Source organism: Paenibacillus sp. sgz302148 (genome assembly GCF_056120465.1).
Window position 1 is genome coordinate 1 of the sequence record NZ_JBVYOJ010000002.1, and the last position, 115,343, is coordinate 115,343.

Below are 115,343 nucleotides of genomic sequence, written 5' to 3' on the forward strand. Positions count from 1 at the left end.
CCGAAGGAATAACTCCGCTCGACTTGCATGTATTAGGCACGCCGCCAGCGTTCGTCCTGAGCCAGGATCAAACTCTCCATTAAAGAAAAGCTGATTTGTGCTCAATTTATTGCTGGTTTGACATATTTGCGATACATTTGTTCAGTTTTCAAGGAACTTATTTCGTCACTTCGTTCAAGCCGTTAAGCTTGTCCGTTCGTGGCGGAATTTCATATTATCATGTCTTCAAGCGAATTGCAAGTGTTTTTTACTTTTTCTTTTCAACTCGCTCACCGCTGTTGTGAGCCGGTAAGAAATAATTTATCACAGATCGAGCCCGCTACGCAACAGGTATTATTTCACACTTGAAATCACTCGTTTCACAATGCAAAAAGAGCGCCATTAGGCGCCCTCCAGCAGTCGAATCAATTCATCTTCATCCTCAATGACCGGGATGCCCAGCTCCTTGGCTTTCTCCAATTTACTACCTGCGCTTTCACCCGCGATGACGAAATCGGTTTTTTTCGAAACGCTTCCCGTCACTTTGGCGCCGCACGCCTCGAGCTTTTTCGCCGCTTCGTCCCGTCCCATCGTCTTTAACGTACCGGTTAAGACAACCGTTTTGCCATTAAAGATATGATCCGTATTCGTAATAACCGGTTTAGCCGCCGTTTTGGGCTGGACGCCTGCCGCGAGCATTCGCGCAATGCTAACCTTCATGAGGGGATCGTTAAAGAAGGACACGATGCTCTCTGCCACAATGCCGCCGATGTCAGGCAATGCGATAAGCTCCTCCGACGTGGCGTTCATCATGGCCTCGAGACTGCCAAAATGATCGGCCAACACCTTGGTCGTTGTTTTGCCCGTATTCGGGATACCTAGCGCAAACAAGAAGGAGGCCAAATCCCGTCCTTTGCTCGTTTCAAAAGCGGCCAGCAGCTTGTTCGCCTTCTTCTCGCCGAAACGGTCGAGCTTGATCAGATCGTCGAAGCTGAGCGCATAAAGATCCGCCGGATCGCGTACGCCAAGCTCCGCATATAATTGTTCCGCTGTCGCAATGCTGAACGTATCGATGTCCATCGCATCACGAGAGGCAAAATGGGTGATCCGCCCGATCAATTGCGGTTTGCAGCCCAGACGATTGTTGCAAAAAATATGCGCGCCGCGCTGCTCCAGCTCCGAGCCGCAGGCCGGGCATTCCGTCGGGTACACGATTTCTTCACCGTCTTGCTCTTCCGTTACTTTGCCCAATATTTCAGGAATAACATCATTCGATCTGCGGATAAAGACACGGGAGCCCAAGGCGAACTTCAAATTTTTGCGTTCGATGTCGCCGATATTGTTCAACGTGCAGTTCTGAACCGTAACGCCGGCAAGTTCGACGGCTTCCACACGGGCAACAGGCGTCAGCTTGCCGGTACGCCCCACTTCCCAGGATACGGACTCGAGCACCGTCGTCGTTTCCTCGGCTTCGAATTTGAAGGCGCAAGCCCAGCGCGGGAATTTATCGGTGTAGCCGAGCACTTCGCGAGTCCGCATGTCGGCCACCTTAACAACCGCACCGTCGATCAAATAGTCAAGCGAATCGCGCATAGCCGTAATCCGGTCCAGCTCGGCCTGCACTTCTTCCATCGAATCCAAGAAGTAGATGACGGGATTCACTTTAAAATGATTGTCGCGCAAAAACTGCGTCATCTCCCGATGATCCGTAAATTGCAGCGAATCGGCATAGCCGACATTGTATATGAAAGCATCCAGCTTGCGTTCGGCCGTTATTTTCGGATTCTGGTTGCGAAGTGCCCCGGCTGCTGCGTTCCGTGCGTTTTTGAGCGGCTCCGCTGCCGCTTCGTTGTATTTCTCGAGAACGGAGAGTCGCATGATGCCTTCGCCTTGCACTTCAACGACGCCTTCACTATAAGGAATGGTCAGCGGGATGGAACGGATCGTCTTGACCTGTGCCAAAATCCCTTCGCCCACCGTACCGTTGCCGCGCGTTGACGCTTGAACTAGATTCCCATGGTCATACGTCAGATTCAGCGTCAGACCGTCGAATTTCAATTCGACGACGTAAGAAGGTGCAGGCAGAGGATGATCCGGGTTATTCGTATTGTAGTCTGCTACAAGTTTCTTCACCCTTTGCTCCCATGCAAGGAGATCTTCTTTGTTCTGCGCTTTGTCCAGGCTCCACAATCTCGCCAAGTGACGGTGCTCGTCGAAGCCTTTCAACAGCTCGCCGCCAACCCGCTGCGTAGGGGAATGCGGAAGAACGGCCCCCGTCTCTTTCTCCAAAGCAACGAGTTCATCGTACAGTGCGTCGTATTCCTTGTCGCTGATTACCGGTTGGTCGAGCGTGTAGTAATGGTAGTTATGCTTGTTGATTTGCTCGATGAGCCGCTGCATCTTTTCCATTAAATCTGCCACTGAACATTCACCCTTTCATAGTTACTTGCGATTGAATATTTGAAGTTAGGGACTTCACGCTTTTTTAATCGGCGCAAAAGCTGCCAATAAACGTTTGATGCCAACCGGCGCTGGAAAAGCGATCTGCAGTTCCATGTCGTCACCCGTTCCTTTAACGGCGACAACGGTGCCTACGCCCCATTTGCCATGCGCCACTTTGTCTCCGGTCTGAAAATCGGCGTTATCCCGCTGTGCTCCTGCAGCTGCCGGGGTCGAAACCGTGACGCGCGCTCCGGAGGCGGTACTGCTAGAGCCGCCTATCCCTCCGCTCGTGCTCGTCCCAGCTACCACTCGCGGTCTCCAACCGGAATCGCGGTCACCGAAGCCGGAACCCCCGCTTCCACCGCCGCTGCCGAATGAGGAACCGCCCGAGCGGCCGAAACGATCGCGCACAGGAGATACGACCTCCTTGACCGCATCCGGAATTTCCGCCAAAAAGCGCGACGGCGCATTCGCGGAAGTACGCCCGAACAACGTGCGCATGCGCGCGCAGGTCAGAAACAGCTCCTGTTCCGCTCTCGTAATGCCGACATACGCGAGCCGCCTTTCTTCCTCAAGCTCTTCGTTGTCCATCTGGGCACGGCTGTGCGGGAACACGTTTTCCTCCATGCCGATAATGAAGACGACGGGAAACTCCAGACCTTTGGCGCTATGCATCGTCATGAGGGTGACGGCGTCTTTGGTTTCCTCGTCTTTATCCATGGAATCGATGTCCGCGATCAGTGCCAAATCCGTAAGGAAAGCGATGAGCGATTTGTCGTCGTTCCGCTTCTCGAAGTCGATCGTCACGGACAGAAACTCTTCGATGTTCTCGAGCCGCGCTTGCGACTCCAGCGTATTTTCCCGTTTCAGCTCTTCGCGATATTTATTAAGCTCCAGCATCTTCTCCGTCAGTTCTGTTACGGACAAATAATCGACCATCCGGCACAGATTTATGATCATATCGCGGAACTCCGTTAGCGCCAGCTTGGTTTTTCCGGAGATATCGAGACCTTCCATGTTCTCAAGCACCGCAAAAATCGAAGTTCCCCGCACTTGCGCCGCATCCGCCAACTTCGAGATCGTCGTATCGCCGATTCCGCGCTTCGGCACGTTGACGATCCGCTCCAAACTTATATCGTCATCCGGATTAGAGATGAGCCGCAGATACGCAAGCAAGTCCTTGATCTCTTTGCGGTCGTAGAACTTGATGCCGCCGACGATCTGGTACTGGATTTCCGATTTGATCAAAATTTCCTCGATCACCCGGGACTGGGCGTTCGTCCGGTACAAAATCGCATGATCGGCGTAGTTGCGCCCCGCTCTGCGGTTTTTGCTAATCTCGCCGGTGACGAAATACCCTTCCTCGTGCTCGGAATCGGCCTGGTAGACCTTAATTTTGTTGCCTTCGCCTTTGTCGGTCCATAGCTTCTTCGGCTTGCGGCCGGTATTCAGCTTGATGACCTCGTTCGCTGCGTTCAGGATGTTCGACGTCGATCGGTAATTTTGTTCGAGAAGGATGATGCGGGCGTTCGCGTAATCTTTTTCAAAGTTCAAAATATTCGTGATGTCCGCCCCGCGCCAGCGGTAAATCGACTGGTCGCTGTCACCCACGACGCAAATGCGCTTATGCTTGTCGGCAATCATCTGGCAAAGCAAATATTGCGCGCGGTTCGTATCCTGATACTCGTCGACATGGATGTATTGAAACTTATTTTGGTAAAAATCGAGCACTTCCGGCACTTTCTTGAACAGATCGATCGTCGTCATGATCAAATCGTCAAAATCAAGGGAATTGTTGCTCTTAAGTCGCTTCTGGTACATGGCGTAGACTTTGGCCACGATACCCTGGAAGTAGTCGCCGATCTTCTGTTCATACAATGCGGGAGTGATCAATTCGTTCTTGGCGCTGCTGATTTCCGATTGCACGGCTTTAGGGTCGATTTTTTTCGTGTCGACGTTTAATTCCTTCATGCAATTGCGAATGACGGACAACTGGTCGGTCGAATCGAGGATCGTGAAGTTCGAGGTGTAGCCGATTCGTTCGATATCGCGGCGCAAAATGCGCACGCACATGGAGTGGAAGGTCGAAACCCATATATCCTGGCCGGACGGCCCGACCAGCTTGCCAACCCGCTCTTGCATCTCGCGCGCCGCTTTGTTGGTGAAGGTGATCGCTAGTATGCTCCATGGCGCCGCTTTGCGAGTGGCGATCAGGTAAGCGATTCGGTGCGTCAGAACCCGCGTCTTGCCGCTCCCTGCGCCGGCCATGATAAGCAGCGGTCCTTCCGTCGCTTCGACGGCCTGCCGCTGTGGCGGGTTCAACCGGGATATGGCTTGTATAATATCGATAGTATCGTTCATTTTATTGCAACCTTTCTATATTGACTCTAACGAGCTGCTCAGTGAATCATAGGTCAATGGCAGCCCGCAGATGGGATTTATTGCGGTCATTTGGGTGACTGCGTAAGGAGCCAGCCCTTCAACCTTGGGAAGAGGCTACAGCCTGTACCGTTTCCAGCGCCCGCTCGATGTTATCGTAGATGATGTTGCCGACGATGATCGTGTCCGCCGCTTCAGCGGCTTGGCGTGCTTTGTCCAAGCCGTCAATGCCCCCGCCGTAGAACAACCGTGCTTGCTTCAACGTCGACTTCGTCCGCTTCACTACATCCATGTCGCCGAACGTACCGCTGTATTCCACGTACACGATCGGGAATGTAAACAATTGATCGGCAACTTTGGCATATGCAGCAACGTCTTCGGCATTTAGTTGGACATTGGCTTCAGTCAGCCTTGCCACGGTCGAATGGCCATTAAGGATAATGTAGCCTTCTGCCAGGACTAAGTCCCAAGGCAACGATGCCCCGAATGCCTTTACGGCCCGTTGATGGTGCCCAATGATCCAATCGCCTTGGTCGGTATTGAGCACAACCGGAATAAGGTATAAGTCAAACCCGGGCACGATGGCTTCGGGATCGGATACTTCCAGCACGCAAGGCAGCTCATATCGGCGAACACGAGCGAGCAAATCCACGGTATTCTCATAAGTAACGCCGGTGGAACCGCCTACCATAATCGCGTCGGTCCCCGACATACACAGCTTATCCAAATCGTCGTCGGATATCGTCCGGTCCGGGTCTATTTTAAACAAATGCCGCCATGCAGCGATTTCATTTCTCAAAAAGTGGTCCCTCCATAGCGTCATGTTTCGTCGTGTATAACTTTAGTCTATTTCAGGGGGTAAGGGCTGTCAAATGGTATGTTATTAGTATAACACCAGGAACGTTTGTTCGTAAATGTTTCAACGGAAATCAAAAGAGCTGGAGAATTCTCCCCAGCTCCTTGGCAGCGCCTATTCCATGTTACTCAAATAAAAAATATGATAACTTTCATTCCCACCGTTGTCCTTTACGACGGCAAAAAACTTGTGAAGCCCCTTAGACAAATAACCTATATTGACAGGTTCGAAAGATCCGTCATCTAGACTTAACCCTGTCTCGATCGAATGGAAACCATCCAATTCCTGATCATCGATCATTTCATTATTGTTTTTATCATCCCAATAATAGAAAGTCATCCATGCATTAGCTTCGGAAATAGCTCCCGGCAATCCGTAAACCTGAATCTGACCGTTGCCATCATCCTCAAATATGACTTGTTCCCCGTTTAATTGGGCCGGCGTTGTATCCGTTTTATTCGTTGCAATATATCTGAAATCCGCAAGCTTGATTCCAGAAAGATCTTCAAAATACGGAGGCGGCAAAAATGAGTACTCCACCGTCACATAGTCATCCTCTTTAACCGCCTTCTCCAAATGAAGAGTAAACTGATCAAAAACGCCTGTTGGTTTATCAACTGTTACTGCAACTTGTACCCCATTAACCTTCACGACGAAATTATCGGGTCTTGGGACATTAATATGACTCATGCATTCGTTAAAATATATGGTAAGTTCTTTTCCTGACACTTCAAGCCTCAACACCTCTGGCGCTGTATGGTCAATAGTAAAGCGATAAACGAATTCCTCTCCGTCCGTCCCGATAATAGTAAGTACGTATTTTCCCTCATCTGAAATCGGCATTCCCAATAGATAGCCGTTCAAGGGAATACCGTTCCTAGTCAATTCTGCACTTTGAATATAGGGGTCTGGATTTTTATATCTGGAGTCCGGCATTAGTGTTCCAGCGTAAGAAAATATCGGATTCGGATCAAATAAATCTGTAACGATCGCAATCCAAAAATGCACAACCGTAATATTGTTGGAATCATCTGTAACAGTAAGCTCGTACTCTCCGGGCAGATGAATAGTTTGGCCGAGTCGGTAATCTGCTACCACTCTCCCGTTCCTCACCAATTCTACACTGGCAATATCTTGATCAATCGAACTTGGGGTAATATCGCTGTTATAGTTCGAGTTATCATTTACCCCGTCGATTCTCGGTGGAGTTCGATCCGCCGTTCGCCTTTCTTCCGCCGCGGCAACAGATCCCCAGGCTGGCGCACCAATCAAATCGGCCGTTTCGGCAATAACCGCATAATAATATGTTTTGCCAGCTTCCAAGGTATCGTCAGAATCCTTATATGTGGTTGTATTAGCCGGAAGGCCAACAACGATTGGTTGATAATCGAATATATTATTCGTCGTGCTCCGCAGAATGGAGTAATACTTAACCCCCGACGAATCACTGCTTCCCCATGAAATCACGTTTTGAATTCCGCCCGACTGATTTGGCCGTTCATCGTGACTTTCAATATTTAAGAATCCAATTGAATTCAGAACAATTGAAATCCCCGGAAATACTTTGGCCATATGCCCCATGTCATCTAATGCATAGACTTTATAGTGCCCTGCAATTAGCCCATGCGTACTGACATAAAAGGTCCCTTGCTCTTTTGTAGTTGATACTTGCGCCGTACCTCCCTCGATGACAAGCCCATCCAAGGCTTCCTTAGTCATAGGAAATAGCGAACTTTTAACCAAATATACAGCGGCCGCTTCAGGAGCGCTGACGGCTACAGGTACTTTTTCCCCTACATGTAAATTTCCTACGCTAACCTGAATTGGCGACATTGGTACTCTTTTAGCTTCAAATAGAACCAGAGCATCAATGAGACTTTTCATCTCAATGTCAACAAATAATTGCGATACTTGAGTAGAATCCACCCCAATTTGGGCCCTTTCAATAGCAGTTCGGATAGCTTGTTTAGAACCATCCTCGTATTGTCCAGGATCCGTCCCCTCTATAGCCGTGCTATGAACTTGTCGGGCAAGATTTATCGCTTCCTGCAAATATGTCTTGTCTGTTGAAACTACGCTTCCCTTAAATTTCTCCAACGCTTTCGATAATGTTAGGGAACTGAAGTTGATTTGTTCGGATGTCGCCTTGGGATTATCGATCATCTGGGAAGCCTTATTGATTTGCATCTGCAATATTCGCTTCATATCAGCTGTGCTCTGGCCTGGCGCTGTGCCTTCGGTTACGGAAGCCTGTAGTGTGTTTGCAATATTAAGCGTGACCCCAAGCTTTTCTTTGAGACCTGCAAGCGATACTCTTCTGGATTCTAGCCGGTTCATAATCGTCTTTAATTGTTCAACTGCAGTATCTACTTGCTGCTGTGAAGCATTTATGTTATTAAGCACATTTTGGGCGGTCTGAATCCCCATAAAGAGCTCTATAATGAATTCCTCCGCGTAATTCCCAACGTCCGTTCCAAATACGGCTGAGTTGCGTTTTAACTGAATCGCGGCAATCGCTGCGGATAAAGCTTGTTTATTCACTTCCTGCCCCACGACTTTTTGGGATTCGAACGTTTCAACCGCTTGATTCAAACGCCTTATCGCTCCATCCACTTGTGCTTGGGTTGACGCTGTATCGGAATTCACGGCCTTCGCTTCGATGATAGCTGTGTTCAACACTGCTTTTGAGCCGATCGTATATTGGCCAGGAATAGTACCCTCGATCGCCCCGTCGTGTTTCGCTTGAGCAAAAGCGATAGCTGTAACCAATGCCGATTTATTCACAGGAGCTGCCGTAATCTTCTTGGAGTTAAACGTCGATACAGCAAGATTTAAAGTATTAACCGCGGCGTCTACCTGCTGCTGTGTAGAGCTTGTACTTGCTGCCACACTCTGAGCCATTTGAATAGCTACCATAAAAGTCGATTTCGAGCCAACAGGATATTGTCCGACATTACCACCTTCTATTGCACTATCATGGGCACGCTTCGCCGTCTCAATAGCCGAGTTCAATGCCGATTTATTTAAAATTTGTCCACTCGGATTCTCTCCCGTGTTTCCGCCGGGATTCCCGCCTGGTATGCCTCCCCCGCTATCTCCTGGGGCCCCTCCTCCGCCAGTAGGCAGTCCGCCCCCGCCCGCCGGGGAACCTCCGCTAGGTTGTTTGTTTTCGTCGCCCGTTGCCAGCTTACCTGCAATATTGGCAGTAACACCTTGTTTCATTTCTGTTTGCTTGGGTTTCTTCTCAATCGAAGAGCCTGATTTATTGATCGCCGCCTTGCCAATTTCACCGTCGCCCATTATTTTTACAACAGCATCTAGGACAAGTAACAGTATTCTCGATTCATGCCCAACAAGTATATTATTACCCTCAGAATTGGTTTCGAGATGGAAAGTATCAATAGAGCCCTTAGGGATCTCTATGGAAACCTGATTAGAGTAAACATCTACCGTTTCAAACTGCCCAATTAACGAGATTTTCGAATCTTTAGGCAGCGCATCGGATAATGCTACATGTGTGAAACCTTTACCGCTTACATCAGATTCCTCAAGCTTCGCACCGGATTGCAGCATAATCTCTTTGATTTCTGTTTTCCCTTGTGCAACAATCCGAATGCTGCCATCTTGTTTATTTACGATAACGGAAAGCAGAGTGGAATCTTCAAAATGAACGCTATTCTTCCCTCCGCCCTTTACCGTCGTCGTTCCTTTGACCGTGACGTTTTTCAGAAACACATCGCCGTCGCCAATTCTTTCCGACAGTAACAGGTTACCTTCTATAACTATATTGCGCAGCGTCACGTTCGGAGCACTAACTATAACATCCTTAAGAAGTTTTTCGGTGCCGGTAACAGGTCCATATGTACCTGCTTTATCGTATGTAATCACTGCTGACGGTTGTTTGTATTTCATCGCTCTATCCAATATAACTATCGCCTCTGCACGAGTCGCGGGTACATTAGGCCGAAATGTGTTATTCGCGTAACCACGCATAATGCCTTGGTCGATCACGGCACCTATAGCCCCTTTGCTCCACGCGGGACTACCTTGCGTATCTGAATATTGAGATGCCGAATCAGATGTCTTTAACTTCAAAGCTTTGCTGATCACGACGGCCATTTCTTGTCGAGTGACCTCATTATTGGGCCGAAACGAGCCGTTTTCGTAGCCGGAAATATATCCAGCGGCACTTGCCTTGGTCACATCTTTATAGAACCAGTCCGTCGTTTTAACATCGGTATACTGAACTTCGCTAGTATCCGTGAAATTAAACGATTTATTTACTAGAGTAATAAATTCAGCTCTCGTAATGGTCTTGTTGGGCTTGAACGTGCCGTCTTGATAACCCGAAACCGTTCCATTGGCAAGCCAACTTTGAATTTGCTCCTCTGCCCAACTTCCCCGAATATCGGAAAGCGAAGTTTGAGCAGACGCTGTTCCAAACATTGAAAAGAAAACACAGAATGCTAACATGATGCCCATTACTTTTTTCATTTTTTTGTTTCGAATCACATTTTTACCCCCATTTATGGTTAGAAAATCATACAAAAAAATCCATAAAAATTATATCATAACCTTTTGACATAATATAGTATTTAATATAAAAAAATAGATTGTCCCCCCTCATTCCAAGAGACGATAAAAAATCCCCAGAAGCGAAGCCTTCAAAGGGATTTTTGAGATTAACTATTACTTGTTAATAAATTCTACGAACTGTAAGAATCGTTTCAAAATAACCGCAGCTTCCGCACGGTTGGCATCAGCCGCAGGAACGATCGTCGCATTCGTCTTGCCTTTGATGATACCAGCGTCGATCAATTGTGCGATAGAGTCTTTTGCATAGGTACTGATCGAGGCTTCATCCGAATATGAATTCAGGATTTCATCTGTCGTGCCTGTCGTTTTGATTGATTTGCCCGCGGCATGGAGTGCCCGAGTAATCATCGCGGCCATTTGCTCGCGCGTGATTTTGTCGTTCGGACGGAACGTGCCGTTTTCGAAGCCGTTGACAAGCTTGGCTTGTACGGCAGTATTTACGGAAGCAGCAAACCAATCCGTTGTTCTAACATCCGTGAACGAACCTTCGGATTTGTCGAGCGTAAGGCCTAATGCGCGAACGAGAAGCGTTGCAAATTCGGCACGTGTAATGCTGCTGTCCGGTGCAAAGCTCGTTTCCGTATGTCCTTTGACAAGCAGCTTCGATGCCAGCAAATTAGTCTCATTTTGAGCCCAGTGATTGCTTATGTCAGCGAATGTTTTCTTAGCAGCAACAACGCTGTATACGCTGTTGCCATTACGCTTGATAATAACTTCCGTTTTCCCGTCAGCCGTCTTGCGGAAAATAGCCGGAACGAAGGAAGCTTCGCCTGTTGACGGATCGATGACGACAGCCGTTGCTTCATCGGCATTTACTGCACTTGGAATAACGATGACTCTTTCGACATAAGTACTTCCGAAGTTGTTAACCTCAACGGCTTTGCCTTTCGATTCAGCCGTAACGTTGAAATCTACAGCACCCGACAGAGAAGAAGCGCCAAGGCTTTTGATTGCCGAGTTGACTTGGTCGGCGGATGCCCCCGATAGTTTCTCCATGATCACATAGATGTTCACTTCTTCTGGATTCACGCCAAGACTTTTGGCAAGAGCTTCAACATCGAGCACCCTCACTGGAAGTTGATAAGACGACGATTCAGATTGAACCGAGACCACTGCATCCGGAACGGTTTTCGAAGCTTCTGCCAATGTCTTGGCAGGAATTTCGACTTTCGTAGCGCCTTCGGCATTAGCCACTTCAATCTCAACGACTTTTGCGGCGTTATCGCCCGCTTTGTCGCCTTGTTCTTTAAGCGTTTTGAATGCATCTGCGAATTTGCCTGCATCCAGAATAACTTTAGTCATTGTTACGCCATTTACGGTTTCTTGGGTTACTTTTTGCGCCGATTTGTCCAATTTGACGGTAACTTGATCGTTCGTTACAACGATTTCGTTGTTCGCCGGCGGCGTTGTCTGTGGTGCTGTATTCGACGTCGATCCTGTATTTGCCGGCGGGTTCCCGGTTGGCGGCGGATCTGTTTGCGTCGTTTTTTCTACTGTCAGGTCGGAAGTTGCTACATTTACATCATGCCCGGCGACCACTTTATAGGCTCCGACGGGCGAATCCGAAGGAAGCTTGATTGTCGTCGAAAACTTTTTGTCCGCCGATACTGGCAGTACATCTACGTATAGAACCGTTGCATTAGGGCGAATGACTTTTACAATGACTTCCTTATGTTCACTCGTACCGGATATGACGACAGAATCACCCGGTTTGGCTTTTGGAATCGAATCAATCGTTACCAGCGCACCCGCGAACCCCGAGAGCGGCATTAATGCAAAACATACTGCTATCGTCGCTAGTATTGTAAGCCATCTAATGGATTTGAATTTCACTCGTGTTATCCCCTCTTTCTTAAGGGCAGCAAATTCATGTCATGTCAAAATCGCTGCCCAAGTTGATGTGATCGACTTAAGGAAGAATTTTGGCATCTGCCAAGCTAACCCCGACTGCCGACGGATCACTGCTAAAGCCGCTTAAAACATAAATTTTTACAAAGTACTCCGAAGTTTTTGGAGCATTGAAATGAGCCGTTAGAACTTCGCTTGATGTAATATCTTTTTGGAGAGCTACGATGCTGACCGGCTCCGTACCTTTCATCAATTGGAAAATCACGACTTCGTCGCCGCTATGATCTGCTGCCGCAGTACGTGTCACCGTTGCAGTGGTTGTGATCTGCGTCGATCCTGTGAGGCTGCCCGTAATCACAAACGATTTTTCCGGTGACGGTAAGGCTTCGGACGTTCTGACGCTTTCCGCCTTGCCTGTTTCCTTGATGGAAACATATACGGTTGAAACGTTGATTCCTCCAACAATTTGAATCGTGAGCGCACCGGCTGCGGAACCTTGGGTCGCCGTTCCAATCTCCGTTCCGCCTGTCGCCGCATCGTATACTTTGACTATGGCGTTGGCCGCAACGTTCGCCACGGTGACGGTGTCATCGGCAGTTGCATTGTTTCTTACAGTGATGTCTCCTGCAGCTGGAGGCAGAGATTGTACGACTTTGCTTGATTCAAAGGTTATCACTGCCGCGTTCAACGCGGTTACTGCGTCGTTTACCTGATCTTGCGTTGCCGTTGCGTCGTCTCGCACAGCTACCGCAGCTGCTATCGCCGTTTGCAGCGCCGCTTTCGAGCCGATCGCATACTGACCTGGCAATGTGCCTTCAACCGCCGAAGTATGCGTTGCCTCTGCCGCAGCAATCGCCGACGACAGCACCGTTTTATCTGCTGCCGCGACTTTGCCTGCTTCGAACGTTGTCACGGCCGCGTTCAACGCGATTACTGCGTCGTCCACTTGCGCTTGCGTTGCCGTTGCGTCGTCCCGCACCGCTACCGCTGCTGTAATCGCCGCTTGCAGCGCCGCTTTCGAGCCGGACGCATACTGACCTGGCATTGTGCCTTCAACCGCCGAAGTATGCGTTGCCTCTGCCGCAGCAATCGCCGACGACAGCACCGTTTTATCCACCGTCTCCACGACTTTGCCTGCTTCGAACGTTGTCACGGCCGCGTTCAACGTGTTTACTGCGTCGTCCACTTGCGTTTGCGTGGCCGCCGCATCATCCCGTACAGTCGTCGCTGCTGCAATCGCCGTTTGCAGCGCCACTTTCGAGCCGATCGCATACTGACCTGGCAATGTGCCTTCTACTGCTGCATCGTGCTTCGACAGCGCAGTTGTGATTGTAGACGACAGCACCGTTTTATCCACCGTCTCCACGACTTTGCCTGCTTCGAACGTTGTCACGGCCGCGTTCAACGTGTTTACTACGTCGTCCACTTGTGTTTGCGTGGCCGCCGCATCGTCCCGTACAGTCGTCGCTGCTGCAATCGCCGTTTGCAGCACCGCTTTCGAGCCGGGCGCATACTGACCTGGCAATGTGCCTTCTACAGCTGCATCGTGCTTCGACTGCGCAGTTGTGATTGCAGACGACAGCACCGTTTTGTCCACCATCTCCACTACTTTGCCAGCTTCGAACGTCATCACTGCCGTGTTCAACACGGTTACTGCGTCGTCCACTTGCGCTTGCGTTGCTGCCACATCATCCCGCACCGCCGTCGCTGCTGCAATCGCCGCTAGCAGCGTCGCTTTCGAGCCGGGCGCATATTGGCCTGGCATTGTGCCTTCTACCGCCGTATCGTGTTTCGACTGCGCCGTCGTGATGGCCGACGACAGTGCCGTTTTGTCCACCGTCTCCTCTACTTTGCCAGCTTCGAACGTCGTCACTGCCGTGTTCAACGCAGTTACTGCGTCGTTTACTTGTGCTTGCGTTGCCGTTGCGTCGTCCCGCACCGCTACCGCTGCTGTAATCGCCGCTTGTAGCGTCACTTTCGAGCCCAGCGCATATTGGCCTGGCGCGCTGCCTTCTTCCGCCGAAGCATGCGTTGCCTCTGCCGCAGCAATCGCCGACGACAGTGCCGTTTTATCCGCTGCCGCTACTTTCCCCGCTTCGAACGTCGTCACCGCCGCATTCAACTCGGCTAACGCATCGTTCACTTGCGTTTGTGTTGCCCCCGTATCGTCTCGCACCACTGCCGCCGCATCAATCGCTGTTTGCAGCGTCGCTTTCGAGCCTGCCGCGTATTGCCCCGGCACATTGCCTTCCACTGCTCCATCGTGCTTCAACTGCGCCGCCGTGATCGCCGACGACAGTGCCGTTTTGTCTGCTGCCGCGACTTTGCCAGCTTCGAACGTCGTCACCGCCGCGTTCAACGCCGTTACCGCGTCGTTTACTTGCGCTTGCGTGGCCGCTGCGTCGTCGCGCACCGTAGTCGCTGCTGCAATCGCCGCTTGCAGCGTCACTCTTGAACCTGTCGCATACTGCCCGGGTGCACTGCCTTCCACCGCCGTATCATGTTTCGACTGCGCCGCAGCAATCGCCGACGAAAGTGCCGTTTTGTCCACAGCAACAGCGACAATCTCTTGCACCACCGTCGCAGCCTCATACCCGGTCGCCTCGACCGTTACCGTATGGTTTCCAACGGCGCCAAGCTTGCCGGCAAGTATCGTAATCTTCCCGGATTCCACCGTGTAATCGCCGACGGACAGCGCTGTTCCGTCCACCCTAACAGCCGTAATTTTGCTTCTCCACTCCAAATCGTCCGTGAACGAAAATTCGATGTCGGAAGCCGTGTCGTTGTCCGACGTATCTGCCGTCAGGCTTGGCGCATCATACGTAAACGTCAACCCGGACATGTATTTCGCATCGATGCTGAAAGGCGCATCCGCAATGGCACTGATGCTTAGCTTTGCTTCTGCCGCAGTTGTCGGGGCACCCGGCAGCGTGATTTCATTCCCTCCGCTTGCTGCCGACATTTTCAACGTATACGATTTGCCCGCTTCCAAGCTTCCGGAGGCCAGCGTAAACCCAATGAGCGGGGATCCCGTCGTAGCATCGTAGTTCGGCGAAACCGCCCCTACCGCAATCGTGGTGCCCGCATCGTTGTCCGTAATTTCAAAATCAGCGGCAGTGATGTTACCGGGCGCCATCTGCGACTTATTCAATCCATCGTAAGGGAAATGAACCAATACCATATCCGCCCCGTCGGCCGAAGGCGTGAATGTCGCGATCGGATCATCGGCTTGCAACGTATAAGCGGCTTTCATCGGAAAATCAAACGTTGGCGCAGCAGCGAATTCACCCGGCGTCTTGTTTTCAACCGCAATATCGGCAAATCCGGCGGCCTCGTTCCCGGCCTTATCTTTAATCGGAAGCGATCCAACGGTGTAGCTGACCGTGATCGTGTCGGTTTTCAAAATCATTTCATCGATTTCCAGCAAGACGCTGTTGCCAATTGTGTATGCGTCACTCACCGTTGCCGTCGTGCCGTTGATTTTTACCGCAAAATTGCCAGGCTCCGGCCCCGGTTCTTCCTGGAGCTCTTCATTGAACATCAATAGCAGCGCCCTTCCGTCAGCCGCTTGGCGCACAAGGGTAGGAGCAGCATGATCAATCGCGAAAGCTGTCGTTTTTGTTGTTATCGCTGTCGAGGTTCCATCCGAATCTACAGCTTCGAATTCAATCTCATACATATCGTCCGCGGCATCAATAGCGGCTTGCTGATCTGTATCCAGATCCAATGCCCAAACGTCGCCCGAACTTGCGCTCAAGTTCAGCGCTGCCGGCTTCGCAGCATCCCAGCTGTTGTCCGGTTGCAGATACTTTCCGTCGCCAGTGCGCTTGATGTAAATACCGACACTCGTTACCGTATTGCCTGCCGCTACGGTTACCTTCGTTTCGATTCGATCCACCGTCTGATGCGAACTTTCGTCCGCAGGGCCGGTGACAAGGAACGTCGCATTGCCGACCGGCGCCGCCACCGCGGCTCCCGGCAATACCGAGACGATTGATGATACCGCCATCGATGCGGCCATCACTTGCGCAATGCGCTTTTTGCTCGTGCTAATTTTTACGTGATTGTTTGCCATGTTTCTACCTCTCTCCCAAGAAATGATCTAAAATTTTGAAACCGTCTCCACCGCGAAGCCCTAATCAATCAGGGCATCACCCCCCTTAAGCTGAAACACCCTCCACCGGTCCACGCCGAATTTGATTAGACTGACCAAATAAACGAGCTTTTTCCTACCATCCTTGTCCTGATAAAAAACTTCCATGTTGCACCGATAGATCAGCTCATGCATATAGGAAACGAACACTTCGTTTTGAAGCGCGTACCCGCTTGTCCACGAGGAGTCCAGCTTCAATCCCGGCAGCACATATTCACGCATGTGTTCCTTCACGAGCCGAATAATCAACAGCTGGTCCCGGAGCTGGATATATTCCTTCCCTTGGGAGATTTCCTCCTCATCCAGCCGGATCCGAGGTTCTTCGATGATCGCATCATGCTCCCTGATTGCTGTCGCCCGGTGGAACAACCGACTTCGAATCCGTTCAAGCAGCCCTTCTCTTATCCCCATAAGATCCATCATCCCGTCTGTAAAATATGACTTTCACGCTCTCCCGCCACTTCTATGCGATGAAGAAGCAAACGGCCGATATCCTGCAAAATGCGGTCACTGGCTTTCTGAAACATGCGCCAAGCCTCGTCTTTGTAAACATGAATCGGATCTCGCCCCGCATAGCTCTGATAATGGATGCCCTGACGTAAATGCTGAAGCTGCTCCAGATGTTTCATCCAATGGCGGTCCATCGCGTTCAAGCACAGCAGCCGCATTGTTTCCAAATCACCGTTGAAGCTCTCGCCGGATCGCCACACGCCCCAACGTTGGTTAACAACGCCAATGGTCCATTCCATCACTTCCCGGTGATCGCTCATTCTCTCGGCTTCATAAGCGCCGGCTCCAATTCCCAACGTCCTGAAAAGCTTGTCCACTCTCCATTCTTCAGGCTGACGATGAGTGGGACAGCAACGTCTGGTTACGTCTTCGCCATAAGCTCGGAGCATATCCAGCAGAGCGGCTTCCGCGCCGTGCTCACACAAGAGCGCATTACGCTGCCAATAAAACGACTCCCTTTGCTCATGAATGATGGAGTCCAGCTGATACACGAAGCTCCGCAAGGCAAAATTTTGCCGCTCCACATTTTGCTGAACCCCTTCCAGCCAACGCGTCATCCTGCCGTCCGTCCGACTTCCTCCATCCCCGCCTCGCCACAGCCGCCGCATGGCCTTTGCATCCTCTCCCGCGAACTGTTCCGGCAGCTCGTCTTCCAGCGAAATATAAAACTGCGTCTCCCCCGGGTCGCCCTGCCGGCCTGCCCGTCCGCGCAACTGACGGTCGATTCTTCGGCTTTCGTGCCGTTCGGTCGCCAGAACGAACAATCCGCCAAGCTCCGCAACTCCTTCGCCCAGCCGGATATCGGTTCCGCGACCGGCCATGTTCGTGGCTATCGTTATTGCTCCACGTTGTCCCGCGGCCGAAATGATGGCGGCCTCCTCCTCCTCTGTCTTGGCATTCAGAAGACGGAAAGGCAGGCCGACCCGCTCCAGCCTGAATGCCATTTCCTCCGATTGCCGTACGGAGGACGTTCCGACCAGTACAGGCTGTCCATTCGCATGCCGCCGCTGAACCTCTTGCACCGCATGCTCGTATTTCGCTTCCCTCGTCAGAAACCATACATCGTCCGAATCCCGCCGGATGACGGGCGCATGGGTCGGAACCGTAACGACGTCCAGACCGTAAATGAGCTTCATCTCATCGGCTTCCGTGCGGATCGTGCCTGTCATGCCAGCCATTTGCTTATAAAGGCTGAAATACTTTTGTACCGTGACCGTCGCATGCACCCGGTTTTCCTCGCTGAGCGGCACGCCCTCTTTCGCTTCGATCGCCTGCTGCAACCCTTCGCTGAACTGCCTGCCCTCCATTACCCTGCCGGTAAAAGCGTCAATCAACCGGATGCCGCCTTCGGTTACAATATAATCGACATCGCGACGCATCAGCGCTTCTGCGCGGAGACTTTGCAGCAGGTAATGATAAACGGTCGTTTGCTCGAGCTCGTATAAATTATCGATATGGAAGGATGCTTCGATTTTGCGGATGCCCGCTTCCGTGAACATGACCTGTTTTGTCTCGACATCCATCTCGTAGTCTCGCCCAGCCGCTAGGTTGCGCGCGAATTTGCTGCATATGTAATACAAATCGGGTGCTGCCTTCGCTTTGCCCGCAATAATAAGCGGCGTGCGCGCTTCATCGATCAGAATGCCGTCGATTTCGTCGATCACCGCGTACGCCAAGTTCCGTTGGACCCGCTCCCTCTCATGCAGGATCAGATGATCCCGCAAATAATCGAAGCCGAATTCCGTTGCCGTACCGTAGGTAATGTGTTGTCCGTAAGCCTGCTGTTTCGCCCGAATGTCCAGTTCGGTCCCATTCAAGCCTACCGTCATGCCGAGCAGCCGGAAAACATCGCTTGCCTGTTCGGAGTCTCTACGCGCCAAGTATTCGTTGGCGGTAACGACGTGGACGCCTTGTCCGGCAAGAGCGTACCAGTAGACGGTCAGCAGCGACGCGACGGTTTTGCCTTCCCCGGTCATCATCTCGGCAATATGGCCTTCCGACATGGCCCAACCGGCAGCCAACTGCACATCATGCATGCGAATGCCGAGCGTGCGCCTCACGGCTTCCGCTACCAAGGCAAAAGCGACGGACTTCGCCTTATCGCTACGTGCGCCCTGCATTTCGCCCCGAAGCTGGAGCGAAGCTTTCAGCAGTTGTTCGTCGGACCATGTCTCCATAGCCTCGCGTTTATTATGAATTGGCGGCAAATGGGTTTTCGTAAAACGGTCCCATCGACGCTGATCAGGTGATTTCATCCATTGCCGCAATGCAGAAAACGTATGAATCTCTCCTCTCTCCTATCGAAGAAAGTATAATATTGGATATTAAACCGATCGCTTATCGTAAAAATACGACAGAAACAGCTCCTTTTCGACCCTCTTAGGGCTTATGACATGTAAGAAAGTTCGTCATTTTTTGGGAAGAAAAACAAAAAAAGACCCTGCAGTCCGCCAAAACGGACTCCAAGGTCTTTTCCAATTCCATATTTATTTCACTAATTGCCCCCGCGTTACGCCAAGCTGGTTCGTCGCCTTGAGCGTGCGCCACACTTGCGTTCCGTTGATTTGGCCGGCAAGCGCGCGGCGATACAAATCGATAACCTCGCGGACTTTATCCGCGGATTCCTCAAGAAACTCGACGCGGTATGAGGATACGCCAAGCTCCATGAAGTTGGCCAAATACTCCGCGCCGGACTGCTCGATGGCATTGTAGACGGTGTTGCGGCAGCCTTCGTCGACGCGTACCGGATGGGACATGCCGATCCGGTCCTGCAGCGAAGCGCGGTGCTGCTCGCACGGACGGCCGCAGTTCGTGTAGTCCGTTCCTTCGCTCAGGAACGTGCAGTACACACAATGCTCGGTGTGGAACATCGGCAGATGCTGGTGGATGACGATTTCGAGCTTCGACGTCTCGGCTCGGCGCAGCACATCGACCATTTGCTGAATGTTCAAGTCATACGAAGGCGTGACAAGCGAACAACCCGCTTCCGCAAACAATTCCGCCGTCTTGTGGTTCGCGATGTTCAGCGAAAAATCGCCGATCAGCTCCGGGAACTTGACGTCCGGCTGCTCCTGGCGAGCTTTCAAGTAATAATACAGCGCGCCGGTATTCCGAACGAGCACGGCATCCGGCTGCAGCTTCAAGATGTTCTTGTGGTAGCCGTTCTCGCCGGGCATATGAATGCGCGGCGTCGTGAGCGCGATTTTCTTGCCCGCGGCGCGGGCGATTTCGATGGCGGCCGGGAACTGCTTGATGAACTCGAAGTCGGCGTAAATCATCGCCACATCGGTACGAACGGCCGCCTCCACTTGTTCAAGCGTCCGGCACAGCGCGGTCAGCCGGACGTCGCCCGGTTTCGCGGCAGGCGATGCGGGTGCCGCGTCGCCATATACGTCAACGCTTCGCTTGACGTATACGGGCGGCTTCGGCCGCTCACCCGCGAGCAGCTCGACCGCGCGGCGGCGGATCGCGTTCAGCTCGCGCATCGGCACGATCAGGTCGCCCTGCAGATCGACCTCCATTGCGTCAAGCTGGAACAACGTTCCGCCAAGGCGGCCGAGTTGCTCCTCGAGCAGCATGCGGTCCATCGGCCGCTTCTCGGCTTGCTCCAGCAGAAGCTCCGATTCGGCCTCCACGGTCACGCCCTTCTGCACGTCGGTCCACCAGGTGCGGAGCGGCTCGCCGAGCTTGCCATCTACCTTCACATGGACCGGGAAGACGCGGTAAGGCTTCTCCGTTTCGAACGTTTGGCGCAGCCTGCGGTCCAGGGCCGGATCGCTCGTCTTCCAGATCCGGTCGCCGACGTGCACGCGACGCAAATCGACGTCGCTGCGCCCCGGCACGATATCGACAAGCACGCCTTCGCCCGCTTCGCCTTCCAGCTTCACGCCTTTACGGCGCAAGTCGTAAACGCGCCCGCCCTCCTCCTTCTTCGTCGGGTCGCCCGCATCGAAGACGATGCCGTCGCCGCGCTTAAGCGGCGCTTCCAGCTGACATACGACGCCGTCGCGGAGGATCTCCTTCACGCGCCCTAGATAAACGCCGCGGCTCTTCGGAAACGTGCCTTCAACAAGCTGCTTGTTGTTCGTCCCTTTCAGGAAGCCGTGCGTGAACCCGCGCGAGAAGCTCTGCTGCAGCTCACGCAGCTCCTCCGTCGACGGTCCCTTAGTATCCCCGTCGAAATAACGGTCGATCGCCTTGCGGTATTTGCTTACCACGTTCGCTACATACTCCGGACTCTTCAGCCGCCCTTCGATCTTGAACGAGGTAACGCCCGCTTCGATCAGCTCCGGCACAAGCTCCAGCGCCGCCAAATCCTTCGGCGACAGCAGGTACGCCACGTCGCCCATCGGCTTCTGCACGCCGTCGACCATCAGGTCGTACGGCAACCGGCACGCTTGGGCGCATTCGCCGCGGTTCGCCGAGCGGCCGCCCCACATTTCCGACGTCAAACATTGGCCGGAATACGACACACACAATGCGCCGTGGACGAACACTTCCATCGGCAGTTTCGCTTGGTCGCCGATCATCTTGATTTGCTTCAAGTTATTTTCGCGGCCGAGCACGACCCGCTCGATGTCGAACGGCTTCGTGAACTCCACCGCTTCCGGCGACGTAATCGTCATTTGCGTCGAGCCATGAATCGGGAAATCCGGCGAGATTTCCCGGATCATTTTTACAAGGCCCAAATCTTGCACGATCACTGCATCCACGCCGGCATCAATGCACGCGTCGATCAACGTTTTCGCGTCAGGCAGTTCCTCTTCGAATACAAGAATGTTGAAGGTTAGGAAGCCCTTGACCCCATAGCTATGCAAAAAGCCCATAATCTCCGGCAGCTCGTCCATCCGGAAATTGTTCGCCCGAGCCCTGGCATTGAATTTCTCGACGCCAAAAAATATAGCATCGGCCCCGTTCGCAACCGCAGCGCGCATGCAATCCCAATCGCCGGCCGGAGCCAGCAGTTCTATATCTTCGCGCTTAATCGCGCGTACGGATTGTTCCGTTTGTGGTATGCTTTTCGTTTCTTTGATTGCTTCTTTTGTCGTTCCGTTCATCTGATTGTTTTCCTCCATCCAAACTGCACACGCGACATCTCTTCCATTGGAACGTGTCGCTTCATCTATCTAGTGTACCAAATCTGACGTACCGGAATCCATATGAAAGAAAAAGAAAAGCCAGTCTCCCATTGTATAGGAGATTGGCTTCCTCATCACTGACCGCGTTTATTCCGTTACTTTAAAGGATGCAAAAACATCGTTTAATCGTTTCACATTGGCCTCTGTGCTATTCGCATCTTCGATATACAGTGTAACGAGATACGTGTAGCCGTTTTTTGCAAACAAGTATTGGGTATATTTCGACGGAATCCCGTCTTCCTTCGTCGTTAAAACGTACTTTTTCCCTGTGACGCCGAGGATCGTTTCATCCTTCGATTCGATAACCTTCGTATCCGGGTTATTTTCCATCGAACGCTTATGATTTTGTTCCATTTGAAGCGTCGCCTTGTCGTAGGGAGATACTGCGGCCGTTTCCGCATAAACGTTGACATGCCCGCCGAAGAAGTAAAGGGTCGCTTCGTTCTGCTCCATATCGACCGTTTCCGCATTCCAGAACTCCGGCACTTGGAGTGAATACTTGTACTTTTTGCTCGTTTTGGTCACGGTTTTCGTTTTATCGACGAAATCGTTATTGTCCTCGATCAGGCCGAACGTATCTTCCATTTTGGCGCTGTCGACGGTCACCGAGCGAATGATTTTGTCGTAAATCGGCTCCGCCGCAGCGGCCTCATCCTTCGAATACCCGTATTCAACGTAATATTTGTATTGGCCTTTGAAGAAATAAGCGTCGATTTCCGCCCACCAACGGTCGCCATGAGAATATTCCAGCTTTTCTTGGATGGCGGAAACCCCGGCGATCGTCGTTTGCCGTTTGTCCACATTCTTGCGGTAAGATTCCACGAAATTTTCCTTGAACAATTGATCGAGCCGCTCCGACCATTTATCGACGGTATCCCCTTGAACAATCGACGAGATCCCGAATTTAATATAGGTTGTGTCGTTGCCGAACGTTAGAGTATCCTTATCGATGTTCCAGGCGGCCGGGATGTTCAGCGTCAGGCCGTAATCCTCCAAAGTTACCTTCCGGTAGCCGTCCACAACGTTGGACACATCCTTAAGGCTGCGATCCCCGGTATCGAACGATGTTTTGAAGCTGTCCATCAGATCTTTGTATTTGTCCAGTTCTTTGTAATTTCTCGCTTTTTTGTCGTAAAAATCGACGACGTAATAATAGCCTCCGCTATAATAAGCGCGCGTTTCCGCGAAACCGCTCGTCCCAACCTTCGAAATCGCTTTGGCATATACCGTTTTGCCTGTGTCGACGATTCGTTTATCGACGATCGTTTCGCCTTCGTTGTCGGCCAAGTCGGCCAGCAGCTTTTTCAACAGCGATTCCTTGGATAACGCTTCGTTCTGATCCGAAATGGAGACGTACATCGCATAATCGCCTTTCGCTTCGGAAAAGCCGATCAGGTTGTTTTTCGGACTGATATAATCTTGTACAAGCCCCGAAGGATATTTCATCGACCATTTATAGTAGCTGTCGCCGACTTTGGTTTTGCCGGCATCTACATTGATATTGCTGCTATTTGTTGAACTCGTTCCGCTGCTGCCTGCCAACATGGCTTTAATGACAATTTCGCCCGTTGCGGCGTCGTTGGCTACCGTTCCTCCGAAATTTTCGGAGATGAAGCGAAGCGGAACCATCGTCACCCCGCCCACCACTTTAGGTGCAGCATTCAGCTTCGTCGTTTTGCCGTCGACCGATACCTCCGGGTTGTCAAACGTCAATTGGATCGTATGCCCGTTATATTTTAAAATAATCGTTTGTTTCTCAAGCTTCAGCGTAGCGCCGAACGCCCGCGTGATCACGCTGAGCGGGACCATCGTCACTCCTTTGACGACATAAGGCTTCTGGACGTTGGTCACCTGACCGTTAATTGTGATCGCATCGGCTCCGATCTTTAAACGAATTTCCAGGGGCTTGCCGACCGATTGATCCGCAAATGCGGTTTGACCGCCAATAAGCAGCATGAAGGCAAGGCATAAAGCCATCGATAAAGCAAAAAACTTCCGCATGAATGCACATCCTTAATTTTTGTTGAATGATGAATACGTATGTAGGCAAAGCCAAGCTTATTCTTGCTCCTCAAAAACGATCGTTCGCGTAACCAAATCACCGTTCGACTGCATCATGAGCTGCGCTTTTTGGCCCGGCACATATTGCTTGAACAGCTCGTTTAACTCGACTAACGTGGCGACATCGTGTTTATCTATCGAATACAGCATGTCACCGACTTGAATTCCCGCTTTGGCCGCGGGAGAGCCCGGATTCACCTTCGTGACGGTCATTGGGTCTGCATCAGGCAAGCCCACGATGGCCTCCCAGCTTTCCTCCAATTGAATGCCCATCGAAGGGCGTTTCACCTTGCCGTATTTGAAAAAATGGCTCAATACGTACTGCACCGTGCTCGCGGGGATCGAAAATCCCATGTTGTCGACGTTCACGTCGACGAACTTCTGTGAGTTGATGCCGACGACCTCGCCTTTCATATTGACGAGCGGTCCCCCGCTGTTGCCGGGATTGATCGCCGCATCGGTCTGGATCAGCTTGTACGAGGAATCGATCGCCCGGTTGAGACCGCTGACGACGCCCACTGTCGCCGAATTGCGCAGCGAGAAGTTGATTGGCGTACCGATCGCCACGACCGTTTCGCCAACCTGCACCGGAGCATCGGAAGCCGCGAATTTGGCCACAGGCAGCTTGGCCGCGTTGATTTTCACCAGCGCCAGATCGCTCTCGACGTCGATGTTCTTGGCTGTGCCGGCATATTGCTTGCCGTCGGCCGTCACGACGACGATATGGTTCATCCCTTGCACTACGTGGGCGTTCGTGACGATCCAGCCGTCGGACTTATAAATAACGCCCGTACCGTGCGCGAGCGAATAACGGTTTTCTTTGCCCGGCTCTTCGCCTTCGTTCGGCTTGCCGATGATCGCGACGACGGACGGCGATACCTTCTTGACCACGTCCGGCACTTGTGGGGGTGGAGTCAGCTTGTATGTTTTCGTTTTGGCATCGTATGTACCGGTTGCGCCGAGCGCCTGTACGACCGAATTGGCTTTGACGTACACCTCGCCGTTGATTTCTTTGGTCTCCAGCGATAATGTCACGCTACCAGCAGCGGCCGCTGTTCCGGCTACAGAAACGGATACAAAGGCGAGCAAGCCCGCGATTGACCCTTTTGCAAATCCGAGCAGCATAGTTTTTTTCATAGCGGCATACCCTTCCTTCTTCGTCGTGTCGATTCGTTGTCCCGCTCTATCTTTCTATCAATGTAAAAAATATACAACACTAATCTAGCACAGTCCGCTAGTAAACACAATGCGAAAAACCGTACTATGACATAGGCCAAGCCGTTTTAGCGGACATTGAAAAAGCTTTTCCAAATGCTAATGTCGGCACTCTATCGGCATCGGCGCTGGCATAAAAATGCCCCCTAGAATTTTCATCGGATTTTACCCTAGGGTTTATTCCAATGTCCATTCTAAGGGGTGCACTTCACTCCGCTTTCCGATACGGTTCGACTATTTCGTAAATTTGAAGGAGTTAAACCCATCATTCAAACGTTTCACATTTTCATCCGTACTGAACATATCCTCGATCGAATACGAAACGACATACGTCACGCCATTATTTTCGAAAACATACAGAGTCAACGTCTTGGAATGTCCCCAAATCGTCGCAGTCACCACAAACTTTGTCGCTTTTACGCCGAACACGGTTTCCTCCGTCATTTCCGTATGAAGCTCCGGTTCTCTTTCTTTGTAGATCTTTTTTAACGAAAGTAAAGCAGCTTCGTAAGAGACAACCGTGCTTTTTTCGGCATGAACCTGCAGTACGCCGCCGAAATAGTCCACTTTTACATCCGCATCCTCCATATCAACGGAGCCGTCATCCATAAAAGCGGGAATATCAAGTGAATATTTGTATTTTTTACTCGTTTTGGTCACCTTTTTCGATTTGTCGACAAAATCCAATTCATCCTCAATCAGGCCAAACGATTCCTCCATCTTTGCGCTGTCGACCGAGAGCGATTGGACAATTTGCTTGAAAATCGCTTCCGGATTTTCGCTATGGTACTTTGGAAACTCGTACTGAACATCGTATTTATACTTGCCTTTAAAAAATTGGATTTCATAGACCGACCGCCAAATGTCCCCGAGCGAATAGTCCATCTTCTTGATGATTGCCGGAGCGGAGGCAACCGTTGTTTGGTTCGTTTCGTTCACCTTGCGGTAAAATTCTTTGAAGCTTTCCAAAAACAGCTTTTCTTTGCGAGACACCCATTTCTCCAGCGTATCTCCTTCCACAATCGAGGAAACGTCTATCTCTACATGCTGGTCATCATGGTAGAAGAACAGCTTGTCCTTGTCAACCTCCCAATCGGCCGGCACTTTCAGCGTTACGCCATAATCTTCGTTAACGATTTTGCGGTAGCCGTCAACGACGGTTGACAAATCCTTCAGCCCGCGATCGCTTCGTTCAAACGATGTTTTAAAGCTGTCGAGCAAATCTTTGTGCTTGTCCAATTCTTTGTAATTTTTCGCTTTCTCATCGTAGAAGCTGATTCTGTAGTAAAAGTGATTGCCGTAATATGCCCGATGTTCGGCGAAGCCGCCGTTGTAGCCTTTCGTGATGACCTTCGCATATACAACCCCGCCATTGTCCACAGTCCGCTTGTCGACGATCGTTTCCTCGTCGTCTTCCGCTTCATTCGCCAGCTTTTTTAACAACGCTTCTTTCGAAAGCGGTTCGTTTTGTTCATATATATCGATGTACATCGAATAGTTGCCTTTGGCTTCGGAAAAGCTGATCCAATTATTATTCGGGCTGCTGGAACCCTGCACGAGGCCCGTCGGATATTTCATCGACCATTTGTAAAAACTGTCGCCGATTTTCGTTTTGCCTGCATCCACGTTGATGCCGCTGTCGGACGATTTGCCTCCGCCTGCATCGGACAAGGCAGCTTTGATGACAATTTCGCCTGTAGCAGCGTCACTGCTAATGGTACCCCCGAAGTTTTCGGAAATAAAACGAAGCGGTACCATCGTTACGCCGTTTACAACTTTAGGTGCGGCATCCAGCGTTGCCGTCTTGCCGTCGACGGATACTTTCGGATTGTCGAACGTCAGCTTAATCGTATGTCCGTTATAAGTTAAAATAATCGTTTGATTTTCAAGCTTCCACGTTGCGCCGAAAGTGCGGGTAATGACGCTCAGCGGTACCATCGTTACTCCATTGACGGTATATGGCTTTTGAACCTTGACTGCCTCCCCGTTGACTTTGATCGTCTCGGACCCGAGTTTCAGACGAATTTCCAACGGCTTGCCGACGGAATTGTCCGCCGCATTAGCGGCCTGACCGCCGGTAAGCAGTATAAAAGATAAACAAAAGGCCATCGATAATGCAAATACCTTACGCATGGATGCACATCCTTATCTGATGAAATGAAAACAGAATAGTAGTACTATACCATCGGTTGGAAAATATGTGCATCCTACCTTGTACGTATCCGTGAACGACATATAAATAAGTATTGTCCTCCGGGAAACATAATGGATCGACTTGTACCGCTTTCGATGCGTGGCTTGCTGTGTAGGAGCTTCTATTTCGCCTAATTCAATGATATAATCAAAAATGTACGCGCGATCTTTTTACGCAATTGTTCTTCTATCTCATGTGGAGGTGTCCTAATGAAGTTAGGTGTATTTACCGTGCTTTTCAGCCAAAAGCCTTTTGAGGAAGCGCTTGACTATATCGCATCGAAGGGGCTCGACGCCGTTGAAATCGGCACAGGCGCATATCCAGGCAATGCGCATTGCAATCCGGACGTGTTGCTGGCCGATGCCGGCAGGTTGAAAGCGTTCAAGCAAGCGGTTGAATCCCGTGGCCTGATGATCAGCGCTCTGAGCTGCCACTCCAACCCGCTTCACCCGCAACAACCGATTGCCCAAGAAGCGCAAGACGTAATCAAAAAAACGATCGAGCTCGCTAACCGCCTCGAAGTCGGCGTCGTTAACACATTCTCCGGCTGCCCGGGCGACCATGAAGGCGCGAAATATCCGAACTGGCCGGTCGCACCTTGGCCGAACGATTACCAAGAAATTCTCGATTGGCAATGGGAGAAAAAAATCATCCCGTATTGGACGGAAATCGGCAAGCTGGCGATCGAAAGCAACGTAAAAATCGGCCTAGAGCTGCATGGCGGCTTCTCCGTGCATACGCCGGGAACGCTGCTTCGTCTTCGCGAAGCTGCAGGCAGCGCCATCGGCGCCAACCTCGACCCGAGCCATCTGTGGTGGCAAGGCATCGATCCGGTGCAAGCGATCCACATCCTGGGCCGCGCCGGCGCGATCCATCACTTCCATGCGAAGGATACGTCCATCGATCCGGTGAATATCAACAAACACGGCGTAACCGACATGCAGTCCTATGCGCTGATGCTGGACCGCGCTTGGCAGTTCCGTACGGTCGGCTTCGGCCACGACCTGAAGACTTGGGCGGATATCATGAGTGCGCTTCGCCTCGTCGGCTACGACTACGTCGTCAGCATCGAGCACGAAGACGGTCTCATGTCCGTTGATGAAGGCTTCACGAAAGCAGTCAGCAACCTGCAGCAGGTGCTGATTAAAGAGCCGCTCGGCGAGATGTGGTGGGTTTAATCACCCCAAAAATTAAACAGAAACAAAACAAAGACCCTTGGCAACATCAAGTTGCACAAGGGTCTTATTTTCATAATAAAAGGAAACTAAAAAAACTACGACCGCTGCACGCATCGGGAATGCTTGTCACGTACTAAACGCAACCGTTTCCGAAGCACCATCGTCGTAGTTTTTCTTTTTAAGCAGAAAACACGATAAGCGCCTTATCTTTACAGGAGACCCATCCAGTTTTTCACCATGATAAAATCCAAGAACAAAAACACAAGCAAGCTGACACCCGCAAATCCGATCGCAAACTTATTTTTACGCGGCTGTAATACAAGTCGAGCGAGCCCGATCAGAATCACGAGCGTAACCGCTATAATGAACAGATCGAATACGTTGAACCGACTAACTTCTTTAGCTGCCTCTTCTGCTAAAAACAACATCGAGGGAACCTCCTTTTTGTCTCTGCACAATATTCCTAATTATATATGTTATCTTTCCGAAGGGTCTTATGCAAGCGAAAATCTTGATCGTTAACAAGTTTGTCACCATTTCGGCCAAACTTTATAACCATAAACGGTTTTATTTATAACAAAACATTATAAATGAAAGGCTTGACCGGCATTTACGGGTACTTCCAAATGTGATACGATGGAACATATCATAGTGTTTTTATCGGAATTAACGGAACCGATGAATCATAAGGGGGAAAACGATCAACATGGCTTACGAACCGATATGGATGCAAGACCCTTCGAAGCTGAACAAATTCGAGTTCGCCAAAATCGAAAAGGACGGACTGGACGTTATCCGCACGATCATTGAAGAATATGCGCACAAGGGTTACGATTCCATTCCCGAAGACGATATGAGCCGCTTCAAATGGGCCGGCGTTTACGAGCAGAAGCCGAAGGACGGCCACTTCATGATGCGCGTGCGCATCAATTCCGGCATTATGACAAGCGAACAAGCGCGTGAGCTGGCCCTGATCGGCAAAGACTACGGCCGCGATTTGATCGACGTGACGACGCGTCAGGCCATTCAGTACCACTGGCTGCGGGTTGAGCATTTGCCTGACATTTTCAACCGCCTTGAAAAAGTCGGCTTGTATTCCTACGAAGCTTGCGGCGACTGCCCTCGTACGATCGTCGGCAACCCGATTGCCGGCATCGACAAGGATGAGCTCATGGATACGACGGACATCGTAGAAGAAGTGAACAGCTTCTTCCTGCTCAATCGTGATTTCTCAAACTTGCCGCGTAAGTATAAAATGTCCATCTCGGCAAATATTTATAACAGCGCCAATGCGGAAATTAACGACCTCGCGTTCGTTCCGGCGACAAAAGTGATTGACGGCGAAGAAGTCATCGGTTTCCACGCGTTGGTCGGCGGCGGCCTGTCGGCTAAGCCTCACATGGCGAAGGAATTGGACATTTTTGTTCGTCCGGAGGAAGTATTGAAGGTCGCGGTTGGCGTCACGACGATTTTCCGCGATTACGGCTACCGTGAGAAGCGCCACCTTGCGCGCTTGAAGTTCCTCGTGGCCGACTGGGGCCCGGAGAAATTCAAGGAAAAGCTGATCGAAATTATCGGCGACATGCCTTCGAAAGGCGAAAACAAAATCGTCGGCTGGAATGCCGCATATTTCGACGGCGTCCATCCGCAGAAGCAAGCCGGTCTGAACTACATCGGCCTGAATGTGCCGGTAGGCCGCACGAGCTCTGATGAGTTTATCCAACTGGCCGACCTGGCCGACAAATACGGCGAAGGCAAAATTCGCACAACGATGTCGCAGAACATCCTGATTAGCGGCATTCCGGACGACAAAGTCGAGGAAGCGTTGAAAGCACCGGTGCTGGAGCGGTTAAATCCGTTCCCGAAAAGATTCATGAGCCGTACCGTATCGTGCACGGGCAACGAGTTCTGCAATCTTGCGATCGTGGAAACCAAAGAATTCGCGCGCCGCGTTGCCGAATATTTGGACGAAAACGTCGAGGTCGACCAAGATATTCGCATCCATTTCATCGGCTGCCCGAATGCTTGCGGTCAGAAGCACGTCGCAGACATCGGTCTGCAAGGCGCGCTCGTGAAAACGCCGGACGGTATGGTTGACGCGTACGACATCGCAGTTGGCGGCATTCTCGGACCAGGCGCTCAGTTCAACCAAGCGTTGAAAGGCCGCGTCAAAGCCGACGCCGTTCCACAAGTGCTTGCTCAACTGGTCGAGTTCTACAAGCAAGAACGTGAGCAAGGCGAATCGTTCCATCAATTCGTCGGCCGCGTAGGCGTCCCGGCTTTCCAAGAAAAGCTGACCGCGATTCTGGCGCAAGCTTCTTAATCAATTCGTATCTTTGATTAGTCGTAAGTCTGCTATCATTATTTCATGCTAAAGCCCTCTCAAGCGAGAGGGCTTTGTTTAGCTCTTTTTGTTTCTATTTAACGCCATTACCGAACAACGGGCTCAAGTGGCTCGTTTCCCCCGGATCTTCCTTTTGTCGATATCCCTTTCGCTCAGGTCCAACTGCTGTGGAGTTCTTGGTATCCAGTATCCCCTTAGCTCAGATTAAATTGCTTTTCTCAAAAATCCCTGGTTCAGGTTCTCTTATTTCTCAGTAACCCTTAGCTCAGGCCCCACCGCTTTTTTCGGTATACCTTTCGCTCAGGTGTAACTTCTTTCTCGGTGTCCCTTCATTCAAGGTAAACTCGTGCCACCATAACTTTATGCAACTTCGTGGTATACTAGCACGCTGTTCCTGAACGAAGGGGATTTCTACAAAAGGGCCGATGGGTTCGACTAGACCTGCTATGGTGGTTTTATTTGGCAAAATAAAAAACGAGAGAGAGTCTTAAGGACTCTCCCTCTAGATTGAAACATTTTATTTACATTGCTGCCGACTTCGCTTTTTACAGTTCTTACTGAGCCGCTGATCCGGCGCCTGTACTAGATCGCCGCCTCTTGCTTTTCGGCGGTTTGCTCAGCGTAGAGCGCTTCGGAGCGTTTGCGGTCGCGTTCGAGCACCGGCTTCAAATACTTGCCGGTATAGGAGACGTCGGATTTGACGACATGCTCCGGCGTGCCTGTTGCAATGATCGTGCCGCCGCCGCTGCCGCCTTCCGGACCGAGGTCGATCAGGTGATCGGCGGTTTTGATCACGTCAAGGTTATGCTCGATGACGAGCACCGTTTCGCCGGAATCCACCAAACGATGCAGTACCTTCAACAACCGGTCGATGTCGTCGACGTGCAAGCCTGTCGTCGGCTCATCGAGGATATACATCGTTTTGCCGGTACTGCGACGGTACAGCTCAGCCGCCAGCTTCACGCGCTGCGCCTCGCCGCCGGATAATGTCGTTGCCGGTTGGCCCAGATTCATGTAGCCGAGGCCTACATCAAGGAGCGTTTGCAGCTTCCGGTGAATGCGCGGCACATTTTTGAAAAACTCGACCGAGTCTTCGATCGTCATCGCCAGAACCTCGGCGATATTCTTACCTTTATATTTCACTTCCAGCGTCTCGCGGTTGTACCGGTTACCTTTACAAATTTCGCAAGGCACATAGACGTCCGGCAGGAAGTGCATTTCGATCTTGATAATGCCGTCGCCTCGGCACGCCTCGCAGCGCCCGCCTTTAACGTTGAAGCTGAACCGGCCTTTCTTGTAGCCGCGGATCTTCGCTTCGTTCGTCGCCGAATACAAATCGCGGATATCGTCGAACACGCCGGTGTACGTCGCCGGATTGGAACGCGGCGTACGGCCGATCGGGGATTGATCGATGTCGATAACCTTCTCGATATGCTCCAGCCCCGTAATTTCCTTATGTTCGCCGGGGCGTACTTTCGCGCCGTTCAGATCACGTGCAAGCGTTTTGTACAAAATTTCGTTGATCAGCGTACTCTTGCCCGAACCGGATACGCCGGTTACGGCCGAGAATACGCCAAGCGGGATCTTTGCCGTCACATTGCGCAGGTTGTTCTCTTTGGCGCCTTTGATCTCCAGCCATTTGCCGTTCGGCTTGCGGCGCTCGAGTGGGACCGGAATGAACTTGCGACCACTCAAATATTGGCCGGTGAGCGAGTTCGAATCGTTCATGATTTCCTTCGGAGTACCTTGCGCGATGACGTTGCCTCCGTGGATGCCCGCACCCGGACCGATATCGATAATATAATCGGCTGCCAGCATCGTATCCTCATCATGCTCGACGACGATCAGCGTGTTGCCGAGGTCGCGCATGTGCTCGAGCGTCTGAATCAGGCGATCATTATCCCGTTGGTGCAAGCCGATGCTTGGCTCGTCCAGAATATACAATACGCCCATCAAGCTGGAACCGATTTGCGTCGCCAATCGGATCCGCTGCGCTTCACCCCCGGACAACGTACCTGCTGCGCGGCTGAGCGTCAAATATTCGAGGCCCACATTCACGAGGAACCCTAGACGGGCGTTAATTTCTTTCAAAATCAAATGCGCAATCGCCTTCTCCTTGTCGTTCAGATCCAGCCCGTCGAAAAACCGCTGTGCTTCGCCGATCGACAAGCTCGTTACGAAAGCGATGTTCTTGCCGTTCGTCGTAACGGCCAAGCTTTCCTTCTTCAGCCGCTGCCCTTTGCAGCCGCCGCAAGGCTTGGAGCTCATATAGGCTTCAATATATTCACGAATGCCGTCGGAGCCGGTCTCGCGGTATCTGCGCTCCAGATTGTGCACGATTCCTTCGAATGGCACATAAGCTTCTTTGCTGATGCCAAAGTCGTTCTCGTAGCGGAATTTGACCTTCTCCCCGTTCGTGCCGTACATCAGCTTCTTCATTTGCTCCGCCGTAAACGTCTCGACTGGAACGTTCTGCGGTATGCCGTAATGGGCACATACCGAAGCCAAAAATTGCGGGTAATAGTTCGAAGTGCTGCCCGCCCAAGCCTCGAAGGCGCCCTCTTCGATCGACAGCTTCGGATTCGGAACGAGCAGGTCCGGGTCCACGATCATTTTGTTGCCCAAGCCGTCGCATTCCGGGCAAGCGCCGTAAGGGCTGTTGAACGAGAACATGCGCGGCGCCAGCTCTTCGATGCTGAACCCGCACTGCGGACAAGCTAAGTTAGAGCTGAACAGCAGCTCCTCCTTGTCCATCACATCGACGATGACTTGTCCCGACGACAGCTTCAATGCCGTCTCGAGCGAATCGGCAAGACGGCTCTGAATGTCGTCCTTCACGACGATCCGGTCGACGACGACTTCGATGCTGTGCTTCTTGTTCTTGTCCAGCTCGATCTTCTCGGAAAGCTCGACGATTTCTCCGTTAACGCGTACGCGGACGAAGCCCTGCTTCTGAACGTCGGCGAGCAGTTTGACATGCTCACCTTTACGTCCCGAAACGAGCGGAGCGAGGATTTGCAGCTTCGTTCTTTCCGGATATTCCATAATGCGATCGACCATCTGCTCGATCGTCTGCGACGTAATTTCAATGCCGTGCTCCGGACAATGCGGCCGGCCGATCCGTGCGAAGAGAAGCCGCAAATAGTCGTAAATTTCCGTTACCGTACCAACGGTAGATCGCGGGTTGCGGCTTGTTGTCTTTTGGTCGATGGAAATCGCCGGGGAGAGCCCGTCGATGGAATCGACATCCGGCTTCTCCATTTGGCCGAGAAATTGACGCGCATAAGCGGACAGCGATTCGACGTAACGACGCTGCCCTTCCGCATAAATCGTATCGAACGCCAGCGACGATTTGCCGGAGCCGCTAAGACCGGTCAGCACGACAAAACGGTCGCGCGGAATCGTGACGTCGATATTTTTCAAATTGTGGGCTCTTGCCCCTTTGATGACAATGTTGTCGCTAGCCACGTTTCTCCTTCATCCCTTCTTAATGAACCGTTATTGTATGTTAACCTTGTGCTTTCAGCTCCAGTAAAGCGTCGCGCAGCTCCGCGGCGCGTTCGAACTGCAAGTTCTTCGCCGCTTCCTTCATCTCGGCCTCGAGGCGCTGAATGACCGCCGCGCGATCCTTCTTCGAAAGCTTCTCGATATTGTCGGAGACCAAATAACTCGCCTTCTGTTCCGCAACCTTGGTCGCCTCAATGACATCGCGAACCTTCTTCTTGATCGTCTGCGGCGTAATGCCGTGCTGCTCGTTATAGGCCATCTGGATGGAACGGCGGCGGTTCGTTTCCTTGATAGCTTTGTCCATCGAGTCGGTCATCTTGTCGCCGTACATGATGACGCGGCCTTCGGCGTTCCGCGCGGCGCGGCCGATCGTCTGGATCAGCGAGCGCTCGGCCCGCAGAAAGCCTTCCTTGTCGGCATCCAGAATCGCGACAAGCGAAACCTCCGGCAAGTCGAGTCCTTCCCGCAGCAGGTTAATGCCGACAAGCACATGGAACGTGCCAAGCCGAAGCTCGCGCAAAATCGCCATCCGCTCGAACGTCTTGATGTCGGAGTGAAGATAGCGGACCTTGATGCCGACTTCCTTAAAATAGTCGGTCAAATCTTCGGCCATCTTCTTCGTCAGCGTCGTGACGAGAACACGCTCGTCCTTGCGGACCCGCTCGTTAATCTCGCCGATCAAATCGTCGATTTGGCCTTTCGTCGGACGTACTTCAATAATCGGATCGAGCAGCCCGGTCGGACGGATAATCTGCTCCACCATCGTCGGACAATGCTCCAGCTCGTAAGGTCCCGGTGTTGCGGAAACATACACGATCTGACTGACTTTCTCTTCAAACTCCTCAAACCGAAGCGGCCGGTTGTCCAGTGCCGACGGTAGCCGGAAGCCGTGCTCGACGAGCACTTCCTTGCGCGCCCGGTCCCCGTTGTACATCGCGCGGATTTGCGGCAGCGACACGTGCGATTCGTCGATCATGATCAGCATGTCGTCCGGGAAATAATCGAACAGCGTATACGGCGTTGCCCCGCGCTCACGGAACGTGAGCGGTCCGGAATAGTTCTCGATGCCGGAGCAGAAGCCCATCTCCTGCATCATCTCGATGTCGTACCGGGTGCGCTGCTCGAGGCGCTGCGCCTCAAGCAGCTTCCCTTGCTCCCGCAGCTCGGCAAGCCGATCCTCAAGCTCCTTCTCGATGTCGACGAGCGCCCGCCGCATCGTATCTTCATGCGTAACGAAGTGAGACGCCGGGAAGATTGCGACATGTTCCCGCTCGCCGATCACTTCGCCGGTCAGCACGTTGATTTCGGTGATCCGCTCGATCTCGTCGCCGAACATTTCGACGCGAATCGCATGCTCGTCGTGCGATGCCGGGAAAATCTCGACGACGTCGCCGCGGACGCGGAACGTGCCGCGGACGAAGTTCATGTCGTTGCGCTGGTACTGGATGTCGACCAGCTTATGCAATATCGCATTGCGCGACCGTTCCATGCCGACGCGCAAAGACAGCACAAGCTCGCCATATTCCTTCGGCGAACCTAAGCCGTATATGCACGAAACGCTCGCGACGATAATGACGTCCCGGCGCTCGAACAAAGAGCTGGTCGCGGAGTGGCGAAGCTTGTCGATTTCTTCGTTGATGCTGGAATCCTTCTCAATATACGTATCCGAAGACGGAATGTACGCCTCCGGTTGATAGTAGTCATAATAGCTGACGAAATACGAAACTTCGTTGTTCGGAAAAAACTCCTTGAACTCGCTGCACAGCTGCGCCGCCAGCGTCTTATTGTGCGCAATGACGAGCGTCGGCCGGTTCAGCTTCGCGATCACTTGCGCCATCGTAAACGTCTTGCCCGTCCCTGTCGCGCCGAGCAGCGTCTGATGCTTCTCCCCAGCCAATATTCCATCGACAAGCCGTTCTATGGCTGCCGGCTGATCGCCTTGCGGGGTAAATTCCGATACGATTTCAAACGTTTTGTTACTGACAACAAAGTCGCTCATTGGTTTCCCCCATACCGAATGTTGTCCGTATGCAACGTACAACCATAAGAATATTTGTTCTCATTCGATTATAGCTGGTTTTGCCGCCCGTTGCAAATCTTTTACATTAATATTATTTTCCATTTTATCGGCGATCAAACATTTAATAGATTATAAAAGACTCCGCCACCTGCCGCTAAAAAAAAAAACCGAACCCCCCGTATAAGGAGCTCGATCCTGAATCATCCGATCATATCAACGGCGCAACCGCCGCTTACATCGATGCCGAATTGTTGCGCGAATACCCCGTTAACTTGGTTCTCGCATAGGCGAAAATGGAACTGTGCTTCATTTCGACGTAATATCCGGCATCCTGATCCGGAGAAAGAATGACGCCGAGCTGATGGTGGTCGCCTGCATACAGCGCCCGGTGCATGAATTTGCTCTGCCCGTCCAAATTGATCACTTCCAGCTTGCAGAACGCCGGGTTGAGCCTCAGCGCAACATGCAGCTCTTCCTTCGTGCGTACGGCTGCTCCGTTCACCTTATGAATGATTTCGCCCGGCAGAATGCCGAGCTCGGCCGCAGGGCTCTTCGGAAGGACCGCCAATACATGCAGGCCGCGCTCATCGTGTACGTACAGCGGCCGCTGCTGCGCCTCGTCCCAAGTGCTGTACCAAACAAGCAGCTCGTGCAGGGCGATGCCGACAAGCGCCGCAGCGACGGTAAGCGCCGGCAGGAAATGCGCACAGGCTGCGAGCAGCAGCACAACCGCACTGTATAGGAGCAGCCAGTTCGAGCTCCAGCGGGCCTTCTGCTGCGGCAGGCGCGACATCGTCAGCTCGGCGAAGCCGATCAGCACCGGGAACGCCATCATCGTCCAGCCGCCGCTCCAGTCGCCGCCGAATAACGGCTGCCATGGCAGCACCGTGCCGCTCGTCTCGGCCGGGATCAGCAGGAATAACGGCATCGGCCAGAAGCCCTGCAGCTGGTAGCCGCCGATGAGCTTGCCCCGCTTGCCGGCAAAAAACAACGGGCTCGACATCTTCGAGCCGTAACGCCGGATCAGCAGCGCTTCCGCCAGATGGAGCACGCCGACAAGGGCGAGCAGAGCGGGAATGTCGATTCGGTCGATGGCCGCAAATACGGAGCCAAGCGGGCTCGTCTCCTGCAGCTGCGGGAACCACCCGAACGCAAACTGCACGATGCCGAGCAGCCCAACCCCGTAGGCGAGGCATAAGAAACGTGCCCGAAACAACATCATCGCAGCCGAAGCCGCCCATACGCCGATAATCGCCTCAAGCGAAAGCGACACGCCGATAAACGCCATCAGCACCGAGACTAGAATTCCGGCAACCAAGCCGCGAATAATCGTTCGTCCCGTCTCCTCCAATAGCGAGTGGAGCCGGGAATGGAACAGCTTCCGTTCCAGCAAGATTTGCCGTCGATAGTGCAGGATCACGAACAAAATGCCAATATAATAAAAGGGCTGCGCTAAGGTCTGTATGCAAGCATTCGCCAACTTTTGCAGCAGCTCAAGCCCAAAATCCATCCGTTAAACCCTCCTATCCGAGGATAATAAGAAGAAAAGCTTCTGATCGAAGCCCTTTCGACAAAGATACATTCGTGTCTAAGAGGAAGCCAAAAAAAAGAGAAGGCTGAGTGACTCAGTCCTCCTCTTTCTATTCGACGATTTCAAGCGGAAATCCTGCTTGCGGCGCCTCCTTTATTTGTCATGGCCCTTAGACTGCTTGATCGCGCCATTCAAATACTGAACCGCCGCGGCGAGCTGTGCGTCGTTGGACGGTTTGCGGATCTCCTCGATGATGGCCTCTTCCAGCTTGCCTAACGTCGCTTGATCGATCTCGCCGGTAACCGGCAGCTTCGCTTGCTGCTGGAAATCCTTCACCGCACGCTGCGTCTTCTCGTTGAAGTATCCGTCCTTGCGGCCCGGATCAAATCCGATGCCTTGCAGCATAATCTGCGCGCTTTTCACGTCATTGTTGTTCATCTCGAGCTTAAGCTTCGTGTCCTTAAGCGTAATGCGAAACACCTTGAAGTAGTCGGGCTGCACTACGGCCATGTCCGGCACGATTCCCTTCTCGTGAATCCAGCTGCCGTTCGGCGTCAGCCACTTGGCAACCGTCAGTTTGATCATGCTGCCGTCGCCCATCTCGCGGGAGAAGTTCATTTGCACCGTGCCTTTGCCGAACGACGTTTCGCCGATCAATTTGCCGCCGGCAGATTGCTGGATGGCCGCAGCCAATATTTCCGCCGCGCTCGCGCTGCCTTTATCGATGAGCACCGTCACCGGATAAGGCTTCGAACTGCCGTCCGACGGGACGGACTTGATCTTGTTCCCTTGGCCTTCCACCTGGTACAGCGTTTTTCCTTTCGGAACGAACAACTCCGCGATTCCTTTCACGACCGGCAGGATGCCCCCCGGATCGTTGCGCACATCGATGATGAGCCCCTTCATCCCTTGCGCTTCAAGCGTCTCCAGCTCTTCCTTAAACCGTTCGCCCGTATTTTGAGAGAACTGGATAATCTCGATTTTGCCGATGCTGTTCTCCATCATCACGGCTTTAACGGTTTCCACGTCTACCGTATCGCGCACGACGACAATTTCGATCGGGTCGGCAACGCCTTCGCGCTGTACGACAAGCTTTGCTTTTGTCCCTTTGGGCCCGCGGATTTTGGCGACGGCATCGCTGCCCGTCATCCCTTCCAGCTTCACTCCGTTTACCGATATGATCGCATCGCCGGGATGAATCCCCGCTTTTTCGGCGGGCGATCCTTTGATCGGCGCAGTGACCATCACTTTGCCGTTCTTCATCTCGACCTCGGCGCCGATGCCGATGAACGAGCCTTGAATGTTCTCGGCGAAATGCTGCGCCATCTCTTTGTCCAAATACGATGAATACGGGTCGCCGAGCGCATCGATCATCCCTTTGATCGCCCCGTCCAACACTTTCTGCCGTTCTAACGGAGAAACGTAATTTTTCTCAATGAGGCTGTAAGCCGCGTTAATTTTGTCGATTTCCTTGTCCGTCATCCCTCCGGGCTTTACCGGAGCCGCTACGCTGCGGCTGTCGTCCATCGCGAATATCGGGTGGTCGATCATCATAAGCGTGACAAGGCATGTCGCGAACATCGTGAGCAAAATAAACGCAACGACCGTGCGTCCTCTAAACAGCAATTGACTGCACCACCTTTTTCCCTACCAGGGTTAACGTTCCAGTCTAGTATATGACAAGCCATCGTCATTTATTAGCGAACTTCACCGCCGTGCAGTCATTGTCGGCTGTTTATGATTTCAAATAAGGCAGCGGATTGACGAAACCGTTATTTTTGATTACGCCAAAATGGAGATGGTAGCCGGTCGATTTGCCGGTATTGCCGACCTCGGCGATTTTTTGCCCGCGTTTGACCGTTTGGCCTTCCTTGACTTTGATGCCGTTCGGACGAATGTGCCCGTACAACGTTTGCAGTCCGTTCCCGTGATCGATAATGACGCAGTTGCCGTAGCCGCTCACGAATTGCGCCCGGATGACGACGCCCGATTCCGCCGCAACGATCGTTGTGCCATTCGGCGCGCCAAAATCAACGCCGCTGTGCATCTTGCCTTTTTGGCCGGTGACGGGGTCGGTCCGGTAGCCAAACCCGGATGTGATCCGATAGCCGGAGCCAACGGGATGCGCCAGCTTGCCGCCTTTGTAGTAATCGATCTTTTTCTTCTTGTTCTGGAGCTCGGACAGCTTCTTCGTCAGCGCAAGGACAAGCTTCTCTTGCTCCTCGCTGATTTCCTCAAGCGCTTCGTTCTCTTGGTGCAGCTTCTGCTGCTGGCTCGACAGCGTCTTGACCAACTCTTCCTTCTCCGACTCCTTCGCAAGCAGTTCTTGCTTATGCTGATCCATCTCGGCATAGTCTTTTTTGACCTGGGCGAGCAGAAGGTCTTTTTCTTTTTTCTTGACGATTAATTCTTCCTTATCTTTCTTGTTGTCTTCCAAGATGTCTTTATCCTGGCTGACAATCGATTTCAAGGCATCGTAACGGTCCAGAAAATCGGTAAAGCTTGTTGCGGACAGCAGCACCTCGATATAGGAGACGAAACCGTTCGTATACATCAGCTTTACGCGCGATTTGAGCAGCTTGTCCCGGGATTTGATGCGGTCTTCCGCATCCTGGAGCTGCGTGCCGAGGTCCCGCAAATGATCCTCCGTCGTTTGGATTTTGTCGCTAATGGCGACCAGCTTGTCGCCGACTTTGTCGATTTGCGCAAATAACTGCTCAATCGTTTTGGCGGTATCCTTTTTCTGGTTTTCCAACTGTTCGGTTTTTGCTTTATTGTTTTTGATCGTTTTTTCGGATTTACGTTTCAGCGCGTTGGCCTCTTCCATATCCTTCTTAATCTTGGCGAGATCCCTATCGATTTTTTGCAGTTCGGTTAATGCATCGCTCTGATAAGGATGCAGCAATACCGCCAACATAGCCACTATTAACGTAAAGGTCAATACGTAACGTTTCAATGTGTTCCCTCCTGCAATCGGTAAACTTTCTTTACTACACCTTCAAAAATTTGCGTATGGAGATCGTGCTGCCCCATATGCCGATAAGCGTGCCTAACGCGATGAGAAGCCCGGCGATCATCAAGCCGATGCTCTTAAGCGATACAAGCGAAATCATCATGAGACCGAGGTCGTAATTGGCCTGGTCAACGAGCTGCGAATAAGCGACGAACAGAAGTGTGACCGGAATGACCGAGCCGATAATGCCGAGCAGTGCCCCCTCGATGAAGAAGGGCCAGCGAATGAAGTTGTTCGTCGCACCCACCAGCTTCATTACGCTAATTTCCCGGCGTCTTGCCAGAATCGTGATTTTGATCGTGTTGGAGATGAGGAACATCGCCGTGACCGCGAGGCCGAATACGATGAACAAGCCGATGTTGCGGACCGCTCTTGTCACCGCGAACAAATTTTCCACATATCCTTTGCCGTATTTGACGCTGGCGATCGGTCCCGGGGAGCGCGTTTCGTTCATGGCCATGATTTTCTTGGCTACGAAAGAAACCGTCTCGGGATTATGTACTTCGACCGTAAAAGAATCCGGCAGCGGGTTGTTGTTCCCGTCCAAGCCTTCGAGCAAATCTTTGCCGTCGTCGCCGAGCTTGTCCCTCAAGAAGGTCAGCCCGTCTGACTTCGGCACGTATGTAACCTTGCTGACTTCCTTGATGGTGCCGATTTCGTTGCGCAGCTCGTCCACTTGCTGCTGCTTTGTGTTCACTTCCAGGAAAACGCGGATTTCCACCTGACTCTCAATCTGGTCCGCCAATGCATTCACGTTGAAGGTAAGAAGCAAAAAGACACCAAGGATGAACAATGATATCGAGATCGAGCTGATCGAAGCGAACGACATCCAGCCGTTGCGGCCGATATTTTTTGCGCCTTCGCGAAAATGACGGAGAAACGTGCTAAATTTCATAACCGTATTCCCCCCGTACCTCGTCACGCACGATTTTGCCGTGTTCTACCGCCAGGACGCGCTTGCGCATGGAGTTGACGATCTCTTTGTTGTGTGTGGCCATCACGATGGTCGTGCCGCGGAAATTGATTTCCTCGAGCAGCTTCATGATGCCCCATGATGTTTCCGGATCCAGGTTCCCGGTCGGCTCGTCGGCGATAATGACCGCAGGACTGTTCACGATGGCACGGGCAATCGCTACCCGCTGCTGCTCCCCGCCGGACAGGTTCTGCGGCAAGTTGCCCGCCTTCCCCTTAAGGCCGACCAATTCGAGCACCTCCATCGTTCGTTTCTTGATGATGCGGCGCGGCGCCTCGATCACTTCCATCGCAAAGGCGACGTTGTCGTAGACGGAAAGCTTCGGCAGCAGCCGGAAATCCTGGAACACGACGCCGATATTGCGCCGGACGTATGGGATTTTACGATTTTTGAGCTTGCCCAGATTGAATCCGTTTACGAATATTTGGCCTTTCGTCGGAAACTCTTCGCGGTATATAAGTTTTAAAAATGTCGATTTGCCTGCCCCGGACGGGCCAACCACATACACAAACTCGTTGCGGTCGATTTTGACGTTAACGCCCTGCAGCGCGTGGGTGCCGTCGGCGTAACTTTTCCATATGTCTTGCATTTCGATCACAAGCCATCACTCCTGTACATAGTTAGCCTTTATATATTCGACGTCAATCGATGAAATCCTTTATCATTCCCCCCAAGACAACATATTTTCACATTTCGGAGGGTCGAAGCCGACCCCAGCCTTATCGATCCCGGGCTTTGGCCGGTCCTTGCGGCAAGGCTTTTTTTCTGGAAAACACACGGAGGTTCAAGCATATACATGAATCGTACGAACGAATATCCATGATCCAGAAGAAGGTGTTGCTATTTTGTTGAAAAAGCCGATGCTCGTCCGCACGATTTCCATTGTCGCGGTGCTGCTTGCGCTACTCGCAGCCGGTGCATTCGCCGCCATCTACAAGTATGCGACGCAAACGGCCCTCCCCCAAGGGCTCACGATCGCGAATTGGAACGTCCAAGGGTTGTCCGTCGCCGAATTCCGGCAGCAGCTGGACGAACAGCTGAACAAGATCGGGCAGCGGTCCGTCGTCATCGCGTCGAAGCAGCCGGTCAAACGCGAGAAGCGGTACACGCTGCGCGATTTCGGCATTAAATTCAACGATGCGGAAATCATTTCGGCGATCGAGCGGCTGGAGCAAGGGAATGTGCTGGAACGCGCTCAATATCGCTGGTCGATGGATAAGCAGCTGCCGCTGCACATTTCGCTCGAGGCGGGCGCAATCCGCAAAGCGGTTGGCGCGGGCTGGGCCGACTTTGAGCGTCAGAAGCCCATAAACGCGAAGAGGACGATTACGGCGGACGATAAAGTCACGTATACGCCCCACAAGGATGCGTACCGGATCGACTATAAGAAGCTGAACGAGGCGATTACGAAGATGATTCCGGCCCAGTTTCTGCTGGAGACGGATACTTCGAAGTCGGGCAACGGTTCGGGAACGGGAGGGGGATCTGCGACAAGCGGAGCGGCTTTAGGGGCGGACGAGTCATCCGGGGCCGGGGCTAGCGGAGCAACTTCGGGGGCGGATGGGACATCCGCGACAAGCGGGACGGACTCGGGAACAGCTTCGGGGACCGACTCGACGGTATCCGGCAATGCGGCAAAGACAGGCGGATCATCCGAATCCGCGAACGCGTCCCCTGGCATATCGCTGGAGCTGCCGTTTACGGAGGTTCATCCCGAGCTGACACTCGAGAAGCTGAAAGGGCAAGGCGTAGAGCGCAAAATCGTCGAGTTTTCGACAGAACTTAGCGGAAGTAACTCCGGCCGCCTATATAACATCGCCTCAACCGCCAAAGTCACGAACGACATGGTGCTCGCGCCGGGCGATATTTTCGACTATGCGAAAGTCATTAAAGAGACGGAGAAAAAATACGGTTTCAAGGAAGCGCCGGTCATTCTGAACGGAAAGCTCGTTCCCGGCATCGGCGGCGGGATCTGCCAAGTATCCAGCACGATCTATAACGCGGCGCTGCGCACCGGCCTGGAAATCGTCGAGCGGCGCAACCATTCGCTGCCGATCAGCTATTTGCCGATGGGCCAGGATGCGACCTTCGCGGACGACTACATCAATTTCCGCTTTAAAAACACGACCGGCTACTTCATCGTCATGCGAACGACAACGGAAAACGACAAGATGACGGTCAAGTTTTTCGGTACGATGCCGGAGAACGTCAAGTATACGATCCAGTCGCAGACAATCAAAAAAATCGAAGCGCCGGTCAAATACGTGAAGAACAGCACGCTCGCCGTCGGACAGCAGGAAGTACTGCAGCGCGGCAAAGCCGGCTACGTCGTGGAGACGTACCGGTCGAAGCTTGTTGACGGCAAAACCGTGGCAAAAAAGCTGATCTCCCGCGATTATTACCGCGCGCAGCCGGAGCTGGTCGCGATCAATAGCGGAGAAAAAAACAGTGACGGAATCGAGTCGGAGAAGCTGAAGCAAAACGTGATCGAGGACGGCGTGGGAGGACCGAATTATTAATTGAAATGTAACAAAAAAGGAAGCCTCCGGAGCCACGATAAGTGGTCTTCGGAAGCTTCTTTCGTTCAGGGCAACGTTTGCCCGTCAATTCCGGAGGTACAGTACGATCTACAAACCGAGTTCCTGCAATCGCGGTGCGATCTTAGGAAACACGCTCAACGCGTTTCTGTAGAAAACGTGGTCGTAATACCGCTCCGGCACGAGCCGCTGCACGAAATCGATGTATACGTCGATCGGAGCGAGCGGCCAGTCGGTGCCGAACACCATTTTTTCGTAGTTGTCCGCATAGATTAAAGCCCGGCGGATATGGTCCATGAACAGCGGTTCGTCGATGAACCGGCCGAACTTGGTTTTCTCGCCGACAAGCAAACCGGACAAATCCGAGTACACGTTCGGGTTCTTGTTGGCCACTTCGGCGCCATCCAGCACCCACGGATCACCGAGATGGCACATCATGAACGTAATGTCGCGATGCCTGACCGCCAGCTCGTCGACTGTAAGCGGATGGGCGTATTTCAGCATGCCGTCGAGCGAATACGTCGTGCCGGTATGAATGACGACCGGCAGCTTGTATTGCTTGGCCAAGGCGTACACCGGCTCGTAGACGATGTCGTACACGTAATACGGATAGTAGCCGGCGTAAATTTTAATGCCGGCGACGTCCGGATGGCGAAGCCGCTGCTCGATGCGGTCGAGCTCGACCAGCCGCTGCGGCGAATCGAGCCGCACCGGATTGATGCCGACGCATTCGAGCAGGAACGGCGGCAGCGGGTCCTCGAGGTCAAGCGTCATCGGGTTCGGCGAGCGCCGGTCGGGAAATCCGCCCGGCTTTTGCTCCGTGACGCCCATGCCGATGCCGAGCACGACGCCGCACCGGTCGAATTCCGCCTTCAGCCCCGCCGCGGAATAATCGACGAAGGACTCCTCCACGGCCGTCCGGCGAAAGCTTTCAATGCGCGATAAATGAATATGCGCGTCAATAATGGGTGTCATCGATTTGCCGCCCCTTTCATTCCGGATATCATCTCAATAATGTAAAATAAATGCGCGATAAGTCGCTGACTTGCTGGGCCGTCAGCTCTGCATTATGGAACAGCAGGAATACCGGCGGCGTCATCGCTTCCCCGCCGTCTGCAAGCCTAAGTCCTCCCCCGTTGTACCAGCTCATGACCGCATTGTTCGAGAAAGCCCCTGCATAGGTTTGCGCAGCGTTCGTAACGACATGCAGCTTCGTCTCGCCGCTGTCCGCGCCGAACCGAATCACGCCTTCCGACGGAATGTTGTTGCGGCTTTCCCCGCTGCGGTATACCGTCTCTCCTTTGCCGCGGATCCAGCCGTCAAACAGCGACTCCGCCGGCTTCATAAAGCCGTTCGTCGTGCAATTGTAACCGATCAGCGGTTTGCCGGTCCGGTTGACGACACGGTTCGTGCAGCATAATACCGGCGCGCCGGGCAGAAGCAAATAGTACTGCTCGACGAGCAAGCCCTTCAGCTTCTCGTGCCGCTCGATCGGCGTCGTGATGCGAATGCCTGCCCACGTATTGCCCGCACTGTCGGTAAGCTCCGCAAAATCGGCCTTGCGGGTCTCCTCCAGCATACTAAATGCGGACATATCCTGCAATTCTACTCCGATGCCGCCGTACCACGGATTCCACCACGATTTCGGTCCCGGCTCCGGATACGACGTGTCCAGCCATTCGCGGCCGGCGTATTGAAGAGAATGGATCACGCCGCCGAAGGCCGGGTCGGCTGCGATGCGCAGCGTCCCGTTATCGCAAACGAGCACGTCGGCATTCTGCTCCCGGAGGGTGAAGCGCTCAACGGGATGCGTATCGGATTCTACCGGGATGACGACTTTCGAGCGCTCCGTTATAATCGCGCCTGAAGCATAACGCAGCTGAACGACATCGATGCTGCCGACAAGCAGATTGACTGGCACCGCAAATTCAACCCGATGCTGCTGATCCGCTTCGACGAGCGTTCTCTCCGTTTCGGCGAATAAGCCGCCATGCGATGTTAATGCCAATCGGCCGGCGAGCGGCTGCTTCTTAAGTTCGGTCAATGAAGCGGTACACGGTCCGACGACAAAAGGGTTGTGCTCGCTTACCGTCCATTCGAGATGATCGGCGAGCGCAGGCTTCGGCTCATCCTTCCGCTTCACGGCGTAAGAACGGAACTCGTACCAATCGGCGAACGTGCCGATGGCTAAATATACGGAGGGCGTACGCACCCGGGCACCCGGCTCCAGCGCGCCGATCGCGTGCTCGAAGGCGTAATGCCACCCGGATTGAATCAGCTTCAGCGACGGATGCCACGTGAAGCCGCGAGAAATTTTCTCGCCGTCCGTAAACATCCAGTTTTCCGATAGCTTGTCGATATCCCATAATTCGTTTGCGTCGGCGTATCCGCCCTTTAAGTCGATATACCGGCCGTCATACGGAATAATGCCGCGTTCGAACGAATGGTACACCGGATCGAGCAGCTCGATCTCGATGGTTCTTCCCATTTCCGGGCACGCAGCAAGGTTTGTGGCATTCTCCACTTCGAAATACCGCTCCACCAGTCCGCTCGGCTCCAGCCTTGCACAGTATACTAACCGGATGGGAGCAAATTCGCCGGATTCATAAACCGCCTGCAGCACCATCGTATCGTCTTCCCGGAACAGGTTGACCTGCTTCGCCTTCTTCTTTCTGAACTCCATAGAGAAAGGTCGGCCGAGCCGCGGGTACGGCCAAAAGGTGCCGTAACAATCATGTGGATGATGCGTCCACATCTCATTGACGTTTTTATGCAGATGAACGGAAAATAACCCGCTTGCGATAATCCACTCGTCTTCCGTTTCTCCGGCGAACATCCCCGACGGACCTTTGAACAGCACATGCAGCTTTCTGGCAAAATCTACGGATGGGCCATTCTCCGGCTGGACTTGCACCTGAAGCTCCGTTTCGAGCAAGCCGAAACGGAGAAGCTCGTAACCTACCGTTACCGAAGATTTGCCTTCGGCAGGAAGCGTCAGCTCAAATTGGCTTTGCTCCCATGCGATCATCCCGTTGTCGCCGGGCAGCTGAACCGTGAAACGCACCGTTTCGCGATATTGATTTTCGACGGTCAAATAAAGTTCGTTGCGTCTATGAAGCACATGGGAGTCGGAGGCTTTAACCCATGCCAGCTTCACCGGAAACTTCGGCATAATCCCTGTGCGGAGCCGCATGGGCAGGCCATTGATCCGTACCTCGGCGGTTACCGCGGGACATGTCTTCCAAAGGCTCTGCTCTTCTTCGATCGCGCCGACGAAAAATTCTCCTTCAACGACCGTTCGCCCGTCGACCTGCACGGAACGTTCCAACGAAAACCGGATGTTCTTATCGTCCGTGCCGCGAATCTCAATGTGGAGCGGTATGCCGGACTTGTTCTCCATCACGTAGCGGACCGGGTAGCTCCGTCCGAATACGAGTTTATGGTGATCGATTTCGGCGTAGATCAAATAATCGTCCGTCTCGACAAGACGGATGCCGCGGCCGCTTTTTTCAAATTCGACGCGCAGCGCGCTGCCTTCTTTGGACCACGCATATGTATAGTGCTCGAAGCCGTTAACTTTTTCCCCATCCGGCTGAATTGACAAGTCCCGTTTGCCGTCCGCATACCAATCGAACTTCTCCATGTAAGGCTTCAGCGCTTCGGTTTGCAGCACCGCCGGGATGAAGTTCATCAAGTGTGTCGCATCGTCCATCTTCTCCCAGAAGAAGCCGCACTTCTTGTACATGGGCACGGCCTTTGTATTGCCCGACCACGTAAATAAGTCGAGCCGCGGACAACCGCGGGCGACCGTCGTTTCGACCACCTTCTGGATCAAGGAACGGCCGACGCGCTTGCCGTGATAGTCCGGACGTACGTTTAGGAGGGGCACATACATCGTATTTTCGTCTTCCGAATATTCGGAAAAACTGCAGTAGCCGACAACCTCATCTTCCGGATCCACCGCCAGAAATGTATGCAAATTGATGGAGCTCGCATGTTCTTGAACAACCGATTGCTCCGTTCGAATGTCCCGGTTGCCGCCCCAACTCTCGCGGCTCCTGTTCCACATATCGGCGATGGAACGAGCGTAGGCCGGCGTATATTCCACGATCCGGATGCCGTCCGCTTCTTGCCTCCATGCTTCTAGGACGATGTTGCCGGTCTTCTCCGAAGACTCGGCACGCTCCTCGTTATGTTTATGCGAATTCGTTATGATATCGGATTGTAAATTCGATTTCAACTCGTATCCCACCTTTGCCAGCTTCGCTTAACCGACGAAGCTCCTATTTTATACCATTATATAGGAGGTCGCGAACCGGGCGATAGGGAAACAATAACTAAAAAGGAATGCAACCCTTTGTCGAAAGAGCGTGCTGGCTTGGCGAAACGTAGTATTTTAATTAAAAAAGCGGATGAACAGGATGCTGCATCTGCTCAACCGCTTTTCGTTTTTAAGGCGCGTAATCACCATTGTAGCTTACCAACACAGCGTCAACTACGCCCTCGATCTGCGACAGCTCATTGACGAAAGCCGTATTATCGTCGCGCAGCCGGATTTCAACGGTCATTTCCGTCATGTCTTTGCGTACGGTTTTTGATTTTAAAACATGATGCATTTTGCGCAATCTGACTTTAATATGTTCATCCGCCGCTTCGTTGTAGTGAATGACTAGAAGGTACGGTGCATCTTTGTCACGTTTGCGGGATAATAAAAAGATCACGCCTCCCAAAATTAGAGACCCAATGATGGATAACGGATAGATTTTAGCTCCCGTCGCAATGCCCGCTGAAATCGCCCAAAACATATAAGCAATATCCATCGGATCTTTCACGGCCGTTCGGAAACGGACAATGCTGAGTGCTCCGACCATACCAAGAGACAAAACGATATTCGTGCTGATTGTCATAATGACTAAAGCTGTAATCATCGTCATGAGGACAAATGTAATGTTGTAGTTATGGCTATAGACAACGCCCCGGAAACATTTGCGATAGATAAAATAAATAAACATCCCGATCAAAAACGATATCAACAATCCGAAAAATATTTCGATCAGCGATACTTTATTAAAAGCGTCGAACTGCAGAACGCTTTTTTTGATAATATCGCTAAAATTGATCATTTGATTATCCAAAAGTTATTCCTCCGTCATTTTAATAAGTGTATAGTTTCCTATTTTCTTTACAAATCGCATACTTCGAAATCGTCGATCGCAGACTTGCGGACATTTGCAGCAAACCGTAAATATGTCCCGGCAAAAACTCGTTATACTTGACCTCTAGAATCGTTTTACGTTCTTGGACCATTTGGGTCGTAACCAGTTCGGGATCAAAGATCTGAAATGATTGAACGCAGCTGCTTAATGCCTTATCAAAGGTAACGCGCACATCCGATAACGGATAAATGTAAGCTTCTCGTATGTAATCGACGACAACGGACGGTTTTAGCGCCAAATGTTTGCAATCCGCATAAAACTCCCTCATCAGCGGATGTTCCGATTCTTTCAGAAAATCGAGGTCGTTTTGCATGATCAAATCGTATTGCCCTCTGGACAAGCCGGCCGACTCTTTGCATACAAATTCGTTGAATTTGCTTTTTCGCTCCAGCTTGATCACTTTGTCGCTTTTGTTATAAATACGGATTCGGTACTTTTTTCGTTGAAAGATGCCGTCCACTTTCTCATGCAGCGAAGTATCGTACATATTATCAAAATACAAGCTCCGAATATGATACCCTTCTTCGTTTATCGAGTTTTTGTCCAGCTTCAAAAGTGAACCTACCCTTTGTCGTAAACCCGCATATTCATGATGATGAATAAAATATTTCAACTCATGTCTCAGCTTCTTGTTTGCGAATTGCATCATTAATCTCCTTCCGCCCGGTTCTCGGAAAAACCGTAGTTTTTCATCTCATCTACAGACAAGTTGAACCGGTTGCGAATGATATGCACAATCTCACGCGGACGCTGCTCCGCAAATCTTTTCAAAGCCTGCACCTCCTGCTCCCACTGCTCCATCGATCCTCCCCAACGATTCAAATGGCGCTCCATTTCCGGTTCCAACATTCTCGCAATTTCATCGATAGCACCGGTAACTAAATCCGAACGAAAATTTTCATTTAGATACGACGCAAACTGCCTAAGGAATCGTTCTCGAAACGACTCGTTTTTCATTAAGTTCTGTAACAATTCATTGACAGGGTATTTGGCATTTTTCGGATCCAGTACTACGGATAATGTATCTTCTGCCGGGTCCCCGAAGCTTTGGTCCGTATCGTAAACAATCCACTTCCATCGCCCGTCCGTTTGCCGCGGCCGCCAATATCGAATATTATGATCCGGCCAGTCGCGGTTTGCGATCGTGATTTCCGCAATCTCGTACAAGATAAAATTATCGATATCGATTTGCTTCTGAACATGTTCATAATGATCTTGCTTCGATAAGTCATGTGTCCGAACGAATTCCATCAATTCATGAAACCGATCGGTATCGCCCGCCTTAACGGTGCCGCCCGATTCGAGCAAGTCGATATTTTTCGGCTTAATTCCATGATGATCGGCTAAAAAATCCGTTGTTATTTTTTCTCTTAAATCATGAATACCCCAATACTGACCATTCAAGTAGACGATAACCGGCCTATACGCCTGGACATCAAGACCCGTGCCTTGCAACAGTGTTGCATTCAACCCATCCAGAAAATGAGTTTTGGCAAAATCTTGCCCCGAATTGCGTAGCACCAGCGAATCAAACCGCTGAATGCCCAAGTCGGAAAAAAAACGGTATTCGAATTTGGCTGCGCCGTATTTTTTCTTGGCGTAAAGAGCCAAAGACTTTTGGGGCAATGCTCGCGATTCCCCGCCAAAAATTTTCACGCCTGCCCCGGATTGAAAGACCAACTGCTTGTCCACGTACAACTGCAGATGAATCGGAATTTCGCGATCCTCCCAGAAATTGGCCCCCCGATGAGGGGGTTTCTTAGAAGCATTTTTGCCTAAAACATAGATGCCTTCGGTTTCCGACCATAACAATTCAGGGTTAGTGATGATCGACATGACGGGCAGGCTAGCCTGTTCTTGAACAAAATACGTATGCGTCGCAATCGGCCCCATTCTCTTATTGCTATCGATGATGCGTGAGCGAATGACCGTCGTATTGGAAATCTCGATCGGTTTATCGTACAACATGGAGTCTGCCGAAGGTTCGGAGCCGTCTACGGTATAACGAATTTGCCCAGCATGATTGTCGTTTTCAAGAGACAACTTGAACGGCTTATCGTAATATCCTCCTGGTCTTGAATGAATCGGCGATCCTAGAGAGTCGTTAGTTCGGAGTCCTTCGGATGCCGCCCCGGGATCGTCCGTTTGCTGCAAACGTTCATAGATCAATAAGGAACCTAACAAGATGATTGCGATCACGATGATCCCTAATGTACGTTTATCCAATAGAGTCACCTTCACTCTACAAATATTTTCCTCACTCCCACATAGTGTATGTTTCTTCCGTTGGCTCCTTCTTCCTGCAATTCGTCAAATGATGAAGATTCATGTCCTTTGCTGTCTATCGCGGTCACGCGCCAATAATATTTGCCTTGCTCCAATTTCTCGACTTTTTGCTCCGTCTCGTGCAATCCTTTCCGATCGACAACGATATGTTCAAATGCAGGATCTTTGCTGATTTGAAAATGGTATGTAATATCGTCGCCCTGCAAATCGTAGGATGGCCCCCAATGGAACGCTAGCTGCGCCCCTTCCTGCACCATATCGCCTAAAAAGTACGGCATCGGGTTTTCCAGGTTGGCTAAATATATTTGTTCCCTCCGATATGGAATGTCGGGAATTCGCTTAAAGTCTTCCATTACATCCTTTATCGTCCCCATCGAATACGAAATATCCGGCTCTCTCTTTAGGAACGTCGTAACGGTTTTTTGGTACTGGTCAAGGATCTGTTTGGTTCGTTCCGGGGTGATGATTTTTTTAAGCTCTTTCATTTTTTGCGTCAGCTGTTCAACGTTTTTGGGGTTTTTGAAAAATCGGTTTTGCAGAACGCTGCCCCAATATAATGAAAGACCGTTCCTCCAGTTTCCTTGGGCACGCTTCTTTTCCCATAATTCGTCGTATTCCCAAGCTCCGTCATAGTCCCATGGAAGAAAGAACCATTTATCGGAATTCAAAGGGGAATAAAGCAAGAAATTTTGCGTGTTCGTATCGGTATTGTCAAATAATATGTTGACGGCCGTCCATGTCAGAAAATTATCTCGATCGAAATGGCGGTCGAAAATCGTATCGATGTTCTGGGTCATGTCGTTAACATCGTCCAACATGTTCAATAACTTGGAGTGATCCTGGCTTCCCTTGATCTCCAAAATACTCTCAAACTGTTTCTGGTCATACCCTGGGTCGCTGGTCAACTTTAATTGATCGCGATAGCGGTAAAACTCAAAATTGCTCGCTTTATACAAATGTCCTTCAGGATCAAGCCCATGAATGCGCAAAAAATCTTTATTCGGCTGCTCGATTTGCTCGAATAAGCCGTAATCGACAAACCGATCGCTCGACGGGTTCGAAGTCAGATCTTTGACATGCAATTGAACTAGCTGAGTACGCAAACTTGTAACATCCGGGATTTGCTTAAAATACTCGAAGCTTAGCGTATTCCGGACGCGAATCAAGTCGTACGGATGCTTCAACAAGTTAACGGACTTTTGCCCCCGCCATTTGCCTGCATTATCCTGCAGCTTGATTTTATAAGATTTTAACGGCGAACGGCTGGATGATTTGCCGCGAAGCGTCACGACCGCATTCGGATGCATCGCATCGTACTCGAACATTCCGCTGCTCGGCCCCTCTGCCGTTCCTTCCTGCAGTATCCCATCCAATTGCATATCGGCATCTTGCGAGGTATATGTAATTTTGTTCAGTTCGCCCCAAGTCGCAGGTTTTAAATTGGTCAAGTTATTTTTGGTAATCGTTAAATAAAAATGTACAAGGGTTCCCGGCTGGTCATTCTCATAAACCAAGCGATTTTCTTCAAGTTTTGGCGAGTACTCTCCCGCCGGCTCCGGCACTTCAGGATTGCTTGTAGTTATCGGAGGCTGATTTGAAACAGTAGCAGCACACCCCCCGATCGTGAACGTCACGAATGAGAGCGCAAGCGGCACTATCAGCCATTTTTTCAGATTTCCCATATTTCCTCCTCGCAGCACCTTTCTAATTTACGCTTTAATCCACCGGCTAAATATAGATTTCTTCTCTCTGTTAACTAGCGGCTGTGCACTAAACGTGTAATAGTTGATACGGCGCAAATAATAAAGCAAACGCGCAAAAGAACATACAAGCGTCAGAAAGGCAGCCGCGAAAAATGAAAATCCTTGTTCGTTCGAAATGACCGATACAATCGTAAAGACGGTATTCGAAACGAGAAACAATACAGCTAGCCAAACAACGCCCTTGCGATCGTCAAAATATAGCAGGATGAGAGAGACGACATTGTAAACGATGTACATGAAGAATCCGAATATCAAGATATTGAAAATGTCCAACTGTTCGGATGTAAAGCCAATCAGTGGGAGAAGACGGATGCCGAGTGCGATGGAAACAATGGAGAAAAAGAGCTGCACCCCCATCATGAACGAGATTTCGTACATCAATACCCGGTACATTTCTTTCAGCGCCGCCCGAATGTCGCTCATCGTTCCATTGCCTAGTACCGTATCGTAATATTTGCGATACTTTGGATAAAACGAGGTTTCAAGCGATACAACGAACATGATTAACGTCGGAATGACCGATAAAAATGCGTAATAGACGGCGACATCATAGACCGGATTCCATAAAAACGAACCTTCGACTATGACTCCGTCTTCGCTGAACCACTGGATAAATTGATGAGCATATAATCCAACGGCGGATAAAGCGCCAAATGTAATCAGCTTCCTGTACTTCGCTGAATACGTCAGGAACAAATAATCCGAGGCTTTCTCTTTTGTGCGGAAAAACCGGTCCGCTTGCACGAGCAGCATACACGCCGTCGTTGAGAAACCAATAACAACGATAAACAACACAGCTGCAGCAGACTTCCAAGATGTAAACTCCAAGATGGCGTAGGTTCCGGCAATCGCGATCAAAGCGCCTGCCATAAAGGCCATGACAATTCGGCGGTACTCTTTCATCGCAGAAATGTACAACGATAAGCTCCAAATCATGACCATAACCATAAAAAATAAAAACAGATTTATTTTCATGACGAGTTCAAGCTTGCTGAAAAGTACGAATAAAAGCCCAGGAACACTTGCTATGATCATATTAAGCTTCAGGCTTCCGTACAACGAAGGCAATATTTGCCCATATTGCTTGAGGTATAACATATCCGATACCGTGCGTGTTAAAAATATGGACATGATGTTCGTAACGATAAACGAAAAAATGAAAGAATATACGGTCGAAACAAGGAACAGTTCACGCTCAGCAAACGGTACTTGATACCGAAACAGCATGATTTGAATGACGAGCAGCATTGCCATGCATGCCAGCATCGGCCCGACCGATATGACCGATGAATACGAATAAGCTTTGACCATGTTGAAAAGACCTTGTTTATCAAACAATTTTCTCAGCTGAAAGCCGATTCCCGCCATGCCCGCTCCCCCTTTCATACTCGCCATACAATGCTTTGTATTGTTCGATAAATTGCTTTTTCGAATATAAATGTTTGACTCGGGCAAGTCCGTTCTCGCCCATCTGTTTTCTTATTTTATCGTTTTTGCACAAGTAGACCAGCAATTGCCCGATTTGTTCATAATTCATGACCGATGCGATCAGCCCGGCTTTGCCAAAACGATCGTCGACCCCGTAAAGCAATTCTTTGCAACTGCCGACATCTGTCGTGACAAACGGCTTTCCGGCAGCCATACCTTCGAGCACCGCCAGAGGTTGGCCTTCGCTGATGCTTGTTAGCGCCAGCATGTCCATTTTTCCGATGTATTGCTTAATGTCTACGTTTCCGGTAAATACAACATCTTCAAGCCGCAATGCATCCACCAGACTTACGCATTCGGAATAATATTCGTAATCTTCCTCGTAAGGGCCCATGATGAAGAACTTTGCATTCGGCACTTCCCGCTTAACGAGCGCAAAGCTCTGGAGCATCGTTTTAATGTCCTTGATTGGCACCACCCGAACCAGAGCCCCTACATTGACATGCGGATCGTCCGGATCTTTGCCCGGTATTCCCGAAAAATCCTCGGCTTGAACGCCATTTGGAATGATCCGGATTTTATCTTCGGCACATCCAAGCTCAATTTCGATTTCTTTGTTCCGGTTAAATAAGGTGATCACCTGATCGGCGGATTGGTACGCGCATTTGGATAGCGCATAGAAGTAATCGATCCATAGGTCCTTAAAGTACCCTTTCACCCAATCGGATTTAATAATCTCCTCTTCCCGTTCCCGCGAATAGATTCCGTGTTCGGTGAGCAAAAACGGTTTGCGAAACAAAAATTTGCCCATGCTGCCTAACACGCCGGCATAACCGGTGGATACGCTGTGATACAGATCGGCTTCTGGCACCGGATGCCGTACGATTTGGAACAGTGGAAGCAGCATGGAACGCACCGTCCAGAACATTTCCGTAAACGGCACGTGGGCGTACTTTTCGACACAAATCTCGCCCAGGAGGTCGAAAAAGTCTTGGCTCGACAGGAAATCCGTTACCGACTCGACCTTCGCATTGCGCAGAGCCGGAAAGAACATGTTCCAGTCAATATCCCGGCTGCCGCCGATTAACGCCTTGATGGATTGCTTCTGCGCTTCCGTCAATTGGATATCGCGTCCCCACTTAAATTCATCCTGCAAATAAGTATCCAGGAATACTTCATGTACTTCCGTCAAGTTGTCCGGCAGCGCATACTTGAATTTCCCCCGTTGCTTCTCCTCTGCGCCGATTGCGTAAATGACAAATTCGTGCTCTGGCATCGATTGGATGAGCGTATGTATCCAACTGGAAACGCCTCCGGTAATGTAGGGATATGATCCTTCGGCGATCATACATATTTTCATGTTATCCCCCCAATCCTATTTCAAATTTTTCCTTCGTGGCGTGCACGATATACAATTGCTCATCAACCAGCTTTACGGTGCAGTTTTGCTGACGATTAATCTTTTTGTCGGTTCGCAGCATGAAGTACATGCCGCCGGAGAAATGATTAATATATCCGTTGATGCGGTCCGGCTTATGTTCGAAATATACCGAACTGGCTTCGTATGCCTTCACTTCTTCACTTGCTTGAGATGCCGTCATGCTGCGCAGCCAGCCATATTCGTCGCTGACGAACGATAAAAATTGTTGGAGCCGTTCATACAGCTGCGCCCAATTGTAAGGAAAGCTCCGTTCATAGTCGATAATATCATCCGGATGAACAAAATGGGAAAACACGCCGATCGAACTCACTGCATTCATCATCGTCCACTTGTCGAAGTCGGCAATTTTGAAACCGGATGTAATTCTCGGCAATTCTACAATCCCATCCTCCGCAACCGAAAACTCTTGATGGTATGCTCTGTTATCCGCGTCCGCAATGTATACTGACGATATATTCGTCAAACTCGGAGCGCTTTTCTTTAACGCCTCCCTGCCAAACTTGTCAATGACATTGGAAGGAGGTACATAGGTACGTATCTTATAGTTTGGATAGACTTGATGAATATATTGCTCAAGCGCCGCGATCGACGCCTCCATGTCTTCGGTGCTTTTCCATGGCTTATAGTTGAATATTTTGGATGTTTCCGCGTTGACGGTTAGCGATTGATGATTAAAGCCGTGCAGTCCGATTTCCCCACCGCTCTTGATCAGCTCTCTGCCGTAAATAATTAAATTGTTGATTTCCGAATCGCTCGCTTGCTTAAAAGGCGGCGTAACCTGTTTGTTATAGGATTCGATTGTTACACCGGTATATTTCAAATCGTAATTTCGCGCCAAACGAAGCATATCCGGCCACCACACTTCTTTAAAAAAACGCGGAATATTCCGTTTGTAGATCTTGTACAATTCCACATTAAAACCTTGTGGAAACGGTGCAGGGAAATCGTCGATATACATCAATTTCATATTCATGACCGGGTAAATAAAATCCGGCGTCAGCATCCCGATCGCCCCGGAGAAAAACCCGCGACTTGCTTTCTCTTGAAGCATCGTCCCGTTAAAAACCATAAAGGTTCCTTCGCCATATTGAACTTTCCATAGCATGGGAATATCGTTTGTCGTTCTCGCAAGAACGGTACAGCGATCTTCCAATTCGAAATATATCGAGGTCCCTTCAAATTCCTTTCCGGAAAATTTTATATTTGCAGCGTTATAAAGTACGTTTGTCGTAAGCTCGATGTCCTTCGTAACCAAATATTCACCAATCTCATAAATGCCAAGCTTCCGGTATATTCGGTGAAACGAACTGTTCACATCAGGCGTAGCCGCAAAAAACAAATGCCCTCCCTGCTCCACGTATCGCTCCAGCATCTTGACATCGGTAAGATGGCCAAGATCGGTAATCGTCATGATGATCATCGAATATTCGTTTAAGGAGGAAGGCAAACGATCGGGTGCAACAGCTTCGTACGGCCTCTTCATGGAATGGAGAACCATTTCCGCATTATTTTTGATTTTTACGCTGTACTGCTCCTTGGGATCGTAAACAAGAAGCGTCTTGTCCTGCTTCAATTTCGCAACTTCTGCTGCACTTAACGCATCCACCTTATGCAGTCCGGCCGGCGCAGAGGATAACCCATCCTCACTCCAGCGCAGAAGCAATTCCGAACGGGAAATTTGCAGCACGAAGGCCATCGTTAAAACAAATCCCAAGATCATCGTAATTTTATTGCTAAGTTTTAATTTGGGTTCCATTTCATGCTCCCCTAGACCAAAATCGTATCGTGTTCAATACTTGATTGGAAACGCGGATCGGGGAAGATTTCAGCTCATTCAACACTTCGTAAAATTCCTTGTTCAGCTTCAGCGTATAAAACAGCTTTAACATGATGAAATAAGGAGTTTCCCGATCAGGAAACGATTCTCGAAATAGTTGGCAATAACGGCGCGCTTCCGCATAATCCTTCATTTGAATGCTGTTATTGATTTTCTCTACAAAGATCGCTTCATCGCTGCGGTCCAATTCCAAAAGATCCTTCAACACTTTGTCATAGAGCTGTCTGTTGTGGTCTTGCGTTTGTTTATCAAATAACGAGCTATCCATATATTTTTGCAGCATTGCGGCATAAGAGCGCAATAATTCAACATTTCCCCGGTCCAGCTCGTATTGAACTGATAATTGTTGAAGTCCAAGCAGCAACTTTCTCTTGATTTCCATCACGGCCGTTACAGCATAATGGGAAGTTTCCGTATCTTCATTCTGAAGCGCTCGTTCCAACAAGGTTGGGGTTTGGAAGGACTCGTTTTTCAGCATATCGAGCAAAACCCTTCGGCGGGTAGCCAAGTCATGGTGCACCAGCGCATCCTCCAAGGAAATGACATTGATTTCTTTGGCCACCTCAACTTCCCGGTGTACTTCAGTCGACGCGCCGAATTCCGGAGCCAGCTGTTCAAATCGGGACATATCCCCGTCCTCAACGGGTTTACGCTTCACGTACCACAAAAGAAGGCAAAAAATGACCCCCAAAAAAGGCAATAGTAACAACAAGCATTCCGTCAACCAATCCTTTTTCGAACGAACGCCGATGGCGATTATGCAGGCGACGAAAACGTAATAAACGACCAATGCCGCTTCAAGCATACATTTCTTCCCCGCTTAACAATTTAACCTGCGTTCCGAGACGTGCCAATCGTTCCATAACCGGCTTCGCTTCCTTCTCATCCGTATTCGATAAAAGAATGCACAGCCGCCCCGATTTCATGCCGATGAAATCCGTATCCCGGAGCGATTCCGATATGGTCATGGCCAGAGATTCCAAAGACTCGGTCATCTTCTCCACCATTAGCAACGTGGAGCTGACCTCATACTTTTCTTTAACCTCTTTTTTGTTTTCCAACACTTGTAGAAAGGCGTCCGCATTCAGTATATCCGTACCTTCCAAGTAACGCTCGTGTCTCGCCGACGCTATGTATTTAAGAGCCCGTGTCAATGCGCCGGAGATCATTTGGACCGTAATATTAAATAAACTTTCATGGTATAAAGACAAATGCTCAAACTCCAATTCGTGCACGCAAACAATTGCGATCACGTTTCCGTTTTCGTTTTGCACCGGAGCAACCATCGTCGGCATCATAGCGTCCAGCGTCCGATTGATGAAAGCTTTGCCGGTCTTGACGACCTGCTGCAGCTGCGGAGAATCGGCTAGCTTGATCGATTTCGGGATGTCGAAGTGATCTCCCTTCGACCTGATGCTAAGCCTCAAATATCCGCCTTCGTTCACGGAATAGACGGAAACCCGGTTCGTATGCAACAAGCTTTCGAGCACGGAAACCGCGGAGCTTAACACTTTGTCGGGCTCCAGGCTTTCCAGCTCTTTCACGATATGATGAATGCGGCCGATACTGTCTCTGCTATTGACGATTTGCTGCTGCAATTGATCTTTGACAATGCGTGTATCATCAAAAACTTCCTTCAAAAATTGATATTTTACTTTTTCGGACTGCAGCTGTTCCCTGTGGAAGGCCGCGTTTTGTTTGCGTTTGTCCGTTGTGAAACCGATGATCAGGCCAAAAAACAAATAAACGGCGATATTAAACAGAACCTCGGAATCAAAAAACAGCGAAACGATCTCGCGTCCGTAAGACAAATTGGTATAGAAATAAAGAACGACCGACAAACAAGTAGATATCATCGACTGTCTTGTCCCATAGAGTGCGCCGAACAAAATAATGTAAATCAGCTTGAAATCAAGAGAGAAGTTTTGCAGGAACGACCAGGTGCTTGTCGTCAAGTAAAACAAGCCCACAAAAACAACGAGATTCTCCGCGTAAGGAAGCAACGCCTTTATCGGATTCAGTTTGATTGAAGCCTTTTTTTCCGAGGCTTGAGGTTTCTGCTCTTGCGTTCTAAACCATTCGTACGTCTTGGCCAGGCCTTCCTTAAGGGAGTACATCGGTACCCAATCCAGATCTTTCTTCACTCTGGAATTATCAAGACTCGACCTGTAAATATCGCCTTCTCGCGGGACATGATAATCGACTCCCGCAACCGGATGAATTTTGCCCAGCGTATCGATTAACTCGTTGATGCTCGTTTCCGTATTTGTCGATAAATTATAAACGCCGGTCATTTCGCTGTTCGCAGTCCTATAAATTGCGTCTGCGACATCTTCGACGTAAATAAAGTCGCGGGTTTGTTCACCATCCCCGTATACGGCCAAGTTCTCGCCTTTGCGCAGGCGGTCCATGTAGATCGATATTACGCCTCCCTCACCTACGCTGCTTTGACGGGGCCCGTAGACATTCGAGAAACGAAACGCTACAGTCGGCAACTGGTATAACTCGTGCCATTTATTAAGATAGTATTCTCCCAAATGCTTGTTAATCCCGTATGGCGACACCGGGCTGCAATCCGCCGTTTCCTTCAAAGGAACTTCCGGGTTGGCACCATATACGGCTGCGGAAGAAGCAAAAATAAACTTCTTCACGTGATGTTCTTGCGAAAGCTTCAGCATATTGACCAGTCCAAGAATATTGGCTTGCGTGTCCGAATAAGGCAGCTTTACCGATGTTACGACATCTACCTGCGCAGCCAAATGAACGACGACGTCAAACTGCACGCTTCTGAAAACTTCCTCGCATTTTTTATCTTCAATATTGAGTTGATATAATTTATGCGGAAATTGTAAATTCGCCTGATTTCCTGAGCTTATATTGTCGATTATATAAACTTGGTTGCCTTCTTTGTGGAACCTTTCGGCAACAAAGGATCCTATAAATCCACATCCGCCAGTTACGAGAACCTTCATCAAGCATCCTCCTTTAGTCTTAATTTTTTCTTTACATTTCTAGATAATACTATATTTTGGATATGAAATTCAACATATTTCCACAATTAATTTGATATATATCGCTAAATAGCGAATCATGTCGAACTAATATATTCCATTAGCCTCTCGATTTAGTATTAAATCTTTAATATGATAGTTATGTAAAATCGGATAGATTTTTAACAAATCCAACACATCGAAAGGATGATTCACATGAAGAAACAGCTTGCGCTATTGATCGTTCTGACGTTCCTAACCTATTCATTGATGCCCGCTACATCCTCCGCCGCGACAATCAATACGGGCAATAACGCAAAAGTGTTGGTTTACTATAGCACCCCTCAAGGCGTCAATGGGTTATGGGACGATACGGCTGCAGCGCGCGTATTCGCTCAGTACGATTACGTTGTGTTTGGCGGGTCGATCGCAAACCCGAGCGACGGATATTACCCTTCGACCGTAAACATTATCAATAAAATCCATGGCTTAAATCCGAATACGAAAGTATTCGGGTACGTTGACCTTGGGGTGAAAACAAATAACTATCCGATGTCTACACTGCAAGTTAAAATCGACACGTGGAAAACGATGGGGGTTAACGGCATTTTTCTGGATGACGCCGGCTACGACTTCTATGTCCCGCGTGCCCGTTTAAACGAAACATTGGACTACATTCATGGCAAGGGTCTTTCAACTGTAGTGAATGCATGGAATCCGGATGATGTCATGGGAAATGCAGTCGACTCTGTTTATAATCCAAACGGAGCATCCACTCATATGGGCGCAAGAGACTTTTATTTCATGGAAAGCTTTTTGGTTAACACGAAGGCCTATTCCAACACCGATCATTATGCCTTATTATATCGAGTGAAGAGAAAAGCCGATAAGGCAGTGCAATACAGGAAAGCTTTAGGCGTGAAGCTATTGTCAACAAACATTGTGGATTATTCCATATTTTCCGATGCGCAAGTCGATCATTTCTTTAAAATGACGGAAACGGCCGCACTCCTATATTCATTGGACGGTTATGGCATGTCCGGCGTGAATTATGGCGCTAGCGGGCCTAATTATCGAGTTGTCCGCTCGTTCAATTACAAACCGGATTATAATAGCTACTATACGACCGATGTAATCACTCAAACCAACTCAACAAAGCTGGATACTTCGCTGACGGAAATCAAAAGACTTCAGTTTGTGCTGCATTCGCAACCGGGAATACATTGGTATGTGCAATAATATATTTAAACTGTAATCTTGCACCTTAGTTGAACGACTATGAAGGAGTCGAAATGATTGAAATGACGGAATTAAAAAAACGATGGGGGCTCGTCGGGGGCAGCTTGCTGGTTGCTTCTCTAGCGTTTCAAACTGCCGGCAGTGCAGGAGCCTCTGCTTCTTCGCCTCTTATTGCTCGTGATTTGTTTTTTCGATACGTAAATGACGGCACGTCGACAGAAAAGAGGATGGAGCTTCAGGCATCCCAAGGCTTCCAAGTGAAATGGCGCCGCAGTGACAAGGCGTTGTCCAACGTTGTTTCCGATCCTGTTACCGCAACCATTTATTACGTAGATTCCGGCGGGACGATGAACGCCATAACCCCATCTGCTCACAGCATCTGGACGGACAAAATATCGAATGCCCCGGAACAAGCCCAATTGGTATTTGGCGAAGATCGTTATATTTATGCTCTTGCTTATCCTTCGGAAACCGGCGATCTTGCCGTAAAAGCATATGATGCAAACGGCAAGCTGAAAAGAAGCTTTCAAGTGCATTTTTCGGGCGATGACCGTCCGTTTAAGGGGAGTTACGTCGATCGTGAGGGGCGTCTATATTTATTGTCAACCAAGGGATTGCAAGCCTTTGATAAGACCGGAGGTATACTATGGTCGGCCGCAAGCATCCCTGCGGGCAGCATTTTATCCGGATCGGCGAAACAGCGTCTATTCATCTTGAAACCGGATCGGCAAATCGTGGCGTACAGCGATTCGGGAAAAGCCATCTGGAAACAAGACCTGCAAAAATACGGCGACCTTGCACCCGAACTTGTCATTTCGAGCTTGGGAAACGTACAAGTTGTTACGAGGCGTGGCTTGATCGCGTTTGACGGTTCAACGGGAAAACCCGTATCGCCCGAACCTGCCCAGTCCAACATCGGTGCGTTGGCAAATGCCGCTTCAACAAAACCGGCTGCTTATTATGCAGATCGTTCTCGTTTATATTGTTTTGATTCCAAAGGACGCGAGTTATGGGTATTTCAAACGAACAATAAACAAATCATCGATAAGGCTTCCGTAATCAATGACCGGTACGGGAACGTATATTTCACCGATACCACGGGAGTCTGGTACGGATTGGATGCCTCCGGCCGTAAAATATTCGCGCTGGCAACTAACGACAAATCCAGCGCGGTCAGTGCTGCGGTTACCGCATCTAACGATCTCGTCCTTACATTCAAGGATGCAGGGATGATCAGTCTTGGCTCCACATCGCTTATCCGTATGATGGTCAACGGCCAGGAGAGATTTTCACCATTCCCGCCGACATTAAAAAACGAAGATGTATATTTTCCTATCGAATTTCTCGCCAATCAGCTTGGAATGAAAGTGAAGCGGGATGATAAGAAAAAGGTCATAACTTTAGCGCGAGGAAGCCAAGCAATGTCATGGAGCATAGACAATAAAACCGCCAGCTTTAATGGGAAACCCACGAAGCTGACGGTCGAGCCAATCATTGTCAACGAGTCTATCTGGTTACCGGCAAGGTACGTCTCCCGTCTGTTCGGTATTTCGACCCGTTGGGAACGTTCTGATCGGATATTGCACATCGAAATAAAATAATTTCACGGAGCCGGCAGCCCAATTCAGCGTGCCGGCTCCGCGCTTTATTTGACGATCACAGGTCCTAGCGTATATCTGCCATCCGTCCTTTTCCCGTCGATGGCCAATTGTACGCCGGGTTCCCCGCTATCCGGATCCAGAATGGCCACACACAACGTGTAGTTTCCTGGGGGCAAATCTTGCGGAAGCGGAATCGATTGTTTCGTTACCTTGGCGCCCGGTTGCCATGTCCGAATATCATCGTTGGTCTGTTTCGAGGCTACGATCGTTCCGGACTCGTCGGTTAACGAAAGCTCGAGCGGCCAACGATAATAAAACGGCGCGACTCCTGCGTTAAACCACTCCATCTCTACATCCAAAAGATCTCCAGCACGTACTCGCTCCACATGAGTCTCTGAACGAAGCATAAAGCGATAAGCGATCGTATTCAAAAAACGGTTCGCATTGCGCTCCAGCTCGCCGCCGACAGGCGCGTCATGCAACGCATATGGGCCTAGCCAGCTCGGGTGCGTGAGGCGAACCATCTTCAGCGTTTCTTCTATGTTTTTATCTTTAAAATAATATTCCTGATCGTGGGTCGAGGAGAATTCCCCTCCTCCAGGCGCTTTGGCCCAATAATCCCGCATAGCAGGCATCGGCTCTTTCGTCAGCCATAACGTATAGCCATCGTTGATCCAAGCGTACATTTCCTCGATCGTCGCTTCGTGATCCCCGAACATGTCGTTAAATAGGCCAAAGTTATGCTTCTGCGCCAACGGGTAAGGCCTTCGCATCATCAAGTGCTTTTCCGTAAAATAATCGATATATGGCTGCACATATTGATCGGCAACGGCAATGTTCGGAAAAGGAATCTTGGTCTTCTCGTCATTCTTCGTATGCCATTCTCCCCAGTGCCCGATGCTGCCGAGCTCTACGAAAGCGATCCTTGGATCGCTATTATAGCGTTTGGCCAACTGCTCGACGAGCTTCCGATGGTATTCAATTAAGGCAGGATTGAAGTAATCCGGGCTAAATCCTTGGCCATGATCGGTATCGTAGAAGGTACCCTTTTTGTTCGTTGCCTCGTAGAGCCAGTCCGGTATGTCCATATGCCGTTCGTCGGCCGGATCATCAAGCACGAGACGAATAATCAGCTTTGCTCCTCGCTTCGTCCACTCATCAAAACGATTTTTCTGTTCAAGCTCATCAAAAGCGTATACGCCTTGTTGAGGCTCTATTTCCTTCCAGGTCAAATTGACATGTGCCAAGCGGTGCGGCGGGTTCTCCGTTTTTGGAATGTATCTGGCATCTGCCACGAATCCCATAAACGGATTATTGAGTACTTCGTCGGTTTGAGCGGGGTAATATGTGATTGGATCTTCGTTGGAGTATGCCCATACAATGCCGATTGTCGCGAGGCTGCAGGAAACGAGCAGGAAGATGGATAACCAAATTTTCGTTCGATTTTTCCTCATAAACCTCCTGAAGCCACCTTCAAAGATCCTTATCGGCATGAAAGGTGGCTTATTCCGTTATTATTTGCTTTTTTCCAAATAGGCGTCGACCCATGCGGCCGTTTGCTTGAGCTCTTCTTCGGCTCGCGCAATCGCTCCGGCCACTTGGCCCGAAGCGGTACCGCCGTACACGTTGCGTGCGTTGACGACGTTTTCCGGCTGGAGCACGGTGTAGATGTTGTTGTCGAACAGTGGGGAGAACTGCTGGAACTCCTCGAGCGACAGGTCTAACAGGTACTTGTTGTTCTGGATACAGTACAACACCGTTTTGCCGATAACTTCGTGCGCTTGGCGGAACGGAAGTCCCTTGCCCACGAGGAAGTCCGCGATGTCCGTTGCGTTCGAGAAGTCTTGGTTAACCGCTTTGCGCATCCGGTCGCGGTTCACTTTCATCGTGGCGACCATCGGCGCGAACAATTGCAGCGCGCCTTGCAGCGTGCGAACGGTGTCGAACATGCCTTCTTTGTCTTCCTGCATGTCTTTATTGTATGCAAGCGGCAGCGACTTGAGCACGGTCATGAGGCCGAACAGGTTGCCGTAGACACGTCCGGTTTTGCCGCGGACGAGCTCGGCAACGTCCGGGTTTTTCTTCTGCGGCATAATGCTGCTGCCCGTACAGAACGCGTCGTCCAGCTCGACGAACGCGAACTCCGTGCTCGACCAGAGCACGAGCTCTTCGCAGAAGCGCGACAAATGCATCATGATCATCGATGCGTTGGACAGGAACTCGATGATGAAGTCACGGTCGCTGACGGCGTCAAGGCTGTTCTCATACACGCGGCCGAAGTTCAGCTGCTGCGCCACGAAGTGGCGGTCGATCGCAAACGTCGTGCCGGCCAGCGCCCCTGCGCCAAGCGGCAGTGCGTCGATGCGCTTGTAGCTGTCTTGCAGGCGCTCGATATCGCGTCCGAACATGGACACGTAAGCCATCAGGTGATGCGCGAACAGGATTGGCTGCGCGCGCTGCAGATGCGTATACCCCGGAACGATCGTGTCGAGGTTCGCTTTCGCCTGCTCCACGAGCGCTTCCTGCAGCTTCTGAAGCAAGCCGACGAATTCGACGACGCGCTTGCGCAAGTATAGGTGCATGTCCGTCGCGACTTGGTCGTTGCGGCTGCGGCCGGTGTGCAGCTTGCCGCCGACCGGGCCGATTTCGTCGATCAGCGTTTTTTCGATGTTCATATGAATGTCTTCATCGGAAATCGTGAACTCGACTTCGCCGCGGCGAATCATGTTCTGCACTTTGTGCAGGCCTTCCTTGATCTTCTCGACATCTTCCGCAGGCAGGATGCCGCATTTCCCCAGCATCGTCACATGCGCAAGGCTGCCTTGAATGTCTTCCTCGGCGAGCTCCTTGTCGAACATGATCGACGCCGTATATTCCTCGACCAGTTGGTCGGTTTTTTTCGTAAAACGTCCGCCCCACAGCTTGGACATCGTGACTACCCCTTTCGAGCCTTAGTTCTTCGCGTTTTGCTCCACGCCGGACGATACTTTCAGACGCAGCGCGTTCAGGCGGATAAAGCCCGTCGCGTCGCCTTGGTCGTACGCTTTCGTCGGATCGGCTTCCATCGTCGCAATATCCGGGTTGTACAAGCTGACCGGGCTTTTGACGCCGGCGGCGATGACGTTTCCTTTGTACAGCTTCAGACGCACCGTACCGGTGACGTTCTTCTGGCTTTCGGTTACGAGCGCTTGCAGAGCAAGACGTTCCGGAGCAAACCAGAAGCCATTGTATACGAGCGTGCTATATTTCGAAATGAGCGAGTCGCGCAAATGCATCACATCGCGGTCCATCGTCAGCGACTCCATCTTGCGGTGCGCGGAGAAAAGGATCGTGCCGCCCGGCGTTTCGTACACGCCGCGGCTTTTCATGCCGACAAAGCGGTTTTCGACCATGTCGACGCGGCCGATGCCGTGTTTGCCGCCAAGCTCGTTCAGCTTCTCCATTGCGGCCAGCGGCGACAAACGCTCACCGTTGATTGCAACGCAGATGCCCTTCTCGAATTCCAGCTCGATATATTCAGGCTCGTCCGGCGCTTCCTCCGGCGATACGCTCAGAACGTACATATCGCGGCAGGAAGGAGCACTCGAGTCGAACCAAGGATCTTCCAGCATGCCGGATTCAAAGCTGATGTGAAGCAGGTTGCGGTCCATCGAATACGGCTTGGACGCCGATGCTTGGACCGGAATGCCGTGCTTCTCCGCGTAAGCGATCATTTCCGCGCGTCCCGGGAACTGCTCGCGGAACGCCTCGTTGCGCCAAGGCGCGATCACTTCCAGCTCAGGCGCAAGCGCCGCTGCCGTCAGCTCGAAGCGCACTTGGTCGTTGCCTTTGCCCGTTGCGCCGTGCGCAATCGCTACGGCACCTTCGGCGCGGGCGATTTCGACCATCCGCTTCGCGATAAGCGGACGCGCGATGCTCGTGCCGAGCAGGTATTGCCCTTCGTATAATGCTCCCGCTTGGAACATCGGGTTGATGAAATCGCGTGCGAATTCGTCGCGCAGGTCGTCGATGTACACTTTCGACGCGCCGGTGCGGAGCGCTTTTTCCTCCAGACCGTCTAGCTCTTCCTTCTGCCCGATGTCTGCCGTAAAAGCAATGATTTCCGCGTCGTATGTTTCTTTCAGCCACGTCAGAATGACCGACGTGTCCAAGCCGCCTGAATAGGCGAGCACAATTTTATTTTTTGCCATGAGCAGGTTCTCCCCTTCGTCTATTATTCAATGATATGGATTACATGATTGCCGCCATAATCGCTTTTTGCGCATGCAGACGGTTTTCCGCCTGATCGAAAATGATCGAATGCTCGCCGTCGATGACGCCTTCGCTCACTTCTTCGCCGCGGTGCGCCGGCAAGCAGTGCATGAACAGGTAGTCTTTCTTCGCATATTTCATCAATTCTTCGTTCACTTGGAAGTCCTTGAACGCAATTTCGCGCGCCTTCTGCTCGGCTTCAAAGCCCATGCTCGCCCATACGTCGGTATAAACAACGTCGGCATCCGCTACCGCTTCTTTTGGATCGCGGCAAATGTGCATCTTCGAACCGTGCTCGGCTGCGCTTTCCTTGCAAATCTGGATCACTTCCGCGCTTGGCTCGTAGCCTCCCGGCGTCGCCACGGCGAAGTCGATGCCGAGCTTGCTCGCGCCCATCATCAACGAGTGTACCATATTGTTTCCGTCGCCGATATAGGCGACTTTTAAGCCGCGCAGACGTCCTTTATACTCTTGAATCGTCTGGTAGTCGGCGAGCGCCTGGCACGGGTGGGACAGATCGGACAAGCCGTTAATGACCGGTACCGTCGCCGCTCTTGCCAGCTCAACGACGTTGCGGTGGCCGAACGTGCGGAACATGATGCCGTCCACGTAACGGGACAGCGTTTGGGCCGTATCCGAAACCGTTTCGCCGCGGCCGATTTGGATATCGTTTTTGCTGAGGAACAGCGCATGTCCGCCCAGTTGATACATGCCCACTTCAAACGAAACGCGCGTCCGCGTCGACGATTTTTCGAAAATCATCGCCAGCGTTTTACCTTTAAGCGGCTCATAAATTTCGCCCGCTTTGTTCTTGCGCTTCAGCTCGATCGCCAAATCGATCAAATATTGAATTTCTTCCGCCGTGTAATCGACTAGGCCCAGAAAATCGCGGCCTTTCAGCTGCTGCGCCAGGTCTTGTTTTACCGCATCGGTCATTGTATTCGCTCCTTCGCTTTGCATCCTGCAAGGATGCTTTATTCACAGGTCAAGCCGCTTCCCGCGGGAAGTATCCCAGGCTGGGAAACGGCTCGATGAATTCGTATTGTTCAGACAAACGTTCGGTAACTTTTGGATCCGAAAAGCCAATTGAACTTGGTTCGCTTAGGTATGCAAACCAACTAACATTGATCCGGCCGCACGATTGCCACTTGGTTATGCCGTTACCGTCGCCGCTTTTTGGGATAGCAATTTGCCGATGATCGTCACCGCTTGATCGATTTCTTCCTTCGTCACGAGCAAGCTCGGCAGCAAACGAATTACATTAGGCCCGGCCGATATGAACAACAGCTTTTCTTGCTGCGCCTCCGCAATGATGTCCGCTATAGGCTGAGCGCACTCGATGCCGACCAGCAGCCCGATTCCGCGCACTTGCTTCACAAACGGATTGCCCGCGAGCTTTGTTTGCAGCTGCTCCAGCAAATAAGCGCCGGACTCGGCCGCTTTCGCCGGGACATTGTCACCTACGATCGTTTCGATCGTCGCGATAACGGCTGCCGTTGCGATCGGCGTACCGCCGAACGTGGAGCCGTGACTGCCTGCCGTAAACGCTTCACGCAGCTTCTCCTTCCCAAGCATCGCCCCAACAGGGAAGCCGCTGCCCAGGCCTTTGGCAAGCGTGATGATGTCCGGCTCGATGCCGTAATGCTCGTAAGCGAACAGCTTGCCGGTCCGGCCCATGCCGGTTTGAATCTCGTCGGCGATCAGCAGCAGGTTCCGTTCCTGGCACAGTTGCGCCACTTGCCGAATGTATGTTTTATCCGCGATGTTAACGCCGCCTTCGGCTTGTGCGAACTCCAGCATGATCGCGCACGTGTTGTCGTTGACCGCCGCTTTTAACGCGTCGATGTCATTGTAAGGCACGTAGACAAAGCCAGTCGGCAGAGGCGAAAAGCCTTCCTTCACCTTATCCTGCCCCGTCGCCGTTAAGGTCGCCAGCGTCCGACCGTGGAACGATTGGTTGAACGTTATGATTTCATAACGCCCGTCGCCGACCACCTTCTGATGGTATCTGCGCGCCAGCTTAATTGCCGCTTCATTCGCTTCCGCACCGCTGTTGCAGAAAAAAACCGCATCCGCGCAGCTGTTCGCCGTCAGCAATTGCGCCGCTTTCTCTTGATTCGGAATGTGGAACAAATTCGAAACGTGCCATAGTTCATCCAGCTGCTGGGCCAGCTTTTCCTTCACCTTGGCCGGTGCATGTCCCAGATTCGTTACGGCAATCCCGCTCATAAAATCCAGGTACTTGTTGCCTTGGTCGTCCCACAGCCAGCTGCCTTCCCCTTTCACGAGCGCAATCGGATACCGCGCATAAGTCGGAAACAATGCGCTTTGTGCCTGTTCTCCCATATCGTTCACTCTCCCCTTATTTCACGATTCGCGTGCCGACGGCGCTGCCGTTCAGCACCTTGCTCAGTACTTCCGGTTCCGTCCCGCTGACGATGACCACTTCGCGCACCTTGCCTTGAATGCACTGGATCGCCGCGCGCACTTTCGGAATCATGCCGCCGTAAATTTCACCGGTTGCGATCATGTCTTCAATTTCCGCTACCGTCACCGACGACAGCACGACCTTCTCGCCGTCCACCGTACGCATTATGCCGGGAACGTCAGTCACGACGATCATTTGCTCGACGCCCAGATGCGATGCGACCGCACCCGCCGCCGTATCGGCATTGATGTTGTAGCGCTGGCCGCTTGCGTCCAGTCCGATCGGCGCGATCACCGGCATGTAGCCCATGACGATGACGCCTTCGATCACTTCCGCGTTCACGTCGGTCACGTCGCCGACAAATCCAACCTCCGCCGCGTTGCTCACCGGTTCGGCATGAATGAGACCTCCGTCGACGCCGGATAAGCCTAGCGCTTTGGCACCGCTTTGCTGGATTTTGCGAACGATCGTTTTGTTGATCTGCCCCGCCAGCACCATCTCGACGACGTCCAGCACGGCATCGTTCGTTTTGCGCAGACCGTTCACGAACTCCGTCTCGATGCCAAGCTTCGTGAGCGTCTCCGAAATCGCCGGGCCGCCACCATGCACGATAACCGGAATGACCGATTCGGACTGCAGCTTCTTCAAATCGGCGAAAAAAGCGTCCGGCAGCGCTGCCAGCGTGCTTCCCCCGCACTTCATCACAAAACGTTTATGCGACATAACCGTTATTCTCTCCAATGATTCGTAATGATTCCATCTGAGGAAGGTCCCCCAGACAAAATGAGACTGAACCCGAAACTCGCTCCGTCCACGTCTACCGGTTGTTACGTCCGGTAAGCCGCATTAATCCGCACATAATCGTACGTCAGGTCGCAGCCCCAAGCCGTTGCTTGGCCTTCGCCCATATGCAGGTCGACGTAAATCGCGACGTCGGTGCCTTTCAAATATTCCAGCGCAACCGCTTCGTCAAAACGGATCGGACGCGACTGCTCCAGCACGACAATATCGCCGAGGCGAATATCGACCGTCTCGGTGTTCACCGGCTGCCCTGCACGGCCAACCGCAGCGATGATGCGCCCCCAGTTGGCATCGGCGCCGAATACCGCCGATTTGACGAGGCTCGAGCCGATAACCGTCTTCGCGATTGCACGCGCCGCATCGTTCGAAACCGCGCCGCTCACATTGACTTCGACCAGCTTCGTTGCGCCTTCGCCGTCGCGGGCGATTGCTTTGGCCAGCACTTCGCACACGTGCTGGAAGCCTGCCGCAAAAGCCGCCCAATCCGGATGAGCCGGGGTTAGGGTGTCGGTGTCAGCCGCTCCGCTCGCCATCACGACGAGCATGTCGTTCGTGCTCGTGTCGCCATCGACCGTAATCATGTTGAACGTGGCATCCGTCACTTCGCCGAGCAGACGCTGCAGATCGCCGTGACCGATGCGCGCATCGGTCGTCATAAAACCGAGCATCGTCGCCATGTTGGGGTGAATCATGCCCGAGCCCTTGGACGCGCCGGCAATATGTACGACTTTTCCGCCCACGGTTACGCGCACGCATACTTCTTTCTTCACCAAATCGGTCGTCAGAATCGCCTGGCTGAAATCGTCCGCTTCCTGTGCTCCGCCGCCAAGCCGTCCCGCGATATCGCTAATGCCTTGCAGCACGCGGTCCATCTTTAGCGGCTCGCCGATGACGCCCGTCGATGCAACGGCAACCGCCGTCTCCGGTACGCCGAATGCTTGCGCCGCCGCGGCGCGCATCGCGAATGCGTCCTCGTCGCCTTGCTTGCCCGTGCATGCATTCGCGTTGCCGCTGTTGACGATAACTGCTTGCAGCGTACCGCGGCCGTTCAGGCTATCCTTCGTCACCTTGATTGGTGCCGCCTGGAACGCGTTTAGCGTATACACCGCCGCGGCCGTCGCCGGCACGTCGCACACGATTGCACCCAAATCGTGGCGCGTCGTTTTTTTCAACCCACAGTGCAGCCCGGCTGCACGAAACCCTTGCGGCGTCGTTATCGACCCGTCCGCTACGACGGTAAATGCCACCCCGTTCATCATCGCCATCTTCCTTCACCTGTCCCTTTTTCCCCAAATCGCCTGTACGGTCGCATTGCCTGATTAACTCTCAAATCAATTTAAATAGGTAAAGAATGCCGTTTCGTTATGGATACATCGGCGTTAAAGCCAAGCCCAACGTTTCGTCCCAGCCCATCATTAGGTTCAAGTTCTGGATCGCTTGCCCGGCTGCTCCCTTCACGACGTTGTCGATGACCGAAATGATCGTCAATCGCCCTGTCCGTTCATCCGCGCTAAAGCCGATATCGCAATAGTTCGAGCCGAGCGTTTCTTTGGTCGCCGGCCATGTGCCCTTGTTGCGAATACGGACGAATCGGCGTCCTTCGTAATATTGCTTATATAGTTCGATGAAATCGGCATCCGTGCGATTGCCGTTCATATTCACGTACATCGTGCACATAATGCCGCGCGTCATCGGAACGAGCTGCGGCGTAAACGTGACCGTTACCGGCTTGCCGGACACTCTTGTCAGCACCTGCTCGATTTCCGGCGTATGCTGATGTTTGTTCACTTTGTAAGCTTTGAAGTTTTCATTGATTTCCGAAAAATGCGAGGATAGGCTAAGCCCGCGTCCTGCCCCGGAAACGCCCGACTTCGCGTCGATGATAATCGATGCCGGATCGATCCAATCCGTCTGCAGAAGCGGAGTCAAACCTAGCAACGCAGCCGTTGCGTAGCAGCCCGGATTCGAGATGAAATCGGCGCCTTTTACCTCTTGTCCGAACACTTCGGCAAGACCGTATACCGCTTTCGCTACATATTCCTCACCCGGTGCTTCGTGCTTATACCATTGCTCGTATTGCACAGCCGATGTCAACCGGAAATCGCCGGACAAATCGATCACCTTAAGCCCCGCGTCTACAAGCTGAGGCACCAGCTTCGCGCTGACTCCGGACGGCGTCGCCGTAAAGACGACATCGGCTTTCTCCTTGATCAGCGGAATATCGACCCCGTCTAGCAAATCCGTCATAATTTCCGTCAAATGCGGAAATCCTTCGGCAATCGGCGCCCCTGCGCTTGAAGACGAAATGACGGATGTAATCTGAACGAGCGGATGTCCCCCTAAAAAACGAATCAGTTCGACCCCGCCGTAGCCTGTCGAACCTACGATAGCAACTTTTATTGGCGTATTCATGTGCGGCTCCCTCCCAAAAACGTCCCACTCACGAAAAAATATATGCATTATTATACGATGATATAAATAATAATTCAACGATAAATTGCCGCCGGAACGTGACAAAATCCGGTCATTTTCCAGAGACTATCCTTCGAGCTTAAATCCTTCGCCAAGCACTTCCGAAGCGTTGCTAATAATGATAAAAGCATTCGGGTCAATCGACATGACGAATGCCTTCAGCTTGGTCACCTCGGTTTGCCCGACGACGACCATCAGCACGGTCCTGGACTCGTCCGTAAAACCGCCGCGGCCGGACAGCTTCGTCAGTCCCCGGTCCAGTTCATATAATACGGCTTGTGCAACCTTCTCCGGCTGCTGGGAGATGATAAAAGCCACCTTGGACGAAGAAAGCCCGAGCTGTACGACGTCAATGACTTTACTCGTTATGAACAAACCGATTAATGCGTACAGCGCGCGTTCCAGCCCGAATACAATGCCTGCGCCAACGATGACGAGGCCGTCGAATACAGCGACCGCATGCCCCAAGCTCAAACCGCTGAATTTATGCAAAATCGAAGCGGCTACCGATAACCCCCCGGTCGAGCCGCGGCCGCGAAACACGATGCCAATCCCCGCGCCGACGCCGATTCCGCCGAAGATGGCAGCCAGCAGCGGATTTTCGGTCATCGGTTGCCAGTGGCTTGTCAGCCATACGAAAAAAGGCAGCACGACGGAACCAACCGCCGTCTTCAAACCGTACGCTCTGCCGAGCAAGAGAACTCCGGCAAAAAACAACGGGATGTTCAGCGCCCATTGCGTAATGGCCGGCTCAATGCCCCATTGTTTCTGGGCGATGACGGATATGCCCGAAACGCCGCCCGATGCGATCTGGTTCGGCAGCAGCAGGACGTTAAAGCTCGCGGCCACAAGAAAGCAGCCGATCACGAGCAGTACGTATTCAATCAATTTGTATAAAAAACTGTCAACCGGAATTAAAGGTGTTCTTCTGCGCACACCGACGCCTCCTTATTCGTTCAAAAATTCTGTACCAAGCAATGGCCAGCCTAAGCCTGTACCGTTTTCTATCCTATTTCGTTGAAAAGCTTCTATTCGAAGCCCTTTCCACCATGATTGGTCCTACGTAAGTTGATGCTTTTCTTGCCAAATCGAATTTTAGATCAACAACGTGATCTGCGGATATCTTATAAATCCTCTAGAAAGTTCTATATCGCTTTAATGCTTCAACGAACTTAAACTTCCCGTTTAAAAAGACAATCCTACACGTTTCGTGTAGGATTGTTTGGGTTTATCATGTCTCGCTCGCGGCGATTTCATGATCGGGAATTCGCTATTCTTCTTTATGGCGGATCTGATTGCGCAGGAATCCGTCGATGAAAGCATCGACATCCCCGTCCATGACGGCGCCGACGTTGCCGGTTTCCACTTGGGTCCGATGATCCTTCACCATGCTGTACGGGTGAAACACGTAGGAGCGAATTTGGCTGCCCCAGGCGATATCCGATTGTTCGCCGCGGATTTCAGCCAAGTGCTGCTGCTGCTCTTCGATCTTCTTCTCGTACAGCTTGGAACGAAGCATTTTCATCGCCCGATCGCGGTTGGAAATCTGCGAGCGTTCCGTTTGGCACGCCACGACGATCCCGGTCGGAATGTGCGTAATGCGCACCGCGGACTCCGTCTTGTTGACGTGCTGCCCGCCCGCGCCGCTGGACCGGTACGTGTCGACCTTGAGATCCTCGGGCCGAATCTCGATCTCGATATCGTCGTTGATCTCCGGCATGACGTCGCATGAGACGAAGGACGTATGCCGACGGCCTGAAGCGTCGAACGGCGAAATCCGCACTAGGCGGTGAACGCCTTTCTCCGATTTCAAATAACCGTAGGCATTGTAGCCCTTGATGCTGATCGTGACGCTCTTGATGCCCGCCTCGTCGCCGGGCAAGAAGTCGAGCACCTCGACCTTGAAGCCGCGCTTCTCGGCCCACCGAGTGTACATCCGGTACAGCATTTGCGCCCAGTCCTGGGATTCCGTGCCGCCTGCACCCGGATGAAGCTCCAAGATCGCATCCAGCTTATCGTATGGCTGGTTGAGGAGAAGCTGCAGTTCGAAGCTTTCGACCTTTTTCACGAGCGACTGCACGCCTTCCGCGATGTCGCCCACGAGTGACTCGTCCTGCTCCTCTTCTGCGAGCAGCAGCATCGTTTCCATGTCCTCCTGCTCTTGGACGAGGCCCATGTATTGATCCACGACCGACTTGATCGCGTTCATCTCGGAGATGATCCCCTGCGCCCGCTCATTGTCGTCCCAGAAGTTCGGGTCGGCCATCTTCTCTTCATAGTTCTCGATCATTTCCCGCTTCAGATCTAAGTCAAAGAGACCCCCGAAGTTCATTTAGTCGCTTTGCCGTTTCCCTCAGGTCTTGCTTGATTTCGATATCGATCATCGCTGTCTGCACCTCATCTATTATTAAAAGAGTTTGCCGTGGCACTGCTTGAACTTCTTGCCGCTGCCGCAAGGACAAGGCTCGTTGCGGCCTGTGCGCTCTTCGCGGCGCGCCGGCTTCTTCACGGAATCTTCCGGGCTATTCGTCGACGTCTGGCCCTCGACGACCGCTTTGCGCTCCAGGTTGCTTTCCACTTGCGCCTTCATGATGTACGTCGAAACTTCCTCTTGGATATGCTCAACCATTTCTTTGAACATTTCGAAGCCTTCGAACTGGTACTCGCGCAGCGGATCGGTACCGCCGTAAGCGCGCAGGTGAATCCCCGTGCGCAGCTGATCCATCGCGTCGATATGGTCCATCCATTTGGAGTCGACCGCGCGCAGCACGACGACCTTCTCGAATTCGCGCATCGCTTCTTCGCCGATCGCTTCCTCGCGCGCGTTGTAAAGTTCCTCGACGCGATCTTGGATATAATCGACGATTTCTTCTTTTTCCTTGCCCCAAATTGCTTCCACCGTCAGGTCGCCTTCGTTGAAGAACGTCGTATTCGCATAATCGACGATCGCCTGCAGCTCCCAGTTTTCCGGAACCTCTTCCGCAGGACAATGCGCCTCGACTACCTTCTCGATAACCGAATCGAGCATTTCGAGCACGATTTCGCGGATATTCTCCGAATGAAGCACTTCGCGGCGCTGCTTGTAAATGATCGTCCGCTGCTGGTTCATGACGTCGTCGTATTGGAGGACGACTTTCCGCGTGTCGAAGTTGTTGCCTTCGACGCGTTTCTGCGCGGATTCGACCGCACGGGTAATGAGGCGGCTTTCGATCGGCGTATCCTCGTCAAAGCCCATCCGCTCCATCATGCCCATGATGTTGTCGGCGCCGAAACGACGCATGAGCTCATCCTCAAGCGACAAGTAAAATTGCGTGGAGCCCGGGTCGCCCTGACGTCCTGCACGGCCGCGCAGCTGGTTGTCGATCCGGCGGCTTTCGTGCCGCTCCGTACCTATAATATGCAAGCCCCCGAGATCGGCAACGCCTTCGCCCAGGATAATGTCCGTACCGCGGCCGGCCATGTTCGTCGCAATCGTGACGGCACCTGGCTGACCCGCGCGAGAGACGATTTCCGCTTCTTCCGCATGGTATTTCGCGTTAAGTACTTTGTGCTGCACGCCTTTTTTCTTCAGCATCTCGGACAATCTCTCCGAGTTTTCGATGGAGATCGTGCCGACGAGCACCGGCTGCTTATGCTTGTGACGTTCGACGATCTGTTCCACGACCGCGCGGAACTTGCCGTCTTCGGATTTGTATACGACGTCCGCCGCGTCCTTCCGAATCATCGGACGGTTCGTCGGAATTTGAATGACCTCGAGGCCGTAAATTTTCTTGAACTCTTCTTCTTCCGTCTTCGCCGTACCGGTCATGCCGGACAGCTTCTGGTACATCCGGAAGTAGTTTTGCAGCGTAATCGTCGCGAGCGTCATGCTCTCGTTCTGAACTTCCAAGCCTTCCTTCGCTTCGATCGCCTGATGCAAGCCGTCGCTGTAACGACGTCCGGACATGATCCGGCCCGTAAATTCGTCGACGATCAGCACTTCCTCATCCTGTACGACGTAATCCACGTCGCGGCGCATGATCGCGAACGCTTTGAGCGCTTGCGTGATGTGGTGATTGAGCAGCACGTGCTGGTGGTCGAACAAGTTGTCGATGCCAAACGCCCGCTCCGCTTTCGCTACGCCGGATTCCGTCAAGGAAACGGCACGCACTTTAATATCGATCGTAAAATCCTCTTCATGATTCAGACGCTCTACGAATCGGGCAGCCGCATAATACAGCTCCGTCGATTTGGCCGCTTGGCCGGAAATGATGAGCGGCGTACGCGCTTCGTCGATTAGAATGGAATCAACTTCGTCAATGATGGCATAGTTAAGCGGGCGCTGTACCATTTGTTCCTTATATAACACCATGTTGTCGCGCAAGTAGTCGAAACCGAACTCGTTGTTCGTGCCGTACGTAACGTCGCACGCATAAGCTTCCTGCTTCTCGTCATGCGACATGTCGTGCAGGTTGACGCCAACGGTTAGGCCAAGGAACTCGTGCACTTGCCCCATCTCGTCGCGGTCGCGCTGTGCGAGGTAGTCGTTGACCGTAACGACGTGCACGCCTTTGCCGAGCAATGCGTTCAAATACGTCGGCAGCGTAGCGACGAGCGTTTTCCCTTCCCCTGTGCGCATCTCCGCGATTTTGCCTTCGTTCAGCACCATGCCGCCGATCATTTGCACGTCGTAATGGCGTTTGCCGAGCACACGAACAGACGCCTCGCGCACCGTCGCAAAAGCTTCCGGCAGCAAGTCGTCGATCGTTTCGCCTTTGTCCAGGCGCGCGCGGTATTCTTCCGTTTTGGCGCGCAGCTGCTCGTCCGACAGAGCTTTGAACGTCGGCTCAAGCTGGTTGATTTTATCCACCGTTTTCAAAATGCGTTTAATTTCACGTTCGTTTGTATCACCGAATATTTTTTTAACAAGACCCAGCATAATTTCCCGCTCCTTCTATACTGTTCCCGTACTGCGGAAACAGGTCGCTCGAAAAAGTAAGTTTGCCTAAATTGTAACAGTTTGCATACCTCGCCGCAACAATCGTTGCGACATTTTAGCCTTGGCTGCGCGGTTATTCAGCCCACGACGCCCGCGGGCCTTGCCTTTTGCTCCGCCATCGCCGCAACATTTACCAGAAATTCCGGGAAGATCGCGGCATCGCCTAACGTTCGAATCATCGTGAGCAAAGGCTTGGCCTCCTCATACTGACCGGCACGAATTAAGATATCGAAGCACAAGAAATACAAATCGGTATAATCTTTACGTATTTTTAGCGCTTGATTCAACAACTGGAGCGCGGCTGCATCCTGTTGCATTGCGATCAAGCACATGGCAACCCAGCGAAGATAGACCAGCTTCATATCTTCATTTGTTTCAGAACGAAACCGTTCGTCAAACTGGGCGATCGCCTGTGCGTAATTTTTATTGACGTAGGAAAGATAAGCATCTTGATATGGCCATTCTTCTATTGATTTGCCGGCTTGAATATGTCCATAAAAGCTCTCGACCTGTTCGCTTGAAGCACCATAATTTTCTGCGACGATTTCCCATACGGCTACTTCATATTCGCCAAATATACGATACGCCACAGGTGCTTCAATAATGGAAGCCGAGGTTTGCAATTGTAATCTTTGAAATTTTTCATAATCCCCTTGGTGAAGGAACTGCCCTGCATCAACTCGCGTTTTCCAATGACCCGCGCCCATATCCTCAATGATGACCTTATATTGAGCTACATCCAATAAATACTGATGTAACTTGGAAATTACGTTCCCCCATTGAAATTGTTTTGCGGTTTCTATTCCTTGTTGCCTTAACCTTAAGCGTTGCTCCTCGTCTCTCAGAAGTAAAAGCATCCCATCAGCCATAGCCTTTACATCGCCAATGTCCACTAATATAGCATTGTGTTCATGCCGAGCATATTCTTGAACACCAACATTGGCCGTTGTTACAACAGGGCAGCCACATGCCATTGCTTCCAATACCGGGAGCGAGAACGATTCATAGTGGGATCCTGAAATGAACAAGGCTGCTTCACGAAATAGATTAGCTATTGTTTCTTGCGGTGGGCTCACATACACTTCATCCGCTATTTTCGCAGCTTCCGTAACGGGGGAATCCGGGGTTATCCAACGCAATTGAATATCCGGATACATAACTCGCACTTGTTCGAATGCTTCAACTATATCGGCAATCCCTTTAAATGGTACCTGGTCGGAGCCCAGCATAAGTATATACGGTTTTGAGGCATGATTTGTTGTCTTCTTCCCTAAATTAGCTTGAAAAATCGAGTTATCGACAGCATTATGAATGATTTCTGCATTTTTATGATACAAACCCTTGATCAGGGAAGCTGCTGTTTGAGATACGGTCATTATATATTCAGGCAGTTTCATTTGAACGTTTACAAAAGTCCGCTGTTGATCGCTTAGCTCTTCCGGATGAAATAAATGAAGGTCTCCTTGCTCGAAATAGACTACGGGTGCAATTTGAGTTTCGATACATGCCTGTATTTGATCCCAGTATGTTGCAACAATAACATCGCAAAGCGGTATGCCTTTAGCCAGCTCGAGGCCAAAAGGAACTTGGATAAATGGAACCTCCACTTGGAGCCAGTCCGGTTGGGGGAAATGAGACACAATCGATACGCGTACACCACGATTATTCAAACGGTTGGCGTGTTCAATGACTATCTTAACTGCGCCGCTTACTTCGACGTGGCCCAACATATATACGACGTGCAGTGAAGTCGGCGGATTTGGATCGAGTGCCAGCCTTTGCTCCCGGGCATGTCCAATTCTCATGTATCTTAAATCATACTCATATTGTCGAAGTTGATGGTACATGAATAATCTCCTTTAAATGTTAGAAAACCCGAAACCTTGCGGCTTCGGGTGTTGTGGCTGGTATTAGCCTTGCTCAATGAGTCCGTATTTGCCGTCGCTACGCTTATAGACAACGTTGACCTCACGCGTATCGGCATTGGCGAAAACGAAAAAATTATGCCCAATCATATTCATTTGAAGGATCGCTTCATCGACGTCCATCGGTTTCAGCGTAAATCGTTTGGTGCGAACCACCTCAAAATCTTCTTCCTCTTCAAGCTGCCGCACGGCATTCGCGTCAAATGACTCCTTGAACAGGACGCGTAGTCCGCCGTTCTGGCGTACCTTACGGTTCACTTTCGTCTTATGTTTGCGTATTTGACGTTCCAGTTTGTCGATGACCACATCGATGGATGCATACATGTCCTCGCTTTTTTCCTCGGCTCGGAGCATGACGCCTACAATAGGGATCGTCACTTCTACGCTATGCAGTCCGCGTACGACACTTAACGTGACGTTTACGTCTGCTGCTAGGGGAGTTTCAAAGTACCTTTCCAATCTGCTCAACTTCTTCTCAACGTAGTCTCTTAAAGCTTCTGTCACTTCAATTTGTTCGCCTCGAATGTTGAATTTCATCTTGTACTCCTCCTCTCTACCTACACTATATCATATTCGACATGCGCCTTCAAAAATCCTTTACATGGAGAAAAAGAATCGCTCTTTTATGAAGAAACACAAAAAACCCCCGGTATGTCCGGGGGTCGTTGCTAGCGAATCTTTAATTGGTAACCATCTATGTGTTGCGGCCGCAGCCGGATGATTATAATTTGATTACGTTAGCTGCTTGAGGTCCGCGTGCGCCTTCGACGATGTCGAATTCTACAGCTTGGCCTTCTTCAAGCGTTTTGAAGCCATCAGTTTGGATAGCGGAGAAGTGAACGAATACGTCGCCTCCGTCTTCGCGCTCAATGAAGCCGTAACCTTTTTCTGCGTTAAACCATTTAACTTTTCCTTGCATCGAGAAACATTCCCTTCATTTTCAAATAACTGTGAGTACGATGCTCACAATTCGACTATACACTACCGATTAATGGCTGTCAATGATTTTAGAAAGCGATTACATGCTGTTTTTTAGGCGATTTGTCAGACAATTCGCGTATCTACATGTTATTCGCTATCATGCGGAGTCGTGAAAGCTTATTTTCATTGGTTATTCACAAAGTTATACACATTATCCACAGGCGGGTTGTCCATAACTTTGTGCAAAAGTGGATAAGTAAGTGGACAAAAAAAACCATCCGCTTTCCGCTGTGGAAAACCGGATGGTTCTTAGTTTGAAAGTTATTGCTCAGCAGCAAACGGCTTCGCCATACGCGTACTTTCCGGCTTGTCCGGGCTTGCTACGCTGACGTAGATGGTGCCTGCTTTCGCTCCAAGCTGGTACACGGTAATGCTGGCCGAGGTTTCCCCTTCAGCTACTTTGACACTGCCGATCACGGGATCGCCTGTCGACTTGGCATAAATCCGAATAACGTCTCCGGCGTTCACTCCACTCACAGTAATTGTATCTGCAGCTCCTTTATTATTGGCCACGACGATATTATTCGAGCCTGGAGCGGTGGAAATAGATTCATCCGGGACTTCTTTGATCGTTCTGACGCTTTCGGATTTATCCGGACTTGTAACGGTCACGTAAATTTTGCTTTTCGGTTTGCCCACCTGTGCCACCATAGCAGTCGCACTCGTTTCCCCCTCGGCAACCGTAGCCATCCCGGCTGGGATGTTACCTGCTATGTAAACTTTGATCAAATCGCCTCCCGCAAGGCCTGTCACCGTAATCAAGTCGGACACTCCGCCACCATTGTTGATGATGGTAATGTCTCCAGCTGCAGGAGCTGTGGATACAAGCTCAGCCGGTACGGCAAGGACCGTCCGAACGCTTTCCAACATATTCGGCGTCGTAACCGTGATATTCACAGGTCCGCCTTTCTTGCCAAGCTGCATGACCAAAACGGCCACTTCGGTCGAATTCGAAGGTACCGTTGCGATTCCTACAGGTATTTTGGCTGTACCTGCATATACCTTCACCACATCTCCGGTTTGAAGTCCTTTGACCAAAATCTCGTCGGAAAGACCTTCCAAATTATTCGTCACCGTAATACTCTCAGCGAGCGGAGGCGTGCTCTGGGCTTCAGCATTATAGGGCTTAGGCGTACGCACGCTCTCCAGTTTCCCTGCATTCATCACGGATACAAGAATCGTGCCGGCGTTTCTAGTTAGCTGAGGCAGGGATAGCGTAATATCGGTTTTGCCGTTCGGCACTTTGCCGGAGACCGTGTAAACTTTACTTTTCTCACTAGGAAAGATTCGGACGATATCCCCGCTCGCAACGCCGGTAACTTTGATCAAATCCGCAATCCCTTCGATATTGTTCGTAACGGTGATATCGTCCGCAACCGGAGCGGTAGATATGTTCTCTGCAAGGTAAGCTGCAGCCGTTCGTGTACTTTCAACAAGCGGAAAGCTTGTAACACTGACATAAACGGTTCCGGCAGCCTTTCCGATTTGCGGAATCGAGATGACTGCAGAAGTCTCTCCAGACTTTACTCTGCCCCCGCCAATCGGAACCTTTCCATTGGCCGTTGTATAGATTCTGGCAACATCTCCAGCGACCAATCCGGTAACCGTAATCGTGTCGGATATTCCCTCAACGTTGTTCGCGATATTTATATTCCCGCTCGCTACCGGAACGCTTGCCGGTTCTGCTATATATGTTTTGGCTGTGCGCGCACTATCTCCCTTATTCTGCGAAGCTCGAGTGATATAGATTGTGCCTGCGGATTTGGTTAGACTCGTCGAAATAGTCACGGACGATTGCCCCGTTTGGACTGTGCCTGCGGCAAAAGGTTCAATTGCCGACGTAGACGCGTATACCTTTATAATGTCATTTTCCAGCAGACCATTGACTTCGACAGAATCTGAAGTGCCCTCCGGATTGTTGATTACGGTTATTTTGGAAGCGTCGACCGACGGGGATACCGGTTCAGCATCGTATGTCTTGACCACACGGATACTTTCATTAAAGGCACCGCTTGTCACCGAGATATAAACACTGCCTTTCACTTTCCCAAGCTGGGGGATTGATATAGCAACCGATGTATCGCCTCCTGTAACGGTCCCTGTCCCCAAGGGTTCTCCTCCGGTTGCCCTAGCATATACCTTAACGATATCACCTGCTTTGAGACCTGATACCGAAACGCTATCATCGGCATTCCCATTGTTCGTAACAATGATATTACTTACCGCCGGCGCCTCCGTCGCTACCTTCCCATTGAGCGCCGCATACGCATTAACGAGTCCGTATCCAAATATCGAATCTTTCTTTAGAGCGCCCAGATCTGTGGATGTACTGGTTAGAAGTGATTCCACTTGCCCCGGCGTCATACTTGGGTTATGTGCCATGATCAAAGCGACAACTCCCGATACGTTCGGCGCTGCCATTGACGTTCCGTTCATCATGCCGTATTGGCCGTCTTTTAATGTACTGAGAATGTTCACGCCCGGTGCCGCGACATCGATATGATTGCCGAAGTTGGAAAAGCTAGCTTTTTTATCGTTGCTATCCGTAGCTGCAACAGCGATCACATGATTCAGCGCCGCTGGATATCGTGGCGTCCCCACGTTGTCATTGCCTGCGGCAGCAACGACTACAATGCCTTTCCCGTAAGCATAGTCAACCGCGTCCTGCAAGGACTTGGGTGCAGAGGGCGCACTAAACCCTAGACTCATATTTATAATTTTCGCACCATTATCGGCCGCCCAATAGATTCCTTCTATGACGTCACTCATCTGGCCCGTGCCGTCCGAACCCATAGCTTTGATCGGCATGATTTTGCTCTTACCGGCGATACCCGATATTCCTGTACCATTATCGATCACACCTGCGGCAATGCCTGCAACATGCGTGCCATGGTTGTGATCGTCATCAGCATTCGCTGTGTTGTTGATCGTGTTGTATCCCGAAACGAGATTCGACATTAAATCCGGATGGTCGACATCGACACCCGTATCAATGATCGCAATAATAATAGATGGATCTCCCTTGGTAGTATCCCATGCCGTATCCACCTTCATTTTGGGAATCGACCATTGCTCGCTGAACGAAGGATCGTTGGACGAACCAAATACTTTTCCGATATAGTTCGGTTCCGCATACTCCACGTTCGGATGGTTGTTATACTTCTGCAATTCCTTCGTTACCGTACTGCCTTCCGGGATTTGAATTGTCTCCACATTCGTGGCGGACGCACTTTCTTGAACGTCCCCGCCTAACGTGCTCGCAATGGCGAGCGAATTGGCGCCTTCTTTGAATTTAACAATGATTTCATCCGGTACGTAAGCGGCCGTTTGCACCGGTGTTTGTATTGGAGTTTCCTCCGCGTAGGCCGCGGCTCCAAACAATGCAAACGAGATAACAGCCATCAAGCTTGTTTTCGCTAGTAACCTCAAACTGGGTTTCATATCAACTTCGCCCCTCTTATCTAGTGTCTATCAGTTTTTATTGAAATTGTGTACAAAAAAATCCCCATGCCGCAATTTGCAGCATAAGGACTTCAATTCTATTATTTTTTCTTGTCGAAAAACATACTTTCCGCAGAATAACTGACTTCATAAGCCGACTTCTGCTTTCGCGCCGAAGAGGCTTTTTCCAATCCTTCTATCGCCTCGTTCTTCAGCATCTCCATTCTGCCGATAATAATAGGATCATATTGAAGCACTTGAGATACTTGTTCTCGATATTGATTGATTTGTTGTTCAGACAAAGTCTGCAGCTGGAGCTCTTGAATGAGTGATTCGCGCTGTTCTACAAAATTTTCGAGCTCGTCATAGGTGGCCGACTGAATTCGAGAAACCTGATCCAGAGTCAAGTTCATGAGCGAAGCAATGATTTTATCCATGACTCATTTTGACCGTTGTTGAATTGACGGATTTTATTGCCTGCACCCATGTTTCTTTAAGCTCGACTAAATAGCCGAGCACCTCTTGAATCGGTTCCGTTTGTTTCTTTATATTGGCTTGGATCAGCAGATGAAGAACATAGTCATACAACTGGACGAGTTGTTCAGATATGGGGTAACTATGATCCAAAGTAGCCACAAGCTCATTCACGATTGCTTGCGCCTTGCATAAGTTTTGATTGGCTTTCTCGTATTTCTTTTGCTCGATTGCTTCGATGCTGCCTTTACAAAAACGAATTGCTCCGTCATAAAGCATGACGAGCAGTTGGGCTGGAGAGGCCGTTTGAACCGCATTATCCTGATAACGATTAATCGGTGTTTGAATCATAGTCGTCATTCTCCTTCTTATCAACCGAATGCGTTAGCCAAATACCCTGATTGGGAGTTGAATTTGTTCATTGCCTGCTCCATTGCCGAAAATTGCTTATAGTAATGATTCTCCAGATCGACAAGTCTTCTATTCTTCGAAGCGATACTACTCGTCAATGAATCGATTTGTTTGCCTAAGGTGCTTTCGGTCTTCAGCGTATTATCTGTTGAGCTGGAAAACCTTGAAGTTCCCGCTTTTTCCGAAATTAAGTCCAGTACACCGCCAAGATCATCATACATCCTCTGGAGGATGCCTACATCACGGCGAGCCGGGTCAGGAGAATCAACGTTCCCCTTGGAAGTAAATAATTGAATCACTTTATCGGGATCCGATTCAATCGCGGCCCTAAGTTTTGCTTCATCCTTCAGTATCAGCTTTCCATTCTCAAACCATTGGCCTGTCGTAATCCCAATCGAATCGATTATCGTATCTTCAGCCGGATCCCCTGTTTGCACCGGAGTTACAAGATCTAGGCGAAGATCGTTAATTGCCTTTTTGAGAATGGAGTCGTTTTTAAGCAAACCGCTTTTTGCTTTCTCTTCCCAGTTCTTGACCTCATCTTCTTTCATATCTTTCTTCTGATCGGGAGTCAACGGAGAGAAGTTGCGATTGCGCTCCTCTTTCACTTTGCTGTTCAACTTACTTATAAGATCGTTGTAATCATTGATGAAGGTCTTAATCGAATCGACCACTTTATCCGTATCCGCCTTTGTTTCGATGACGGAAGCGGCGCCGCCTACACTCTTGGCATTCAGCGTAATCTCCACGCCGTTGATTGTAAACTTATTGCTGGAACGGGTCGTTGGTACGTTATTAATAACGAGCTGTGCATCTTTCCCCTGAACCTTGATTCCATCACCAAGTTTAAAGGAGTTGGTTAACAAATCGCCTGATATCGCAATATTTCCGTCGCCGTTGATATTTCCGGTTTCCTTGGATGTAAGGGAAATCGAACCGCTGACCGAGTCGTAAAATGCAGATACTTTTGCTTTGCTGTCCGAGTTGATCTTTTTGAGAATCGTGGACATCGTATCCGTACTCGGATCAAATTCGATGACGGATCCGTTGATCGTGATCGAGGTTTCAGTAATTCCTTCGAGCTCATTATCGTTCATTAAATCTTGAATGGTTTTATCCATATCCAGGTTTTTTGTGATCCCAGTGGAACTTCGTACCGATGCAGCTGTGGCCAAATCATCGACTTTTACCGTGATCGTGCCGCCGGCAGCCGTATTCGTAGCTTTTGCGCTAACCGCAGCGGTTTCGCCGGTGACGGTACTTTTCTGAGCCCGAAAATTACTTTCCAGATTCAGGTTAAATACTTTGGTTCGAAAATCGACAAGCTTGGCATTCATCTCTTTGTAATTATCACGCTGCCATTCCAGCGTTTGTTTCTTTTGTCCCAGTCGATCTACAGGTATTCGATGAGCTTTCATCAGCTCTTTGACCATGGAATCAATATCCATGCCTGAAGCCATTCCCGTAATTCTCATAAGCTCACTCCTTCCGTTTGTTCATTTGTTATACTTTCTCGTCAATTAATATCCCTGCAATTTCCATAAGCTTTGCAACCATATCTAACGTTTTCTCTGGCGGTATTTCCCGAATGACTTCCCCGGAGTCTTTATCCAGTATTTTCACCATAATTTGGTTCGTTTTTTTATGAAAAGAAACTTCACTCGTCGTATTCGGACCTTGGAGTGCCTTTATTGCACGGTCAATTACTTTAACAAGCTGCTCGTCGCCGATCGAAATACTTTGACCTTGCAATTCCGCATTGGCAAGCTGCTTTGTCGTTGTAATTTGCGGAGCTGGGCTCACTCTTACGGATTCCGTTTTCTTGTAGGATGATGCTTCCAAACTTGTAAAAGTTCCTGCTAGGTTAGACGCGCCGATCGAAATATTGGATGACACTACAATCACCTCACGAAGTATCAGTATTATTACCTGATTTATCGGCAGAATCAACCAGTTTTATAATAGAAATAGCCCAGATGACATTAGGCTAAGCAAATATTTTTTTCGATAAAAAAGTTGATGACGGGAACTTCATCTGCATTTCCCGTCCCCACTTCAACTGCTCAGGCACATTTTCCGTCACTTCGTAAAGGTGGATCATTCTTTCGTAAGAACGGTACTGCTGATTGGTCTTCCGCGCTTGATCATATAGAGAAGCAGCATCGTCAAAATGACCTTGGCCAAGACAAATATCACCCAGTAGCAAGAGTGAATTGCCATGACTTCCTTTCTTCTCGAATTGGTGCAGCAGCAAGTCAGATGCCGCCTCCATAAATCCGCTTTTATACAAGAGATTGGCCAGTTCATATTGCGTTTCAATAGAGCAGGACATGATGAGCTTGGACAAATACTCAAAGCTTTCGAATTCTTCGAGTACCATGATCGATTCACAAAGCGTAAACAGCGTTTTCTCCAAAAATGGACTAATGATCAGATCGATATCTTGGCGAAGTATCACCTTTTTCAAATACTTCCATTCTCGATCACTCACGTTCATACTTTCTCTTATTGTATTCAATAATGTTTCATCATTAAGTATAAAGGAGATCAGAATGATGTCCTGAGCATTATCCAACGGGATTTCTTCAACCTTTGCCCACTCCTGCATTGCCTGCATATAGTTCTTAGAGTACAGCAGGGCTACCGCCCGCAGATCAGCCCGGACCTGCTCCCCGGATAAAAATTTGCCCAGCAGCGGATGCCTCATATCGTAAAGAACTTTGATCAATAATTTGACTTCGTCCATCGTTTGGGCAGGATATAATCGATTGAGATGGGAGAGCGTTTCCTCTTGCGAAATATTGACCCGCAGCATGGATTTAAGATATATATATAAGGCTGCCTGATGCTGCCGCTTCTCCAAGAGCACCTTGAAAGAACAATCAAACGCATCGGCGCAACGTCCCGATTTATCGTAGATTTCGGCAAGCCGATAATAGGAGAGGTAGCCTCCTATTCCTGCCAAAGTCACGGCATCGGTCGTATCACCAAGCTCTATGCACTTCAGATACGCCAATTCAGCATCCGGCAGATAGTTCATCTCTTCATAGATTAAACCTAAATTATAATAAAAATCGGTAAAGTCCGGAAACAAATTGGTCGCATCGGTCAGCAGCTTGACGCCCTCTTCATACCTATTCAACGCTCTTAGACATTTGGATGTCGTTACGATCAAATGCTTCACGATCGTCTTGTCCGACACAAGTGGATAAGCTTTCTTAAAGGCCTCCAGCGCTTTCCCGTACTCCTTCATCGATGCATAGACAATTCCCATATTAAAAAGATTGTAGCCCGATGGGTTACGTTCAAGTTCCTTCAACATGATTCTATGGTTTCGTTCCTGCTTGCTCTTCTCCTCGACAACCTCAGGCATATAGCCAACATGATAGATGGCAAACCCCGCCTCGGCTGACGTCAATATAGCCGTTGAGTCGTCTGTATTGAGATTCTCATGCAATTTCCCGTGATACCTTAACCCGGATTCCCGCCGGAATAACCGGATATTGCGATGATGTGTAATCTCGCCATCCTGGCCGTAGTTCTTAATCCATGTATAATAATAATCTCTCTGAAGCTCGAGATCCTTCTGCAGCTCTATACCGGGTTCCAAATATTCGTCAGCGTCAAGCACCAAAATATAGTCTGATGAAGCATGGTCGACCGAGAAGTTACGCGCTGCAGCAAAATCGTCAATCCAAGGAAACGACACGACTTTGGCATTGTTTCGGAGCGCGATTTCTACTGTTGCGTCCGAAGATCCCGTATCGACAACGATCACTTCATCGACGATTCCTTCAACGCTCTTCAAGCACTTCTCTAAGTATTTCTCTTCATTCTTGACGATCATGCACAGTGAGATGGATGTTCTATTCATCGATTAACCTCAATTCATCGCTTAAGTCGGTATATAACATGTTATCGACATCTACTCACCCATTCATTAGACAGCACGTTTGCCATATCTATCCACAAAGAAAAAAAGACCCTAGGATACCTAGGATCTTTGATCTTAATCGATGGATTAACGAAGCAATTGCAGAACGCCTTGCGGTTGTTGGTTCGCTTGTGCCAGCATCGCTTGGGAAGCTTGAAGAAGAATGTTGTTCTTCGTCAGAGTTACCATTTCTTTAGCCATGTCGGTATCACGGATACGCGACTCGGAAGATGTCAGGTTCTCTGCAGTTGTTCCCAAGTTGTTAACTGTGTGCTCAAGACGGTTTTGAAGAGCACCCAGGTCAGCGCGCAAGCTGGAAACGTTGTCGATTTCCGTTGTAGCTGCTGCAAGGTCTGCTACGTCCAGCGACGAGATGTTTGCTCCGCCAGTGATGTCGATTGTCAGCGTATCAGCGGAACCTTCATTGATTTGAATGTTTTTGTTCAAGGAACCATCCAGCAAAGTAATTCCGTTAAACGTCGTTTTTGTACCGATGTTTTGGATCTCAGAAGTTAATGCCAGGATTTCTTTATCGATGTTAGCCGTATCCGTCGTATTGTAAGTTCCGTTCGCTTTTTGCGTGTACAGTTCTTTAATACGAACGAGCATATCGCTGACTTCCGTCAATGCGCCCTCAGCAGTTTGTACGAGCGAGATACCGTCTTGCGCGTTGCGTTGTGCTTGCTCCATGGAGCGGATTTGACCTCTCATTTTTTCGGAGATGGACAAGCCAGCTGCGTCGTCAGCCGCGCGGTTGATTTTTAGACCGGAAGATAATTTTTCCATACCTTTACCGGCGTTCAGGTTGTTAACTCCCATTTGACGGTGCGTGTTCAAAGCAGACATGTTGTGGTTAATTCTCATTGTTTTCTTCCTCCTTGAAGTAGGTATATCCACATCCTTGTGGATCGCCAGTCGTCGAGTCGGCCGCCCCGGCGCTGGCTTATACTAATATTATCGAAGAAATGGACGATTAATGTTAGATACGAATTAGGGCAAATTCAACCATTTATCGACGAATTCACCCTAAAATACGACATAATATATGCATTTATTTTATTTTTCTTTATTTATCTTCTATTTTCGCGATTTTGAGAACACCATCTACGCTTATTATACTGTTCGAAGCCTCGCGATTTTCTTGCTGAATCGATAGATATACCTCTTTACGGTGAATTTGCACATTTCTAGGGGCGATAATTCCCACTCGAACGGAATCTCCTTCCGTTTGCAAAATGACAAGCTCGATTTGATCCCCAATCATGATTGATTCGCCTTTTTTGCGCGAAAGTACCAACATCCCATCCACCACCATAAACGTTTATTATTTTCCCGCAGAAAAAAGTTTGTGCCGAATCATGTATGAGGTGTCATGAAGAATAACTTGTTTGGCTAGCTTGACCGATTTATTCACAACAATCGGCGCCAGCAAATTCATCGTTGCCTCTTGCAAATTATCTCTAACAGAGACGAGCGACCATATGGCTACTTCGTCTTCTCCCTTTATGTTCAACAACTCAGTGACGTCCTCAGGCAGATCAAACTCATAACTCGCGTGGAACGCAAACGGATCAGTAATAATAAACGAAAGCCCCTCATTTTCAAGGCTCTGGAGGTAGCGAAAGGGAGCGATTTCTTCCGGACTCACAATTACATAGCGGGAATATTCGTCGAATCCCGGAATCCCATGCGTAAAGATAAGGACGTCTTCCTCCCGTATTTCAATCTCACCTAATCGAGAAGTCATCATTTTGGTCATCTCGTGTCATTCACTCCTCCGTCTTATCGTCCATAAAAAAACTATAGGCTCCATGCACCTATAGTCAAATTATACATATTTACATTTGCAAATCAATTTGTGGAGGCGTAATATCCAACCGCGGATACTGACGCATATAGATGTCGAGCTTTCCTCGCGTATAGTCAATCGACGGTTTGTTTACTTGAACGTTGACTTCAACAGGCGTGGGGGTAATCTCAATAATCGGTTTATGCGGAATAAATTCGATATCTACATTGTCGATAGAAGCAGGTCCCATCAAAGTCAGCGGTACTTCCAACGTAGACTGCTCCTGTGCTATATCCGCGATCGCATGGGTTTGCAGATGGATTGCCGCCAGCCGGTTACCGTTTTCGACGGTTCGAGCAATCCCTTGCAATAGCACGTCCTTCATCTGCGAATACAGCCGATGGCCAAATGAAGTTATCGTACTGCCCCCATTCAACGCTTCCCAGGCACGAGTCTGATCAATGATCAACTCTGCTCGCGGAGATTGAATCTCCACCTTAGCCGGGGCATTCCTCATTTCTAATGTAGCCTGAGGTTGTTTGATGTCATAGGTCCCTAAATCTGCATCGATTCCAATCTGACCGTATTGTTGCGAGATTCGTATACTCGGTATTGGGATCATATCAAATCACCCTATCTCAAAAAGTCGACTAAGGTCGGCGTTATCACCTTGGCGCCAACAGACAGAGAGGCTTGATACACGCTTTCATTGATCTTTGATTTGATGATCAGCTCTTCATAATCCGCATCCTCGGTTTTCGATTGAAGACCGGTCAAATTGAGCTCTTGATCCTTGATCCTTGCATCCATCAGTTCTACCCGATTCGTCTTTGCCCCGATATCAGCCTGCACTGCCAAAAATTTGTTGAATCTTGTGTCGATCTTATCCAACGTAGCGGCAATGGCGGGCTGACTTCCCAATGTTAATGCTGCAGACAAATCATCGAGGATTTGAAAGGCATTATCGGCGCCATTGGCCTCGCCAAATATTTCATTGCCCGTAATCGTTACCGGCATTTTGATCCCCGGCCCGATCTCATAAAGCAATTTTAACGTATCCGTCGTATCTCCCGCAGGATCGGTTAGCGAGTATGGCGCCTGATCCGTTTGTTGTCCGTTAAAAACGTATTTGCCGTTTATCTTACTATTCGCGATATCCAATAGCTGTCCGCGAAGTTCCTTGATCTCGCTATTAATGGCATCGAGCGAAGCCTGCGGGTTCGTCCCGGTGGATCCTTTGACAGTGAGTTCGCGCACGCGATGGAAGACATCGATTGCTTGATTCATCATCGTATCGCTAAATTCAAGCCACGACGACGCACTGTCCACGTTGGATTGAAATTGCTCGTTCGCTCGGAGTTCACTGCGATATCTCAATGAATACGTAATGCCAACCGGGTCATCCGAAGGTTTATTGATTCTTCTTCCGGTGGAAATTTGATTCTGAAGATCATCCGTCCGCAACATATTGCGATTCAAGTTATGCATCAACTGCGCACTTAACATATTTTGCGTTACTCTTAGCGCCATACTATGCACCCTCCTTTATTACATGCTATCTACCGACGATACCCATGCTGTTAATGACTTTATCGAGCATTTCGTCTACCGTCGTCATCACTCTTGCCGCAGCGTTATACGCATGCTGGAATTTAATCATATTGGACATTTCTTCGTCTAGAGACACGCCGACAACCGATTGTCTTCTTGCCTCCACCTGATCGACAATAATCTTCTGGTTTTCAACTTGGCGGGATGCTTCATTAGACTGCACGCCGAGCTGCCCAACGATAGATCTGAAATAATCACCGATGGTCCCCTCTTGGATCAATGAATCTCCTGACGATCCGCTGAAATTAACCTTTGTATCCCTTAATTGACTCATCAGCAGTGCCAATGTATTGTTACCCTTAATGACCGTTTCGGTGCCTGTTCCGCCGGTACGCATCGACGTAGCGATATTGCTCGGGTTATCCGCTATTGCAGGATTTAGTTGGATGCTCGCTGCCGTGATTTTTGTGCTGCCGCTCTTCATCGTAAAGAAATCAGAGCCATTCTGTACAGGATCGGCAAACGTATATCCAAGCTTATGTAAGCCGTTAATCCCTTCCACGGTTACCGTAATGCCGCCTGGAGGCACGGTTCGGCTCGCGCCGGAATAGGTAATGCCATCCAGGACGGTACCTTCCGGAAGGACGGAGCCTTCCGGGATCGTGATACTGAATTTCCCGTTCGCAATCGAATCCGCCAACGTATCCAACTGTTTCTGGTAATCGGCTACATACCGGTCACGGGAAATAATCATGCCGTATACTTCGCCGCTGTTCAGATCCCCACTCGATACGGCCTCTTCCAAGTCCGCCGTCGTAACCGCCGTTGCGTTATCGTAAGCAACAAGTTCGGTACCGCCCATGCTGATACTATAGCCTTGCGATGTTTCTTGAACTTGAATGTTGATTATTTTGGAAAGATCGTCCGTAAGCAAATCCCGTTGATCCCGAAGATCGTTCGCTGAATCGCCAAGACCTTCGATTCGCTGGATTTCTTTATTCAGATCCGCAATCGTGCGCGTGATCGTATTGATTTGCGTTGCCTTTACTCCGATATTATCCGTAATGTCAGAGTGAAGTGCAGAAAGTTGATTGCTTGTATAATTAAACGCATCCGCCAGAGCAATTGCGTTTTCCCGAACAATCTTCCGTCCCGTTACATTCTCCGGATCTTTGCTTAAGTCAGACCACGATTTCCAAAAGTTATCCAATACTGTGCGAATTCCGGTGTCTGACGGTTCGTTGACGATCGCTTCCAGCTTCTCCAGCGTTTCAGACTGAATTGTCCAACTGCCGAATGATCGATTCTCGTTACGAAATTGATCATCAAGAAACCTTTCCCGGACCCGCGTAATGGATGAAAATTCAACGCCTGTCCCCAGCTGTCCCGGTACTGCGGAATGTGACAATCCTACGGCCTCAATCGGTCGCGAAGCTCTCATATTCACAATTTGTCTTGAGTATCCCGGAGTATTCGCATTTGCTATATTGTGACCTGTCGTTTGCAACGCCGCTTGTTGAGTAAATAAACTCCTCTTCGCCGTCTCGAGGCCATGAAAAGTAGATCTCATCATCCACACTCCGTTCTATGCTTTCGTATCGAACATGCCCTGTCTTTTCATAGCGTAGCCCTGGGAAGTCGGTCGTTGGTAAATGACGCTATCTTCGGCAGGGCCCGTCAACACGTCCAGTGTATAGTTAATAAAAGCAAGCGAATGTTCGATCAGCTGTTGGTTTAATTCATTTGCCTTCTTCACTTGATCTATAATCGCGAGCAACCGTTCCTGCGACTCCCGAAGCTGCTGCTTCTCATCGATCTTAGTCGTTGACTTAATCAAGTCGCTGATCGTCGATGCAGCTGTTGGCCGAATACCAGCCGTTCTTAGGTAGCTGCCAACTTCCAGCATTCGCTGTTTATCCAGCTCTGCAATCTGTTTTAAAAGCTTGGACTCTTGCTGCACAATACGCGTTACTTCTTCGACATCATCTTGGATGATGGCTTGTCTCTTCTGTTCACCGGAAGCAAGTAAAATCTCATGAGCAACCGTCAGGTTGTTCAAAATGCTTATGATGTTATGGATGCCCATGTTCCCGTCACCGGCCCTCTATGGTTGGTTGTTGAAATATTGAAGCAGTTTGTCCGCAATTTTCTGCGAATCCACCCGATAGTTCCCGGATGAAACCGCTGTTTTCAATTCATGAATGCGAGCGTCGTTGTCTTTGCCGGAAGCTTCGAGAAGCTCCTTCGCCTCCGACGAGATTCTGATTTCATCCTTGCCTTTATATAGACCTCCGACCTGGCCGGATGAGTTCCGGTCGTACGGGTTTCGGTATTGACGTATGGCGCCGGCCCGATTCAAATCGTTTATTTTCATAAAACTCACCCTTCTTCCAATAAAAAATAAAACCGATAAGCGTTAGTACTTTTATCGGCGGATTTGCTGTAAAACTTTATATGTAAGTTTATTTGATTAATCGAGGCGACGGTCCTTCAATTGCTCCCGAACATTAAAGCTCTTATAGTTCAAGTCTTCTCTCTCTTCCTCGGCTTTCCGGTTTGTATCATTTCTTAAACTATTCAGATCGCGGGCAAGACGTTGTCTGCAATTTTCGCACATCGTATTTTCACGTATCGGCACACCGCATACCTCGCAGGCAAAGGACATATTCGGGTGGTTGGCCAATGAGATGCGCCCCTCCCTTATAAATCGGGTAATTTGCTTGATCGGCACTTCCGTCGCATCACTTAGTTCCTGAATGGTACAGCCACGATTTTCACGGAGATATTTGACGCATTTCTCGTACTGCAGTTCCATCTCTTTCACACAATTCGGGCACAATTCTTTAATATTCTTCACGTAAATTCGGCCGCAGCGCGGGCAATTTTCTACATTTAAACCCATCATTCTCTCCCCTTTTTACGCCCAATATCCCTATGCATTCATCATGATTTAAGTTTATCGCATTCATGGTAAAAAGTATACAGTACTATCGTTATATAGAAAAACCGAAGGGCCATGGCCCTTCGGTTTTTTCCGGCTGTAATTTAGGTAGTTGGCTCAGCAACATACGCTTTTTCTACTTTTGCAGACTCTTTGGCGTCCTTGTTCGTAACGGTAACTTCGACCGAACCCGCACCCGTGCCTAGTTGCGCAATCGTAATCGTTACGTCGGTTTTTCCAACAGCTACTGTTCCTGTTCCGATTACCGTCGTATCGCCTTTAGCGTAAACATTAACAACATCGCCGGCAACAAGGCCAATTACTTTAACCGTGTCGTCAGTACCTACTTTATTGTTGGTTACTGTAATACTCGTAGCAACCGGTGCTTTCGATACTTCTTGCTCATATGCTTTATCGGTTTTGTCCGATACCAATTTGTTCGTGCTCTTAACCGTTACTTGTACCTCTCCATCAGCAACCGTTAATTTCTTGGTCAAGGAGATCGTAATTTCCGTTTTACCTGCAGCTACTACGCCTGTTCCAAGGACTACAGTAGGCTCAGCTTTATTAACTACGGTTACTTTATCCCCTGCTGCAAGACCTGTAACTTTCACTGTATCAGCAGTAGCGCCCGTATTGTTGGTTACCGTGATGTTGGCTGCAACTGGAGCCGTGGACTTCTCTTCAGCTGCAAAATCTTTTTCAGTTCTTGCGCTTTCTTTCTTGCCCAAGACTTTCGTCGTAACGTTAACTTTGCCAGCTGCAGATCCCAGTTGTTTATAGCTCAGTGTAGCTTCGGTTTTATCTTTGGCTACTGTAGCTGTAGCAATAGGTTTAGCGTCAGCAGCCGCGCCATCAGCATACAGGTTTACGATCGCACCTGCAGTCAAGTTTACGACTTTCACTGTGTCTCCAGTATCAACGTTGTTAGTTACTGTGATATCATCTGCTTTCGGCGCATCCGTTGTTTGCTCTGCATCATAAGCTTCGTTCAACTTCGGAGCTTCCAGCTTGTCCACGCTTGTCACCGTTACATCAACCGCGCCGGATGCTTCTCCCAGTTGCTTGATGCTCAGAAGAGCTTCCGTTTTATCCTTCGCAACCGTCGCGATAGCAGTCACATCTTTGGATGCGGCATCTTTATAGTAAACTTTAATGATATCGCCCGTAGTAAGACCCGTTACTTTCACAGTATCCGGGATACCCGCGTTGTTAACGATCGTGACAGCTTCGGTTGCCAATTTGGTCGAAACCGGCTCTGCATCAAAAGATACTTCAAGTTTTTCGCTTTCTTTTTTGCCGGATACTTTAGCAGTGACGTAAAGCTTGCCTGCATCTGCTCCGAATTGCTTAATGGAAAGCGTCGCTTCCGTTTTGCCTTTGGCAACCGTTGTCGAACCAAGAACTTTCGCATCAGCGGCATTCTTGTCGTATACTTTGATCGTTGTACCTTCTGCTGCAGTAACCTTAACCGTGTCAGGTTTACGTACATTGTTCGCTACTACGACCTTATCGGCCTCTAATGTAGCCGTTGTTCCCTCTTTATCAACGGTCAATTCTTTAGCTGCGGTTTCAAGCGTAACACTGATAAAAACCTTGCCGCCGTCTGTGCCCAAATCCTTGATGCTGATCACAGCTTCCGTTTTGCCTTTTGCGACTTTGGCTGTTCCCAGCACTTTGCCGCCTGTTGCTTGGTCGTACACTTTAACAACGGCGTTCTCAGGCAATTCTTTCACTTTAATAACGTCTGGCAAGCCAAAGTTATTCACGATCTCGACTTTTGTCGAATCCCAACCCGTAGTCACGTCAGCATCCGCAAACGCGCTGGAGAACGGAGTTAACGCGATTGTAGCGCCTAACAGTGCGGAGACCGCTTTTCGCTTTCCATTTTTAAACATTTAAATTACCCCTTTCATGCTGGTTGATAGATTATACTTTAGCTTGGTCAGCTAGGATTAAAGATCTTCGCGCCCTGCGGCCGCAAGGGTTGGAGTATCTTGAACCGTAACTGGATCAAGAAAAAGATAATTTTTAAAGACGCTAGGAATAAATTACCCTCTGATTTAATATATCGGATGCTCGTTCATATTTTTTAGTCTTAATTCTTAAGAATCATGTTTTTTTTCAAAACGCGACAGAATGTGACTAATAAAATCATACAAAAATCCTATTTATTAAGATTTCGTTTATCACTACCTAGCCCATGTTAATCCATATATCCGCGCATTCACTTGCGAGAGAATGGCTTTGGCGCACTGATTCAACGTGCTTCCCGTTGTGTAAATATCATCGACGAGAATGATGTCAAGCGGCTTCGATTTCTGTTCCCGAATATCCAGAGTCGATAGGACCGAAGGGTCAACGTCAAAAACATCCTCCAAATCCGAAAGCCTTAACGATCTCGCTTTGTAGCTCTGCTTATCCGTATGCCGCTTACGCCGCAATAGAGGGAGAACCGGAAGTCGATATTTGTCGCCAATTCCGCGGGCCATTTGCTCCGCCTGGTTAAACCCGCGTTCTTCTAACCTCATCCGACTGATTGGTGTGTAAACGATATAATCGAAACGATGTTGCGGATTCAACGAGACACATTCCGAAAGCAACCTCTCATAGACAGTAGATAACATTTCGACAAACAACGGAGCAAGCTTCTCGCTCCCTCGGTATTTGTACATGGCAAGCATCTCTCTCATCATATCGTTGTACTGAACAGCACTGCGGTTATATTCAAAATAAGTTTTTTCCCGACGCACGCAATCGTAACAGTCTTCATATCTGCCACAAACCGAGCATTGAACACGGTAAATCCACGGTATTTGCGAGTAACATGTCTCGCACAGTTGTGGCAAGATGCTTGCTGGCCCATTCTTTTGACAGTAGAGGCACGAATGAGATTCGGCCCGGAACGAAGCATGAACTTTGTCAAGTAAGCACCTTAAGATTTGGAAAAATCGGTTTGGGGCTATTGGCTGCATACTCACGCACCTCTGTTTATGGTTTCATTCGTTAAAATTTAACCGTTCTTGCCGTCAGTAGGTATCCCTTCCTCTTCGCTAATTGGTTCATCATGCGGATCTGCTTCACAGCCCCGGTTTGGGAACGCGTTCTGGCTTCCGAGCAAAAATATACGTTGCCAGCCGGATCATCCTTGGAGCGCCCGGCCCTGCCCGCCATTTGGACGAGCGAAGCTTCGTCGAACAGAGATGAATCTGCGTCGAGGATGACGACGTCGGTTTTGGGAACCGTTACGCCCCGCTCTAAAATAGTCGTCGTGATGAGCAGCCGAATTTCACCGCTGCGGAATCGCCGGACTTTGTCCGAACGCCCATCATCCTTTGATGAGGTACCGTCAATTGAAACATCTTGAAATGTTTTGCGGAGTAAGGAAACAAGCGAATCAATCCTCTTAATCTGCGGCACGAACACGAATAGCTGAGCGCCACGTCCGAGCGATGCCCGAAGCACAGCTTCGAGCTTATTCGGCAGTCCCTTATGAGCTGGCCACTGCCGCAGCGGCTTCGTATGAATCCATCTTGGCACTGGCAGCGGGTGCCGGTGATACCTTACGGGCACCTTCACATGCGGCAGCTTGCCGCGCCGAGCCAGCTGCTGCAAATGCGCGGGCGGCGTAGCCGACAGGAAGATGTATTTCCCTAGCGGCTTGCATACTTTGCGCGCGGCATATTCCAGCATAGGATCGTTGTGATAGGGAAACCCATACAAGATAATAGGTATATGAAATCCCTTGTTGTTAACTAGCTTTATGGTTAATATAATGAAGAAAATAAAAAAGGACCTATTCGGCCCTAAACACCCCGGCAAAGTATTTCCCCAACCGCACACTCATTTCCGCCCGCACCAAATCCCTCGTTAACGCAAACCGATCCTCATACCCGCGGCAGAGATATCTATACCATATCGTTGAATCACGTTGTTCATCTTCCCACACCTTAATGTTGGCAGCCTTCAGTGCTTTACGCACCTGCACCATGTCGGCATGTATCCGGTCCATCAGAACATCAATCGCCGTTAAAAACAATTGCTTTAGCGGATGGTCGATACGCTCCGCGCTCTTTCGTCCATTTTCCACATAGGTGAGAAGCATCGGAAGAAGGACAAAGTCGCGTATCGTGAGCAGCTCATCACGGTTTGCAAAGATCTCATTCTTTTCAGATTTATCCGGTCCCATGCGGTCAAATATAGCCTTTTGATCACCACGTAGCGTTGTGTGTGGATCCCATTTCTCATCGGTCATCATTATCACCCCATACAAGAACATTTGTTTGTATTATAGGCGATGGGTGGAGGATTATTCAAGTGGGGGAATGTGGGCAAACAAAAAAGGCTTACCCTTTTCAGAGTAAGCCACGTTCTTTCATGTATGGTTCCAGTATCAACAAATCTTGCAGCGCCATTTTCCGATAAGGCCCGTCCTTGCTGGCCTTTCCCCATAGATCGCTTATTCGAGCAAACACGGCCGTTGCTCGCGCCACTTTATCAGCATCAGTATCTTTGTATATCATTCGATGCTCCAGCGCCGCGACATCTTCACGAATTTTATTCAAAGATGTACACGGGCAAGCTGTCGGACATAATTCATTATGACCCTTGATGTATTTGATTGGCAATACACTTTTAACCGTTAAAATGGCCGCGTAAAGCAGCTCTCTTTCCTGGCTTGTTAAATCCCCTTTGCTCAAATCCCTGTTTACCATAATGGCTACCGTATAAGTGTTATGACCGGCTGCGTGATAAGTGAACGAGAGTAAATCGTTCACCTGCTTAATCCTGCCTTGATCGATTGCCACATGATACGAGATCCCGGCGCCCCACTTCTTAGCGTGGTAATTCGCATGACTTTCCAATGTTCCCTCTGGAGGGCCAGAATGATGGATTACGATCGTATCGATTTCCTCGGAATTTCTAAGTCCGGTATGATACGTTTTACCATCCCATGTATTTTTAACAGTGTATTTCTTGCCTTTCATCGTTTCCCACGAACCGCGTTTAGGCAGCTTATCCGTTATATCTTCAATCGGTGGAACACTATACGGCATGGTCGGTATCAGAGTAATATTCCTTAGCATTCGCGGCACCTCCATTCTTTTGCGTTACGATATCTTTGACGCCTTTTCCGGTTATAAACGCAGCGGCAGTACCGGCAATCCACCAAATCGATTCTTCCTCCAATTCAATATCAAGGTATTCCGAAAACCCGATCACCACGCAAGCGAAGATCATTGTCACAAACTTCGTGCTGTTAAATGAAGGCTTTCCGGTTTTCACATCGACCAGGATTTGAACCACAATAAAGTTGATGGCTAGCGCTACTGATGCAACAAGCTTTTGCGGATCCAGATGCCAACCAAATTTATTGTTCAATGCCACGGCTATAATAGTTATGATACCTGTAATGAATTTCGGGTCTACATACTTATTCAACTGACCTCACGCTCCTTTTGTTTATTCCCCGGCGCAACTCCACCGGTAACGATGAATACGGCCTCTTTAAGCTCATCCGATCCGAACTCGAATATATGCTCATACGTCCATTTATCGGCGTATTCTTCGCCGTGTTCCGCTTTTATCGCATTGTACACAACACTCTGCTCCTTTGGGCATCTTTCGAATATGCAGTAGTCAATGATAGGTTGGATCAACAGCAACACACCTTTCCTGGACGCAAAAAGAGCCCATGGGATGCTTTCCCAATGGACTCTGTAGCCGATGCTTTCGGTCTGATTAGATAGTAGCATAAAAGTTTCCAAGTGTCTATACTTGATTTGGATCATCTCTACACCTCACGGCGTCCCTCCTTATCCGAAAATTTCGTTTACACCAAGAATTAACTGGTCACATCGCGGATCATTGATTTCTTCTAATTTACGAATGAATAATTTCAATTGTTCTATCGTTGCATTGTTAACGAAGTCTTCGAGCATCTCATGGACGTCCATATTTTCCCTCCTGTAGAGGGCATAACCGTTTACTTCTTGGTGTATTAAGGTATAATGGAGTTATGTATGGGTTATACCCTCTGTGATGATGTTCACCTAGGCTCTTGGTTGGGAACAAGGTGAACGGCGGTTCGTCTTCTTATGAAGGCGAATTTTTTTTGACCAATTTTAAGTAACGCGGAATGGGCTTTTTTACGACTGTTTTTTCGCCGGTGTCGTTGTTGATTAGATATTTCTTGTTGTTATCCTCTATCATGGTGTATGTTGTAATTCCCTCGCCCTCTAAGAACTCTTCCATAAGTCCTTTTTGCCCTTCTAAACGACGAATGTCGCTGACTGTAGATAATGTATTTACCCCAAACATACGAACGTCAAGATTTTGGTAGTCCCACAGCAAATCTTCGATTTCATGTCCGATCGGCTTGTCCTCATCGATATTTTTAAGAGAATTTTTCGTGTAATAATAGTCTTTAACTCCGTATTTGTTGCCATCGTAATCTTTTTCAATCGGAAAAATGTTCTCGAATTCCCCGACTGTGAGTGTGCACATTATTATTTTCACGAAGTCGATGCATTTGAATCTGAGAACAAGATCATCGTAATCTAAACTATTTGTTTCCTGGTGGTTAATCAATTTCACTCCGTATAAGACAATTCGTTTTCTTTCGATTAACTCAATGTCCTTTATTGAGGATACGATTATTCTGTCTAGGCAATTATCAAACGCTTTTTGATACATCTTGAAATAGTCAGGTTTATTTGTTTTGATGCAGTCAATTACCCTTAAATGCAACGATGTCACCCTTCCTGGAACAATCATTAATATTTCATACAGTCACACCTACATCAATTTGTTTAGACATTTGATGCGGTTCATCATTTTTAAATTTATTAACGAAGTATACCTGTCCTTTTCCAGTTACTTTTGGTGTTTTGCTAATGGTGATTCGACCATCAGAATGGGTAACACTTGTTTCTTTGATTTCAAACAAACCCCGTTCCATACTTTTTTGCGTTGGCATGTTATAGTCGGTACCTTTGCGTTTGATTAGGTACCCATTTTCTCGCAACCATTCAAACAGTCGATTTTGACCTATCATGACACCATTTTGCTTGAGAATTTTTGCTAACTCGCCTATAAGAATGCTTGTCTTACTTGCGGTTACGGAATCAGCAAACAAAGTCTTTGGTCTATCAGATTCAATCTTTGCTAGAAGTAATGCTTTTTCTTCATTTACCTGTTTAAGTTTTGTTGCAAGGCTAATAATAAAGTCGGGATTGCTGAGTGTCTTCTCAATAGTCTCAGGCGTCATGTACGCTCCATGCTTTTGTACTGATGGTAGCATTTCTTCATACAGCCAATCTTGAAAAGGAGCAGCCTTAGGTTTTTCTGACTTGCCTAATATGCGATTTAACGCAAGATTTGTTACATATGTTTCTCCGGTATTATGAATCCTAATATGGCGATTCACCATATTAGAGTTTTTAACTAGAAATATTTGATCGGGTTTTGCAAACTTCAACACTTCTTGGGTTGCCGACGATCCTTGATATTCAAGAACAGTTGAGATGTCACGAGCGCGAATCAAAAATTCTCCAGTAAAATCGAAATTGACATCCTCTTTAGTCAGTATCATTACTTCATATTGACCTTCAAACAAAATCAATTGATTATCCATATCCTTTCCTCCTTGTGTTACCTCTCAATGAGGTATAGAATAGTAAACATACAACGAAATGGATTAACTTACTTCATCAATCAGATCATCAATGTAGTCCACTTTGAAAATCACCTTTAGCTTTTTTGCAACTTGAATCGTCAATCTAGCCTTTTCTTTTTCGATCTTGTTGTAGAACTGTTGCGACATTTCAAGATGTTCTGCGACTTCTTTCTGGGATAAGAAGTTTATTTTGCGCAGGTATTCAAGTCGAGTTTTCGGTTTTGCCATTGTATGTTCACCCCTTTCTGTTTTCATGTTACACCAAAACGTAGTACATCGTCAATATAATGGAGTGATATTTTTGTCAATTTTTTCAGATCGTCTGCGTTGGATTAGAGAAAGACTTGGTTTTTCCCAAAAAGAAATGTCTGAAAAGATAGGTATTTCACAGCAAGGTTACTCAAAGATTGAACTTGGCCAACGGGAACCAAACCTTGATACTCTAATAAAATTATTTACAATTACCCAAGAATCAATTGACTTTCTTATTGGTGCACACGATTTTACGATTGAAGGTCATCAAAGATTAAACCATTATCTATCGGCCCGTAGGTCATTTGAAGTATCCGAGCGCCGACTTAAATCTTCGATTGAAATTCTGAATTCAGTATCCGATGTAGAACTTGATAAAAAAATTGAAATTCTTGGCCGTACGAAAGAAACCTTATTGCACAAAAAAGAGACAATAGAAGATACATTTAATTTTCTAATTGATTATTTAAAAACAATTCCCGGTGTACCTGAAGAACGGTTTACAATGGAGTTTTGGGATGCTGAATATGAAATATACAAAAAAACTTATTATCTCAATAAGAATTTAGATGAATAGCTATATAACACAAAAGACACCCCTTAAATAGAGGTGTCTTTTGACTTCCGGAATATCTTTTTGATAAACATCCATATTCGCTTTAATGCTTCTAATACAAGCCCTAGAACTACGAAATACAATAGCCAAGCAAATAAACCTAATACTCCAGGTATAAGTTGATATACAACAAATCCCCCGATGACACACACTATGATAATAATGCCGACTGTTGAGAATATTGCGTCCTTGATGATAGAAAACAACCTCAATTAACTCACCTCCAGCCGCATACCTAAAAATACCATATAGTGTCACGTTACCGCAACGATTACTTGGCTTTTTTATTGGCTTCAGTGACGAGTGAAATCATCTGTTCCTGCAGTGAACGCAACTTATTATTTTTGACTTCTGATGATAGAGACTTATCGGCTTCGACTATGCGCATTTGTTTCCGAATGTCCGAGATGTTATCCGAAGTTCGGTTAAGCAACTTGCGCAGCGGCTCGTTAAATTCGGGCGTCGTTTCGCCAGTTTGTTTTTTTACATTTCGCGCCTTCTCTAGTTCGTCCAACTTATCATAAAACTTCGTCATGGCGTCATTAGAGTACAACGGATCAGCTGTAACTTGGTTGGTTAAGGTATTCCACAACGATCCCCCTTGCGAAGATGCTGGGATGCCGAGTTGACCGATGACGCCGCCATATGATTTGAGCAGATAGTCTAATTGTTTTGGCGATGATTTTAACCCGATCTTACTCAGAAGCTCGCTTACACCCTTCGAAATTTCACTGGTTTTGTCATCATATTGATACTCTGCAGGTAAGTTTTGCAGATACCCGGGAACAATTGGCCGATCCGCAAAATCACGGTTTGCTTGAAGATCAGCAATTGGCCCAGCGATTGTATCACCGGCCGCTCCGATTAATCCTCCAACCGGCCCTTCTTTTGATGTACCTTTCACCGCTCCACTTATTCCAGGTGGTAAGAATGTATCCATAATCTGTTGTGCAAATTGATCGAACGCCTCCGGGTCTTCATCGGCCCACGAACGCATTATCCTTTCCGGCAAATCACTAAACACCGTGCCAATTTCCTTGGGTTTGGCGATCTTCCAAAACGTTCCGTCACCTTTTGGAATCAACAAGAAATTATCCTTTGTACGCTGGCTAACTTGCTGATAGTTAGGATCGTTCCGATTGATTGCATACAGAACCATTGTAGGTACAGTAATTGACGCAAATGCCTTTGCAGTACCCTTCACAGGATTATCTTTGAAGGTTCTCGCAATCTTGTCCAACCCTTGCATGGCCGCGTTAAAGTAAGGAAAAACCTTGTCGATTTCCTTGCCATACTTACCACGGCGTTTGAAGTTTGTAGTTAGGTCCTGCGCCTCGAACAATCCCTTTATTTTAGATTCTGGAGTACCATCCTTGGTAAGCCGTTTATACTCACCAAGCCGTGGTGCTGACTCAACAGCGTTCATGATATTCTCCAGACCGCGAAACGTTTTTGGAACAATTCCCCTTAGCTTTGATTGCGGTAATATCGCGCTTTTACTTCTTGCGAGCATGTTTCTATCCGCAGCAATCGGGCTCGAATGGCCCCCACCAACGCGTTTGAATGACTTATACATATCGCCATCCTTCAACATACTTACAAAAGAGTCTAATAAGTCATAAGCAAATTTGTGTGGCAGTATGCCTGTTGACTTAGAAGAGATATACGCTTGCGGGATATCGCGCAAAATATTCCGCGTCAGACTGAATACAGGGTTAATCCCCGTGGTCAGGGTTTTCATCATGTTCGTAACCTTGCCGATCGCATTTAGAAGCCAATTACCGCCATCTGGCCCTAGTGAAGTTATAGCTTCGAGTAGTTGCTTATCGTGAATCTTAACATGTACCGGCTTACCGTCCATCATGACACGGACGATATTGTCCTTATCCAAGCTTTCATGCTTCATTACCTTATCGAATTCTTCGCTGAAACGCACTATTACGTCATCAAGACCGTTCTCGCTGTCTAATAGACCCTTTGTAATGTCCGGCAGCTTATTGGGTGGTTGTGTCACGATCTCTGCGATGTCTTTGAATGCTTCCGGATTCTGCTCGATATTCCTTACAAAAGCTTGGCCGACCTGATTCCTTTTCGCTGCTTTTACGAATGCGTCAGTATCTTCGATAGTCGATTCGAGCGGACTTTTGATCTTCCTTTGCGAACCTGTTTTCGAGTAGCCCTTAACCGGCGCCTTCTGACCAACGAATCCGCCTTTAGCACGATTATTAGTGCCGCCCATCTTCTCCAATTCGCTGAAATGGCGTTTCATCGGCACATAGAAAGGATTTTCTTTGAACCAAGTTTCCGCTTGCTCCTTGGAAAGTAAGCCGGTATCAACAAGCCATGATTGGACCATGTTCCGATTGTACTGGTAGTATTCATCAGCGATTTTCGCAAACTCAGGGTGTTTCGCATTGAGATCGGCGATCTTTTGCGCTCCGCTTTCTGGTGTCCATTTCATAGAGTCGGGATACACTTTCTCACCACGTTCTGCCCTAGTGATCGCGTGCCGGTTGAGCATGTAATCCTCGAAGTCACTGTACTTCCCTTTCGGAAGCTGATTCATGATGTCCTTCAAGGAATTACCGACGACATTGCCTGAGCTATCCACCAGTTTATCAGTAAGAATCTGATGGGAAATCATGTCCGCGCCGCGGCTATTCAATGCCAGTTGATGCGCTTTCTCCCCCGGCCGTAACTCTTTACCAAGTACCGCCTCAACATGCTTATCGAAATTGTTCAGACTGTGCAAGTCGTCCACGAAATTGATGTATGCTTGATCCACTTTTGACTTTAGTGGGCTGCTTTCTTTGGAAAGTCCCGAAACAATATGTGATTTCGTTTCCGTTCTGAGGGCATCATATGGGCCGGTCTTTGCAAATGGAGTTAAGCGGTCAACTGGCTTTGGTGTTGCCTCCCCAATTTTCGTAACAAGCTTCTTCAAACCATCCTTCACCAATGGAGCCGCACCACTCACTAGGGCATCGCCGGCGCCACCTAGAACGCCACCTAACGTTGCGTTTAATGCGACTTGATCGACATCTGTTTCGCCCCGATTCGCTCCTTGTACGACACTCTGTAGTGCATTAGCCGGAGCTCCGCGCACTAATCCCTGTGCAATACCGTCCGTGACTTTTGTCGATAACCCCGGAAGAACTTTGTTCGTTAAGCGGCTTAGACCGTTCTCTGTTGCATTCAGCACTTTTTGCCCTGTGCCGGTCTGCATGAGTTTATCAACGGCGTTGTAGCTACCTTGAACGAGATTAGCTTCGAGTTGTGATGGATTGGTCACAAAGCCGCCTACACCACCGACTATATCAGCGATTAAGTCAGCTGTCTTATTCCCCGTTGTCGGCTTTGGTCCGATCGCTGGACCGACAGTTGAAGCTGCCGTATGTCCCACACGATCGAGTGCTTGTCCTTCTGCTGTGTCATAACGCAAATTATCCATAAAACCAGCAAACGGATCTAGCACGTTTTGTCTTAACCATCCGAGTCCATTTTCGTCGAACCATTTACCTTGTTCAGCACGTTGGTTCTGAGCTTGCTTCTTTCGTTCTGCTTGGACCTGATCCGCTGTCTGTGCAGGATTTGCTACTTTGTTTGTTAAAGCAGCGCGTTTTGCTACAACTTCTGGAGAAGGCTGCGACGTTGAAACCAACGGCTTAGACTCTTGCGTTTGCATCGAAGGCTGCGAAGATAACGAAGGAGTCTCTTTCGAGACTCCCGTCTTTACCTCTTTTTTCGGTCTTGTATCTGGTATTAGTCCGAGATCCATTCTTTTTTGATCGTACCAACTTGATGTATCGCTAGATGTAGATTTAACTGCAGTTGATTGATCGGATATAACGCCTAACTCGCGTCGTTTACGATCGTACCACGATTCGGCCATGAGACATCATCTCCCACTCGTACCTAAATTATCACTACCCCATTTCAAACCGTAGCGCGAATAAAGGCTTTTCGCTGTAGACTCAGGTAGATTGAGGCTGATGATATAGTTTCCTAGTGCGTATTTGTCTGTAACCGCCTTAGAGCCTGTTTTTTGACCCAAGCTATCCATTTGATCTTTGATGAACGGAGAACCGTCAATGGCCTTATATGCGTCTTCGTAGCTCATAGGTTTGTTTTGACCGTTATTAACCATCTGCCATACTTTATATGCATTGTCGGGATTATCAGGACTCTTCGACCAAGCAAGAGAAGATGCGCTTGTGTTAGCGTTCATACGGGAAGTTTGGGCGTTCATTTGATCTACCGCAATAGAAGCCAGTGCTTTCTTTGTATCCAAGTCATACTTCGCCCAGTCGAGTTTATTTGCATCGGCCCACTTCTTCATTTCTAGATCAAACGATTTATCCCACTGACCATTCTTAATCTGGTCTTGGAGTTTGTTGTAGTCAAACATTTGCCCTTGTAGATTTAGCGTACCATTACCCTTAGCCTGACGGAACAACCCACCCCAATCATCAGTTGGATTGATTACTTTACCAGTCAATTCACTTACCTTCACAGCTGCGTCTAGATTTGATTTCTTTTCATCCTGACGTTGCTGCCACTTTAGATATTCGTTTGATATGTTTTGCTGTCCCAAGTTATTAGCAGTGGACATAAGATTCTGCACATCACCAAGGTTATCACGATACATACCGTACTGGTCCTTGTACTGTTCGTACTGCCTGTTGTTATCGTCAACGTACCGTCGATACGCTTGATCCATCAGTTGCGGCAATACCGTGTCACTGACGCGCCCTAGCTCGCTCTGTTGTATCTGATTTGCCCTATCTACCGCGATGGATGAATTACCTATTCCACGGTCACCAAGGCTTACCATAGCGTTATTGGTGGCTGTAGTGGCGTTTGCTTTGGCGCGATTTAGTGCAGCCTGATACTGTGGATCGTTCTCCGGATCATATTGGAATGGCGCTGGCTGCTTGTATGCTTCATACTGCTTATTCGCCGCTGCATCCAACCTATCATAGAGCGCGTTCACCTTCGTTTGCCATGGATCAGGCTGCGCTGGTTGTGAAACAGCAGCAGGTGTCACGGCCGCGGTTGTTGCAGGCTTTTTTTGATTCTGCTGATACGTGTTATAGGCTTTATCGAGTGCTGATACGTCGCCGTATGACTTGCCGCCTTTGTCGTAGTCGGCTTGGAAGAAGTCTTGACCGTTGGCTGTGACCATCTTTCGCTTGTTGTCGTAGCCAATTTGAGAGTCTTGGAAACCTTTGTTTTTCATGTATTCGCGTATCCATGTTGGATTTGCAACTGCCATGGTATCACCCCTTTAAAAATAAGTTGCCCGCATGAGCGGCTAGTTGTAAATATCATCCTTTTGCACTAGAATGAGATTGCTATTGTCACATTTTAGGGAAGGAGGTATAAATATGAGAGTCGAAGAACTTCAAGTCGCAAAAGAATTAACTTTAGCAGTAATCGAAAAGATGGGTTTTCCTAACAAATCGGCATCTTCCCCAACCTCTGGCAATGACACTATTGCTGAGGAAGTAAGCAGAGTCTTTAAAAAGATTTGCGATGCAGTGGTGGAGGCATCCGCAAAGTAGTTATCTCAAGCAATTGTACAATTCTGATGTAGCGGAAACGACCTCCGGCAGAACCGCCAATTCTTCGCTGGAGGCGCCGTTTTCGCATTTAACCTTGATCCACTTACAAAGTGCTTTAATAGTGCTTTCCATTTCCTCGTTAATTTCTTGTTTCATCGTAATTCCTCCTCAAATTTAGGAAATAAAAAAAGCCCGATATCTCGGACTCTAGTAATTTATGGTACAAAGAGAAAACTCACCGCGAAAGGTTGAGCTCCTTCGGTGAGTTCCTCTTAGTCCAGTAACCCGCCCAGGTTAGCGCCAAATGTTCGGGTTGTTTTGATCATACTACTGTTAATTTATGCTTGCAAGGTTATTTCTGCGCTGCTGCTTCGAGATCGGATTTCTGTTTTTCTAGGTCAGCCATTTCGTTCTGTGCGTCAGTGATATATTTGTTCATTTGATCCTTGAATTCTTGCGAAGCATTTGGCGATCCGGTTAAAGCCATTTGATTGCCTGTAATGCTTATTTTTAAGTCCGATATGTTTTTTTCGATTACTTTGATCTTCCGTTGTATTTCTTCTGGAGAATCCACTTTTGGAGGCTCTGGCTGCTGCGTTTGTGTCTGTTGAGTTACTTGCGTTGGTTCTGTTGTAGTAGCAGTTTCGTTCACTTTTTGTTCCTCCTTCTTATCAAGAAGTATTTCTCCTTGACCTCCAAAATTGATAGAATAACCTGTTGCGTCAGCGAATGCGCGTACAGGCAAATAGCTTGACCCATCGATCACAACTGCCTTTTTGCCAACATCTGTACCGTTCACTTTTACAAGAGTTTCCTTCTTGACTACTTTACCGATAAGAGATTTAATGTCTGCAGCATACGCCGTAACTGATAAACTTAATACAACTCCAATCATAATGCCTAATGCAATATACGACATTTTTTTCATGGGATCACCTTTTCCATGGTTTTTACCCATTGTACAACATTTCCAATTTACTGTTAAGAGTTTCGTACGCCATTTGAGAATGTAATTGGCGTATTTGCTGGTCCTCCTGGAGTGGTAGCAACATATACCGTTCCATTAACTCCTGACGCATTCGCCTTTCCATCAAGCGTTTGTTGGAGAGTGAACCCAGTGGAATCGTCTTTTAATTTACTCCATCTCGGAACGGTTACAAATGCACCTGATCCTGATCCACAACTAATATCTACATTATCACTAGTAGAAGAAATTCCAAGACGAGAATTTGACCTTATATTCATAGCTCCTGTAGCCAACAAAGACAATATATCAGATATTGAACTAAGAGTTCCTTTAATACTATTGTTTTCAACTACTGAAAACGTCGTATTCCCAGTTAAAGTAGGACTAATCGCCACATAATTAGCAGCATCCTTATACGCCGCCAACAAATTCCCTGTACTTGAAAAATCAATCCTCGGATACGTTCCATCAGCCGTAGAAATATAAGCCCCGATAAGGATACCGGCCACGACTTTGCCCAAGTCCGCGCTTATCGCCGACAACTGATCCACGTCGATTTTCTCCGCAATCACCGCCCCAGCCTTAATCAAATCCGCTGTAACACTCTTTGGCCGCACATTCTTTCCATCGATATTACGATCAGTCAAATATGCGACTTCCTTGATTAACCTAGCCACTATATCCGCAAGCTGCTGTGTCGATAATCCCGAGCTCACTTGCGGCAAATTGATATCTGCCATGCAATTCCCTCCTATACCATTGGCATATCTCTTTGGTCCCGGTCGAAGCTGTACATGGTACATGGACCCGAACCAGTAAACTTAATCCGTATATAATTCGCATTCGCTACCATGTTGGTTGGAATGATCACTCTGGCTCCCTGAATGGCGCTAGAAGACGTTATTGACTTCGCAAGCTCCCAATCACTATCACCACTTGCAGACTTGCTTAGATAGACGTTTAAGGCGCTGTTTTGCGGCAAGTCCACGACGATCCATAGCGCGTGCCATCGTATTTTTCGAGCGAGCGAATCGCTGCCGAATGGCTTGGACACCCATTCCCATGTGATCGGTGTCCCATTGTCCGATATGCCGCCCATTTGTAGCACTCTGCCCGCCGCGTCGCCTTGATACCAGTTGTCGCCCATCTTCGCCATGTGAAGCGCGGAGAAGTCTTTCCACACGTACCACGTGCCGAATTGCGGGTCATATTCTAGGATCGTGTCCGTCGCCGTGGAACTGACCATAGGAATGGAAACGTACAGCTTCTTACCATCGGTCCCAACGCAGCACGTATTTCTCGCGGCCTTGTTCATGTTGTCAACGTAATACTGCACCGGCAGCGAGAATTGTTTATCCGGAAGTGTCCCGCCGGAGTACTGATATATCCCCTTGTCATCGAGGAAATACATCATCCCGTTGATTGTTGCGGCGCATTTGTTGTTAAGGATGCCGATTTCAGTCGTGACCGTCACCATGCGATAATTTGATGGCGCAGATCCGTATAGTTCATGAATGGAACTTGGCTTGAACAGAGTTAAGTGCGTTAGTCCAGACTTAATCGCATTAAGCGTTTCGCCGTTCGGCGTCTCTACTGTGATAAATCCAGAGTCAGCATCGTCGCCGGCCGCTGTTGTCCAGTCGTTTGCTTTGCGATAGGAAGAGAATCGCAAGTCGTTACCAACAGCACAATACAGCCGGTCCATATACTGTTCGATGTAATTGCCGCCAGCCGGTGCTGTGGCGAGATTTGATACCGTTGCCCCGTCGTAAACCTTGATCGGATCGACACCATTTGCTCCTATGAGGCTGATTCCACTAAGATTCCCCTTGAAATTGGCGAAACTCCATTCGGCGACAGCATTTAATCCACTCGCAATACTGACCCACACACTGCCGGTCCATTTATACAATATCCCTCCTGCTACTGCGTGTAATTCAGCATCCTTCCAAACTCCAATACCTTGTATACGCGCTCCCAAGTTGCCGCCAACCAAAGAATGACCCGGCCTCGTAGTAAAAGCCGGGTACTTGGTGGATGTGATATTTTTGGTATCAGTAGCGTAAGATTCGCCAATAGAAAAAGCGTCAAGCTTATTGACGCCTTTAAATTCCCTTTGACTGATCAATGGTCGTTCTCTTGTTGGAGGCCAGTAATTCATTTTTCACCGCTCCTTACTGGTAACCGTACTCGTATCTCGTCAGTTCCATCGTTCCATTGTGGTAAGTGAATACACCGAAGTATCCACTCTTTAACTTCGTGTTTGTGACCTGCATGATCTGTGTACCATCCAAATATGCGGTGATGACTCCAGCGTCAGTATGTGTGACTCTGAGTTTATGCGGTACAGTGTAGTTAATTGTTATGTTTGCTTGCACAATAGCTGATGACAACGCATTATTAGGACCCATTGCGTAAATACGGGCAGCATCGGCCACACCACTACCATCAAAATAAAGCAAATACCCCGCGTTTACTTGGCTTGGGTTATCAGATGGAGCAGCTCCTGCAGCCCTGTTTCCAAACCAAGTTATGCCGCTACCTGGAATTAGCGTTCCCTCAGCTTCAATAACCAGTGTTTTTCCGGTTTTATATTCGGCCGTGTCCTTGGAGAAAAAAATAGCTCCTTTTTGTTGCGCATCTATCGTATTCGTAAATCTTACGTATCCGTCAATAATCCTTCTAAAACTCAATAATTGCCCTGCCGCGAATCCTGTTTGCAATTGATAAATCGTGTCGCTTTTTGCCGATCTTGAAGGCCGGAAGGCAAAGGCACTGATATAGATATTCGCTGGGCTTGCACTTTGGCCAATTGTTGCGTTAGTGTATTTCAGTTCGATTGTATGAAACCCTGGCTGTATATTTTCGATGATTGTATTCGGAACATCGTACGTCGCCGATTCTTTTGAATATAAATCGATTGTTGCAACGCTGACCCCGTTATCCGTAATGGTAATCGTTCCACCGGCTGTATTACATGGCGAAATCATGAATAGATCCATTCCGGGTTTATCGATAAAGAAATTAAACCGGATATACGTTCCGTTTGTTCCTTGCGTATTTATCAATAAATTACGCTGATAGTATTGACCTGTACTGGTAAACGTCTGTGTGGAATCTGTATCGATATAAGGACTTCCAACCACTGGTACATACAATTCTTCTCGCGAATTGACATACAGAACATTGGAGTAATTGAATGTATCCATATATGACGTTATGATTTCTGCAATAATCGGGTAATCCGCATCCGTAAAATGAATGTTATCGGGTAACATGAGCGCTGGAGCTTTAGTCTTGTAAAAAAACTTTTTTGTGATTTCGTACTGCATGTCGATGTAATCAACGGAATAATTCGATGCCACTTCCTCGCATACTCGACTGAAAAACATAAGTTTTTTACTGTTGGATGTGTAGATCGGCGTCGGGGAAAGAATGAGCACTTCAATGCCGTTATTCAATAGTGATTTAACCATCTTCGACATATTGGTTTTGTATTGATCAACAGTAAGTGCAGGACCGAATGCCGACCCTGCTAAGTCGTTTATGCCAAACATGATGATCGCCAAGTCAGGGGCTTGATTGATCACATTCGCTTGTATGTTAGCAACACC

Annotated in this window: 84 protein-coding genes and 1 rRNA gene (1 of these 85 running past the window's edge); 7 read left to right on the top strand and 78 right to left on the bottom strand. The window is 49.4% G+C overall.

Annotation, left to right across the window (positions count from 1 at the left end):
* From AC0LWM_RS03670 to AC0LWM_RS03730, 13 genes are all read right to left on the bottom strand, one after another.
* Positions 1-83: ribosomal RNA gene (locus AC0LWM_RS03670) — 16S ribosomal RNA — on the bottom strand; the annotation flags it as partial.
* A gap of 298 nt (positions 84-381) precedes the next feature.
* A complete protein-coding gene (gene ligA, locus AC0LWM_RS03675; protein WP_474673874.1) occupies positions 382-2,388 on the bottom strand; it encodes an NAD-dependent DNA ligase LigA in 2,007 nt (668 codons plus the stop codon).
* Positions 2,389-2,454: 66 nt separating this feature from the next.
* Positions 2,455-4,782 carry a DNA helicase PcrA gene (gene pcrA, locus AC0LWM_RS03680; protein WP_474673548.1) on the bottom strand — a complete coding sequence of 776 codons (2,328 nt, stop codon included), beginning with the start codon at positions 4,780-4,782 and terminating at the stop codon, positions 2,455-2,457.
* A 118-nt stretch (positions 4,783-4,900) separates the two neighbouring features.
* The gene (pcrB, locus tag AC0LWM_RS03685) at positions 4,901-5,599 is read right to left on the bottom strand and encodes a heptaprenylglyceryl phosphate synthase (protein ID WP_474673549.1); all 699 of its coding nucleotides are present in this window, start codon (positions 5,597-5,599) and stop codon (positions 4,901-4,903) included.
* A gap of 171 nt (positions 5,600-5,770) precedes the next feature.
* Positions 5,771-10,168 (bottom strand): S-layer homology domain-containing protein, encoded by a 4,398-nt coding sequence (locus AC0LWM_RS03690; protein WP_474673550.1) that lies wholly within the window; start codon positions 10,166-10,168, stop codon positions 5,771-5,773.
* Positions 10,169-10,345: 177 nt separating this feature from the next.
* Positions 10,346-12,085: an S-layer homology domain-containing protein gene (locus AC0LWM_RS03695; protein ID WP_474673551.1), complete on the bottom strand. Its 1,740-nt coding sequence runs from the start codon at positions 12,083-12,085 to the stop codon at positions 10,346-10,348.
* A gap of 76 nt (positions 12,086-12,161) precedes the next feature.
* Positions 12,162-16,175 carry a hemoblobin-interacting domain-containing protein gene (locus AC0LWM_RS03700; RefSeq protein ID WP_474673552.1) on the bottom strand — a complete coding sequence of 1,338 codons (4,014 nt, stop codon included), beginning with the start codon at positions 16,173-16,175 and terminating at the stop codon, positions 12,162-12,164.
* A gap of 60 nt (positions 16,176-16,235) precedes the next feature.
* Positions 16,236-16,664, bottom strand: coding sequence for a hypothetical protein (locus tag AC0LWM_RS03705; protein ID WP_474673553.1), 429 nt, complete (start codon positions 16,662-16,664; stop codon positions 16,236-16,238).
* A gap of 8 nt (positions 16,665-16,672) precedes the next feature.
* On the bottom strand, positions 16,673-19,018 hold the full coding sequence (locus AC0LWM_RS03710) for a preprotein translocase subunit SecA (protein WP_474673554.1): 2,346 nt from the start codon (positions 19,016-19,018) through the stop codon (positions 16,673-16,675).
* Between the two features lie 231 nt (positions 19,019-19,249).
* The gene (locus tag AC0LWM_RS03715; protein WP_474673875.1) at positions 19,250-21,697 is read right to left on the bottom strand and encodes a U32 family peptidase; all 2,448 of its coding nucleotides are present in this window, start codon (positions 21,695-21,697) and stop codon (positions 19,250-19,252) included.
* A 291-nt stretch (positions 21,698-21,988) separates the two neighbouring features.
* Positions 21,989-23,902: a copper amine oxidase N-terminal domain-containing protein gene (locus AC0LWM_RS03720; RefSeq protein WP_474673555.1), complete on the bottom strand. Its 1,914-nt coding sequence runs from the start codon at positions 23,900-23,902 to the stop codon at positions 21,989-21,991.
* 57 nt (positions 23,903-23,959) lie between these two features.
* Entirely contained in the window at positions 23,960-25,099 is a 1,140-nt protein-coding gene (locus tag AC0LWM_RS03725) for a S1C family serine protease (protein ID WP_474673556.1), read from the bottom strand.
* A gap of 312 nt (positions 25,100-25,411) precedes the next feature.
* Positions 25,412-27,310, bottom strand: coding sequence for a copper amine oxidase N-terminal domain-containing protein (locus AC0LWM_RS03730; protein WP_474673557.1), 1,899 nt, complete (start codon positions 27,308-27,310; stop codon positions 25,412-25,414).
* 270 nt (positions 27,311-27,580) lie between these two features.
* On the opposite strand from AC0LWM_RS03730, the gene AC0LWM_RS03735 reads away from it, so the two are divergent.
* On the top strand, positions 27,581-28,549 hold the full coding sequence (locus tag AC0LWM_RS03735) for a sugar phosphate isomerase/epimerase family protein (RefSeq protein ID WP_474673558.1): 969 nt from the start codon (positions 27,581-27,583) through the stop codon (positions 28,547-28,549).
* 209 nt (positions 28,550-28,758) lie between these two features.
* Here AC0LWM_RS03735 and AC0LWM_RS03740 read toward each other — a convergent pair whose 3' ends face one another.
* On the bottom strand, positions 28,759-28,977 hold the full coding sequence (locus AC0LWM_RS03740; protein WP_474673559.1) for a hypothetical protein: 219 nt from the start codon (positions 28,975-28,977) through the stop codon (positions 28,759-28,761).
* A 278-nt stretch (positions 28,978-29,255) separates the two neighbouring features.
* On the opposite strand from AC0LWM_RS03740, the gene AC0LWM_RS03745 reads away from it, so the two are divergent.
* Positions 29,256-30,872, top strand: a complete 1,617-nt coding sequence (locus tag AC0LWM_RS03745; RefSeq protein WP_474673560.1) for a nitrite/sulfite reductase — start codon at positions 29,256-29,258, stop codon at positions 30,870-30,872.
* Positions 30,873-31,475: 603 nt separating this feature from the next.
* Here the strand turns inward: AC0LWM_RS03745 and uvrA are convergent.
* The 7 genes from uvrA to ftsE form a co-directional block, all read right to left on the bottom strand.
* The gene (uvrA, locus tag AC0LWM_RS03750) at positions 31,476-34,361 is read right to left on the bottom strand and encodes an excinuclease ABC subunit UvrA (RefSeq protein ID WP_474673561.1); all 2,886 of its coding nucleotides are present in this window, start codon (positions 34,359-34,361) and stop codon (positions 31,476-31,478) included.
* A 40-nt stretch (positions 34,362-34,401) separates the two neighbouring features.
* Positions 34,402-36,399, bottom strand: a complete 1,998-nt coding sequence (gene uvrB, locus AC0LWM_RS03755; RefSeq protein WP_474673562.1) for an excinuclease ABC subunit UvrB — start codon at positions 36,397-36,399, stop codon at positions 34,402-34,404.
* Positions 36,400-36,652: 253 nt separating this feature from the next.
* Positions 36,653-37,930: a PDZ domain-containing protein gene (locus AC0LWM_RS03760; RefSeq protein WP_474673563.1), complete on the bottom strand. Its 1,278-nt coding sequence runs from the start codon at positions 37,928-37,930 to the stop codon at positions 36,653-36,655.
* 174 nt (positions 37,931-38,104) lie between these two features.
* On the bottom strand, positions 38,105-39,577 hold the full coding sequence (locus AC0LWM_RS03765) for a S41 family peptidase (protein ID WP_474673564.1): 1,473 nt from the start codon (positions 39,575-39,577) through the stop codon (positions 38,105-38,107).
* Positions 39,578-39,686: 109 nt separating this feature from the next.
* The gene (locus AC0LWM_RS03770) at positions 39,687-40,907 is read right to left on the bottom strand and encodes a murein hydrolase activator EnvC family protein (RefSeq protein WP_474673565.1); all 1,221 of its coding nucleotides are present in this window, start codon (positions 40,905-40,907) and stop codon (positions 39,687-39,689) included.
* Between the two features lie 34 nt (positions 40,908-40,941).
* Positions 40,942-41,859 (bottom strand): permease-like cell division protein FtsX, encoded by a 918-nt coding sequence (gene ftsX, locus AC0LWM_RS03775; RefSeq protein ID WP_474673566.1) that lies wholly within the window; start codon positions 41,857-41,859, stop codon positions 40,942-40,944.
* Positions 41,849-42,535 carry a cell division ATP-binding protein FtsE gene (gene ftsE / locus AC0LWM_RS03780; protein ID WP_474673567.1) on the bottom strand — a complete coding sequence of 229 codons (687 nt, stop codon included), beginning with the start codon at positions 42,533-42,535 and terminating at the stop codon, positions 41,849-41,851. Before ftsE ends, ftsX begins: the two co-directional genes overlap by 11 nt.
* A 247-nt stretch (positions 42,536-42,782) precedes the next feature.
* Here ftsE and AC0LWM_RS03785 point away from each other — a divergent pair, with 247 nt between their 5' ends.
* A complete protein-coding gene (locus AC0LWM_RS03785; RefSeq protein ID WP_474673568.1) occupies positions 42,783-44,456 on the top strand; it encodes a VanW family protein in 1,674 nt (557 codons plus the stop codon).
* A 108-nt stretch (positions 44,457-44,564) separates the two neighbouring features.
* Here the strand turns inward: AC0LWM_RS03785 and AC0LWM_RS03790 are convergent, their stop codons facing one another.
* The 11 genes from AC0LWM_RS03790 to AC0LWM_RS03840 all read right to left on the bottom strand — a co-directional run bounded on the left by AC0LWM_RS03790 (position 44,565) and on the right by AC0LWM_RS03840 (position 61,417).
* Positions 44,565-45,449, bottom strand: a complete 885-nt coding sequence (locus AC0LWM_RS03790; protein WP_474673569.1) for an amidohydrolase family protein — start codon at positions 45,447-45,449, stop codon at positions 44,565-44,567.
* Between the two features lie 28 nt (positions 45,450-45,477).
* The gene (locus tag AC0LWM_RS03795; protein WP_474673570.1) at positions 45,478-48,714 is read right to left on the bottom strand and encodes a GNAT family N-acetyltransferase; all 3,237 of its coding nucleotides are present in this window, start codon (positions 48,712-48,714) and stop codon (positions 45,478-45,480) included.
* A 211-nt stretch (positions 48,715-48,925) separates the two neighbouring features.
* Positions 48,926-49,597: a DUF4956 domain-containing protein gene (locus AC0LWM_RS03800; protein ID WP_474673876.1), complete on the bottom strand. Its 672-nt coding sequence runs from the start codon at positions 49,595-49,597 to the stop codon at positions 48,926-48,928.
* A 31-nt stretch (positions 49,598-49,628) separates the two neighbouring features.
* Positions 49,629-50,336, bottom strand: a complete 708-nt coding sequence (locus AC0LWM_RS03805) for a polyphosphate polymerase domain-containing protein (protein ID WP_474673571.1) — start codon at positions 50,334-50,336, stop codon at positions 49,629-49,631.
* A 2-nt stretch (positions 50,337-50,338) separates the two neighbouring features.
* Positions 50,339-51,916, bottom strand: a complete 1,578-nt coding sequence (locus AC0LWM_RS03810; RefSeq protein ID WP_474673572.1) for a CotH kinase family protein — start codon at positions 51,914-51,916, stop codon at positions 50,339-50,341.
* An 11-nt stretch (positions 51,917-51,927) separates the two neighbouring features.
* Entirely contained in the window at positions 51,928-53,658 is a 1,731-nt protein-coding gene (locus AC0LWM_RS03815; protein ID WP_474673573.1) for a CotH kinase family protein, read from the bottom strand.
* A gap of 27 nt (positions 53,659-53,685) precedes the next feature.
* The gene (pelG, locus tag AC0LWM_RS03820; RefSeq protein ID WP_474673574.1) at positions 53,686-55,107 is read right to left on the bottom strand and encodes an exopolysaccharide Pel transporter PelG; all 1,422 of its coding nucleotides are present in this window, start codon (positions 55,105-55,107) and stop codon (positions 53,686-53,688) included.
* A complete protein-coding gene (gene pelF / locus AC0LWM_RS03825; protein WP_474673575.1) occupies positions 55,070-56,527 on the bottom strand; it encodes a GT4 family glycosyltransferase PelF in 1,458 nt (485 codons plus the stop codon). Before pelF ends, pelG begins: the two co-directional genes overlap by 38 nt.
* 1 nt (position 56,528) lies before the next feature.
* The gene (locus AC0LWM_RS03830) at positions 56,529-58,364 is read right to left on the bottom strand and encodes a DUF2194 domain-containing protein (protein WP_474673576.1); all 1,836 of its coding nucleotides are present in this window, start codon (positions 58,362-58,364) and stop codon (positions 56,529-56,531) included.
* A gap of 1 nt (position 58,365) precedes the next feature.
* On the bottom strand, positions 58,366-59,073 hold the full coding sequence (locus tag AC0LWM_RS03835; RefSeq protein ID WP_474673577.1) for a hypothetical protein: 708 nt from the start codon (positions 59,071-59,073) through the stop codon (positions 58,366-58,368).
* 169 nt (positions 59,074-59,242) lie between these two features.
* Entirely contained in the window at positions 59,243-61,417 is a 2,175-nt protein-coding gene (locus AC0LWM_RS03840) for an NAD-dependent epimerase/dehydratase family protein (RefSeq protein WP_474673578.1), read from the bottom strand.
* 234 nt (positions 61,418-61,651) lie between these two features.
* Here AC0LWM_RS03840 and AC0LWM_RS03845 point away from each other — a divergent pair, with 234 nt between their 5' ends.
* Both AC0LWM_RS03845 and AC0LWM_RS03850 read left to right on the top strand, forming a co-directional pair.
* The gene (locus tag AC0LWM_RS03845) at positions 61,652-62,674 is read left to right on the top strand and encodes a hypothetical protein (protein WP_474673579.1); all 1,023 of its coding nucleotides are present in this window, start codon (positions 61,652-61,654) and stop codon (positions 62,672-62,674) included.
* 62 nt (positions 62,675-62,736) lie between these two features.
* The gene (locus tag AC0LWM_RS03850) at positions 62,737-64,275 is read left to right on the top strand and encodes a stalk domain-containing protein (RefSeq protein ID WP_474673580.1); all 1,539 of its coding nucleotides are present in this window, start codon (positions 62,737-62,739) and stop codon (positions 64,273-64,275) included.
* 44 nt (positions 64,276-64,319) lie between these two features.
* On the opposite strand, the gene AC0LWM_RS03855 is transcribed toward AC0LWM_RS03850, so the two are convergent.
* The 39 genes from AC0LWM_RS03855 to AC0LWM_RS04045 all read right to left on the bottom strand — a co-directional run bounded on the left by AC0LWM_RS03855 (position 64,320) and on the right by AC0LWM_RS04045 (position 104,558).
* Positions 64,320-65,729, bottom strand: coding sequence for a DUF4832 domain-containing protein (locus tag AC0LWM_RS03855; RefSeq protein WP_474673581.1), 1,410 nt, complete (start codon positions 65,727-65,729; stop codon positions 64,320-64,322).
* 60 nt (positions 65,730-65,789) lie between these two features.
* The gene (argH, locus tag AC0LWM_RS03860; RefSeq protein ID WP_474673582.1) at positions 65,790-67,205 is read right to left on the bottom strand and encodes an argininosuccinate lyase; all 1,416 of its coding nucleotides are present in this window, start codon (positions 67,203-67,205) and stop codon (positions 65,790-65,792) included.
* 21 nt (positions 67,206-67,226) lie between these two features.
* A complete protein-coding gene (locus tag AC0LWM_RS03865) occupies positions 67,227-68,465 on the bottom strand; it encodes an argininosuccinate synthase (protein WP_474673583.1) in 1,239 nt (412 codons plus the stop codon).
* Positions 68,466-68,505: 40 nt separating this feature from the next.
* Positions 68,506-69,462 (bottom strand): ornithine carbamoyltransferase, encoded by a 957-nt coding sequence (gene argF / locus AC0LWM_RS03870; protein ID WP_474673584.1) that lies wholly within the window; start codon positions 69,460-69,462, stop codon positions 68,506-68,508.
* A 216-nt stretch (positions 69,463-69,678) separates the two neighbouring features.
* A complete protein-coding gene (gene argD, locus AC0LWM_RS03875) occupies positions 69,679-70,872 on the bottom strand; it encodes an acetylornithine transaminase (RefSeq protein WP_474673585.1) in 1,194 nt (397 codons plus the stop codon).
* A gap of 16 nt (positions 70,873-70,888) precedes the next feature.
* Positions 70,889-71,677, bottom strand: a complete 789-nt coding sequence (gene argB, locus AC0LWM_RS03880) for an acetylglutamate kinase (RefSeq protein ID WP_474673586.1) — start codon at positions 71,675-71,677, stop codon at positions 70,889-70,891.
* Positions 71,678-71,781: 104 nt separating this feature from the next.
* Positions 71,782-73,014, bottom strand: coding sequence for a bifunctional glutamate N-acetyltransferase/amino-acid acetyltransferase ArgJ (argJ, locus tag AC0LWM_RS03885; protein WP_474673587.1), 1,233 nt, complete (start codon positions 73,012-73,014; stop codon positions 71,782-71,784).
* 103 nt (positions 73,015-73,117) lie between these two features.
* Positions 73,118-74,167: an N-acetyl-gamma-glutamyl-phosphate reductase gene (gene argC, locus AC0LWM_RS03890; protein WP_474673588.1), complete on the bottom strand. Its 1,050-nt coding sequence runs from the start codon at positions 74,165-74,167 to the stop codon at positions 73,118-73,120.
* Positions 74,168-74,293: 126 nt separating this feature from the next.
* On the bottom strand, positions 74,294-75,163 hold the full coding sequence (locus tag AC0LWM_RS03895) for a YitT family protein (RefSeq protein ID WP_474673589.1): 870 nt from the start codon (positions 75,161-75,163) through the stop codon (positions 74,294-74,296).
* 334 nt (positions 75,164-75,497) lie between these two features.
* A protein-coding gene (gene prfB, locus AC0LWM_RS03900) for a peptide chain release factor 2 (protein ID WP_474673590.1) occupies positions 75,498-76,611 on the bottom strand; the annotation gives its coding sequence in 2 pieces (ribosomal slippage) (positions 75,498-76,538 and positions 76,540-76,611; 1,113 coding nt in all).
* Between the two features lie 23 nt (positions 76,612-76,634).
* Positions 76,635-79,145, bottom strand: coding sequence for a preprotein translocase subunit SecA (gene secA, locus AC0LWM_RS03905; protein WP_474673591.1), 2,511 nt, complete (start codon positions 79,143-79,145; stop codon positions 76,635-76,637).
* Positions 79,146-79,282: 137 nt separating this feature from the next.
* Complete coding sequence (locus AC0LWM_RS03910) at positions 79,283-81,052, bottom strand: glycosyltransferase (protein WP_474673592.1); 1,770 nt, start codon at positions 81,050-81,052, stop codon at positions 79,283-79,285.
* Between the two features lie 63 nt (positions 81,053-81,115).
* Positions 81,116-81,667, bottom strand: a complete 552-nt coding sequence (gene hpf, locus AC0LWM_RS03915; RefSeq protein ID WP_474673593.1) for a ribosome hibernation-promoting factor, HPF/YfiA family — start codon at positions 81,665-81,667, stop codon at positions 81,116-81,118.
* Between the two features lie 184 nt (positions 81,668-81,851).
* On the bottom strand, positions 81,852-82,049 hold the full coding sequence (locus AC0LWM_RS03920) for a cold shock domain-containing protein (RefSeq protein WP_028551014.1): 198 nt from the start codon (positions 82,047-82,049) through the stop codon (positions 81,852-81,854).
* Between the two features lie 323 nt (positions 82,050-82,372).
* Positions 82,373-85,552: a S8 family peptidase gene (locus AC0LWM_RS03925; protein WP_474673594.1), complete on the bottom strand. Its 3,180-nt coding sequence runs from the start codon at positions 85,550-85,552 to the stop codon at positions 82,373-82,375.
* A 101-nt stretch (positions 85,553-85,653) separates the two neighbouring features.
* A complete protein-coding gene (fliT, locus tag AC0LWM_RS03930; protein WP_474673595.1) occupies positions 85,654-85,989 on the bottom strand; it encodes a flagellar protein FliT in 336 nt (111 codons plus the stop codon).
* Positions 85,982-86,377: a flagellar export chaperone FliS gene (fliS, locus tag AC0LWM_RS03935; RefSeq protein WP_474673596.1), complete on the bottom strand. Its 396-nt coding sequence runs from the start codon at positions 86,375-86,377 to the stop codon at positions 85,982-85,984. The genes fliT and fliS overlap by 8 nt, the downstream gene beginning before the upstream one ends.
* A gap of 20 nt (positions 86,378-86,397) precedes the next feature.
* Entirely contained in the window at positions 86,398-87,912 is a 1,515-nt protein-coding gene (fliD, locus tag AC0LWM_RS03940; protein ID WP_474673597.1) for a flagellar filament capping protein FliD, read from the bottom strand.
* A gap of 28 nt (positions 87,913-87,940) precedes the next feature.
* On the bottom strand, positions 87,941-88,333 hold the full coding sequence (locus AC0LWM_RS03945) for a flagellar protein FlaG (protein ID WP_474673598.1): 393 nt from the start codon (positions 88,331-88,333) through the stop codon (positions 87,941-87,943).
* 91 nt (positions 88,334-88,424) lie between these two features.
* Positions 88,425-90,311: a glycosyltransferase gene (locus tag AC0LWM_RS03950; protein WP_474673599.1), complete on the bottom strand. Its 1,887-nt coding sequence runs from the start codon at positions 90,309-90,311 to the stop codon at positions 88,425-88,427.
* A gap of 147 nt (positions 90,312-90,458) precedes the next feature.
* The gene (locus AC0LWM_RS03955) at positions 90,459-91,235 is read right to left on the bottom strand and encodes a flagellin N-terminal helical domain-containing protein (RefSeq protein WP_474673600.1); all 777 of its coding nucleotides are present in this window, start codon (positions 91,233-91,235) and stop codon (positions 90,459-90,461) included.
* A 202-nt stretch (positions 91,236-91,437) separates the two neighbouring features.
* Positions 91,438-91,671: a carbon storage regulator CsrA gene (gene csrA, locus AC0LWM_RS03960; RefSeq protein ID WP_474673601.1), complete on the bottom strand. Its 234-nt coding sequence runs from the start codon at positions 91,669-91,671 to the stop codon at positions 91,438-91,440.
* 24 nt (positions 91,672-91,695) lie between these two features.
* Positions 91,696-92,130, bottom strand: coding sequence for a flagellar assembly protein FliW (gene fliW, locus AC0LWM_RS03965; RefSeq protein ID WP_474673602.1), 435 nt, complete (start codon positions 92,128-92,130; stop codon positions 91,696-91,698).
* Positions 92,131-92,209: 79 nt separating this feature from the next.
* Entirely contained in the window at positions 92,210-92,782 is a 573-nt protein-coding gene (locus AC0LWM_RS03970) for a DUF6470 family protein (RefSeq protein ID WP_474673603.1), read from the bottom strand.
* 11 nt (positions 92,783-92,793) lie between these two features.
* The gene (gene flgL, locus AC0LWM_RS03975; protein ID WP_474673604.1) at positions 92,794-93,690 is read right to left on the bottom strand and encodes a flagellar hook-associated protein FlgL; all 897 of its coding nucleotides are present in this window, start codon (positions 93,688-93,690) and stop codon (positions 92,794-92,796) included.
* A 25-nt stretch (positions 93,691-93,715) separates the two neighbouring features.
* The gene (gene flgK / locus AC0LWM_RS03980) at positions 93,716-95,281 is read right to left on the bottom strand and encodes a flagellar hook-associated protein FlgK (protein ID WP_474673605.1); all 1,566 of its coding nucleotides are present in this window, start codon (positions 95,279-95,281) and stop codon (positions 93,716-93,718) included.
* A 15-nt stretch (positions 95,282-95,296) separates the two neighbouring features.
* Entirely contained in the window at positions 95,297-95,797 is a 501-nt protein-coding gene (locus AC0LWM_RS03985; RefSeq protein WP_474673606.1) for a flagellar protein FlgN, read from the bottom strand.
* An 18-nt stretch (positions 95,798-95,815) separates the two neighbouring features.
* Entirely contained in the window at positions 95,816-96,085 is a 270-nt protein-coding gene (flgM, locus tag AC0LWM_RS03990; protein WP_474673607.1) for a flagellar biosynthesis anti-sigma factor FlgM, read from the bottom strand.
* Positions 96,086-96,181: 96 nt separating this feature from the next.
* Complete coding sequence (locus tag AC0LWM_RS03995; RefSeq protein WP_474673877.1) at positions 96,182-96,613, bottom strand: flagellar protein; 432 nt, start codon at positions 96,611-96,613, stop codon at positions 96,182-96,184.
* 143 nt (positions 96,614-96,756) lie between these two features.
* Positions 96,757-98,550 (bottom strand): hypothetical protein, encoded by a 1,794-nt coding sequence (locus AC0LWM_RS04000; RefSeq protein WP_474673608.1) that lies wholly within the window; start codon positions 98,548-98,550, stop codon positions 96,757-96,759.
* Positions 98,551-98,844: 294 nt separating this feature from the next.
* On the bottom strand, positions 98,845-99,327 hold the full coding sequence (locus tag AC0LWM_RS04005; RefSeq protein WP_474673609.1) for a ComF family protein: 483 nt from the start codon (positions 99,325-99,327) through the stop codon (positions 98,845-98,847).
* 331 nt (positions 99,328-99,658) lie between these two features.
* Positions 99,659-100,345: a helicase-related protein gene (locus AC0LWM_RS04010; RefSeq protein WP_474673610.1), complete on the bottom strand. Its 687-nt coding sequence runs from the start codon at positions 100,343-100,345 to the stop codon at positions 99,659-99,661.
* 103 nt (positions 100,346-100,448) lie between these two features.
* The gene (locus AC0LWM_RS04015; RefSeq protein WP_474673611.1) at positions 100,449-100,907 is read right to left on the bottom strand and encodes a YhjD family protein; all 459 of its coding nucleotides are present in this window, start codon (positions 100,905-100,907) and stop codon (positions 100,449-100,451) included.
* A gap of 100 nt (positions 100,908-101,007) precedes the next feature.
* Positions 101,008-101,739: a peptidoglycan recognition protein family protein gene (locus tag AC0LWM_RS04020; RefSeq protein WP_474673612.1), complete on the bottom strand. Its 732-nt coding sequence runs from the start codon at positions 101,737-101,739 to the stop codon at positions 101,008-101,010.
* Positions 101,699-102,094 (bottom strand): hypothetical protein, encoded by a 396-nt coding sequence (locus AC0LWM_RS04025; protein ID WP_474673613.1) that lies wholly within the window; start codon positions 102,092-102,094, stop codon positions 101,699-101,701. The genes AC0LWM_RS04020 and AC0LWM_RS04025 overlap by 41 nt, the downstream gene beginning before the upstream one ends.
* Complete coding sequence (locus tag AC0LWM_RS04030) at positions 102,091-102,252, bottom strand: hypothetical protein (protein WP_474673614.1); 162 nt, start codon at positions 102,250-102,252, stop codon at positions 102,091-102,093. Before AC0LWM_RS04030 ends, AC0LWM_RS04025 begins: the two co-directional genes overlap by 4 nt.
* 496 nt (positions 102,253-102,748) lie before the next feature.
* Positions 102,749-103,243 (bottom strand): hypothetical protein, encoded by a 495-nt coding sequence (locus AC0LWM_RS04035; protein ID WP_474673615.1) that lies wholly within the window; start codon positions 103,241-103,243, stop codon positions 102,749-102,751.
* A 193-nt stretch (positions 103,244-103,436) separates the two neighbouring features.
* Positions 103,437-104,288 carry a phage antirepressor KilAC domain-containing protein gene (locus tag AC0LWM_RS04040; RefSeq protein ID WP_474673616.1) on the bottom strand — a complete coding sequence of 284 codons (852 nt, stop codon included), beginning with the start codon at positions 104,286-104,288 and terminating at the stop codon, positions 103,437-103,439.
* Positions 104,289-104,351: 63 nt separating this feature from the next.
* Positions 104,352-104,558, bottom strand: a complete 207-nt coding sequence (locus tag AC0LWM_RS04045; protein WP_474673617.1) for a helix-turn-helix transcriptional regulator — start codon at positions 104,556-104,558, stop codon at positions 104,352-104,354.
* A gap of 73 nt (positions 104,559-104,631) precedes the next feature.
* Between AC0LWM_RS04045 and AC0LWM_RS04050 the strand changes: the two genes are divergently transcribed.
* Positions 104,632-105,159, top strand: coding sequence for a helix-turn-helix domain-containing protein (locus AC0LWM_RS04050; RefSeq protein WP_474673618.1), 528 nt, complete (start codon positions 104,632-104,634; stop codon positions 105,157-105,159).
* Positions 105,160-105,469: 310 nt separating this feature from the next.
* Here the strand turns inward: AC0LWM_RS04050 and AC0LWM_RS04055 are convergent, their stop codons facing one another.
* Together AC0LWM_RS04055 and AC0LWM_RS04060 are read right to left on the bottom strand one after the other, a co-directional pair.
* Positions 105,470-109,090, bottom strand: coding sequence for an LPD38 domain-containing protein (locus AC0LWM_RS04055; protein WP_474673619.1), 3,621 nt, complete (start codon positions 109,088-109,090; stop codon positions 105,470-105,472).
* Positions 109,091-109,096: 6 nt separating this feature from the next.
* Positions 109,097-110,473: a hypothetical protein gene (locus tag AC0LWM_RS04060; protein WP_474673620.1), complete on the bottom strand. Its 1,377-nt coding sequence runs from the start codon at positions 110,471-110,473 to the stop codon at positions 109,097-109,099.
* Positions 110,474-110,585: 112 nt separating this feature from the next.
* Here AC0LWM_RS04060 and AC0LWM_RS04065 point away from each other — a divergent pair, with 112 nt between their 5' ends.
* Complete coding sequence (locus AC0LWM_RS04065; RefSeq protein ID WP_474673621.1) at positions 110,586-110,762, top strand: hypothetical protein; 177 nt, start codon at positions 110,586-110,588, stop codon at positions 110,760-110,762.
* Here AC0LWM_RS04065 and AC0LWM_RS04070 read toward each other — a convergent pair whose 3' ends face one another.
* The 5 genes from AC0LWM_RS04070 to AC0LWM_RS04090 all read right to left on the bottom strand — a co-directional run.
* Positions 110,763-110,918, bottom strand: a complete 156-nt coding sequence (locus AC0LWM_RS04070) for a hypothetical protein (RefSeq protein ID WP_474673622.1) — start codon at positions 110,916-110,918, stop codon at positions 110,763-110,765.
* Between the two features lie 196 nt (positions 110,919-111,114).
* Positions 111,115-111,720, bottom strand: coding sequence for a hypothetical protein (locus AC0LWM_RS04075; RefSeq protein ID WP_474673623.1), 606 nt, complete (start codon positions 111,718-111,720; stop codon positions 111,115-111,117).
* Between the two features lie 23 nt (positions 111,721-111,743).
* Positions 111,744-112,469 (bottom strand): hypothetical protein, encoded by a 726-nt coding sequence (locus AC0LWM_RS04080; RefSeq protein ID WP_474673624.1) that lies wholly within the window; start codon positions 112,467-112,469, stop codon positions 111,744-111,746.
* Positions 112,470-112,480: 11 nt separating this feature from the next.
* Entirely contained in the window at positions 112,481-113,890 is a 1,410-nt protein-coding gene (locus AC0LWM_RS04085) for a hypothetical protein (protein ID WP_474673625.1), read from the bottom strand.
* A 13-nt stretch (positions 113,891-113,903) separates the two neighbouring features.
* A protein-coding gene (locus AC0LWM_RS04090) for an SGNH/GDSL hydrolase family protein (RefSeq protein ID WP_474673626.1) crosses the window boundary here: on the bottom strand, positions 113,904-115,343 show its 3' portion. The gene runs 588 nt beyond the window's last position; the window shows 1,440 of its 2,028 coding nt (coding positions 589-2,028); its start codon lies beyond the right edge, outside the window; the stop codon is at positions 113,904-113,906.

Bases quoted from the DNA above. Each gene is read 5' to 3' on its own strand.
- ligA (WP_474673874.1), bottom strand. From the start codon at position 2,388: ATGGAAAAGATGCAGCGGCTCATCGAGCAAATCAACAAGCATAACTAC.
- pcrA (WP_474673548.1), bottom strand. From the start codon at position 4,782: ATGAACGATACTATCGATATTATACAAGCCATATCCCGGTTGAACCCG.
- AC0LWM_RS03700 (WP_474673552.1), bottom strand. From the start codon at position 16,175: ATGGCAAACAATCACGTAAAAATTAGCACGAGCAAAAAGCGCATTGCG.
- AC0LWM_RS03705 (WP_474673553.1), bottom strand. From the start codon at position 16,664: ATGGGGATAAGAGAAGGGCTGCTTGAACGGATTCGAAGTCGGTTGTTC.
- AC0LWM_RS03710 (WP_474673554.1), bottom strand. From the start codon at position 19,018: ATGAAATCACCTGATCAGCGTCGATGGGACCGTTTTACGAAAACCCAT.
- AC0LWM_RS03715 (WP_474673875.1), bottom strand. From the start codon at position 21,697: ATGCGCGCTGCGGTTGCGAACGGGGCCGATGCTATATTTTTTGGCGTC.
- AC0LWM_RS03720 (WP_474673555.1), bottom strand. From the start codon at position 23,902: ATGCGGAAGTTTTTTGCTTTATCGATGGCTTTATGCCTTGCCTTCATG.
- AC0LWM_RS03725 (WP_474673556.1), bottom strand. From the start codon at position 25,099: ATGAAAAAAACTATGCTGCTCGGATTTGCAAAAGGGTCAATCGCGGGC.
- AC0LWM_RS03730 (WP_474673557.1), bottom strand. From the start codon at position 27,310: ATGCGTAAGGTATTTGCATTATCGATGGCCTTTTGTTTATCTTTTATA.
- AC0LWM_RS03735 (WP_474673558.1), top strand. From the start codon at position 27,581: ATGAAGTTAGGTGTATTTACCGTGCTTTTCAGCCAAAAGCCTTTTGAG.
- AC0LWM_RS03740 (WP_474673559.1), bottom strand. From the start codon at position 28,977: ATGTTGTTTTTAGCAGAAGAGGCAGCTAAAGAAGTTAGTCGGTTCAAC.
- AC0LWM_RS03745 (WP_474673560.1), top strand. From the start codon at position 29,256: ATGGCTTACGAACCGATATGGATGCAAGACCCTTCGAAGCTGAACAAA.
- uvrB (WP_474673562.1), bottom strand. From the start codon at position 36,399: ATGAGCGACTTTGTTGTCAGTAACAAAACGTTTGAAATCGTATCGGAA.
- AC0LWM_RS03760 (WP_474673563.1), bottom strand. From the start codon at position 37,930: ATGGATTTTGGGCTTGAGCTGCTGCAAAAGTTGGCGAATGCTTGCATA.
- ftsX (WP_474673566.1), bottom strand. From the start codon at position 41,859: ATGAAATTTAGCACGTTTCTCCGTCATTTTCGCGAAGGCGCAAAAAAT.
- AC0LWM_RS03790 (WP_474673569.1), bottom strand. From the start codon at position 45,449: ATGACACCCATTATTGACGCGCATATTCATTTATCGCGCATTGAAAGC.
- AC0LWM_RS03800 (WP_474673876.1), bottom strand. From the start codon at position 49,597: ATGATCAATTTTAGCGATATTATCAAAAAAAGCGTTCTGCAGTTCGAC.
- AC0LWM_RS03805 (WP_474673571.1), bottom strand. From the start codon at position 50,336: ATGCAATTCGCAAACAAGAAGCTGAGACATGAGTTGAAATATTTTATT.
- AC0LWM_RS03815 (WP_474673573.1), bottom strand. From the start codon at position 53,658: ATGGGAAATCTGAAAAAATGGCTGATAGTGCCGCTTGCGCTCTCATTC.
- pelG (WP_474673574.1), bottom strand. From the start codon at position 55,107: ATGGCGGGAATCGGCTTTCAGCTGAGAAAATTGTTTGATAAACAAGGT.
- pelF (WP_474673575.1), bottom strand. From the start codon at position 56,527: ATGAAAATATGTATGATCGCCGAAGGATCATATCCCTACATTACCGGA.
- AC0LWM_RS03830 (WP_474673576.1), bottom strand. From the start codon at position 58,364: ATGGAACCCAAATTAAAACTTAGCAATAAAATTACGATGATCTTGGGA.
- AC0LWM_RS03835 (WP_474673577.1), bottom strand. From the start codon at position 59,073: ATGTCCCGATTTGAACAGCTGGCTCCGGAATTCGGCGCGTCGACTGAA.
- AC0LWM_RS03840 (WP_474673578.1), bottom strand. From the start codon at position 61,417: ATGAAGGTTCTCGTAACTGGCGGATGTGGATTTATAGGATCCTTTGTT.
- AC0LWM_RS03845 (WP_474673579.1), top strand. From the start codon at position 61,652: ATGAAGAAACAGCTTGCGCTATTGATCGTTCTGACGTTCCTAACCTAT.
- AC0LWM_RS03850 (WP_474673580.1), top strand. From the start codon at position 62,737: ATGACGGAATTAAAAAAACGATGGGGGCTCGTCGGGGGCAGCTTGCTG.
- AC0LWM_RS03855 (WP_474673581.1), bottom strand. From the start codon at position 65,729: ATGAGGAAAAATCGAACGAAAATTTGGTTATCCATCTTCCTGCTCGTT.
- argH (WP_474673582.1), bottom strand. From the start codon at position 67,205: ATGTCCAAGCTGTGGGGCGGACGTTTTACGAAAAAAACCGACCAACTG.
- AC0LWM_RS03865 (WP_474673583.1), bottom strand. From the start codon at position 68,465: ATGGCAAAAAATAAAATTGTGCTCGCCTATTCAGGCGGCTTGGACACG.
- argF (WP_474673584.1), bottom strand. From the start codon at position 69,462: ATGACCGATGCGGTAAAACAAGACCTGGCGCAGCAGCTGAAAGGCCGC.
- argD (WP_474673585.1), bottom strand. From the start codon at position 70,872: ATGGGAGAACAGGCACAAAGCGCATTGTTTCCGACTTATGCGCGGTAT.
- argB (WP_474673586.1), bottom strand. From the start codon at position 71,677: ATGTCGCATAAACGTTTTGTGATGAAGTGCGGGGGAAGCACGCTGGCA.
- argJ (WP_474673587.1), bottom strand. From the start codon at position 73,014: ATGATGAACGGGGTGGCATTTACCGTCGTAGCGGACGGGTCGATAACG.
- argC (WP_474673588.1), bottom strand. From the start codon at position 74,167: ATGAATACGCCAATAAAAGTTGCTATCGTAGGTTCGACAGGCTACGGC.
- secA (WP_474673591.1), bottom strand. From the start codon at position 79,145: ATGCTGGGTCTTGTTAAAAAAATATTCGGTGATACAAACGAACGTGAA.
- AC0LWM_RS03910 (WP_474673592.1), bottom strand. From the start codon at position 81,052: ATGTACCATCAACTTCGACAATATGAGTATGATTTAAGATACATGAGA.
- hpf (WP_474673593.1), bottom strand. From the start codon at position 81,667: ATGAAATTCAACATTCGAGGCGAACAAATTGAAGTGACAGAAGCTTTA.
- AC0LWM_RS03920 (WP_028551014.1), bottom strand. From the start codon at position 82,049: ATGCAAGGAAAAGTTAAATGGTTTAACGCAGAAAAAGGTTACGGCTTC.
- AC0LWM_RS03925 (WP_474673594.1), bottom strand. From the start codon at position 85,552: ATGAAACCCAGTTTGAGGTTACTAGCGAAAACAAGCTTGATGGCTGTT.
- fliT (WP_474673595.1), bottom strand. From the start codon at position 85,989: ATGGATAAAATCATTGCTTCGCTCATGAACTTGACTCTGGATCAGGTT.
- fliS (WP_474673596.1), bottom strand. From the start codon at position 86,377: ATGATTCAAACACCGATTAATCGTTATCAGGATAATGCGGTTCAAACG.
- fliD (WP_474673597.1), bottom strand. From the start codon at position 87,912: ATGAGAATTACGGGAATGGCTTCAGGCATGGATATTGATTCCATGGTC.
- AC0LWM_RS03950 (WP_474673599.1), bottom strand. From the start codon at position 90,311: ATGAATAGAACATCCATCTCACTGTGCATGATCGTCAAGAATGAAGAG.
- AC0LWM_RS03955 (WP_474673600.1), bottom strand. From the start codon at position 91,235: ATGAGAATTAACCACAACATGTCTGCTTTGAACACGCACCGTCAAATG.
- csrA (WP_474673601.1), bottom strand. From the start codon at position 91,671: ATGTTGGTACTTTCGCGCAAAAAAGGCGAATCAATCATGATTGGGGAT.
- fliW (WP_474673602.1), bottom strand. From the start codon at position 92,130: ATGACCAAAATGATGACTTCTCGATTAGGTGAGATTGAAATACGGGAG.
- AC0LWM_RS03970 (WP_474673603.1), bottom strand. From the start codon at position 92,782: ATGATCCCAATACCGAGTATACGAATCTCGCAACAATACGGTCAGATT.
- flgL (WP_474673604.1), bottom strand. From the start codon at position 93,690: ATGGCGCTAAGAGTAACGCAAAATATGTTAAGTGCGCAGTTGATGCAT.
- flgK (WP_474673605.1), bottom strand. From the start codon at position 95,281: ATGAGATCTACTTTTCATGGCCTCGAGACGGCGAAGAGGAGTTTATTT.
- AC0LWM_RS03985 (WP_474673606.1), bottom strand. From the start codon at position 95,797: ATGGGCATCCATAACATCATAAGCATTTTGAACAACCTGACGGTTGCT.
- flgM (WP_474673607.1), bottom strand. From the start codon at position 96,085: ATGAAAATAAACGATTTGAATCGGGCCGGCGCCATACGTCAATACCGA.
- AC0LWM_RS03995 (WP_474673877.1), bottom strand. From the start codon at position 96,613: ATGGGTTTAAATGTAGAAAATTGCCCGCGCTGCGGCCGAATTTACGTG.
- AC0LWM_RS04000 (WP_474673608.1), bottom strand. From the start codon at position 98,550: ATGTTTAAAAATGGAAAGCGAAAAGCGGTCTCCGCACTGTTAGGCGCT.
- AC0LWM_RS04005 (WP_474673609.1), bottom strand. From the start codon at position 99,327: ATGTACAAATACCGAGGGAGCGAGAAGCTTGCTCCGTTGTTTGTCGAA.
- AC0LWM_RS04010 (WP_474673610.1), bottom strand. From the start codon at position 100,345: ATGCTGGAATATGCCGCGCGCAAAGTATGCAAGCCGCTAGGGAAATAC.
- AC0LWM_RS04015 (WP_474673611.1), bottom strand. From the start codon at position 100,907: ATGACCGATGAGAAATGGGATCCACACACAACGCTACGTGGTGATCAA.
- AC0LWM_RS04020 (WP_474673612.1), bottom strand. From the start codon at position 101,739: ATGCTAAGGAATATTACTCTGATACCGACCATGCCGTATAGTGTTCCA.
- AC0LWM_RS04040 (WP_474673616.1), bottom strand. From the start codon at position 104,288: ATGGATAATCAATTGATTTTGTTTGAAGGTCAATATGAAGTAATGATA.
- AC0LWM_RS04045 (WP_474673617.1), bottom strand. From the start codon at position 104,558: ATGGCAAAACCGAAAACTCGACTTGAATACCTGCGCAAAATAAACTTC.
- AC0LWM_RS04055 (WP_474673619.1), bottom strand. From the start codon at position 109,090: ATGGCCGAATCGTGGTACGATCGTAAACGACGCGAGTTAGGCGTTATA.
- AC0LWM_RS04060 (WP_474673620.1), bottom strand. From the start codon at position 110,473: ATGGCAGTTGCAAATCCAACATGGATACGCGAATACATGAAAAACAAA.
- AC0LWM_RS04065 (WP_474673621.1), top strand. From the start codon at position 110,586: ATGAGAGTCGAAGAACTTCAAGTCGCAAAAGAATTAACTTTAGCAGTA.
- AC0LWM_RS04070 (WP_474673622.1), bottom strand. From the start codon at position 110,918: ATGAAACAAGAAATTAACGAGGAAATGGAAAGCACTATTAAAGCACTT.
- AC0LWM_RS04075 (WP_474673623.1), bottom strand. From the start codon at position 111,720: ATGGGTAAAAACCATGGAAAAGGTGATCCCATGAAAAAAATGTCGTAT.
- AC0LWM_RS04080 (WP_474673624.1), bottom strand. From the start codon at position 112,469: ATGGCAGATATCAATTTGCCGCAAGTGAGCTCGGGATTATCGACACAG.
- AC0LWM_RS04085 (WP_474673625.1), bottom strand. From the start codon at position 113,890: ATGAATTACTGGCCTCCAACAAGAGAACGACCATTGATCAGTCAAAGG.